This is a genomic window from Amycolatopsis dongchuanensis (genome assembly GCF_039542405.1).
Classification (GTDB): Bacteria; Actinomycetota; Actinomycetes; order Mycobacteriales; family Pseudonocardiaceae; genus Amycolatopsis_E; species Amycolatopsis_E sacchari.
The window spans coordinates 1-108,531 of record NZ_BAABIB010000137.1 but is presented as its reverse complement, the minus strand read 5'-3'; the positions used below and the strand labels follow the sequence as shown (position 1 = coordinate 108,531).

General features: G+C 70.1%; 115 protein-coding genes and 2 tRNA genes (1 of these 117 only partly in view). 55 read left to right on the top strand and 62 right to left on the bottom strand.

Features of this window, described 5'->3' with window-relative positions:
• A protein-coding gene (locus ABFX51_RS33585; RefSeq protein WP_346056152.1) for an RNA polymerase sigma factor crosses the window boundary here: on the bottom strand, positions 1-345 show its 5' portion. It extends 204 nt beyond the left edge of the window; only the first 345 of its 549 coding nucleotides appear in the window; it begins with the start codon at positions 343-345; its stop codon lies beyond the left edge, outside the window.
• A gap of 349 nt (positions 346-694) precedes the next feature.
• On the opposite strand from ABFX51_RS33585, the gene ABFX51_RS33580 reads away from it, so the two are divergent.
• Positions 695-1,531, top strand: a complete 837-nt coding sequence (locus ABFX51_RS33580; RefSeq protein ID WP_346056151.1) for a hypothetical protein — start codon at positions 695-697, stop codon at positions 1,529-1,531.
• Positions 1,532-1,893: 362 nt separating this feature from the next.
• Here the strand turns inward: ABFX51_RS33580 and yczR are convergent, their stop codons facing one another.
• Positions 1,894-3,300: a MocR-like transcription factor YczR gene (yczR, locus tag ABFX51_RS33575; protein WP_487046925.1), complete on the bottom strand. Its 1,407-nt coding sequence runs from the start codon at positions 3,298-3,300 to the stop codon at positions 1,894-1,896.
• A 58-nt stretch (positions 3,301-3,358) separates the two neighbouring features.
• Here yczR and yczE point away from each other — a divergent pair, with 58 nt between their 5' ends.
• Positions 3,359-3,991: a membrane protein YczE gene (gene yczE / locus ABFX51_RS33570; RefSeq protein WP_091508967.1), complete on the top strand. Its 633-nt coding sequence runs from the start codon at positions 3,359-3,361 to the stop codon at positions 3,989-3,991.
• Here the strand turns inward: yczE and ABFX51_RS33565 are convergent.
• The 3 genes from ABFX51_RS33565 to ABFX51_RS33555 form a co-directional block, all read right to left on the bottom strand.
• On the bottom strand, positions 3,970-5,769 hold the full coding sequence (locus ABFX51_RS33565) for a LamG-like jellyroll fold domain-containing protein (protein WP_346056150.1): 1,800 nt from the start codon (positions 5,767-5,769) through the stop codon (positions 3,970-3,972). The two genes, yczE and ABFX51_RS33565, sit on opposite strands and share 22 nt — an antisense overlap.
• Before the next feature lie 81 nt (positions 5,770-5,850).
• On the bottom strand, positions 5,851-6,378 hold the full coding sequence (locus ABFX51_RS33560) for a Clp protease N-terminal domain-containing protein (protein WP_346056149.1): 528 nt from the start codon (positions 6,376-6,378) through the stop codon (positions 5,851-5,853).
• Positions 6,378-6,587: an HTH domain-containing protein gene (locus ABFX51_RS33555; RefSeq protein WP_346056148.1), complete on the bottom strand. Its 210-nt coding sequence runs from the start codon at positions 6,585-6,587 to the stop codon at positions 6,378-6,380. The genes ABFX51_RS33560 and ABFX51_RS33555 overlap by 1 nt, the downstream gene beginning before the upstream one ends.
• A gap of 65 nt (positions 6,588-6,652) precedes the next feature.
• Here ABFX51_RS33555 and ABFX51_RS33550 point away from each other — a divergent pair, with 65 nt between their 5' ends.
• Together ABFX51_RS33550 and ABFX51_RS33545 are read left to right on the top strand one after the other, a co-directional pair.
• Positions 6,653-7,423 (top strand): hypothetical protein, encoded by a 771-nt coding sequence (locus tag ABFX51_RS33550; protein WP_346056147.1) that lies wholly within the window; start codon positions 6,653-6,655, stop codon positions 7,421-7,423.
• 130 nt (positions 7,424-7,553) lie between these two features.
• Entirely contained in the window at positions 7,554-9,380 is a 1,827-nt protein-coding gene (locus ABFX51_RS33545; RefSeq protein ID WP_346056146.1) for a multicopper oxidase family protein, read from the top strand.
• Positions 9,381-9,420: 40 nt separating this feature from the next.
• On the opposite strand, the gene ABFX51_RS33540 is transcribed toward ABFX51_RS33545, so the two are convergent.
• Positions 9,421-9,858, bottom strand: a complete 438-nt coding sequence (locus ABFX51_RS33540) for a nitroreductase family deazaflavin-dependent oxidoreductase (protein WP_346056145.1) — start codon at positions 9,856-9,858, stop codon at positions 9,421-9,423.
• Between the two features lie 127 nt (positions 9,859-9,985).
• Between ABFX51_RS33540 and ABFX51_RS33535 the strand changes: the two genes are divergently transcribed.
• On the top strand, positions 9,986-10,657 hold the full coding sequence (locus tag ABFX51_RS33535; RefSeq protein ID WP_346056144.1) for a TetR/AcrR family transcriptional regulator: 672 nt from the start codon (positions 9,986-9,988) through the stop codon (positions 10,655-10,657).
• Here ABFX51_RS33535 and ABFX51_RS33530 read toward each other — a convergent pair whose 3' ends face one another.
• From ABFX51_RS33530 to ABFX51_RS33500, 7 genes are all read right to left on the bottom strand, one after another.
• Complete coding sequence (locus tag ABFX51_RS33530; protein ID WP_346056143.1) at positions 10,658-11,269, bottom strand: dienelactone hydrolase family protein; 612 nt, start codon at positions 11,267-11,269, stop codon at positions 10,658-10,660.
• The gene (locus tag ABFX51_RS33525; protein ID WP_346056141.1) at positions 11,266-11,913 is read right to left on the bottom strand and encodes a phosphoribosyltransferase; all 648 of its coding nucleotides are present in this window, start codon (positions 11,911-11,913) and stop codon (positions 11,266-11,268) included. Before ABFX51_RS33525 ends, ABFX51_RS33530 begins: the two co-directional genes overlap by 4 nt.
• Positions 11,910-12,200: a hypothetical protein gene (locus ABFX51_RS33520; RefSeq protein ID WP_143249880.1), complete on the bottom strand. Its 291-nt coding sequence runs from the start codon at positions 12,198-12,200 to the stop codon at positions 11,910-11,912. The genes ABFX51_RS33525 and ABFX51_RS33520 overlap by 4 nt, the downstream gene beginning before the upstream one ends.
• Positions 12,201-12,421: 221 nt before the next feature.
• A complete protein-coding gene (gene tsrT, locus ABFX51_RS33515; RefSeq protein ID WP_346056139.1) occupies positions 12,422-14,074 on the bottom strand; it encodes a tryptophan 2-C-methyltransferase in 1,653 nt (550 codons plus the stop codon).
• A gap of 70 nt (positions 14,075-14,144) precedes the next feature.
• On the bottom strand, positions 14,145-14,453 hold the full coding sequence (locus tag ABFX51_RS33510; RefSeq protein WP_143249881.1) for a helix-turn-helix domain-containing protein: 309 nt from the start codon (positions 14,451-14,453) through the stop codon (positions 14,145-14,147).
• Positions 14,454-14,507: 54 nt separating this feature from the next.
• A complete protein-coding gene (locus tag ABFX51_RS33505) occupies positions 14,508-15,500 on the bottom strand; it encodes an AraC family transcriptional regulator (RefSeq protein WP_346056138.1) in 993 nt (330 codons plus the stop codon).
• Between the two features lie 163 nt (positions 15,501-15,663).
• Positions 15,664-17,031, bottom strand: coding sequence for a tryptophanase (locus ABFX51_RS33500; protein ID WP_346056137.1), 1,368 nt, complete (start codon positions 17,029-17,031; stop codon positions 15,664-15,666).
• A 183-nt stretch (positions 17,032-17,214) separates the two neighbouring features.
• Here ABFX51_RS33500 and ABFX51_RS33495 point away from each other — a divergent pair, with 183 nt between their 5' ends.
• From ABFX51_RS33495 to ABFX51_RS33485, 3 genes are all read left to right on the top strand, one after another.
• A complete protein-coding gene (locus ABFX51_RS33495) occupies positions 17,215-18,873 on the top strand; it encodes an EAL domain-containing protein (protein WP_346056136.1) in 1,659 nt (552 codons plus the stop codon).
• A 149-nt stretch (positions 18,874-19,022) separates the two neighbouring features.
• Positions 19,023-19,286, top strand: a complete 264-nt coding sequence (locus ABFX51_RS33490) for a GntR family transcriptional regulator (RefSeq protein ID WP_245783119.1) — start codon at positions 19,023-19,025, stop codon at positions 19,284-19,286.
• Between the two features lie 243 nt (positions 19,287-19,529).
• Complete coding sequence (locus tag ABFX51_RS33485) at positions 19,530-20,234, top strand: GNAT family N-acetyltransferase (RefSeq protein WP_143249882.1); 705 nt, start codon at positions 19,530-19,532, stop codon at positions 20,232-20,234.
• Here ABFX51_RS33485 and ABFX51_RS33480 read toward each other — a convergent pair.
• The 8 genes from ABFX51_RS33480 to ABFX51_RS33445 all read right to left on the bottom strand — a co-directional run bounded on the left by ABFX51_RS33480 (position 20,231) and on the right by ABFX51_RS33445 (position 28,526).
• A complete protein-coding gene (locus tag ABFX51_RS33480) occupies positions 20,231-21,466 on the bottom strand; it encodes an alanine racemase (RefSeq protein WP_346056135.1) in 1,236 nt (411 codons plus the stop codon). The genes ABFX51_RS33485 and ABFX51_RS33480 overlap by 4 nt on opposite strands.
• The gene (locus ABFX51_RS33475) at positions 21,463-22,365 is read right to left on the bottom strand and encodes an AraC family transcriptional regulator (protein ID WP_346056134.1); all 903 of its coding nucleotides are present in this window, start codon (positions 22,363-22,365) and stop codon (positions 21,463-21,465) included. Before ABFX51_RS33475 ends, ABFX51_RS33480 begins: the two co-directional genes overlap by 4 nt.
• Before the next feature lie 84 nt (positions 22,366-22,449).
• Positions 22,450-23,352 carry an AraC family transcriptional regulator gene (locus tag ABFX51_RS33470; protein ID WP_346056133.1) on the bottom strand — a complete coding sequence of 301 codons (903 nt, stop codon included), beginning with the start codon at positions 23,350-23,352 and terminating at the stop codon, positions 22,450-22,452.
• A 247-nt stretch (positions 23,353-23,599) separates the two neighbouring features.
• Positions 23,600-24,637, bottom strand: coding sequence for a (Fe-S)-binding protein (locus ABFX51_RS33465; protein ID WP_346056132.1), 1,038 nt, complete (start codon positions 24,635-24,637; stop codon positions 23,600-23,602).
• Complete coding sequence (locus tag ABFX51_RS33460; RefSeq protein ID WP_346056131.1) at positions 24,634-26,016, bottom strand: FAD-binding oxidoreductase; 1,383 nt, start codon at positions 26,014-26,016, stop codon at positions 24,634-24,636. The genes ABFX51_RS33465 and ABFX51_RS33460 overlap by 4 nt, the downstream gene beginning before the upstream one ends.
• Complete coding sequence (locus tag ABFX51_RS33455; RefSeq protein ID WP_091509009.1) at positions 26,016-26,864, bottom strand: fumarylacetoacetate hydrolase family protein; 849 nt, start codon at positions 26,862-26,864, stop codon at positions 26,016-26,018. The genes ABFX51_RS33460 and ABFX51_RS33455 overlap by 1 nt, the downstream gene beginning before the upstream one ends.
• 13 nt (positions 26,865-26,877) lie before the next feature.
• On the bottom strand, positions 26,878-27,249 hold the full coding sequence (locus ABFX51_RS33450; RefSeq protein ID WP_091509012.1) for a RidA family protein: 372 nt from the start codon (positions 27,247-27,249) through the stop codon (positions 26,878-26,880).
• Complete coding sequence (locus ABFX51_RS33445; protein WP_346056130.1) at positions 27,246-28,526, bottom strand: aspartate aminotransferase family protein; 1,281 nt, start codon at positions 28,524-28,526, stop codon at positions 27,246-27,248. Before ABFX51_RS33445 ends, ABFX51_RS33450 begins: the two co-directional genes overlap by 4 nt.
• A 255-nt stretch (positions 28,527-28,781) precedes the next feature.
• Between ABFX51_RS33445 and ABFX51_RS33440 the strand changes: the two genes are divergently transcribed.
• Positions 28,782-29,603, top strand: a complete 822-nt coding sequence (locus ABFX51_RS33440; protein WP_091509018.1) for an IclR family transcriptional regulator — start codon at positions 28,782-28,784, stop codon at positions 29,601-29,603.
• Between the two features lie 49 nt (positions 29,604-29,652).
• Here the strand turns inward: ABFX51_RS33440 and ABFX51_RS33435 are convergent, their stop codons facing one another.
• From ABFX51_RS33435 to ABFX51_RS33405, 7 genes are all read right to left on the bottom strand, one after another.
• Positions 29,653-30,744: a pyridoxal-phosphate dependent enzyme gene (locus ABFX51_RS33435; protein WP_346056129.1), complete on the bottom strand. Its 1,092-nt coding sequence runs from the start codon at positions 30,742-30,744 to the stop codon at positions 29,653-29,655.
• A gap of 92 nt (positions 30,745-30,836) precedes the next feature.
• On the bottom strand, positions 30,837-31,457 hold the full coding sequence (locus ABFX51_RS33430; protein ID WP_346056128.1) for a NeuD/PglB/VioB family sugar acetyltransferase: 621 nt from the start codon (positions 31,455-31,457) through the stop codon (positions 30,837-30,839).
• Positions 31,451-32,620, bottom strand: a complete 1,170-nt coding sequence (gene neuC, locus ABFX51_RS33425; protein WP_346056126.1) for a UDP-N-acetylglucosamine 2-epimerase — start codon at positions 32,618-32,620, stop codon at positions 31,451-31,453. The genes ABFX51_RS33430 and neuC overlap by 7 nt, the downstream gene beginning before the upstream one ends.
• Positions 32,617-33,573, bottom strand: a complete 957-nt coding sequence (locus tag ABFX51_RS33420) for an aldo/keto reductase family protein (protein ID WP_091509028.1) — start codon at positions 33,571-33,573, stop codon at positions 32,617-32,619. The genes neuC and ABFX51_RS33420 overlap by 4 nt, the downstream gene beginning before the upstream one ends.
• Entirely contained in the window at positions 33,570-34,718 is a 1,149-nt protein-coding gene (locus tag ABFX51_RS33415; RefSeq protein WP_091509030.1) for a DegT/DnrJ/EryC1/StrS family aminotransferase, read from the bottom strand. The genes ABFX51_RS33420 and ABFX51_RS33415 overlap by 4 nt, the downstream gene beginning before the upstream one ends.
• Complete coding sequence (locus tag ABFX51_RS33410) at positions 34,715-35,710, bottom strand: SDR family NAD(P)-dependent oxidoreductase (RefSeq protein ID WP_346056124.1); 996 nt, start codon at positions 35,708-35,710, stop codon at positions 34,715-34,717. Before ABFX51_RS33410 ends, ABFX51_RS33415 begins: the two co-directional genes overlap by 4 nt.
• Before the next feature lie 111 nt (positions 35,711-35,821).
• Complete coding sequence (locus ABFX51_RS33405) at positions 35,822-37,300, bottom strand: M81 family metallopeptidase (RefSeq protein ID WP_346056123.1); 1,479 nt, start codon at positions 37,298-37,300, stop codon at positions 35,822-35,824.
• 436 nt (positions 37,301-37,736) lie between these two features.
• On the opposite strand from ABFX51_RS33405, the gene ABFX51_RS33400 reads away from it, so the two are divergent.
• The 6 genes from ABFX51_RS33400 to ABFX51_RS33375 are packed head-to-tail and all read left to right on the top strand — an operon-like array spanning position 37,737 to position 44,354.
• A complete protein-coding gene (locus tag ABFX51_RS33400; protein WP_346056121.1) occupies positions 37,737-39,386 on the top strand; it encodes an ABC transporter substrate-binding protein in 1,650 nt (549 codons plus the stop codon).
• Between the two features lie 9 nt (positions 39,387-39,395).
• Complete coding sequence (locus tag ABFX51_RS33395; RefSeq protein ID WP_346056120.1) at positions 39,396-40,343, top strand: ABC transporter permease; 948 nt, start codon at positions 39,396-39,398, stop codon at positions 40,341-40,343.
• Positions 40,343-41,224 (top strand): ABC transporter permease, encoded by an 882-nt coding sequence (locus ABFX51_RS33390; protein WP_346056119.1) that lies wholly within the window; start codon positions 40,343-40,345, stop codon positions 41,222-41,224. The genes ABFX51_RS33395 and ABFX51_RS33390 overlap by 1 nt, the downstream gene beginning before the upstream one ends.
• Positions 41,221-42,255: an ABC transporter ATP-binding protein gene (locus ABFX51_RS33385; protein WP_346056118.1), complete on the top strand. Its 1,035-nt coding sequence runs from the start codon at positions 41,221-41,223 to the stop codon at positions 42,253-42,255. The genes ABFX51_RS33390 and ABFX51_RS33385 overlap by 4 nt, the downstream gene beginning before the upstream one ends.
• Positions 42,252-43,292, top strand: coding sequence for an ABC transporter ATP-binding protein (locus ABFX51_RS33380; RefSeq protein WP_346056117.1), 1,041 nt, complete (start codon positions 42,252-42,254; stop codon positions 43,290-43,292). Before ABFX51_RS33385 ends, ABFX51_RS33380 begins: the two co-directional genes overlap by 4 nt.
• A gap of 36 nt (positions 43,293-43,328) precedes the next feature.
• Positions 43,329-44,354, top strand: coding sequence for an NAD-dependent epimerase/dehydratase family protein (locus tag ABFX51_RS33375; RefSeq protein WP_091509045.1), 1,026 nt, complete (start codon positions 43,329-43,331; stop codon positions 44,352-44,354).
• A 48-nt stretch (positions 44,355-44,402) separates the two neighbouring features.
• Here the strand turns inward: ABFX51_RS33375 and ABFX51_RS33370 are convergent, their stop codons facing one another.
• The gene (locus tag ABFX51_RS33370; protein ID WP_177228757.1) at positions 44,403-45,341 is read right to left on the bottom strand and encodes a succinylglutamate desuccinylase/aspartoacylase family protein; all 939 of its coding nucleotides are present in this window, start codon (positions 45,339-45,341) and stop codon (positions 44,403-44,405) included.
• Positions 45,342-45,459: 118 nt separating this feature from the next.
• The gene (locus tag ABFX51_RS33365; protein WP_091509049.1) at positions 45,460-46,521 is read right to left on the bottom strand and encodes a nucleotidyltransferase family protein; all 1,062 of its coding nucleotides are present in this window, start codon (positions 46,519-46,521) and stop codon (positions 45,460-45,462) included.
• A 215-nt stretch (positions 46,522-46,736) separates the two neighbouring features.
• On the opposite strand from ABFX51_RS33365, the gene ABFX51_RS33360 reads away from it, so the two are divergent.
• The 9 genes from ABFX51_RS33360 to ABFX51_RS33320 all read left to right on the top strand — a co-directional run bounded on the left by ABFX51_RS33360 (position 46,737) and on the right by ABFX51_RS33320 (position 54,263).
• Complete coding sequence (locus ABFX51_RS33360; protein ID WP_091509051.1) at positions 46,737-48,119, top strand: helix-turn-helix domain-containing protein; 1,383 nt, start codon at positions 46,737-46,739, stop codon at positions 48,117-48,119.
• Positions 48,120-48,136: 17 nt separating this feature from the next.
• Entirely contained in the window at positions 48,137-48,865 is a 729-nt protein-coding gene (locus ABFX51_RS33355; protein WP_245783121.1) for an esterase/lipase family protein, read from the top strand.
• Positions 48,866-48,978: 113 nt separating this feature from the next.
• Complete coding sequence (locus ABFX51_RS33350) at positions 48,979-49,245, top strand: hypothetical protein (protein ID WP_177228758.1); 267 nt, start codon at positions 48,979-48,981, stop codon at positions 49,243-49,245.
• Between the two features lie 70 nt (positions 49,246-49,315).
• The gene (locus ABFX51_RS33345; RefSeq protein ID WP_346056116.1) at positions 49,316-50,425 is read left to right on the top strand and encodes an AI-2E family transporter; all 1,110 of its coding nucleotides are present in this window, start codon (positions 49,316-49,318) and stop codon (positions 50,423-50,425) included.
• Positions 50,426-50,446: 21 nt separating this feature from the next.
• Positions 50,447-50,533, top strand: a tRNA-Ser gene (locus ABFX51_RS33340).
• A 153-nt stretch (positions 50,534-50,686) separates the two neighbouring features.
• Complete coding sequence (locus ABFX51_RS33335) at positions 50,687-50,947, top strand: hypothetical protein (RefSeq protein WP_091509056.1); 261 nt, start codon at positions 50,687-50,689, stop codon at positions 50,945-50,947.
• Complete coding sequence (locus tag ABFX51_RS33330; RefSeq protein ID WP_091509059.1) at positions 50,948-51,196, top strand: hypothetical protein; 249 nt, start codon at positions 50,948-50,950, stop codon at positions 51,194-51,196.
• Positions 51,196-53,904 carry an FtsK/SpoIIIE domain-containing protein gene (locus ABFX51_RS33325; protein ID WP_346056115.1) on the top strand — a complete coding sequence of 903 codons (2,709 nt, stop codon included), beginning with the start codon at positions 51,196-51,198 and terminating at the stop codon, positions 53,902-53,904. The genes ABFX51_RS33330 and ABFX51_RS33325 overlap by 1 nt, the downstream gene beginning before the upstream one ends.
• On the top strand, positions 53,904-54,263 hold the full coding sequence (locus ABFX51_RS33320; RefSeq protein WP_346056113.1) for a hypothetical protein: 360 nt from the start codon (positions 53,904-53,906) through the stop codon (positions 54,261-54,263). The genes ABFX51_RS33325 and ABFX51_RS33320 overlap by 1 nt, the downstream gene beginning before the upstream one ends.
• Here ABFX51_RS33320 and ABFX51_RS33315 read toward each other — a convergent pair.
• The gene (locus ABFX51_RS33315) at positions 54,260-54,430 is read right to left on the bottom strand and encodes a hypothetical protein (RefSeq protein WP_346056112.1); all 171 of its coding nucleotides are present in this window, start codon (positions 54,428-54,430) and stop codon (positions 54,260-54,262) included. The two genes, ABFX51_RS33320 and ABFX51_RS33315, sit on opposite strands and share 4 nt — an antisense overlap.
• A gap of 85 nt (positions 54,431-54,515) precedes the next feature.
• Here ABFX51_RS33315 and ABFX51_RS33310 point away from each other — a divergent pair, with 85 nt between their 5' ends.
• On the top strand, positions 54,516-54,749 hold the full coding sequence (locus tag ABFX51_RS33310) for a YbaB/EbfC family nucleoid-associated protein (RefSeq protein WP_346056111.1): 234 nt from the start codon (positions 54,516-54,518) through the stop codon (positions 54,747-54,749).
• Here the strand turns inward: ABFX51_RS33310 and ABFX51_RS33305 are convergent.
• From ABFX51_RS33305 to ABFX51_RS33280, 6 genes are all read right to left on the bottom strand, one after another.
• Positions 54,746-57,094: an endonuclease/exonuclease/phosphatase family protein gene (locus ABFX51_RS33305; protein ID WP_346056158.1), complete on the bottom strand. Its 2,349-nt coding sequence runs from the start codon at positions 57,092-57,094 to the stop codon at positions 54,746-54,748. The two genes, ABFX51_RS33310 and ABFX51_RS33305, sit on opposite strands and share 4 nt — an antisense overlap.
• Before the next feature lie 173 nt (positions 57,095-57,267).
• Complete coding sequence (locus tag ABFX51_RS33300; protein WP_346056110.1) at positions 57,268-57,783, bottom strand: hypothetical protein; 516 nt, start codon at positions 57,781-57,783, stop codon at positions 57,268-57,270.
• Between the two features lie 82 nt (positions 57,784-57,865).
• Positions 57,866-57,952, bottom strand: a tRNA-Ser gene (locus ABFX51_RS33295).
• Between the two features lie 33 nt (positions 57,953-57,985).
• On the bottom strand, positions 57,986-58,201 hold the full coding sequence (locus tag ABFX51_RS33290; RefSeq protein WP_091509069.1) for a CsbD family protein: 216 nt from the start codon (positions 58,199-58,201) through the stop codon (positions 57,986-57,988).
• Positions 58,202-58,247: 46 nt separating this feature from the next.
• The gene (locus ABFX51_RS33285; protein ID WP_346056109.1) at positions 58,248-58,700 is read right to left on the bottom strand and encodes a nucleoside deaminase; all 453 of its coding nucleotides are present in this window, start codon (positions 58,698-58,700) and stop codon (positions 58,248-58,250) included.
• Entirely contained in the window at positions 58,700-59,182 is a 483-nt protein-coding gene (locus tag ABFX51_RS33280; RefSeq protein ID WP_346056108.1) for a tRNA adenosine deaminase-associated protein, read from the bottom strand. Before ABFX51_RS33280 ends, ABFX51_RS33285 begins: the two co-directional genes overlap by 1 nt.
• A gap of 48 nt (positions 59,183-59,230) precedes the next feature.
• Here ABFX51_RS33280 and ABFX51_RS33275 point away from each other — a divergent pair, with 48 nt between their 5' ends.
• Together ABFX51_RS33275 and ABFX51_RS33270 are read left to right on the top strand one after the other, a co-directional pair.
• The gene (locus tag ABFX51_RS33275) at positions 59,231-60,484 is read left to right on the top strand and encodes a M20 metallopeptidase family protein (protein ID WP_346056107.1); all 1,254 of its coding nucleotides are present in this window, start codon (positions 59,231-59,233) and stop codon (positions 60,482-60,484) included.
• A 21-nt stretch (positions 60,485-60,505) separates the two neighbouring features.
• Positions 60,506-61,459, top strand: a complete 954-nt coding sequence (locus ABFX51_RS33270) for a prephenate dehydrogenase (RefSeq protein ID WP_346056157.1) — start codon at positions 60,506-60,508, stop codon at positions 61,457-61,459.
• A 480-nt stretch (positions 61,460-61,939) separates the two neighbouring features.
• Here ABFX51_RS33270 and ABFX51_RS33265 read toward each other — a convergent pair whose 3' ends face one another.
• Complete coding sequence (locus ABFX51_RS33265) at positions 61,940-62,458, bottom strand: antitoxin (RefSeq protein WP_245783122.1); 519 nt, start codon at positions 62,456-62,458, stop codon at positions 61,940-61,942.
• A gap of 70 nt (positions 62,459-62,528) precedes the next feature.
• Here ABFX51_RS33265 and ABFX51_RS33260 point away from each other — a divergent pair, with 70 nt between their 5' ends.
• Positions 62,529-62,972, top strand: a complete 444-nt coding sequence (locus ABFX51_RS33260; protein WP_346056106.1) for an SRPBCC family protein — start codon at positions 62,529-62,531, stop codon at positions 62,970-62,972.
• Positions 62,973-63,046: 74 nt separating this feature from the next.
• Complete coding sequence (locus ABFX51_RS33255) at positions 63,047-63,805, top strand: polysaccharide deacetylase family protein (protein ID WP_346056105.1); 759 nt, start codon at positions 63,047-63,049, stop codon at positions 63,803-63,805.
• 53 nt (positions 63,806-63,858) lie between these two features.
• Here ABFX51_RS33255 and ABFX51_RS33250 read toward each other — a convergent pair whose 3' ends face one another.
• From ABFX51_RS33250 to ABFX51_RS33230, 5 genes are all read right to left on the bottom strand, one after another.
• Entirely contained in the window at positions 63,859-66,408 is a 2,550-nt protein-coding gene (locus ABFX51_RS33250) for a CHAT domain-containing protein (protein WP_346056104.1), read from the bottom strand.
• Between the two features lie 87 nt (positions 66,409-66,495).
• Positions 66,496-66,975, bottom strand: coding sequence for a hypothetical protein (locus ABFX51_RS33245; RefSeq protein WP_091509085.1), 480 nt, complete (start codon positions 66,973-66,975; stop codon positions 66,496-66,498).
• Entirely contained in the window at positions 66,972-67,577 is a 606-nt protein-coding gene (locus ABFX51_RS33240; RefSeq protein WP_091509088.1) for an RNA polymerase sigma factor, read from the bottom strand. The genes ABFX51_RS33245 and ABFX51_RS33240 overlap by 4 nt, the downstream gene beginning before the upstream one ends.
• 338 nt (positions 67,578-67,915) lie before the next feature.
• A complete protein-coding gene (locus ABFX51_RS33235; protein ID WP_346056103.1) occupies positions 67,916-68,515 on the bottom strand; it encodes a hypothetical protein in 600 nt (199 codons plus the stop codon).
• Positions 68,516-68,539: 24 nt separating this feature from the next.
• Positions 68,540-69,688, bottom strand: a complete 1,149-nt coding sequence (locus ABFX51_RS33230; RefSeq protein ID WP_346056102.1) for a C1 family peptidase — start codon at positions 69,686-69,688, stop codon at positions 68,540-68,542.
• A 207-nt stretch (positions 69,689-69,895) separates the two neighbouring features.
• Here ABFX51_RS33230 and ABFX51_RS33225 point away from each other — a divergent pair, with 207 nt between their 5' ends.
• Positions 69,896-70,243 (top strand): SRPBCC family protein, encoded by a 348-nt coding sequence (locus tag ABFX51_RS33225; protein WP_346056101.1) that lies wholly within the window; start codon positions 69,896-69,898, stop codon positions 70,241-70,243.
• Here the strand turns inward: ABFX51_RS33225 and ABFX51_RS33220 are convergent.
• The gene (locus ABFX51_RS33220) at positions 70,240-70,869 is read right to left on the bottom strand and encodes an NAD(P)-dependent oxidoreductase (RefSeq protein ID WP_346056100.1); all 630 of its coding nucleotides are present in this window, start codon (positions 70,867-70,869) and stop codon (positions 70,240-70,242) included. The genes ABFX51_RS33225 and ABFX51_RS33220 overlap by 4 nt on opposite strands.
• Positions 70,870-70,958: 89 nt before the next feature.
• Here ABFX51_RS33220 and ABFX51_RS33215 point away from each other — a divergent pair, with 89 nt between their 5' ends.
• Positions 70,959-71,528, top strand: coding sequence for a TetR/AcrR family transcriptional regulator (locus ABFX51_RS33215; RefSeq protein WP_346056099.1), 570 nt, complete (start codon positions 70,959-70,961; stop codon positions 71,526-71,528).
• On the opposite strand, the gene ABFX51_RS33210 is transcribed toward ABFX51_RS33215, so the two are convergent.
• Positions 71,509-72,000, bottom strand: coding sequence for a GbsR/MarR family transcriptional regulator (locus ABFX51_RS33210; protein ID WP_346056098.1), 492 nt, complete (start codon positions 71,998-72,000; stop codon positions 71,509-71,511). The genes ABFX51_RS33215 and ABFX51_RS33210 overlap by 20 nt on opposite strands.
• A 92-nt stretch (positions 72,001-72,092) precedes the next feature.
• Between ABFX51_RS33210 and ABFX51_RS33205 the strand changes: the two genes are divergently transcribed.
• The 7 genes from ABFX51_RS33205 (at position 72,093) to ABFX51_RS33175 (ending at position 79,463) form a co-directional block, all read left to right on the top strand.
• The gene (locus ABFX51_RS33205) at positions 72,093-72,989 is read left to right on the top strand and encodes an ABC transporter ATP-binding protein (protein WP_346056097.1); all 897 of its coding nucleotides are present in this window, start codon (positions 72,093-72,095) and stop codon (positions 72,987-72,989) included.
• Positions 72,986-74,581, top strand: coding sequence for an ABC transporter permease (locus ABFX51_RS33200; protein ID WP_346056096.1), 1,596 nt, complete (start codon positions 72,986-72,988; stop codon positions 74,579-74,581). Before ABFX51_RS33205 ends, ABFX51_RS33200 begins: the two co-directional genes overlap by 4 nt.
• 75 nt (positions 74,582-74,656) lie before the next feature.
• Positions 74,657-75,916: an MFS transporter gene (locus tag ABFX51_RS33195; RefSeq protein ID WP_346056095.1), complete on the top strand. Its 1,260-nt coding sequence runs from the start codon at positions 74,657-74,659 to the stop codon at positions 75,914-75,916.
• Positions 75,913-77,367 (top strand): NAD-dependent succinate-semialdehyde dehydrogenase, encoded by a 1,455-nt coding sequence (locus ABFX51_RS33190; RefSeq protein ID WP_346056094.1) that lies wholly within the window; start codon positions 75,913-75,915, stop codon positions 77,365-77,367. The genes ABFX51_RS33195 and ABFX51_RS33190 overlap by 4 nt, the downstream gene beginning before the upstream one ends.
• Before the next feature lie 70 nt (positions 77,368-77,437).
• Positions 77,438-77,932, top strand: a complete 495-nt coding sequence (locus tag ABFX51_RS33185) for a YbaB/EbfC family nucleoid-associated protein (RefSeq protein WP_091509111.1) — start codon at positions 77,438-77,440, stop codon at positions 77,930-77,932.
• Positions 77,932-78,252 carry a hypothetical protein gene (locus ABFX51_RS33180; protein ID WP_091509114.1) on the top strand — a complete coding sequence of 107 codons (321 nt, stop codon included), beginning with the start codon at positions 77,932-77,934 and terminating at the stop codon, positions 78,250-78,252. The genes ABFX51_RS33185 and ABFX51_RS33180 overlap by 1 nt, the downstream gene beginning before the upstream one ends.
• 2 nt (positions 78,253-78,254) lie before the next feature.
• Entirely contained in the window at positions 78,255-79,463 is a 1,209-nt protein-coding gene (locus ABFX51_RS33175; RefSeq protein ID WP_346056093.1) for a hypothetical protein, read from the top strand.
• 12 nt (positions 79,464-79,475) lie between these two features.
• Here ABFX51_RS33175 and ABFX51_RS33170 read toward each other — a convergent pair whose 3' ends face one another.
• Together ABFX51_RS33170 and ABFX51_RS33165 are read right to left on the bottom strand one after the other, a co-directional pair.
• On the bottom strand, positions 79,476-80,573 hold the full coding sequence (locus ABFX51_RS33170) for a hypothetical protein (RefSeq protein WP_346056092.1): 1,098 nt from the start codon (positions 80,571-80,573) through the stop codon (positions 79,476-79,478).
• 11 nt (positions 80,574-80,584) lie between these two features.
• Entirely contained in the window at positions 80,585-81,355 is a 771-nt protein-coding gene (locus ABFX51_RS33165; RefSeq protein WP_091509386.1) for a metal-dependent hydrolase, read from the bottom strand.
• Positions 81,356-81,401: 46 nt separating this feature from the next.
• Between ABFX51_RS33165 and ABFX51_RS33160 the strand changes: the two genes are divergently transcribed.
• Entirely contained in the window at positions 81,402-81,779 is a 378-nt protein-coding gene (locus ABFX51_RS33160; protein WP_346056091.1) for a PPOX class F420-dependent oxidoreductase, read from the top strand.
• Between the two features lie 4 nt (positions 81,780-81,783).
• Here the strand turns inward: ABFX51_RS33160 and ABFX51_RS33155 are convergent, their stop codons facing one another.
• From ABFX51_RS33155 to cutA, 3 genes are read right to left on the bottom strand one after another with little or no spacing between them, the layout of a single operon-like run.
• Entirely contained in the window at positions 81,784-82,869 is a 1,086-nt protein-coding gene (locus tag ABFX51_RS33155; protein ID WP_346056090.1) for an MBL fold metallo-hydrolase, read from the bottom strand.
• Between the two features lie 44 nt (positions 82,870-82,913).
• Positions 82,914-84,212, bottom strand: a complete 1,299-nt coding sequence (locus ABFX51_RS33150) for a glycoside hydrolase family 1 protein (RefSeq protein ID WP_346056089.1) — start codon at positions 84,210-84,212, stop codon at positions 82,914-82,916.
• Between the two features lie 40 nt (positions 84,213-84,252).
• Positions 84,253-84,567: a divalent-cation tolerance protein CutA gene (gene cutA, locus ABFX51_RS33145; protein WP_346056088.1), complete on the bottom strand. Its 315-nt coding sequence runs from the start codon at positions 84,565-84,567 to the stop codon at positions 84,253-84,255.
• 124 nt (positions 84,568-84,691) lie between these two features.
• On the opposite strand from cutA, the gene ABFX51_RS33140 reads away from it, so the two are divergent.
• The 6 genes from ABFX51_RS33140 (at position 84,692) to ABFX51_RS33115 (ending at position 92,050) form a co-directional block, all read left to right on the top strand.
• Entirely contained in the window at positions 84,692-85,714 is a 1,023-nt protein-coding gene (locus tag ABFX51_RS33140; RefSeq protein ID WP_346056087.1) for a Ppx/GppA phosphatase family protein, read from the top strand.
• 67 nt (positions 85,715-85,781) lie between these two features.
• Positions 85,782-87,569, top strand: coding sequence for a thiamine pyrophosphate-requiring protein (locus tag ABFX51_RS33135; protein WP_346056085.1), 1,788 nt, complete (start codon positions 85,782-85,784; stop codon positions 87,567-87,569).
• A 120-nt stretch (positions 87,570-87,689) separates the two neighbouring features.
• Positions 87,690-88,616 (top strand): 5-dehydro-4-deoxyglucarate dehydratase, encoded by a 927-nt coding sequence (locus tag ABFX51_RS33130; protein ID WP_346056084.1) that lies wholly within the window; start codon positions 87,690-87,692, stop codon positions 88,614-88,616.
• A gap of 11 nt (positions 88,617-88,627) precedes the next feature.
• Positions 88,628-89,908, top strand: a complete 1,281-nt coding sequence (locus tag ABFX51_RS33125; protein ID WP_346056083.1) for a glucarate dehydratase family protein — start codon at positions 88,628-88,630, stop codon at positions 89,906-89,908.
• A gap of 30 nt (positions 89,909-89,938) precedes the next feature.
• Positions 89,939-91,261 (top strand): MFS transporter, encoded by a 1,323-nt coding sequence (locus ABFX51_RS33120; RefSeq protein WP_091509139.1) that lies wholly within the window; start codon positions 89,939-89,941, stop codon positions 91,259-91,261.
• 12 nt (positions 91,262-91,273) lie between these two features.
• A complete protein-coding gene (locus ABFX51_RS33115) occupies positions 91,274-92,050 on the top strand; it encodes an IclR family transcriptional regulator (RefSeq protein ID WP_091509141.1) in 777 nt (258 codons plus the stop codon).
• Here ABFX51_RS33115 and ABFX51_RS33110 read toward each other — a convergent pair.
• Positions 92,036-93,145, bottom strand: a complete 1,110-nt coding sequence (locus ABFX51_RS33110; RefSeq protein WP_346056082.1) for a CaiB/BaiF CoA transferase family protein — start codon at positions 93,143-93,145, stop codon at positions 92,036-92,038. The genes ABFX51_RS33115 and ABFX51_RS33110 overlap by 15 nt on opposite strands.
• A gap of 58 nt (positions 93,146-93,203) precedes the next feature.
• On the opposite strand from ABFX51_RS33110, the gene ABFX51_RS33105 reads away from it, so the two are divergent.
• The gene (locus ABFX51_RS33105) at positions 93,204-94,352 is read left to right on the top strand and encodes a permease (protein WP_346056081.1); all 1,149 of its coding nucleotides are present in this window, start codon (positions 93,204-93,206) and stop codon (positions 94,350-94,352) included.
• On the opposite strand, the gene ABFX51_RS33100 is transcribed toward ABFX51_RS33105, so the two are convergent.
• From ABFX51_RS33100 to nicT, 3 genes are read right to left on the bottom strand one after another with little or no spacing between them, the layout of a single operon-like run.
• Positions 94,353-96,527, bottom strand: a complete 2,175-nt coding sequence (locus tag ABFX51_RS33100; RefSeq protein ID WP_346056080.1) for a heavy metal translocating P-type ATPase — start codon at positions 96,525-96,527, stop codon at positions 94,353-94,355.
• A 1-nt stretch (position 96,528) separates the two neighbouring features.
• Positions 96,529-96,732, bottom strand: a complete 204-nt coding sequence (locus ABFX51_RS33095) for a heavy-metal-associated domain-containing protein (protein WP_091509149.1) — start codon at positions 96,730-96,732, stop codon at positions 96,529-96,531.
• A 38-nt stretch (positions 96,733-96,770) separates the two neighbouring features.
• On the bottom strand, positions 96,771-97,826 hold the full coding sequence (gene nicT, locus ABFX51_RS33090) for a Nickel transporter NicT (protein ID WP_487046924.1): 1,056 nt from the start codon (positions 97,824-97,826) through the stop codon (positions 96,771-96,773).
• Between the two features lie 108 nt (positions 97,827-97,934).
• On the opposite strand from nicT, the gene ABFX51_RS33085 reads away from it, so the two are divergent.
• Positions 97,935-98,216: a metal-sensitive transcriptional regulator gene (locus ABFX51_RS33085; protein WP_091509155.1), complete on the top strand. Its 282-nt coding sequence runs from the start codon at positions 97,935-97,937 to the stop codon at positions 98,214-98,216.
• Between the two features lie 87 nt (positions 98,217-98,303).
• Here ABFX51_RS33085 and ABFX51_RS33080 read toward each other — a convergent pair whose 3' ends face one another.
• Positions 98,304-98,525, bottom strand: a complete 222-nt coding sequence (locus ABFX51_RS33080; protein ID WP_346056079.1) for a DUF2188 domain-containing protein — start codon at positions 98,523-98,525, stop codon at positions 98,304-98,306.
• A 122-nt stretch (positions 98,526-98,647) separates the two neighbouring features.
• Here ABFX51_RS33080 and ABFX51_RS33075 point away from each other — a divergent pair, with 122 nt between their 5' ends.
• A complete protein-coding gene (locus tag ABFX51_RS33075) occupies positions 98,648-99,019 on the top strand; it encodes a helix-turn-helix domain-containing protein (RefSeq protein WP_091509159.1) in 372 nt (123 codons plus the stop codon).
• Positions 99,020-99,021: 2 nt separating this feature from the next.
• Positions 99,022-99,615, top strand: a complete 594-nt coding sequence (locus tag ABFX51_RS33070) for an ImmA/IrrE family metallo-endopeptidase (RefSeq protein ID WP_091509162.1) — start codon at positions 99,022-99,024, stop codon at positions 99,613-99,615.
• Between the two features lie 81 nt (positions 99,616-99,696).
• Here ABFX51_RS33070 and ABFX51_RS33065 read toward each other — a convergent pair whose 3' ends face one another.
• Complete coding sequence (locus ABFX51_RS33065; RefSeq protein ID WP_245783124.1) at positions 99,697-100,188, bottom strand: hypothetical protein; 492 nt, start codon at positions 100,186-100,188, stop codon at positions 99,697-99,699.
• 160 nt (positions 100,189-100,348) lie between these two features.
• On the opposite strand from ABFX51_RS33065, the gene ABFX51_RS33060 reads away from it, so the two are divergent.
• The 3 genes from ABFX51_RS33060 (at position 100,349) to ABFX51_RS33050 (ending at position 102,324) form a co-directional block, all read left to right on the top strand.
• Positions 100,349-101,200: an HNH endonuclease gene (locus tag ABFX51_RS33060; protein ID WP_091509166.1), complete on the top strand. Its 852-nt coding sequence runs from the start codon at positions 100,349-100,351 to the stop codon at positions 101,198-101,200.
• Positions 101,201-101,266: 66 nt separating this feature from the next.
• Positions 101,267-101,731, top strand: a complete 465-nt coding sequence (locus ABFX51_RS33055) for a GyrI-like domain-containing protein (protein WP_091509169.1) — start codon at positions 101,267-101,269, stop codon at positions 101,729-101,731.
• A gap of 425 nt (positions 101,732-102,156) precedes the next feature.
• A complete protein-coding gene (locus tag ABFX51_RS33050; RefSeq protein ID WP_346056077.1) occupies positions 102,157-102,324 on the top strand; it encodes a hypothetical protein in 168 nt (55 codons plus the stop codon).
• 468 nt (positions 102,325-102,792) lie between these two features.
• Here the strand turns inward: ABFX51_RS33050 and ABFX51_RS33045 are convergent, their stop codons facing one another.
• On the bottom strand, positions 102,793-103,041 hold the full coding sequence (locus ABFX51_RS33045) for a winged helix-turn-helix domain-containing protein (RefSeq protein WP_346056076.1): 249 nt from the start codon (positions 103,039-103,041) through the stop codon (positions 102,793-102,795).
• 90 nt (positions 103,042-103,131) lie between these two features.
• On the opposite strand from ABFX51_RS33045, the gene ABFX51_RS33040 reads away from it, so the two are divergent.
• Positions 103,132-103,374: a hypothetical protein gene (locus ABFX51_RS33040; RefSeq protein WP_346056075.1), complete on the top strand. Its 243-nt coding sequence runs from the start codon at positions 103,132-103,134 to the stop codon at positions 103,372-103,374.
• A 97-nt stretch (positions 103,375-103,471) separates the two neighbouring features.
• Here the strand turns inward: ABFX51_RS33040 and ABFX51_RS33035 are convergent, their stop codons facing one another.
• From ABFX51_RS33035 to ABFX51_RS33015, 5 genes are all read right to left on the bottom strand, one after another.
• Positions 103,472-104,713 carry a hypothetical protein gene (locus tag ABFX51_RS33035; RefSeq protein ID WP_346056074.1) on the bottom strand — a complete coding sequence of 414 codons (1,242 nt, stop codon included), beginning with the start codon at positions 104,711-104,713 and terminating at the stop codon, positions 103,472-103,474.
• Positions 104,707-105,000, bottom strand: coding sequence for a hypothetical protein (locus ABFX51_RS33030; protein WP_346056073.1), 294 nt, complete (start codon positions 104,998-105,000; stop codon positions 104,707-104,709). Before ABFX51_RS33030 ends, ABFX51_RS33035 begins: the two co-directional genes overlap by 7 nt.
• Before the next feature lie 317 nt (positions 105,001-105,317).
• Entirely contained in the window at positions 105,318-106,805 is a 1,488-nt protein-coding gene (locus tag ABFX51_RS33025) for an AAA family ATPase (protein WP_346056072.1), read from the bottom strand.
• Positions 106,802-107,077: a hypothetical protein gene (locus tag ABFX51_RS33020; protein WP_346056071.1), complete on the bottom strand. Its 276-nt coding sequence runs from the start codon at positions 107,075-107,077 to the stop codon at positions 106,802-106,804. The genes ABFX51_RS33025 and ABFX51_RS33020 overlap by 4 nt, the downstream gene beginning before the upstream one ends.
• Positions 107,074-107,280, bottom strand: a complete 207-nt coding sequence (locus ABFX51_RS33015) for a helix-turn-helix domain-containing protein (RefSeq protein ID WP_346056070.1) — start codon at positions 107,278-107,280, stop codon at positions 107,074-107,076. Before ABFX51_RS33015 ends, ABFX51_RS33020 begins: the two co-directional genes overlap by 4 nt.
• A gap of 135 nt (positions 107,281-107,415) precedes the next feature.
• Between ABFX51_RS33015 and ABFX51_RS33010 the strand changes: the two genes are divergently transcribed.
• The gene (locus tag ABFX51_RS33010; RefSeq protein ID WP_346056069.1) at positions 107,416-107,958 is read left to right on the top strand and encodes a helix-turn-helix domain-containing protein; all 543 of its coding nucleotides are present in this window, start codon (positions 107,416-107,418) and stop codon (positions 107,956-107,958) included.
• A gap of 107 nt (positions 107,959-108,065) precedes the next feature.
• Complete coding sequence (locus ABFX51_RS33005) at positions 108,066-108,476, top strand: N-terminal phage integrase SAM-like domain-containing protein (RefSeq protein WP_346056068.1); 411 nt, start codon at positions 108,066-108,068, stop codon at positions 108,474-108,476.
• The last annotated feature ends 55 nt before the right edge of the window (positions 108,477-108,531 follow it).

Genomic DNA, 108,531 nt, shown 5'->3' with positions numbered 1-108,531 from the left:
CCGTTCCGCGGCGAGGAAGACGACCTCGGGCGAGGGCGCGTGGCCGGGCGGTTCCGGCAGCGGGCACGGGGATTCGCGGCGACGGGCCGCCAGCACGCGGACGGCCTCGCGGCGTGCCGTCGTGCTCAGCCAGGACGGCAGCCGGGCCGGGTCGCGCAGACCGGGGCAGCGGACCAGCTCCAGCCACGTGTTCTGGCAGACGTCGGCGGTGTCGGGATCGTCGAGGCCGACCGTGCGCGCGACGCGCAGCACCGGCGGCGACAGGTCGCGGACGAGCAGGCGCCACGCCGTCTCGTCGCCTCCGGCGGCGGCCGTCAGCCACGGTCCGAAATCAGGTTGGCCCATCCGTGCACCCCTCGTCTTCCCGATCGGCCACTGCACGCAGTTGCGACGCGACGGAATGCGAGATGGCTCCTGAAACCGCAGGTCAGCACCCGGACGAGTCATCGGACGGGGAGAACGTGCAGGTTCCGACCGGCAAGATGCGATACCGAGCGTGATCGGAATCTGGTTGAATGCACGCAAGCCGGTAGCTCTTTTCGGCCGTCTGGGGTGGATCGAACGCTTTAGAGGTGAAACACTCGCCAGCGGTGCTAGAAATGTGCCGGTTCCACATGGCGGATGACCAGGTCGAACGCAGACCGGCAAGATCGAATCGCCCGATTGGGCGGCGGCCCGGATGGTGGTGATGGCGGTGAGTGACGTGAAGCGCACGTCCCGCGCCGTCCCGCTGTGGGCCAGGGTGCTGGTGGCCGCGGGGCTCGCCGCGGCGGGCTGGCTCCTCGCCGGGCTGCTGGGCGGGCCCGCCGCCTCCGCCGACGAGCTGCCGCAGGGTGGCGAGCCCGACACGAGCGAGCACGCGCAGCAGCGGGGGCTGCTCGGCGGGTTGCTGGGCGGCACGCTCGACACGTTGACGAACACGGTCGAACAGGTCACGAGCACCCTGCAGACCACGGTCACGGCGGTCACGCAGACCGTCGGCGGACTCACCACCGCGGTGACCGAGACGACGAACGCGGTGGTCCAGCCCGTCACCGAGACGCTGCGGGCGCCGGTGACGACCACGCCGAAACACCAGGACACCGAGAACACCCGCGAGACCGGCGAGAGCGCCGTCCAGACGCGGATCGAGCGGGAGCCGGAGCCCGTGCGGGCCGAGGCGCCCGCGCCCGAACGCACGGTGTCGGCGCCGGCCACGCCTGCCGTCGCGTCCGCGCCGGAAGAGCACCAGGTCCGGCACCGCGAACACCCGGTCGCCCCCGCGCCCGGGCCCCGCACCGAGCAGGCCCCCGTGGCTGACCACACCGTGCACGCGGACCGGGACGTGCCCGCGCCCGTTCCGAGCGGCCCCGCGGGTCAGGTCTGCGGAGTCGCGCCCGCTCACGACGGCGGCAGCGGCTCCAAGCACCCGCTCGCGATCCTGGGCACCGGGGTCGTGACTCCCGAGCTCTCCCCCGCGGGCATCGCGCCTCGGCCCACCTCCACCGGTGGCAGCCGCGACGCGGCACTGCCGACGACCTCCCCCGACTGACCCCACGCCCGGTTCCGCAGGCGACCCGCGTCCAAACCAAGATCAACTTCGCGGGTCCTTCCCGACCGAGGGGCTTTTCCATGCACTTCACCAGGCTTCCCGAGCGGCCGACCGCGCCCGGCCGCTGCGGGCTCCGGTCCCGCCGCCACGCTGCCCCGGTGGCGGCGGGACCAACACCAGGCACGCCCCGGACCTCCCTGCTCAACGCGCCGAGCAGGGGCAACGGCCCGGTGCGCGCCTAGCCGCACCACCGCCGGCACGTCGAGGGGCTGTGCCGGCGGCCCAGTGCGGCGCAACGACAGCCGGTGCGCCGGAGGACGGCTTCCATCCCTGGAGAAGCCACTCCGGTGCACCGGCTGTTGTCATGTCACGGGGCGTGCGCTGCCGCGGACCGCGGCGGCCGCGAGGCTGATGCGGCGCACCGCCTCGTCGAGGACCTCCGGGGGTTGCGAGAACGGCAGCCGGAGCCGGCGTTCGAGACCGCCGTGCGCGGCGAAGCGCGAGCCCGGCGCCAGCTGTACGCCGTGGCTCGCCGCGGCGACCGCCAGTCCGGTGCTCATCGGCGCGGGCAGCTTGCACCACAACCAGAACCCGCCACCCGGCAGCCGGAACGTCCACTCAGGACAGTGCGTGCGCACGGCCCGCGCGAGCGCGTCCCGTTGGCGGCGGACGTCTTCCCTGCGGCGTCGCAACGGTTCCGGGTCCGCGAGGAGTTCGGCGAGCACGAGCTGCTCGAACACGGGCGACCCGAGATCCAGCCCGAACCGCGACGACGACAGCCGGCTCAGCACCTCCTCCGACGCCCGGATCCAGCCGAGGCGCAACCCGCCCCAGTGCGATTTCGACGCGCTGCCAACGAGAATCGACCACTCTCCGGCGTCGAACGGCTTCGGTGCGGGTTCGTCGCCGAAGTCCAGTTCCACGAGCGTCTCGTCGATGACGACCGGGGTGCGTGCCTTGGTGAGCAGCGCCGCGAGCCGTTCACGCCCCTCGTCGTCCATGAGCAGCCCGGTCGGGTTGTGGAAGTCGACGATGAGGTACGCCAGCCGGGGCGCGGCCTGGCGCAGCGCCGCCTCGATGCCCGCGAAGTCCCAGCCCTCGGCGTCGAGGGAGACGGGCACCGGCAACGCGTGCGCGCCGCGGATCGCCTCCAGCGCGTTGGGGTACGTCGGCTGGTCGACGAGCACGCGGTCACCCGGGTTCGCCAGCATCCGCACGGTGAGACCGAACGCGTGGTGCGCCCCGTTGGTGATCATGATCTGCGCGGGGCTCGTCGGCAGGCCGCGCTCGGTGTAGCGCTGGGCGATCCGCTCCCGGAGCACGAGCAGCCCGCGCTCGCCGTAACCGGTGTGCCCGAGCTGTTCGACGAGCGCGCCACGAGCCGCGTCGACCGCCCGCGTGATGCCGGGCACCGCGGGCGGGGCGGCGCACACCAGGTCGATGTCCTCGCCGTCGCGCGGGAAGAACGCCTCCTGCCCGCGGCTCGTGCCGGGCGGGGTGATCCAGGAGCCCGCGCCGCGACGGCTCGCGACCAGGCCGCTCTCACGCAGCCGGTCGAGCGCGGCGCCGATCAGCGTCCGGCTCACGCCCAGCGCCTGCGCGAGCTCCCGTTCCGCGGGCAGCTGCGTGCCCACCGGGAGGTGCCCGTCGAGTACCTGCAGTTCGACGGCGGCCGCGAGGGCGGCGGCGCCCTGCCGCGAGCCCTGCCGCCAGGAGCCCAGCAAGGTGGCCAATCGAGGCGCGGAAATCCGGCCGTAGGTGTTCACCAGACCAATACTTCCACATTGGCTCTGGAACGAGAGACCAATCACGGGTCAGGATCGAGGTGTGGCTTCATTGGAACTCAGTCCGGTCCGCCTGACCGTCAGCCCCCTCCGCCGCTTCCCGCAGCTGGTGGGCGGCCTCGTGCTCTACGGCGCGAGCATGGCGATGATGACCAGGGCAGGCCTCGGCCTCGACCCGTGGGACGTGCTGCACGACGGGCTCACGCGCATCACCGGGCTGACCTTCGGCACGGTCGTCGCGATCGCGTCGGTCGCCGTGCTCCTGCTGTGGCTCCCGCTGCGGCAGCGGCCCGGCATCGGCACCGTGCTCAACGTCGTGGTGATCTCGGTGACGGTCGACCTCGTGCGGGCCGTGCTGCCGCCACAGCACGCGCTCGGCTGGCAGATCCCGCTGCTGGTCGGCGGCATCGTGCTCAACGGGCTGGCCACCGCCGCCTACGTGGGCACGCGCCTCGGGCCCGGTCCGCGTGACGGCCTCATGACGGGGCTGTCCACGCGGACCGGGTTGTCGGTGCGGGTGGCGCGCACGGCGATCGAGGTCGCCGTGCTCGTGACGGGCTGGCTGCTCGGCGGCAGCGTCGGTGTCGGCACCGTGCTGTACGCCGTCGCGATCGGCCCGCTCACGCAGGCGTTCCTCCCGCTCGTGGCCTGGCGCTACCGGGAAAGCAGGAACTGATCCGGCCGCAGCGCCCGCGAAACGATCCGCGTGTCACCGAGCCAGCCGTAGAAGCCCTGCCCGTACTGCCCGCCACCCTGCGTGCCGCCGAGCGCGAACGGCTTGCCCACGGTGCTGATGCCCCGCGAGTCCAGCGACGGGTTGCGCGCGATCTTCGAGCCGTCCACGTAGACCGTCGTGTGGTGCCCGTCGTTGACGATGGCGACGTGCGTCCACCGGCCGGTCGGCAGCGCGTGGCTCCAGGCCGTCGGGTCGTCGTTCTGGTTGACCGGGTACACGACGAACTGCAGGAAGCGCTCGCTGGTGACGTTGAGGCTGCAGGGGGCGTCGTCCGGTGAGTAACCGCCGTTCTTGCCCGCGTCCCCGGCCCGGCCCTCCCAGCTGAGGATGCCCATCCACGCGTGGTCGCCGACGAACGGCTCCGGCAGCTTGAGGAACGTCTCGATGGTGTAGCCCTGCTCGAACTTCATCGTGTTCAGCTGCGCCGAAGGACCGGTGTGCAGCACCGCGCCGCGGTTCTTCGCGCCGTCGAAGCGGATGCTGCCGTGCGCGGGCTGCGCCTCGTGGTACTCGGCGGAGTACTTGAGCACGTCGTCGCCGCTCGACCCGATGCGCTGGATCGTGAGGTCGTTGCCCCGGCCGCTGAGGTCGCGGGCACCGGTGACCGGCGTGCCGTCCCGGCCCTCGAACCGCCAGTAGGCGACGGTGCCCGGCACCAGCGCCGCCCTCGCGGGCAACGCGGGCAGCGGCTTGCCGGGGAAGCGCTCGTCGAAGTCGATCTCGACGGTGAACCGGTCCACGTCACCGCTCAGCTCGGCGGTCTCGGCCTCCAAAGTGGACGGATCGCGTTTCGCCAGCAGCCACGGGGAGAACGTCTCGACGTCGATGACGTTCCGCGCCAGGTCGAAGGTGTAGTACCGGATCATGCCGGCGCCGCCGTAGTAGCGGTCCTGGTAGTTGGTGATGTGCGAGAAGACCGGGTTGCCCGCGTCGTTCGTCAGCGTCGTGCGGCCCGCGGGCCAGTAGTGGCCGTTGAGCGTGAGGAAGATCTGGTCGTAGCGCCGGACCAGACCGTCCCACATGTGCTTCCCGTTGTCGGACAAGGAAGCCTTGCCCGTGCCGTCCGGCTCGACGAAGTCGTGCGTGGTGAGGATCGTCGGCACGCCGGGGTTGCGGTCGAGCACCTGCCGCGCCCACGCCAGCCCCTTGTCGGAGGTGCGCCAGTCGAGCGCGAGCAGCAGCCAGGTCCGGTCGGCGGCCTGGAAGGTGTGGTAGGTGTTGTACCCGTCCGGCGACGCGCCGCGGAAGGTCTGCGAGCGGACGAACCGGCGCGGGCCGAACGTGCGGAGGAACGGCGTGTCCCCGCGCTGGTCGTCACCCGAGACGTCGTGGTTCCCGCCGAGCACGCTCCACGGGAGTTTCCCGTCGACCGTGGCGAACACGCGGTCCGCGAGCGCCATCTCGGCTTCGGTGCCGTGTTCGGTCACGTCGCCGAGGTGCGCCATGAAGGCGATGTTGTCCTCCTGGCGCTGCCGGAGGAGGTAGCGCAGGCTTTCCCGCACCGGCTCCTGGTCCGTGCCGCCCTCGTCGAAGAGGTACTGCGTGTCGGGCATGACGGCGAGCGTGAACCGCCGGCCGCCGGCGTTGCGCCCCTGCGTCGCCCCCGCGCTCGGAGCGCCGGTGACGAGGGAGCCCGCCGCGACCGCGACGGGGGCGGCGAGGGTCGCCTGCAACAGCCGACGACGGCCGAGACCACCAGATCTGGGTGCCTGATCCATGGGGGAGTTCCTCCTGAGTCCGGAAAATCGGGCTCAGTCTGGTGATCTTGGTTGGCGCACCGGGAAAGCACAGCGGAACATTCAGGAAAGCGCTTGTCGCAACCTGGGTGCGTCGACGTCGAACCGCGCGAGCACGTCGGCGGCGGGACCGCGCTGCACCGCGAGCGCGAGCAGGATGTGTTCGCCGCCAAGGGTTTTCCCGCCCATCCTGACGACCTCCTTGAGGCACAGCTCGAGGGTTTTCTTCGATTCCCCCGCGAAGGGGATGTGCTTGCCCTTCCGGCTTTTCCCGTTGCCCGAAAGGGCGGCGGGGCCGTGGGCCTGTTCGATGCGCTCGACGATCCGGTCGACGTCGATGCCGAACTCGCCGAGCGCCTCGACGTCCGCCTCGCTGATGCCACCGCGCCGCCGGACGCGCCCCGCCTCCGCGGCGACGTCGTCGACCGAAACCCCGAGCCGCGTCAGCAACCGCGTCCCGGCGTTCTCGGGCGTGCGGAGCATCGCGGCCAGCAGGTGCAGCGGGGTGATCTCCGCGGCGCCCGTCTCCTGGGCTTCGCGCTGCGCCTCGACGACGACCTCCCGCGCGTCGCGGGTGAACCTCTCGAACATCAGTTGCCTCCGTGCTTCTTGTGGACGGCCTGCCGGCTCACGCCCAGTTCGTGTGCGATCTCCTGCCAGGACCAGCCCTGCGCGCGGGCGCTGCGCACCTGCACCGCTTCGAGCTGCTCCAGCAGCCGGCGCAGTGCGGCGACGGCCCGCAGCCCCACGCGGGGGTCGCGGTCCCCGGCCCTGGCGGCCAGTTCGGTTGCTCCCGTCATACTGTCAACCTACGTTGACACCACGCCTCTGTCAACCTGGGTTGACATGCGTAGGGTGGACAGACATGCCGGGGATCAAGGTCGCCGAACAGGCGGGGGTGGGTCTCGACGGCAGGCCACGCCCCACCGAGGACCACGTCGTGGTGCTGGACCACGCGGTCGTCCTGCTCGACGGCGCCACCTCCCCCAGCCCCGACCTCCCTCCCGGCGGCTGGTACGCGGGGCTGCTCGCCCGAGAACTGGCCCGCCTGCTGCGTGAACGCCCCGCGGACGACCTGCGCCTCCTGCTCTCCGACGCCATCGCGGCCGTGGCCGGGACGCACCAGCTGCTGCCCGGCTCCTCCCCGTCGAGCACCGTGGCGATGCTGCGCTGGGACGACGAACGCGTGGACGGCCTCGTCCTCGCCGACAGCCCGATCGTGGCCTTCACGCCGGACGCGGACCGGCTCGCCGACGACCGGCTCGCGTTGCTCCGCGCCGCCGGACGGCTCGGCACCGCCGCCGAGGTCCGCGCCCTCCGCAACCGGCCCGAGGGGTTCTGGGTCGCCGAGGCGGATCCGGCCGCGGCCACGCAAGCGCTGTGCCGGACCTGGCCGCGGGAGGCACTGCGAGCCGCGCTGCTCGCGTCGGACGGCGTGTCCGTCGGCGTCGACGACTACCGCCTGTTCGACTGGCCCGAAGCCCTGCGCCTGGCCCGGCAGCACGGGCCGCAAGCCGTGCTCGACGCCGTGCGCGAAGCCGAAACCGGTGATCCCGCGGGCGAACGCTGGCCACGCGCGAAGCGGCACGACGACCAGGCGCTCGTCCTCGTCGACTTCGCCGGTCGAGACGAATAGGCCCTCCCGCGTATCTGGCCGCCCGCGACCCGCCTCTGCCTGAGTACGGCCGCCGGGAGACGGCCGCTCTGGGGGCGGGGGAGCGTCTGCGTGGCCCTCCCCTGCGAAGAAGATTCAGGGAGGAAACCCGATGACGGAGGTCATCGCACAACCGGTACCCGTCACCGCACCCGGTTTCGGGCTCACCAAGTTCCTCGACCCGCTCCGCATCCCGTCGGTCATCGGACCGCACCTGTGGTGGCGGCAGGAGGAGGTCACCATCAAGGCGGTCCGCACGCGGGTCCGGCTGCACTCACAGCTGCCGGAGACCGAGGTGTGGGCCTACGAGGGGGAGTTCCCGGGGCCGACCATCGAGGTCCGCAGCGGCAAGCGCCTGCGGGTGGCCTGGACCAACGACGCCGACGGCACGATCCCGCTCGTCGCCGTGCAGGGACCGATCGCGCAGGCACCCGGCACCGTCCCTGGCGGCTACCGGGACGCGAACGGGCAGCTGCTGCCCGGGTTCTCGCTCATCGACGGCGTCGCCGACCTGCCGGCGTGGCAGGTCGTGCACCTGCACGGCGCCATGACCAACGGGGGCAACGACGGCTGGGCGCACAACGCCGTCCTGCGGGGGAACGCGCAGCTCGCCGAATATCCGAACGGCCAGCAGTCGACCACGATGTGGTACCACGACCACGCCATGGCCGTGACCCGGTTCAACGTGCACGCCGGCCTCGCCGGGATGTACCTGATCCGGGACGCCGAGGAGGACGCGCTCAACCTGCCGCACGGCAGGCACGAGATCCCGCTCGTCCTGTGCGACCGCAACCTCGACACCGATCCCGCGACGGGGGCGCTCACCGGGCAGCTGCTGTTCAAGATCGGCGTGGCCCCGAGCGGGGCGCCGATCCCGTTCACCGGGCCGTTCAACCTCGTCAACGGCGTCATCTGGCCGCACCTGGAGGTCGACACGCGCTGGTACCGGTTCCGGGTGCTCAACGCGTCGAACTCACGGTTCTACCGGCTCAACCTCGTGGACGAGGCCGGGGTCGCGCAGCACGACGCGGTGCGCATCATCGGCACGGACGGCGGGCTGCTGCCCACTCCGGCGCCGGTCCCCGAGGGCGGGCTCACGCTCGCCCCGGCGGAGCGGGCGGACGTGCTGATCGACTTCAGCCGGTTCGCCGGGCAGCGCCTGCGGCTGACCGACGCCTCCGCGCAGGGCGGGCCGACCGAGCCCGACCTGATGGAGTTCCGGGTGGAGGACTCGGCGCGGCACGACCCGTTCCGGCTGCCGGAGCGGCTGTCGAGCTCCTACGTCCGGCTGCAGCACGGCACGACGGTGCCCGAGGACCACGACCACGTGTTCGTCGCGCTCGTGCCGCCGGGCACCGCGGGTGAGGCGCACCCGCAGATGTGGGAACTGCGGGAGCTGACCGAAGCGCCGCCCAGCCTGCCCGCCGAAGGGGTGCTGCAGGTGAAGGACCCGGCGACGGGCGAGGTGCGGACGTTCGAGCGGGTCGCGGCCCTGTTCGACGACACCACGACGTTCTTCATCGACCACGGTCGCTGGGCGGTGTGGAACTTCCTGCACTTCGGCGGTCCGACCCACCCGCTGCACATCCACATGGCGCAGTTCCAGCTGCTGACCCGGCGGGCGTTCCCGCTGGCGCAGGGCAACGTCGCGGGCTTCGACGTGGCGACGGGCGGCACGGTGGCGCCGCTCGAAGTGCCGCCGCCGGGGCGGCCGATCGAGCGCTACGAGGAGGGCTGGAAGGACACGTTCCAGGTGGCCGCCGGTGAGTGGATCACCGTCGCCGGCAGGCACGAGGGCGCGACCGGCGAGTTCATGTACCACTGTCATATTTTGGATCATGAGGACGAGGGCATGATGCGGCCGTTCGTCGTCCACCCGCCCGAGGTCGCGCGGTTCCACGTGCACCCCGGCGGCGGGCACGGCGGGCACGGGCACTGAGGTGCGGGGGCGCTGCCGGCGACCGCGTCGGCAGCGCCTTTCACGCGGTGATGCGGAAAACGGGGTACCCGGGCGCGATCTCCCGCAGCTTCTCGTCGGAGGCACCGGCGTCCACACCGTCGAAGAACATGCCGACCTCCCACTTCCAGCGCTTGAGGTAGGCGCGCAGCAGGGCCGGCTTGTCGTCGTCCGCCAGCTCGACGGGCTTGAACCGCTCGACCCGGCGCCCGACGCGCAGCTGTCCCTCGCCCGCGGCGCGGAGGTTGCGCACCCACTGGGTCTCGCCGCGGGGCGCGACCAGGTAGCGCTCCCCCTCGAACGTCAGCAGGTTGACGGGGTTGGAGTGCGGTTCGCCGGTCTTGCGGCCGCGCACGGTGAGCACCCGGCTGCCGAGCAGGCTCATGCCGTGCTTGGTCAGCCAGCGCGCCGAGTTGTGCAGGACGTGCTCACCCTTGCGCGGCTTGATGTAGCGGGTCATCGTGGCCTCCTCCAGTCGTCCGAGAGCGGTGCTCTCGTCTGAGATCAGTGAACACCTTCGCGGCCGACGCGTCAAGAGCACTGCTCTTGAATTTGTCTACTGATCTCATCACTGGCAGACTCGGGGCATGGCCGCCATCAAGACCGCCCGTGACCGCGCCCGCGCCGAGCTGACCCGGGAGATCAAGAACGAGGCCCGGCGCCAGCTGGGCGAGGTCGGGCCGAACGGGCTTTCCCTGCGAGCGGTCGCCCGCGAGCTGGGCATGGTGTCCTCGGCGCTCTACCGCTACTTCCCCAGCCGGGACCACCTGCTCACGGCGCTGATCATCGACGCGTACAACGAGATCGGCGAGGCCGTGGAGCAGGCCGACGACCCGGCGAAGGAACCACGGGAGCGGTGGCACCTGCTCTGGCGGGCGGCCCGCGAGTGGGCGCGGGCGAACCCGCACGAGTACGCCCTGATCTACGGCTCCCCGATCCCGGGCTACTCGGCCCCCCAGGACACCATCACCCCGGCCGGCCGCGTGGCGCTGGCGCTGGTCGAGGTCCTCCTGTCGGCGCCGCTCGCCCCCGTTCCACCTGCGCCGGAGAAGCTCGAAGAGCAGATGCGGCAGGTCGCGGAGGTGATCGGCAAGGACCTCCCGCCCGCGCACGTGAGCCGCCTGGTCGTCGCGTGGACGCAGTTGTTCGGCGCGCTCAGCTTCGAGCTGTTCGGGCAGTACGTCGGCAGCGCCGACCCGGCCGACGAGTTCTTCACCTTCACCGCCGACCGGATGGCCGATCTCGTCGGCCTGCCGTGATCAGACGAGGTGCTGGGTGAACCAGCTCGCCGCCAGTGCGGCGACCTCCTCCAGCGTGCCCGGCTCCTCGAAGCACGCGGAGGCGCCGGTGACGAGCTTGACCTCGCTGGGGCCGCCGAGCCGCTGAGCGGACTCCTCGTTCACCCGTTGCGCGTCGGGGTCCTTGCCACCGACGATCAGCAGCGTCGGAGCGGTGACCCGGGGCAGGGCGTCCGCCGCGAGATCGGGGCGCCCGCCGCTCGCGACCACGGCGTACACCTCCTCCGGCCAGGCCGCTGCGGCCGCCAGTGCCGCGGCCGCCCCCGCGCTCGCCGCGAACAACCCGAGCGGCAGGTTCGCCGTGGCGTCGCGCCGGGTCAGGTCGTCGAGCACGTGCAGCAGCCGCCGGGTGAGCAGGTCGACGCCGGCCTCCTCGTCGGGGACGAGCAGGTCGAACAACAGCGTGCCGAACCGGAAGTCCTGGAACGTGCGGGCGAGGGCCTGCACGCGCGGAACGCTCCGGGAGTTGTCCGAGTCGGCGGCGAGCACGACGAGACCGGTCGCGTCGGCGGGCAGGGTGAGGTCGCCGTGGAGCGCGGCGGCACCGACGTCGATCGTGACGGGGACGGTCACGACAGCTCGCTCCCGAGGAGTTCGACGACCTCGTCGTCACTGGTCTGCTCGAAGTCCACGTACCACTCGCCGATCGCCCGCAGGTCGTCCGGCGCGAGCAGGCACACCACCTCGTCGACGTCGGCCTTGAGCGCAACGGCGGATTCCGGGGCGCAGACCGGTGCGGCGAACACGAGCGAGCGCGGCCGGTCCTCGTGGATCGCGTGTGCGGCGGCGCGGGCGGTCACCCCGGTGGCGAGGCCGTCGTCGACGAGCACGACGTCCCGTCCCGCGCGGGGCTCAGGTTCGCGCCGGCCGAGGTAGACCCGCTCGCGGCGGCGGGCCTCGGCCCGCTCCGCCTCGCAGGTCTCCCGCAGGTCGTCCACGCTCAACCCCAGTGCGCGGAGGTTGCGGATGTCGTAGGTGGCTTCGCCGTGCGCCGTGACCGCGCCGACCCCGAACTCGGGCCTGCCCGGTGCCCCGATCTTCCGCGCGACGGCCACGTCCAGCGGCGCGCCGAGCGCGGCCGCGACACCGTGCGCGACGACGACCCCACCGCGAGCGAGCCCGAGAACCAGCGGGTCGTGCCAGGCGCGGCCGCTGAGCTGTTCGCCCAGGTGCAGCCCGGCCGTGCGCCGGTCGGGGAACGCATGCGCGCGCGTCATGCCTGGCGGGTACCCAGATCGGTGGTGAGCACACGCCAGCGCCGGTACTTCGGCCCCGCGATCAGCACGAAGTCGAGCAGGCAGCCGACGGCGACCACCGACAGCAGCACCGAACCCCACCAGAGGTCGAACAGCCCGAGCACGATCGCGAGCGCGATGCAGGCGACAACGACTGCCACGTCGGTGCCGAGCCGCACCGAGACGCGGCGGGGCGGCGGTCCCGCCTGCTCCTGCAGCGCTCGCTCGTATTCACCTCGGGCCCACGGCAGTTCGCGCAGATATCTCATGAATGCTGGCTACCCAGCGGAACGAGGACCACACTTCGTCCACTGTGGACAAAAAGGAACCGGCCGCCCGGACGGCCTCCTCGACGTTGAGGAGACCGGCCGGCGCGGCCGGAGCCACCTTCGAGAAGTGGCGGTGTTGCCGGAGCAACCTGCGGCCGACTCTACATAACCGTTGCGGCCACGCGAACGGCTGTATCGAAATCGAGACCTTGCTCCGCCGTTCAGACGGTTTGCATGATCTCCGCCCGTTTGGGCCAGTGCGACCAGAAGGCGCCCGTGTACCCGAGCTGGATGAGCTTGAGCAGGAACGGGTTGTCGGCGTAGTTGTTGTCGTCCTCGGTGAGGCCGGGCAGCGTCGGCAGCATGACGCGGTGCAGTTCCGACTCGGGCACCAGGTCCCACAGCAGCCGCACCGTCTTCTCCCAGCGGCCGTTCGGCGAAGCGAGCGTCTCGGGGTCCTCAGGCAGCAGCGGCGACAGGTAGTACACGGGGCGGAACCGACCGTGGCGGTCGAACACGAACTGCCGCTCGTACTCCACGACGCTCGCACACTGGCTGCGTGGCTTGAGCACGATCGGCTCGGTCGCGGTGTCCGACTGCAGCCCGGGCACCGTGCGCCTGCCGTCGCACTGCTGGGCGAGCTGGATGCCCAGCGGCGAGTACGGGAAGGCGCGGATGCCGAGGCTGTACCCCGCGACCGTGACGTCGAGCGCGAGCGTCTCCCGCACGGCCTCCGTCATCGTCTCGACGGTCTCCCCCGGCATCCCCAGCAGCACCTCGACCATCACCGGCAGGTCGTGGCGCTTCGTCAGCTCCACCACGCGCCGTACGTCGGCGAAGTCGTAGTAGCGGCGGCCGCGGCCGGTGACCTTCCAGTCGTCGAGCAGGTCCTCGCTCACGTGGTCCGGCGCCAGGTTGACCCCCGCACAGCCCGCCTCGACGAGCAGCTCGAGCAGTTCCTCGTCGAACGGCGTCGGCTGGGCGTAGATCCACAGCCGCAGGTGCCGCAGCGGCGAGGCGGGGTCCTCGCGGCGGCGGATGACCTCCCGCAGCACGGCCTTGCTGTGGGCGATGGCGAGGTTGAACTCGCTATCGGTCGTGTGCAGGTCGTATACACCTTGTGCACAGAGCAGCTCCATCTCGTCCACGACCGCCTCCACCGCGCGGCGCGTGAAGTGGGTGCCCTTCGCGTCCGGTTCGACGCAATGCGCACAGGAATAGGTGCAACCGTTCTTGGTGAGGATATTTCCCAGCCCGCCACCGCGGTAATACCGGAGATTGTCGACCTTGTACGGGTCGCCGGACCGGCGCGTGTATTTCGTCACGGCGTTCAACGGCGTGAACTCGGGTTTTCCACGGCGGCCGGGCGCGATTTGCGGGACGCGCACCACCTCGCCGCCGCCGCGGTTGACGATCAGCCCCGGCACGGTTTCGGGCGGCGCACCGGTCAGCAGCGCGTTCGCGAGCCGCACGAGGGTGTTCTCGCCCGGCCCCTTCACCCCGAACGGGATGCCGAACCAGTCGGTGAGCGCGAACGGCATCGAGGAGAACCCGACCCCGCCCGCCACCACAGGAGCGCTGGTCAGCGCCTTGATCTCGGAGATGATCGCGTGGTGGTCGGACAGGAACACCCGCTGCTGCTGGGCGTAGATGGTGTCGGTGTTGCGCACCGTCACCCCCACCAGCAGCGGCTCGCGCCCGGCGAAGTACTCCCGCAGCACGCTCCGCCAGTCGTCCCGCCGGAACGTCAGGTCCACCACCTCGACGTCGAACCCGTCCATTTCCAGCGAGGTCGTCAGAATGTCGAGCGCATAGGGCGTGATCGGCGGGTGGACGAGATTCGGGTTGACGAGGGTCACCAGCGATTTGCCCATTTGCTCCCACTCCCGGAAAAAAGACGTGCCATTCCCCGCCGGAAGCGTGCGCCCGGGAGCCGGGCCTTGATCAGGGGGCGTGTTCCACTTGGCGCCACCGCAGTTCCCTGGCCAGCCGCGCCGAGGAGCGCAGCCGCTCCGGGTGGATGCCGAGCACCAGGCTGAGCCAGCCCTGCCAGTAGGGCCCCGGCACGCGCTTGCCGCGTTCCCAGCGGGACACCTCGTCGCGGCCGAGGGCGCTGTTGCCCGAGGCGGCCGCGAGCGCGTCCGCCAGGTCGTACTGGGTGAGCCCGCGCTCGCGCCGGACCGAGCGGATCAGGCGGCCGATCGGCAGCCCCTCGCCGGTTCGCGGCACCCCGCCGGTCTCCCGGGTCGGCATGGGTCTGACGTTAATTATCGTGCTCACAGCGAACCATCCGTTCCACGAACACTCTCATCCTTTCCGCGCGTGCTGCCTGCCCAGCGTCTGCCGCGGCGATTCGCCGAACCGCTCGCGGTAGACCGCGGCGAAACGGCCGTGGTGCGCGAGCCCCCACTTGCTCGCGATCTCGCCGACTGTGGTGGTGTCGGCCTGCGCCGCGCACAGCTCGTCGTGCACCCGCTGCAGCCGCACGCCCCGCAGGTACTCGCTGGGCGAGCTGTCGAGCTGCTCCCGGAACGCCTTCTGCAGCGCCCGGACGCTGACACCGGCCCGCCGGGCGAGGCTCGCGGGCGTGTGCGCCCACTCCGGGTGCCCCTCCATCAGGTCGACGGCGATGCCGAGCAGGCGCGAGGGCACCGGCCGGTCGTCACCGGCGAGCATCGCGCTGTAGTTGTGCGGCTGGGCGAGCAGCAGCCCGGTGATGATGTTCTGCTCGAACTGCTCCATGCCGATCGGGTGGGCGAGCAGGCTCTCGGGCCTGCCGAGGTCCTTCACGCCGTAGTTGAGCGCGTCGAACCAGCTGCGGGCATACCCCTCCGTGACGTCCATGCCCAGCTGGAACCGGATCGGCTCACGCAGGGCGCCGTCGATCATCTCCGACAGCCGCGCCTCCAGTGCGGCCCGTTCGATCCGGATCACCAGCTGGCTGCAGTCCCCCGACAGCCGCATGTGCAACGGTTCGGTGGGGGACGCGACGGCGATCTTCTCCGGTGATGCCTGCACCTGTTCGAAACCGGACTGGAAGGTTCCCCGGCCCGCGGTCGGCATCAATATGGCGAAGAAACTTTCGAGCTCGCCGGGATTGACGCGCACATCCCAGCCGTACGAGATATACGTCGCCGCTATATTGCGCATACGACGGCAGTGCATCCTGGCGCGCAGTTCCGGCTTCGGTCCCACGACGTCCATGCGGTGGGGGCAGAAGATCCTCCCTACCTGGTCACGGGTCTCGTCCACGTCCGTGGACTCGAACAGTTTGTATTTTTCGAGAGGTAACTCACTCATTTGTCCCGGGCAGCCTGGTCGATCAAGGTCTTGGCGATGCCGACTCCCACACCTCCAGGCTGATACTGTCGGCTCTTTTCACCGGAAGGAGTACCGGCAAACGGGTGTAGTTGCCAACTGCAAGTTGCAGGCCGTGGAACGGCGAATCAGGGGCGGAGCCGAATTACACCGGACGCAGCACCGCGGTGAACTGCCGGAGCGCCCCGCCCTGCCGCTCGATGCGGTAACCCCGCAGCTGGGCGGCCTTCGAGCGGACCTCCTCGGCCACGTCGACGACGTACTCCAGGTGGCTCGCGGTGTAGACCCGCCGCGGCAGGGCGAAGCGGACCAGCTCGCGGGGCGCCGGGATGTCCGGGCCACCGTCGGGTGCCCGCTTGCCGAACACCAGCGTGCCCAGCTCGCACACCCGCACCCCGCCGGCGAGGTACAGCTCGTTGGCGAAGGCCGTCGCGGGCAGTTCGTGCGGCGGGATGTGGTCGAGCAGCAGCCCCGCGTCGACGTAGACGGCGTGACAACCCGTGGGTTGCAGCACCGGCAGCCCCGCCAGGCTCAGCTGTTCCCCGAACCAGCGGGTGCTCTCCGCGCGGTACCGCAGGTAGCCGGGTTCGGTGACCTCGAGCAGGCCCTGCGCGAGCGCGTCCAGGTCACGACCCGCGAGACCGCCGTACGTGGGAAAGCCCTCGGTCGCGATGACCTGTTCGGCGCAGCGTTCGGCCAGTTCCCGGTCACGCAACGCGATGAGGCCGCCGATGTTCGCCATCCCGTCCTTCTTCAGGCTGGCCCAGCACCCGTCCGCCAGGTCGAACATCGCGCGGGCGACCTCCCGGGGCGTCGAATCCGCGTACCCCGCCTCCCGCTCGGTGATCAGGTAAGCGTTCTCCGCGAACCGCGACGCGTCGAGGAAGAGCGGGACGCCGTGCTGGTCGCACAGCTTCCGCGCACCGGCGATGTTCAGCAGCGACACCGGCTGCCCGCCGTTGGCGTTGTTCGTCACCGTCAGCACGACGCACCGGATGCGCCCGCCGGACCGGCCGGCGAGCAGCTCCGCCAGCGCGCCGAGGTCGAGGTCGCCGCCGAACGGGTTCGGCATGCCCTCGTACGCGGGCACCGGCAGGTCGACCGCCTCCGCCCCGGCCGCCTCGACGCTCGCCCTGGTGCTGTCGAAATGCGTGTTGCTGACCGAGATGTCGCCGAGCCCGAGCACGTTGCCCAGCAGGATCCGCTCCCCCGCGCGCCCCTGGTGCACCGGCAGGACCTCGGAAAATCCGGTCAGCTCCCGTACGATCGCTTCGAACCTCTCGAATGACCGCGCACCGGCGTACGACTCGTCACCCGCCATCAGCGCGGCCCACTGGGCGGCGGACATCGCCGCGGTTCCCGAGTCGGTGAGCAGGTCGATCGTGATGCGCCGCGCGGGCACCCGGAAGAGGTTGTAGCCGGCGGTGGCCAGCGCGTTCCGGCGTTCTTCCTCGGTGGGGAACGGGATCGGTTCGACGGCCTTGATGCGGAACGGCTCCATGAAGGACGGCATGACTTCTCCTCCGGCCCCGGGACGGCACAACCCCTCCAGCGTCGCCGCCGCCCCGCCCCCGCGGTAGAGGCCAGTTCGACCGGCCAGTGACCTGGCGCACAAAACCGAAACGTCGATTGTTCACGTGTAACCATCGAGCGACGAACAGCGGAAACAGCTCTGGGGAAGAGCGGGGACTCAGTCGTGGAAGTCGCGGTCGAGCAGGTCAGCTTCGCCTTCCAGCCGTTGTACAGCCTGCATACAGGCGGCATTGTCGGGGTGGAAGCGCTCGCCCGGCCCGCCGAGGGGCGCATCCAGGAGCTGCTCCGGCACGCGCTGCGCCGGGGCAGGCTGGTGGCCGTCGACGCGGCGCTCGCGGCGCGGGCCGTGTTGCTGGAGTCGAGCCACGAGACGCTGCTGCCCCTGCACCTCAACCTCACCGCCGCCTCCGCCGCGGCCCCGCAACTCGTGCTCGACCCGCTGCAGGAGGCGCTCGGCAGCACCGGGCGCCGGGCACGCGAAGTCGTGCTCGAGGTCGGCTCCCCGTTCCACGGGGTGTCGGCCAAGGCCCTGCTCGCCGGGATCCGGCGGTTCGCCGAGCTGGGTTTCCGCATCGCTTTCGACAACCTGGGCCACGGGGACCTGCCGCTGAACCTGCTCGCCGAGGCCCGCCCCGACCTGATCAAGCTCGACCGCACGACACTGCACCGGCTGCCCGGCGACCAGCCCACCGTCGCGCTCGTCGAGGCGCTGTGCCACTTCGCCGCGCGCACCGGGGTCCGCCTCGTCGCGACCGGGATCGAGACCGAGGCGCAGCTCACCACCGTGCAGCGGCTCGGCGTCCGCACCGTGCAGGGCAACCTGTTCGCCCCGGCCAGGGAAGGTGTGGTGCCGACGGCGGGGCTGGTGTCGGTGGAGCCGGAGCCGACCGGGGCGAGCGCGGCCAACCCCCGCGTCGACGACTTCCTGCGCGCACCCGTCACGCTGCCCGCCGGCGCCACCTGCGACCAGGTGCGCAAGGTGCTGCTGGACCAGGACGCGACGACGGGCGTCGTCGGGCTGGACGACGACGGGCGCCCGGTCTGGACGGTCGACCGCTCGCGGTTCCTGCTCGACCTGACCGGCCCGTTCGGGCACGCGCTGCACGCGAACCGGCCGGCCGCCCGGCTGGCCGACCCGCCCCGCACGATCCGTTCCGGTGCCGGCGCGCTCGAACTGCTGGACCTGGTGACCGACGCGGAACTCGACCGCAGCGGGGACGACGTGATCGTGGTCGACGCGGACGGCCGGTGCGTGGGCGTGGTGCTCGTCAACGAGCTCGTCCGCGGGGTCGCGGAGCAGAAGATCGAAGAGGCCGCGGCGCTCAACCCGCTCACCCGGCTGCCCGGCAGCGACGCCGTGGCGCGCGAGGTGGACCGCCGGCTCGCCGCCGGGCACCCCACCGTCGTCGCGTGGCTCGACGTCGACTCCTTCAAGCGCGTCAACGACACCGCGGGGTTCGCGGCGGGCGACGACCTGATCCGCGCGCTGGGCCGGGCACTGTCCGATTTGGGCGCGAAACTGCGCAGTGTCACGGTCAGCCACGTCGGCGGCGACGATTTCCTCATCGCCTGCGACATCGACGAAATCTCCACCGTGGCCGACACGTTGCTGAGCGCCCCGTGGTCCGCCGAGGGGATGCCGGTGACCGTCTCGCTCGCGACGGTCGTGTGCGCGGGTGGCGTCGTGCGGTCCTATCGGGAGGTTTCCCGGATGCTCGCGCCCCTGAAGAAAACCGCGAAGCACGTTTCCGGGTCGAGCTGGGTCAACGGCTGGCCGGGATCCGAGCGGTACGAGGTTCTGCGCGGCAGTCCGCGACACTGATTACGAGATTTTTCCACGTTCCACGCTCCCCCCTTCGTGAAATCAGGGCGGTAGTCCACAGGTCGGGTCGTACGCGCATTGTCGCGCCCTACCGCAGAATGGCTCACCCCCGCTATTTCCCCTGTTCAAAGGCCTCTACCGTCCTTCCCGTGGTCGTTCCTGAGTTCAAGCCCGGCGACACCCCGGGATACGTCTACGAAATGATGGCCGAGCACCTCGCCGCGCGTATCGAGGCGGGGGAATTGCCACCCAACACCGCGTTGCCGTCCGAGCGGCGGCTCGCCCAGGAATACGGCGTCTCCCTGGGCACCGCACGGCACGCGACCCGTCTCCTCCGTTACCGGGGACTGGTCGTGACGGTCAGATCGAAAGGAACTTACATAGCGGACCGGAGGGGGCGGCAGCAGCAGTGAATACGCCCTCCTCACCCGTTCGGGTAGTTTTGTGCCCGGGCGCGGTTACCGGAACGATCCGGACCGCGCCCGGGACAACCCGAGATCAATTTCAAAACGGCTGCTCCACGCGTCGTCAAACCTTTGGCGGTAGCTCTGATTCGCTTCCGCCGGATAGGCTGACCCGGATGGCCGCCACCCTGCCCACGTTGACGGGAAGCCGGATTGTGATTAAGACCTTCCGCGTGACCGGAATCGGCGACCATGCGAATGCACGTGCACATGCAACTGCGGCCGGAGGCCGGTGAGGCGGCGATGGTACCCGACCTGCCGGCGAACCCGCTGTCCATCGAACTGTCGCTGTCCCACCGCCGGTTCTGGTGGCAGATCGACGACGAGGACGAGCAGCCGGAACAGTGGCACGCCTCGGCCGACATCTCGCCGCTCGACGTCTGCCCCGACGAGCTGCGGCACGTCGGCGACATCTCCCTCGTCATCGCCGACCTCACCAAGGAACGCAACCTGCTGGACTCCGTGGTGCTCGGCGAGTGGGCGCTGGAGTTCATCGCCGAGACCGTGATCGACCCCGACGAGGGGAAACTGCACCCCGAGCTGGACAAGGAGATCTCCCCGGGCCCGGCCCGGATGGTGATCCTGCGCCGGGTCGAGCTCGTCGAGGCCTGGCGCGGGCACGGTCTCGGCGCCGCGCTGATCGCCAGCGCCCTGCGCATCCTCGCCCCCGACGCCCGGCTCGGCGCCAGCCGCGTGTCACCGCTGGACTTCCCGTGCCCCGGTGACCGCGTCGCCGCCGAGCTGGCCAGCGTCCGCGCCGGGGCGATGCTCGAACGCGTCGGCTTCCGGCGGTGGAACGGCGTGCACGTCGTCGACCTCCGCGACCCGGCGCTGCTGGACGCGCGCATGGAGATCCTCGACCAGTGGTGGCCCGAATCCGACAGCGGAGAACGCTAGAACAACGTCCGTATCGTTCCACAAAGGACATACCTGTCGTCGAACACCGGCACCAGCCGCCACTTGTCGAACGTGGTGCACGGATGCGACACGCCGAAGGCGACCCGGTCCCCCACCGCCAGCTCGCCGCCGCGGAAGTGGGCGTGCTGGTCGTTGAGCGCGACCAGCCCGCCGGGCGGAGCGGGTTCGATCTCGTGCGTGTCGCGGCGGATCCGGTGCAGTGGCACGGGAAATCCCGCGTCGACGCCGGTGTCGCGCTTGCCGAAGTCCAGGATCGCCAGCCCCGGTTCGGGGCAGGACAGCACGCGGCTCCACAGCTCTAGGCTCGGCCGCAACGGCAACGTGCGGTACTCCGTGCCCACGATCGTCCGGTAGTCCTCGTAGACGAGGGAGTCGTGGGTGACGTAGCAGCCGCTGCGCAGCACCACGCGGATCGACCGGCCGGCCTGCCACCCGGGCCCCAGCTCGTCGGCGACCACCTCCGGGAACGCGCTGCCCCCGACCGTCACGACGAACTCCCCGTTCCCCGCGAGCTCGTCGGCGGCGTCCCGCAACCGGCGCAGGTAGCCGCGGACGTTCGCGAGCAGCTCTGCGGCCGGGGTGCCGCCGATGATGCCCTCGAAGCCGCCGATCCCCGCCAGCTCCAAAGCTTCCGACGCACGGACGCGTGCCGCGAGCGACCGCAGCGCCGCGAGGTCCCGCACCCCGGTCCGGCCACCGGGCACACCGAGCTCCACCAGCACCGGGAGCGGGCGGGCGCGCTGCCCCAGCTCCTTTTCGAGGAGCTCGACCCCGTCGAGGGAGTCGACGTAGCAGTAGCACGTGAACCCGGGATCGCGCGCCAGCTCCGCACCGAGCCAGCGGATCGCCTGGGAATCGGCCAGTTCGTTGGCGAGCACGATCCGGCGGGCGCCCAGTGAGCGGAACGCCCTGACCTGGCTCGGCGAGGCGAGCGTCAGCGCCCACGCCCCGCGTTCGAGCTGCGCCTCGGCGATCTCCGGCGACATCGTCGTCTTGACGTGCGGGGCGAGCGCGAGCCCGTGTTCCCGGCAGAACCGGGCCATCGTGGTGAGGTTGTGGTCGAGCGCGGAGCGCCGGAGCGCCAGCACCGGGGTCAGGAAGTCGTCCAGGGTGGCGCTCAGCGCGGCCGCGGGCCTGCCGACGGCGTCGAACGGGAAGGCCTTGTCCCACGCGGTGATCGTGATCTCGGGGAGGTCGAGCACCCGCGTCACTCCACCCTGCCGCGGCGCGCCGTCTCCCACGGCCACTCGGCGAACCGCGCGACGTACCACTTGTTGAACTGGGCGTTGTCGCGGAAGCCGCACCGCTCGGCGGCGGCGCGGACCGAGGGCTGCTCGCCACGCAGCAGGAACCGGCGCACGCAGTCCAGCCGCACGCCGCGCAGGTACTCGTGCGGCAGGCAGCCGTCCTCCTGGAACGCGCCGGTCAGCTCGGCGAGCGTGGCCCCGGCGAGCTGCGCGTAGTACGCCATCGACCGGCCGGAGAACGGGTCGGAGTCCATCAGTACCTTGACGAACGCCACCAGCTCCGCCGAATCCCAGCCGCCGCGCCGCAGCCCGCCCGAGAACTGGTGCGGCTGGTTGCGCACGACCCAGTCGACGAGCACCTCCTCGGCGTGGCGCGTCAGGCGGTCACCGGGCGGGCCGGTGAGCAGCCGGCGCACGCTCTTGGCCAGCGGGCCGGCGTCACCGAGCAGGCTGCGCACGAGCGGCCGGAACGACACGATGCCCTCGGGCGGGAACGCCAGCAGCGGGGCGAGCCGCGCCCGCAGCAGGTCGGGGCGGATGCGGATCACGCGGAACAGCGAGCCGCTCGCACACCGGATCGTGCTCAGCTGCTCCGGTGACGCCGCGACCACGGCACCGCTGCCGAGTTCGAGATAGCGCTTTCCGTGCCGGCACACCAACCGTCCACGGAGGACGATGAGGAGGAAGTAGTCCGGTTGCGGGCCTTGGAGTTCTATCGTCGCGTCACACGTGTAGGCCAGGGTGCCCACGACGAGCCGCGGGCCGGCCAGCGCGGTCACGCGCACCTCCAGCCGCTGCCCGCGCTCGACCCGGACGAGGTGCGGGCCCAGCACCCGCGCCGCGTCGTGCTCCTCGTCTGTCATGGCGTCACGTTCTTTTCGTCTGGAACATCTGTTTCATTTTTCACGATAGTCAGCACGCCGGCGGCCAGTCAACGCCCCGACCACTCAGGAATACAGGGTCTGCTGCGGGGTTTCGCCGAACTCGCGGTAGTACCACTTGCTGAAACCGGGTTCGGTGAACCCCCAGCGCTCCGCGACGGACTCCACCGTGACGTCCCCCGGCTCGGCCCAGCGCAACGCGAGGTACGCCCGGCGCATGCGCACGTGGTAGAGGTAGCCGGGGATCGACTGGGACAGCCTGCTGCGGAACGCCTCGTCGAGCGCGCGCGTGCTGATGTCGAGGTCACGCGCCAGCGAGCCCTCGGTGTGCGCCTCCTCCGGCGTGCTTTCCAGGATGTCGATCGCGCGACGCAGCGTGTACGGCGGCGCCGGCAGCGGACGGGTCTCGAGCACCGCGCTGTAGCTGTTCGGCTGCACGCGCAGCAGCCCGACGGCCAGGCTCTCCTGGAAGTGCCCCTCCCACAACCGCCTGCGGAACCCGTGCTCCGGGTTGCTCGCGCGGCGGACGTAGGTCAGCAGGAAGTCCACCCAGCGCCGCTGCCGCACGCCCTGGCAGTCCAGCCCGAGTTCGAACCGCAGCGGCCAGGGGACGTACCCGCCGAGCAGGTCGCTGAGCACGCCCTGCAGGAACGGCCACGAGAGCTTGGTCAGCAACAACCGCGCGTCGGCGGACAGGCGCATGCTCAGCGGTTCGGTGTTCCGGCTGATGAGCATTCTGTCCGGAGTGGACAGTAGCTTTTCGGACCCCGACGTGATGGTCGCGCACCCGGCGATCGGGACCTGGAGCGCGATGAAGTCGTGCGTCAGCCCCGGATCCACCGCGACGGCCGCGCCGTAGTGGACGTAGTTGAGCACGACGTTGCCCAGCGCCAGCGAGTTCATCTCGGCGTCGATCCGCGCGTCGCGTTCGAGGGTCACGACGTCGTGGGGACACAGGATGCGACTCATCTCGTCACGTACGTGGTCCAGGTCACCGGAACGGAAGAGCCGGTGACCTTGTAAGGGCAATGCCATTTCTCCCTGTACCTCCGTCGCGCGCGAGTTCGGGGCTCTCGGCTCGAGGACTAGGTTCGGTAGCAGCACAATCAAGAGAAGAATCACATACTACGCCGAACCGGCGAGGAAACAAGGAGTTTCGGCTACCGAAAGTAGGCCGGGCACCCGTCCGTGGCGGATTTCTCCGCTTGTTTCCCGTTCAATTCCCCGCCAGCCTGAGCAATTCCGCCAGGTGCAGCGCCTTGACCGGTGTTCCACGCAGGCCCTGCCGCAACTGGCGCAGGCAGCCGGGGTTCACCGCCACCACGTAGTCCACCCCCGCCGATTCGATCTCCGCGAGCTTCGGCGCCAGCACCTCGCGGCTGTCCGCGGGCCGCAGGAGCGAATACGTTCCCGCCGCACCACAACAACTCCCCGCGTTCGGCAGCTCGACGTAATCGGCCACCGCTTTGATCAATTCACGCGGTTCACGCGTCACGCCCATTCCGTTGCGCAGGTGGCAGGAATCCTGCAAAGCCACCCGCGCCCGCCTGCCGTCCACCCGCACTTCCCCGTCCGGCCACGCGTTCCGTTCGAGGAGCCATTCGCTGAACTCCTTCACGCGGTCCCGGCCGAGCTGCGCGGCCAGGTGCGCGGCACAGCCACCGGCGGTGGTGACGATCGTTCCGGGTAAGCGCTTTCCGAGTTCCCGCGCCAGTTCGGCGCCACGGCCGGATTCGCCGTTGTGCGCGTGCAGCGCGCCGCAACACCCCTGGTTCGCGGGGACGTTCAAATCCGGCGCGATGCGCAGCGCCGCCCGGCTCACCGCCGGGTACAGCCCGCGCTCGACGCAGCCCAGCATCAACGACTCCGCCCGCCCGCGTGCGCGCGCGTGGCGGCGCACGAGGCCCTGCAACCGCAGCAGCCACCGCCGCGCCACGACCGCCATCAGCACGCGCGCGAGCCACGGCCGGTCACGGCCCCGCCACTGGTGGTCGCGCCACTGTTCGAGCAGGTTGCCGTACTGCACGCCGGCCGGGCACACGGGTTCGCACGCCCGGCAGCCGAGGCAGAACGACGACTGTTCCACCAGCGTCGGGTCGTCCGGTTCGAGCTGCCCGGTCTCCAGCGCGCGCATGAGCGTGATCCGCCCGCGCGGCGAGGACGCTTCCTCGCCCGTCAAGGCGTACGTCGGGCAGGCGGGCAGGCAGAAACCGCAGGAGATGCAGCGCTCGAGCAGCTCGTCGTCGAAGATCACGAGCCGACCTTCCCGGGGTTGAGGATGCCGGCGGGGTCGAAGGCGGACTTGATGCGACCCAGCAGGCGCAGCTGGTCGGTGCCGAGCCGGTCGGCGAGGAACGGCAGTTTCGCCGCCCCCACCCCGTGTTCGCCGGTGATCGTGCCGTCGAGCCTGATCGCCGCCGCGAAGATCTCCGCGAACGCCTTGTGCGCGCGGTCCACCGCCGCGCCGTCGTCGGGGTCGAGCACGCACGTCGGGTGCAGGTTGCCGTCCCCGGCGTGCCCGAACGTCGCGAAGCGCAGGGCGTAGCGCGCGGCGATTTCGTTGATCTGGTCGACCATCGCGGCCAGTTTCGGGCGCGGCACCGTGACGTCCTCGAGGATCGTCAGCGGAGCGAGCCGGGACAGGGCGGGCAGGGAACAGCGGCGCGCGGCGAGCAGCGCGTCGGAACGGGCGACGTCCTCGGCGAGCGTGACCTCCAACGCGCCGGCCTCCGTGCAGATCTTCCGCAGCCGCACCAGGTTTCCCGCGACCACCTCGATCGGCCCGTCGTCGCCGAACAGCAGCAGCGCCCCGGCGTCCTGGCGCAGGCCGAGCCTTGCGAAGTCCTCCACCGCGCTGATGCAGTTCTGGTCCAGGAACTCCAGCGTGGCCGGCACGATGCCGGCGGACAGGATCGCCGTGACGGCGCGGCAGGCGTCGGACAGCGTTTCGAAGTACGCCACGCCCGTGCCCGTCTCGGCGGGTTTCGGCAGCAGCGCCACCGTCGCCTCGGTGATCACCGCGAGCGTGCCTTCGGAACCGGTGAGCAGCCGCGTGAGGTCGTAACCCGCGACGTCCTTCCACAGCCTGCCGCCGGTCCGGATGACCTCTCCGGTCGGCAGCACCGCCTCCAGGCCCAGCACGTAGTTGCGCGTCACGCCGTACTTCAGCCCCCGCAGCCCGCCCGCGCAGGTCGCGATGTTGCCGCCGACCGTGGACGTGGTGCGGCTGCCCGGATCCGGCGCGTACAGCAGGTCCCTCGCCCCGGCGGCGTCGGCGAGCCGGGCCGTGGTGACGCCCGGCTGCACCCTGGCGAGCAGCTCCTCGTTGCTGATTTCGAGGATCCGCGTCATCCGCGTCAGCGCGAGCACGATGCCACCCGCGAGCGGGACCGTCGCGGCACACAGGTTGGACCCGGCGCCGCGGGGCACCACGGGAACCCGGTGCTCGGTCGCGAGCCGCAGCACGGCGGCGACCTGCTCGGTGGTCCTGGGCAGCACGACGACGTCCGGCCTGCCCTCGAACAACGGGGTCGCGTCGCGGCCGTACACCGCCAGTTCACCGGGGGCGAGTCGCACGCCGTCGAAGCCCACGATGTCGGTGAGCGCGTCGACGACTCCGTCGGGCAGCTCCATCAGGCCTGTCCGCACACGGTCCGCTGCCGCCCGAGCCCGGCGACCTCGATCTCCACGACGTCACCCGCGCGCAGGTACGGGTAGCGGCCGGACAGCGCCACGCCCTCGGGGGTGCCGGTGTTGAGCAGGTCCCCCGGTTCGAGCACGAGGAACTGGGACAGGTGCCAGATGATCTCGGCGACGCCGAAGATCATGTCCGAGGTCTTGGAGTCCTGGCGCGGTTCGCCGTTGACCCACGACCGGATCTCGAGCACCTGCGGATCGGCCACCTCGTGCGCGGGCACGAACCACGGGCCCACGGGGTTGAACGTCTCGCAGCACTTGCCCTTGGCCCACTGCCCGCCGGGGCGGCCGAGCTGGAAGGCGCGCTCCGACACGTCGTTCGACGTGACGTACCCGGCCACGCAGGCGCGCGCCTCGTCGAGGCTTTCCAGGTAGCGCGCGCGTTTCCCGATGACGACACCGAGTTCGGCCTCCCAGTCCGTCTTCTCCGACGCCCGCGGGATCAGCACCTCGTCGTACGGTCCGACGACGGTGTTCGGCGACTTGTGGAACAGGATCGGCTCGGACGGCGGCGCGTCCCCGGATTCGGCCGCATGGGCGGCGTAGTTCTGCCCGATGCACAGCACCGCCCCCGGCCGCGCGATCGGCGCCCCGATCCGCAGGCCGAGGATGTCGGTCTCCCGCAACTCCCCCGAATCCAGCGCGATCCGCGCCCGCCGCGGCCCGTCCTGCGCGAAGAACACGCCGTCGATGTCCGGCGTCAGCGGCGTCAGGTCGTAGTACCGGCCGTCCTCCAGCAGCACCGGCCGCTCCTCACCCGGCGGCCCGACCCTGAGCAACTTCATCTGCCTCGTCCTTCTATCTGTCGTCCGAATAGGCGACGACGTCGATTTCGAACTTGATGCGGCTGCTCAGGCAGCCGGTCAGCGTAGTCCGCGCGGGCAGCGGGTCGCCGAAGTACTCCGGGTAGATCCGGTTGAACTCGGGCACGTCCTTCGCGTCGGTGACATACGCACCCACCTTCACCACGTCCCGCAGCGTCAGGCCCGCGTCCGCGAGGATGCGCCGCACGTTCTCGATCGAACGGCGCATCTCCTCCTCGAACGTGCCCGGCACGATCGAGCCCGAGGCGTCCACCGAAGCCTGCCCCGAGACGAAGACGAACCCGCCCGCTTCGCGGTACGGGGAGAACCGCGTGGTGTGCCCGTCCTTCGACTGCGCGTGGGTCATGCGCTGACCCACTGGGTGAGGGCCTTCTCGAACCGGGTCAGCGCGGCGTCCAGTTCCTTCGGGCCGTGCGCCGCGGACACGTACCAGACGCCGCGCCCCGCGACCCACAGGCCGTGCTCGACGAGGACGGGCACGAAGCGCTCGTACCGGGCGAGGTCGAGCTGCTGCAGCGAGCGGTAGTCCGTCACCTCGACGTCGCCGAACGAGACGTGGAACGCGGCCGGCAGCCCGGAAACCCGCAGCGGCAGGTTGCGGGCGAGCCCGATCTCCCTCAGCCCGGCCATGAGCGCGGTGCCGTGTTCGGCGACCCGGTCGTACGGCGGTTCGTCGATCAGCGTGCCGACCGAAGCGACGACGGCCGCCATCGCCATGACCGACGCGTTGAACGTGCCGGAGTGGTTGACCTCACCCGTGCCGAAGCGCGCCATCAGGTCGGCGCGGCCGGCGAGTGCCGCGACCGGGAAGCCACCGGCGATCGCCTTGCCGTAGGTCGCGAGGTCCGGCGTCACGCCGTAACGCTCGGTCGCGCCGCCGAGGCCGAGCCGGAAACCCGCGATCACCTCGTCGAAGATCAGCACGATGCCGTGCTCGTCGCACAGCCTCCGCACCTCCTCCAGGTACCCCGCGCGGGGTTCGATCACGCCGGCGTTGATCATGATCGGCTCCATGATCACGGCGGCGACCTGCTCGCCGGCACGCTCGAGGACGTCCGCGAGCCGCTCGGCGTCGTTCCACGGCAGGATGATCGAGTCTTCGAGGTGGCTCGCGAGCTGCCCCCGGCTCGCCGGCCCCCACCGCCCGTCGCGCTCGCTGATCAGCACGTTGTCGAGCCAGCCGTGGTAGTGCCCCTCGAACCGCACGACCTTGGTGCGGCCGGTGACCGCCCGGGCGAGGCGCAGCGCGGCCTGCACGGCCTCGGTGCCGGTCATGCTGAACCGGACGAGGTCCGCCCAGCCCAGCGCCTCCAGCACCAGTTCACCGGCGCGGACCTCGAGCTCGTGCTGCCCGCCGAAGATGACGCCGTCCTTGCAGGCGCGGAAAACCGCGTCGATCACGTGGCCCGGCGCGTGGCCGAGGAAGTTCGGCCCCTGGCCCAGCAGGTAGTCGACGTAGTCCTGCCCGTCGACGCTGTAGAGCCAGGCCCCCTGCGCGCGCTGGATGAAGTCACGCGCCCCCGCCAGGCGGACGTTCGAATGCACGCCCCCGGGGGTGAGCCGCAACGCGCGGTTCCTCAGCTCGTCCGAACGCGGCGTACGCCCCGGCGCGTCATCAACCATCGAAGATCCCTTTCAACAGCCCGGAAATCGAAATCCCTGCCCGGCAGGCCGATCCGCGGTGAGTTTCACTAGATGAAACGCAAGATCTGTGTTCATTCAAGCTACGGCGAGTGGCCGAGAACAGTCAAGGGGGGCGAACACCGCCGGCGGCCCCATACCACCGCCCGTTCCCACCCGGCTCTGGCCCCCTGACATCGGCCTTCGCGGAGCGGTAGCATCTGAAACGCTCACGTTGACGGTCGAAATGAGGTAGCAGTGGCACGCCGCAAGGGGAAGCAGGATCCGGACGACATCCCGGCCAGCGAACAGGATGCGAACGAAGAGGAACGCGATTACTCGGTACGCGCGGTGGAACGGGTCTGCCTGATCCTGAACCTGCTGCAGGAATCGGTGGACGGCATCACCCTCAACGAGGTGGCCCAGACCACCGGCCTGCCGAAGTCGTCGGCCTTCCGGTACCTGTGGACGCTGGAGAACCACCGCTACGTCGAGCGCGACGAGGCGGGCGGGCTGTTCCGGCTCGGCCTCGGTTTCGTCGGCATGCAGTCCCGGCACCTGGAGATCCTCCGCGAGCGCGCCCGGCCGTTCCTCGAGCAACTGCGTGACGACATCGGCGAAACCGCGAACCTCGGCCTGCTCGACGGCGATCACGTGATCTACCTCGACATCGTGGAAAGCCGCCGCGGGGTCCGGCTGGCCGCCTCCCGCGGCGACCGCGACCCGATCCACTGCACCGCGCTGGGCAAGGCCATCGCCGCGCAGCTGCCCGAGGACCGGGTCCGTGAGCTGCTCGACGAAACCGGCCTGGCGAGGCGGACCGACAACACGATCACGAGCATCGACGAGTACCTCGAAGAGCTCGGGAAGGTGCGCCGGGTCGGGTACGCGATCGACGACCGCGAGAACGAGGACGACGGCCGCTGCGTCGCCGTGCCGCTCCTCGGCACCCGCCTGCCCGCCGCGATCAGCATCAGCGGACCGTCCTCACGGTTCTCCGCGCAGGAGGCCCGCAAGGCGGCGAAGGTGCTGATCGACATCGCGGCCGGGATCGCGACGAACCCGGTGGCCGTCGGCTGACGCGCGCGGGCGAGGTGCCCCCGGCCGAAGGGGGCAACCGCCCGCCGCGTCAGTCCAGCCCGCCGTGCCACGCATCGATGGCGGCGGGCACTTCGTCGAGCCCGAGTGGACTGATGCGGGCGAGGTCCGGCGCGAAGCGGTTGAGGTCCTTCCACCCCGCGCCCGTGAGCACGAGCACCGGCTCGTCCTCCCCGCCGACCCGTCCCGCGTGGACGTCCGCGGTCAGCGCGGCGAGCCCCGCCGCGGCCGCCGGTTCGACGAACACCCCCTCCACCTCGGAAAGCACCCGCTGCGCCACGAGGATTTCTTCGTCCGGCACGCTGACGCCCCAGCCGTCGCACTTGCGCACCAGCTCCGCGGCCAGCAGCCCGTCGGGCGGGTGCGGCAGCTGCAGTGCGGAGATCCCGCTCGTGCAGGTGTCGATGGCGGGTTCGGACAGCTGCCCGGCGAGGAACCGCGCGATCGGGTCGCACCCCGTGGGCTGGCAGGCGATGGTCCGCGCCCGCATCCCCCGGTGCAGCACGCCACGGGAGACCGCGGCCAGCAGCCCGCCGCCTCCCGTCGGCACGTAGACGTGGGTCGCGTCGGGGTGCTGCTCGGCCAGTTCGTAGGACAGCGTGTCGATGCCGCGCATGCCGTCGGGGTTGAACGCGTGCGCGGTGGTGGCGAGGTAGAGGTCGTGCCGCAGCGCCGCGGCGCGGACGTGCCCGAACAGCCCGGTTTCGCTCTTGCCGGACGCCCGGTTGCCCACGCCTTCGACGGCCGCCACGCCGATCGGGTAGGGCAGCAGCGGCAGCCGTTTCTCCTTGGGCGCGGAAGCCACGAGGCAGACGAACCCGGGTAGCCCCGCGCGGGCGCCGTAGGCGGCCATGGCGGCGCCGGCGTTGCCGGAGGAGGTGGTGACCCAGCCCCGCTGGCCCCGGCGCTTCGCGAGGGAAATGGACATCGCGGCGACGCGGTCCTTGTAGGACCCGGTGGGGTTGACGGTCTCCAGCTTGGCGGTGAGCGAGGCGACCCCCAGCCGCCTCGCGAGCTTGTCGAGCGGGACGAGCGGCGTGTCCCCCTCACCGAGGGAGACGAACTCGCCCACCTCCGGAAGATCGTCCGCGAACCTGCTCAACCCGAGGGCGTTACGCACCACAACGGCTCCCACCTCCGCGGCGGGGAGCCGCGGATCCCAGGGACAGCTAAGGTGAAACGATCATTTCATCCTAGGTCAGGGTGGCCGTTCCGTCACGAGGTCTTTCCGAGCGGCCGCGCCGGCACACCCGCGACCTTGCTGCCGGGCGGCAGGTCCTCCCGCACGACGGAACCGGCGCCGATCACGACGTCGTCGCCGATCTTCAGCCGCGGCAGGATCACCGCACTGGCGCCGATGAACACGCGGTTCCCGATCGCGCAGCCGCCGCCGACGAACACGAGCGGGCTGAGCGTGGTGTGGTCGCCGATCGTCACCTCGTGCCCCACCACGCAGTTGACGTTGATCAGCACCTGCCTGCCCAGCTGCGTGTCGATGTTGACGCAGGCGCCGGCGAGCACGATCGACCCCGGCCCGACGCCGACCCCGTCCTCCACGTAGGCCCGCGGGTGCACGAGCGTGTAGGGCTCGCGCCCGGCCGCTAGCGCACGCCGGTCGATGTCCTCCCGTGCCGCGGGATCCGCGACCGCGATCACGTACCGGGCGTCGACTTCGGGCAGGAGGTCGTCCCCACCGAGCACCGGTGGTCCCTCGGATGCGTCGTCCAGGAACCCGATCGCCCTGACGTTAGCGTCAATCCGCTGGGTCCCGTTCAGCATGGCTTCGATCCGGCGCCCCAGACTGCCGTACCCGAGGATGACCACGCAGTTCAGCACCGCACCCCTCCGTCCACGAACTCCTTGTGGAGCAGCCCGTCCAGCGGCTCCCGAAGGAGGTGGTGCACGATCCGCTCGGCCGCTTTGCCGTCGCCGTAAGGGGAGGTCGCCGTCGCGGTCACGCGCTCGTGTTCCGGCGACAACGCCTGTCGCACAGCGTCGACGATCTCGTCCGCATCGACACCGCAGTCGATCACCGACGCGGCGCGCGGTCTCCCCTCCTGGCGGCGCCCGATGTTGACGGTCGGCGTCTGGACAGCCGGGGCTTCGATCAGGGCGCTGGACGAGTTGCCCAGCACCAGGTCGCACGACATCACCAGGTCGAGGTAGGCCTGCTGCCCCAGCGACGGGAACAGCGCGCTCCGGTCGGTGTTGCGTTCGACGAACTCACGCAGGCGGCGGTTGACCTCGGCGCCTCCACTGTCCACGTTGGACGCGGTGAACGCGATCGTCGCCTGGGGGAACCGGTCCAGCGCGGCCGTCAGCCCCGCGAGGCCGGCCGCGGAATCGGCCGGATCCGCCGTCACGGAGTGGTACGTGACCAGGATGAGCGGTTTCCCGTCCGGTAGCCCCAGCTCGCCCAGCACCTCCGCCCTCCGCGGCCGCGGGCGGGACAACACCTCGTCCAGCCCCAGCGAGCCCACCAGGTGCACGCGGTCGGCGGGCTCGCCGAGCTGGACGATCCGGCACCGGAACTCCTCCGTCGAGGTGAAATGCAGGTTCGCGAGCTTCGTGATCGCGTGCCGCACCGAGTCGTCGACGGCACCCCGGGTGACCTGCCCGCCCGCGATGTGCGCCACCGGGATCCGGCTCAACGCCGCCACGGCGGCCACGGCCAGCGCCTCGTACCGGTCGCCCAGCACGACGAGCAGGTCCGGCGCCAGGCCGAGCAGCGCGTCGGCGTACCCGGCGGCGGCCACCCCGAACGACTTGGCCATCGCGTGGGGCGAGTCGCCGGCCAGCACGTTGGTCACCACCGCGTCCACCGGATGGCCGTCCCGCCGGATCGCCTCGATCGTCAGGCCCTGCTCGGCCACCAGGTGCCCGCCCGAGACGAGCAGGCGGAGGTCGGCCTCCGGTTCCTCGCGCAGCCGCGCGAGGAGGGGGCGCAGTGGGCCGTAGTCGGCACGGGAACCGGTCGCGACACAGATCCGCCGCGTCACAACCTGGCCACCGGCTCGAGCAGCGACGCGACCTCGGCGTGCAGTGCCGGGTCGAGGGGTTCGTCGACCTTGGCGAGGTTCTCCGACAGCTGGTCCGGCCTGCTCGCGCCCACGATCGCACTCGTCATCGCCTCGTCGTGCAGGCACCAGGCGATCGCCAGCTGAGCGGCCGTGTACCCCGCGTTCTCGGCGATCTTCTTGAACTCCTGCACCGCCTCCAGCACCCCGGGCCGCAGGTACCGGTCGAGGAACCAGCCGTCCCCGGACGCCCGTCGGCTCCCCTCCGGGACCGCCCCCGGCGCGTACTTCCCGGTCAGCAGCCCCATCGCCAGCGGCGACCACGCCAGGACACCCGTCCCCGTCCGCCGGCACGCGGGCAGGACCTCGGGCTCGATCGTGCGCCAGAGCGCGGAGTACTGGACCTGGTCGGACACCGGGACGGCCCAGCCCGCCGCGCGGCAGAGCTCGATGACCTCCACGAGCTTGTCCGGCGGCCACTCCGACACGCCCCAGTACAGGACCTTGCCTGCCCGCACCAGGTCGTCCATCGTCCTGGCGACCTCCTCGACCGGCACCTCGGGGTCGTACCGGTGGCACTGGTACAGATCGACGAAGTCCACGCCGAGCCGCCGGAGCGAACCGTCGATCTGGCTCATGACGTGCTTCCGCGACAGCCCCCGGCGCAACGGCCCCTCGCCCATCGGCATGTAGACCTTGGTGCCGACGAGGTAGGTTTCGCGGTCCAAACCGGACAATGCCTTGCCGAGCGCTTCCTCGGCGCGTCCGGCCTGGTACTCGTTGGCCGTGTCGAAGAAATTGATCCCCGCGTCGTAGGCCCGGTGGACACAATGGACGGTGTCCTGCTCGTCGACGCTGCCACCGTGGGTCAGCCAGGTGCCGAAGCTCACCACCGAGAGCTTGGCGCCCCACTGCCCGAGTCTGCGATACCTCACTGCGCACTTCCTCGTACCGGGGTTGACCATGACTGCCGCAACGCGGCCGCGACCCGCCGTTGTTCGTCCACGCTCAGCTGGCTGGAACTGGGCAACGACAGGCCCCTGCGGAAGACGTCCTCCGCCACTGCGCCGCCGAGGCGCTCCGATCGTGCATACGGTTTCTGCAGGTGCACCGGCGGCCACAACCGCCGCGCCCCCACTCCGTGCGAGTTGAGCTTCGTCACGAGTTCGTCCGCCTCGATCCCCGCGTCCTCGACCAGGACCGAGTACAGCCAGTGCGACGGCCGCGCCCACTCCTCAGACGGGGGACCCGTCAGCGGAAGTCCGGCCAGCAGTTCGCGGTAGCGCGCGGCGAGGGCGCGGCGGGCCGCGACGGCGTCCGCCAGCTGCTCCAGCTGCGCGCAACCCAGCGCGGCGGCGAGGTTGGGCAGCCGGTAGTTGTACCCGACGGTCTCGTGCACGTACTGGTCGCCCTGCTTGGCCTGGTTGATCAGGTAGCGCGCCTCCCGCGCCAGGTGCTCCTCCCCGGTGACGATCATCCCGCCCGCTCCGCTGGTGATGATCTTGTTGCCGTTGAAGGAAAAACAGCCGAACCTGCCCACGCTGCCGACCGAGCGCCCGGCGAGCGGTCCACCGCTCCACGACGCGCCCAACGCCTCCGCCGCGTCTTCGACGATCGGGATCTCGAACCGGTCCTTCAGCGCCAGCAGGGGTTCCATGTCGGCCGGATGGCCGAGCACGTGGACGACCTCGACGACGTCCGGCAGCCGGTCACCGGTGCGTGCCCGGCGGACGACCTCGTCGTGCAGGCGGGCGGTGTCCATGTTCCACGTGCGGGGTTCGCTGTCCACCAGCAGGAGATCGGCCGCGCAGTAGGTGGCGGCGTTCGCCGAGGCGATGAACGTGAACGTCGGCACGGCCACCAGCCGGCCGGGCCCGGCGCCCGCCAGGCGGAGCGCCACGTGGAGCGCGGCGGTTCCGCTCGCACAGGCCACGGCGTGCGCGGTGCCCGTCACCTCGGCGAACTCGCGCTCGAACCGCTCGACGAACCGGCCCGCCGCGGAGACGTTCCCCTCCTCGACGCACTCCGCGAGGTACCGCGCCTCGTTGCCCGCCAGCCACGGCACGGACAGGGGGATCATCGCTGGTAGCTCCCGGCCCGTGCGATCTCCGGCCCGGCCTTGAGCTGGTCGATGGTCCGCATCAGCCCTTCCCGCAGGGACACGGTGGGCTCCCAGCCGAGTTCACGCCGCGCGCGTTCGGGGTTCGACAGCAGGATCTCCACCTCGCTGCGTTCCGGGCGGATCCGCTGTTCCTCCACCTCGATCCGCGAGTCGGAGCCGGTGAGTTCGCGGCACAGCTCCACCAGGTCACCGATGGACACCGTGGACCCGACCCCCAGCTGCACGAGCGAGCCCGGTTCGAGGTCGGTTTCGGCCATCCGGACGAACCCGTCGACGGTGTCGGTGACGAAGGTGAAGTCGCGCTGCGGGCGCAGGCTGCCGAGCCGGATCGTCGGCAGGCCCGCGAGCAGCTGCGTGAGGACCGTCGGGATCACCGCGCGTGCCGACTGCCGGGGGCCGTAGGTGTTGAACGGGCGCAACGTCACCACGTTCACCCCGAAGGACCTGGCGTAGGACTGGCAGAACTGGTCGGCCGCGACCTTCGACGCCGCGTACGGGGACTGCGCGCGCAGCGGGTGCGCCTCGGAGATCGGTACCGTTTCCGGGGTTCCGTACACCTCGCTGGTCGAGGTGTGCACCATCTTGACGCCCTCGTGCTCCCGCACCGCCTCCAGGACGTTGACGGTTCCCGACACGTTCGTATGGAGAAAGGAAACCGGCGCGACGTAGCTGTAGGGCACGGAAATCAACGCGGCCAGGTGGAAGACGACATCGACACCGGCGACCGCGTCACGCGCGGAACGGAAATCGCGGATGTCGCCGAAAATCACCTCGACGCGGGCGAGTTCCTCCGCGGACAGCCGTTCGAGGCAGCCCATGCGGTTGTCGGAGTTGTAGAGGCACAGCGCACGGACCGCGACTCCGTCTGCGATCAGCCGTTGTACGAGGTGGCTGCCGATGAACCCGTCGGCCCCGGTCACGAGCGCACGTTTTCCCGCGAGTCTGTTCATCACACCTTGTCCTGGGTCGCCATCCGGGCTTATTCATGCGATACCAGGAACTTGTCTACTAGCCGGGGGCACCGGACGCATGAGAGGTCCGTTTCGCCGTGGCTGATCGCGTCAGAAAGTCGCGTCTGGTTCCAGCGGGTAGAGGGGTTTACGCCGACGGCGGTAGTCGAACCGGTGCAGCCCGAGAGCTGCGATGCCGTCGGTGTCGACGAGAACCAGTTCACGTGCGATGGGCGCATACGCGGCACGAGGCGCGTTCACGCCTTTCGCCACGACGATGTGGTGGTCCTCGGGGTTCAGGCCGAGGCTCAGGAACTGCTGCCTGCTGGTGTTGGCCGTCTGTCGCGACATCAGCACCAGCGTGTGGCCGTCGGTGGTTTCGAGGACCGCCGTGGGACCCATGTCGTAGAACCGGAAACCGCCGTGGACGGGACGGGTTTCCTCGAACCGCCCGTCGCCGAGGTGGCGCACGCGCCCGGTGACGGTGACGGGGCGGCCGGCCGAATGCGGATGCCGAGCGCCCACGGCGAGGGTGATTTCCGCACCGACGCCGGCGGCGCGGCACTGCTCGGCCGCGTCCGGATCCCAGAGCGTCTGCAGGAGGGAGGGCGTTTCCCGGCGTTGCGCTTCGGCCAGGATGACGGTCGAATCGCCCGGGGCGCCGCCGCCGATGTTGTCGCCGACGTCGAGCAGCACAACCGGGCCTTCCGGCGTGCGCTCGGCCAGTTCCAGCGCCTCGGTCACGGTGAGCCCCTGCCCCCGCAACTCTTCGCGGCGGCTCCAGGCGAGTTCGGCCAGCTCGGTCGCGACCTGCTGGGCCATGGCTTCGTTGCCGTCGGATATGGCCAGGAAGGACATGCCCATCGCGGGAACGTCCGCGTAGGGAAAACCCTGGACGATGCTGGCCGACAGCATTTCGGGGCGCTGCCGGGCGCGTGCCGCCGCGGCGACGAGGTCACGCATGGGCAGTTCGCCGGTGTCCTGCCGGGCGATGTCGACGACCAGCGGCGGGGTGACCAGTGCCTGTTTCGGCTGGCTGGCGCCCTTGGCGGTCGCGTGCACCAGCCGCGTGCAGTCGATGGCGCGGTCATACGCGTCGACGTGCGGGTTGGTCTGGTAGACGAGGGTCACGGTGACCGCGTCGACCAGCCGCGGGGACAGGTTGGCGTGCATGTCCAGCACGACGCCGACGGGCACGTCCGGCCCGAGCACCGTCCTGATGCGTGCGGCGAGTTCGGCGTCGGCGTCGGGGAAGTCTTCGGACACGGCAGCGCCGTGGAGCGCGAGCAGCACGCCGTCCCACGGTCCGTGCCGTTGGAGCTGGTCGAGCATCTCCCCACTGAAGTCCTCGAAGACGTCGTTGGTGATGGGCCCGACGGGGTTGACCCGGGCGAAGAAGAGCGGCACGAGGTCGATCCCGAGCCGGTCCGCCTCGTCGAGGTAGCCGCCCAGGATCGTCGCGGATCCCTGGTACTGGTCGAGGATCTGCGCGCCGCGGAAGACGCCGCCGCTCTCGAAGAGGGCGCGGTCGGCCTTGATGGCGGAGAACGTGTTGGCCTCGTGGTAGAGGCCCAGCGCCGCGAACCGCATCCTCCGGCTGTCCCCTTCCGTTGGTTTCACTGGGCGAACTCGGTGATTCACTTGCGGCCGAAGCTACGTGGCGGTCACGAGCAGTGTCAATCACGCGTGCATCACAAGTACGAACCGAAGAAAGCAGCCGTGCGCGGGCCGGAGTTCCCCCAGCACACAGGGGCAGCAACAGCTCGACTGCCGATCACTTCGCCAACTTGACAGCCGATGGGTGCCCGTATTTTCATTCAACAGAACACGAAGTTCACTTTTGCTCCGAGCCCAGGAGGACACGCGCCGTTTCAGCAGGTCAGCTCGTCCGACCCAATCGACTGGTACTTCGACAGACAGCCCGCGGACGAGCCGAGAGCGCTCTGCGCGGCCGCCCCCTTCACCCCTCGAGCAAAAGCCCGCCCGCGGCCGCGCTAGCGCCGCCCCTCGACCCTCCGGAGCTGTCATGTTTTCAGATCGAAGGCTGGAACGCCGAACCTTCCTCCGCGCCGCAGGCGCCACCGGGGTCCTCGCCGGCACCGGCCTGGCTTCAACCTTTCTTGCCGGTTGCGGAAGTACCGGCGGTGGCGGGACGGGGAAGGTTGCCGCCGGACTCGCGCCTGCGGCAACTGCGTTACAACCCGGAAAGAGTATCGAAGGCACCATATTCGCTGATATAGCGTCGCAGCTACCTCGAGGTGGCACGCTGGATATCACTCTTACACAGAGCGCCGCAACCCTTAACATACTTTCCAGCACCCTCGTCGCCATCCAGTGGTATGCCGATCCCGCCCATGACACCCTTGAACGTTTCGATCAACACGGAAACCTCGTTCCATCGCTCGCTCAAAAGGTGGAACTGGTCAATCCCACGACGTATCGATACACGCTTCACGAGGCGAACTTCCACAATGGCCGCAAGGTTGTGGCACAGGATGTCGTAGACACAGTCGAATATGTGCGCAACCCCACGCTGGGATCCAATCGGGCTGGAACTTTCAAGGGAGTCACGGTTCGCGCGATAGACGAGGGTGTTGTCGAATTTGTTCTGCCGGAGCCCAACATGGGGTTCCGCTACTACCTTCCAGGGCTTCCGATAGTTCCAGTGGAAACAGCTGGACAGCTGGCAGACAATCCCATAGGTTGCGGACCATACCGCTTCAAAGAGTGGGTAAAGGACTCTCATATCGACTACGAGGCGAATCGGGAATACTGGAATCGCGATCTTCCACGACTTGATAAATTGAGGCTGACCCTTCGAACAGATCGACAGGCTGCGACACAGGCGATGCAAGCCGGTCAAACTGATCTTCTGGACACCGTACCGCCGGCCCAGATCCAGCAATTCGAGCAGCTTGTCAACGCAGGCAAAGTCGCCGGCGCCACCTACACTTCCGGCTGGAGCTATATCGGCCTGAACACCAGGAAGGGACCACTCCGCGATCCGCGAGTGCGGCGAGCTCTCGCGCTCGCTGTCGATCGAACTTCCATAGCCCGGGTCAACGGTGGCAAATACAGCACACCCGTCTGCACCGCTCCCTACCCCCCGGAATCACCTGAATACCCTAAGGATCTCGACTACAGTCGGGACCTCAACACTGCCCGAAGCCTACTCGAGCAGGCTGGAGCAAGTTCGTTGAAGCTCGAGATACTGACAACAAACGCAGCGACCGTCGCTATCGCGACGGTAGTGAAAAGCAACTGGAAAGATATCGGAGTCGAAGCTCAAATAACGCAGATCGATGTACCTACATGGGTCGCACGACGCACCAGAGGGGACTTCGAGGTGGGTCTCTCCGGCTGGTTCTCGAGCCGAGAACCTTCCTACGTTCTTGACAATCTATTTACCTCGAACGGTTTGAGCAATTTCTGGGGGTATCAAAGTGCCACCGCCGACGCACTGATAAAACAAGGAAGGACCACATTTGACCCGAACGCTCGCCGAGACGTTTACCTCAAGCTCCTGAAGCTTCTGTTCATCGACGAGCCGCCACTGATACCTCTCACGTCTGACAACAACTTCATGGTTTTCCGGCCGGGCGTGAATGGAGCAGATATAGCGCCAACGGCATTGACTTTGTGGCGATATGCTGTCGCCGCGAAACGAAATGCCTAGCGAGCCGCTATGATGCGTTTTATTTTCAGGCGTTTCGTGGGAGGAATTTCAACCCTCCTGGTCAGTAGTATCGTAGTCTTCGTCATGGTCCGCTTCATTCCGGGCGACCCGATAACGGCGCGCCTTACCGACGGCGGGCTCAGCCCCGAGGCTCAAGCCGCGCTGCGCAGCCTTTACGGGGTGGACCAGCCATTGATCCAACAATATTGGAGCTGGCTGACCTCGATATTGCACGGCAATCTAGGGCTGTCTCTCACGACGCAGACACCGGTCGTCGACGAGCTGCTCGTACGCATTCCCCGCACCTTCTACCTGGCCTTGGTGGGAATTCTCACAGCCTTGGCGATATCCGTACCCATTGCGATCACGGCTGCACGTTACTCAGGTGGCCGACTGGATTCGCTTCTCACATCGGCGAGTGGCGTCCTGATCGCCGTGCCGAATTTCGTCATCGGCATTATTCTAATTGTTGTTTTCTCAGTGCAGGTCGAACTCTTTCCGGTGGCCGGCTACGTGGATCCGAGTGCGGATCCAGCCGGATTCGCACTCGGCATGGTTCTACCCGCCCTGACTATCGGCCTGCCCGCTTCGGCAGTCATCATCCGTGTATTACGATCAAGTTTGCTCGACGAACTCCGACGGGACTACGTTCGAACCGCCGAGGCACGCGGAAACTCTCGCCTACGGGCGATCACCCGCCATACCCTCCGGAACGCTTCACTCCCCACGGTGACCATAGTCGGGCTGCAGGTGGGCCAGCTGCTCGGTGGCGCCTTGGTGGTGGAGACATTGTTCAGCTACCCCGGGGTGGGCTTGTTGCTGCTCAACTCGATCACACAACGCGATTATCCCACGGTTCAAGCGTGCCTGCTCTTCCTGGCATTCGCGTTCGTCTTCGTCAATCTGCTGACCGACGTCCTTTACGCAGCCCTGAACCCGAAACTGAAAGTGGGCTGATGAGCAATCTTTCCCTTGCAGCACACTTACCGTTGCAGTTTCGAGGCAAGCGGGTAAATTATCGAGTTTTGGTGCCTGCCGTCTTACTGGGCCTCATCACGATTGCTGCATTGCTGGCGCCGGCGATCCAGCCCTACGATCCGCAGGACCTCACGGCTGGCATCCCCCTCGACCCGCCATCGCCGGAACACTGGTTCGGCGTGGATGATTTTGGTCGGGATCAGCTCAGTCGAATTCTCGACGGAGCTCGAATCAGCCTGAGCATCTCCGGCATCGTGGCCGCGGTCTCAATGGCGGTAGGCACTCCGATCGGACTCTTCCTCGGATATCGACGTGGACGGTTGGACTTTGTAGTCGGCCGACTACTCGACGTCATGTTCGCGTTTCCGGGGCTTCTCCTCGCGCTGGTACTCGCGACAGCGCTTGGCCCTGGACTCACTACGGCCACCATCGCGATGTGCATTATTTTCACGCCACTCGCAATCCGCTTCGTCCGGGGAGTCGTTGCATCAGAAAGCGTTAGTGACTACGTGGTGGCGGCTCGCATCGTCGGCGCCTCCTCAGTCCGAATAGCATTCAGGCATCTGCTTCCGAACATCAAGTCGCAACTGTTCGTGATCGCCACCCTGATCATGAGTTTCGCCGTGCTCACTGAGGCGGCGTTGTCGTTCCTCGGGGTCGGCGCTCAGCCTCCCAGCGCGAGCTGGGGCCGGATGATCACCGATGGCCGCGCGTACATCACCACCCAGCCGTTCCTCGCTCTGATTCCCGCCCTCGCCATCGCCGTACTCGTGCTCCTCCTCAACACCCTCGGCGACGGGCTTCGTGACCGGCTCGATTCCGACAGCAAGAACATCAATCAGGGGGTGACCGCCGTATGAGCGAGCCACAGCTGGTCGAACTCGAAGCGCCCGCAGCCGCACCGGCGGAAGCCCTCTTGTCGGTGCGCGACCTGAGAGTCGGGTTCAAGCGCGGGGGCGGCGTGCTGGAAGCCGTCCACTCCGTCTCGTTCGACCTCGGCCAGGGCGAGGCCCTCGGCGTCGTGGGCGAATCGGGCAGCGGGAAATCCGTGACAGCGCTCGCGTTGCTGCGGCTGCTCGACCCGAAGAAGAGCGAGATCACCGGCGAAGTGTCACTCGCCGGGCGGAACCTGGTGCACCTCAACGCCAGGGAACTCCGGAAAACCCGCGGCAGGGACGTGGGTTTCGTCTTCCAGGACCCGCTCGGCTCGCTCAACCCCGCCAAACGCATCGAGCAGCAGCTCACCGAACCGTTGCGGCTGCACGGGTTGACGAGCGGCAAGGCGGATTCGCGGGAACAGGCGCTGGAGATGCTCCGGCTCGTCGGCATCAGCGACCCACGGCGCCGGCTGCGCCAGTACCCGCACGAGCTCAGCGGCGGTATGCGGCAGCGGGTGATGATCGCCGGCGCGATCATCACCCGCCCCCGCCTCGTGATCCTCGACGAGCCCACCACCGCACTCGATGTCACGATCCAGGCGCAGATCCTCGACCTGCTCAGCCGGCTGCGCGTCGAGCTGGGCACGAGCATGCTGCTCATCAGCCACGACCTCGGCGTGGTCGCGCAGGTCGCGGACCGGGTTTCCGTGATGTACGCGGGGCGGATCGTGGAAAGCGGTTCGACGCAGGAAGTGCTCGACCACCCGCGGCACCCCTACACCCGCGGACTGATCGCGTCGCGTCCGCGTCTCGACAGTCCGCTCACCGAGCCGCTCGTCCCGATTCCCGGGCAGCCGCCGGCGCTGGAGGACCACGCCTTCGACGCGTGTTCCTTCCAGCCCCGATGTCCGCACGCGGTGGCCACCTGCAAGGAGGAACTGCCCCTCCTCGCCGGACAACCGCACCCCGCGGCGTGCTGGGTCGCCAACTCTTCCTCGGGAGCACGACGATGACCGCTTCGTGGGCACAGACCGAAACACGGGAACCGAAGCAGGCGCCGACGCCGCTGCTGGACATCTCGGACCTCCACGTGCACTTCCCGGTGCCGTCCGGCGCCTTCGGGCACCAGACGCTCCGGGCGGTCGACGGGGTCAGCCTCACCGTCGCGCCGGGCGAAACCCTCGGCCTCGTCGGCGAGTCGGGATCCGGCAAGTCGACCGTGGCACGGGCGGTCGCCAGGATCGAACCCGTCACGTCCGGTGAGATCCGGGTGGCCGGCAGCACGGTGAGCGGCCGGAAGTTCGACGAGAAGGAGCTGCGCCGCACGGCGCAGATGATCTTCCAGGACCCGCGGGGCAGCCTCAACCCGCGGCACACCATCTACCAGGCCGTGCGGGAACCACTGGATATCCACCGCGTCCGGGCCGCAGGCGAACGTTCGGCGCGTGTGGACGAACTCCTGCGCCTCGTCGGGCTGAACCCGGCGATGCGCGACCGGTACCCGGGCTCGCTCAGCGGTGGGCAGCTGCAACGCGTCGCGATCGCCAGGGCGCTCGCCGTCGAGCCGAAACTCCTGCTGTGTGACGAGCCGGTCAGCTCGCTCGACGTCAGCGTCCAGGCACAGGTGGTCAACCTCCTCGCCGGACTGCAGTCCGAGTTCGGGGTGGCGTACCTGTTCATCGCGCACGACCTGGCCGTCGTGCGCCACCTGTCCCACCGGATCGCCGTGATGTACCTCGGATCGGTGGTGGAAACCGCTCCCACGAGCGAGCTCTTCTCCCACCCACGCCACCCGTACACGCGCGCCCTGATCGATGCCGTCCCCGACACCACGCCCGCGGGCGCGCGCGACCAGATCGTGCTCAAGGGCGACATCCCCAGCCCGCTCAACGTGCCCAGCGGGTGCCGCTTCCGCACCCGTTGCCCGTGGGCGCGGGAGCGGTGCGCAACCGAAGCCCCGCAGCTCCGCGAAACCGACGGCGCCGGGCTCGTCGCCTGCCACTTCGCGGAGGAGATCGCGGAGGGAACCCTTGCCCAGCGGACAGCCTGACCAGCAGCACCAATCACCAGCAGGAGGAAACCCGTCATGTCGGTACTGATCACCGGGGCCAGTGGACGAGTAGGGGCCAACGTCGTCCGCCGACTGGTCGAGGCGGGTCGGCAGGTGGTGGCGATGGTGCCACCGAACGATCCGCTGCGGAGCAAGCTCGACTCCGTCGCCGACATCGAGATCGTCGAGGCGGACCTGACCGATCAGGAGGCCATCAACAGCGCCGTGAAGGGCCGGACCGCGATCGTGCACCTCGCGGCCCAGCTCAACCGCAACGAGACGCCCGTCGACAAGTTCTTCGACATCAACGCTTTCGGCACGCTCCGGCTGCTCGAAGCCGTCGTCCGGCACGCGCCGGACCTCGAACGCTTCGTGCTCGCCAGCACCGACGGCACCTACCGGCCCGGCGCGCCGACCGCCCGGCCACTGGCCGAAACCTCGCCGCTGGCACCAGCGGACTACTACGGGTCGAGCAAGCTGCTCGGCGAGGTCATCCTGCAGCGCTGGGCCGACCAGTACGACATCCCCCACACCGTCGTCCGCTTCGGCACGATCCTCAGCCCCGAGGAAGCGGTTTCGCGGTTCCGCTACGAGTACGTCCGCGGCGTGCTCAGCCGGGCGGCGTTGGGGCGCGAATCGAACATCTGGCACCTCTTCCACGGCCACCCCGACATGCTGGAGATCGTCGAAGCCGCTGTGCCGGACAAGGAGATCAACCCGGCGGTCGCACTGCGAGGGCCCGATGGCACACCGTGGACGCTTCACCTCGCCGATGTGCGGGACATCGTCCAGGGCGTGCTGCTCGCCCTCGACCACCCCGCCGCGCTCGGCGAGACGTTCAACATCGCGGGACCGCACCCCACCGGCTTCGACGAGGGTGCGGCGATCGTGGCCAAGGCGTTCGACGTCCCGTCCTACACCGTCGACGTGCCCGTCGACTGGCACCTGGACATGGACGTCTCCAAGGCGCAGCGCCTGCTCGGCTTCGCGCCGGAGTTCGACTTCGCTCGCATGGTGGCCGACGGGTTGAAGGGCACTTCGGTGATTCCCGCCCGTGTCTGACGGAACACCGGGGCCGGGTGCGAGAACTCGCACCCGGCCCCTTCCACGTCAGGTCAGCACCGGCTCCGCCGCGGGTGCGGGCTCCGAGATCGGCCCCAGCATCGCCAGGGCTTCTCCGGCCTCCACGCGGCACCAGCGGCGCAACCGCATCACGCACGAATCGCGTTCGGCTCTGATCGTGCTGATGACCCTTCCTTCGTCATCGCGCAGTTCGCCCAGTACCGCGCCCGCACGCACGTCGTCGCCGACGGAGACGCGGGTGACCCAGCGGCCCGCGACCTCCGCGGGGTACGCGGCGTCGATGTCGCCGTAGCCGCCCCGCACGATCCGCCTGCCGGCGGGCGGCGGGGTGAGCCACCCGGGGGCCTCCAGCATCCCGAGGTGGGCCATGACCCGGAAAAGCCCGCTGAGGTAACCGTCCAGGTGCTCGCCTTCGACCTGCTTGCCGCCACCGCTTTCCACGTAGATCGCGGGAATGCCGAGGCTCCGCGCCGCCGAAAGGGAACGGCCCGCGGCCGCCGAATCGTGTGCCCACGTGATCGGCGCGGCGAAAGCGTGCGCGATTCCGGCCGCCTTCCGGGCGCATTCGTCGTGCAGCTCGTGGTAACCGCAGAAGAACGGCATGATTCCCACGCACCCGGCGCTGTGCAGGTCCACCAGTGCGTCGGAACCCGTGATCACTTCCCGAAAAATCGTGTGCGCCACTTGTTCCGTCGGTTTTCCCACCGGGTCGCCGGGAAACACCCTCGCGAGGTTTTCCCCGTCGTCCGGACTGGTCCGAGTGTCGGCCGCCACGGCCATCGGGTTCGACCGCGGCAGCACCAGCACCCGCCCGCTGAGCCGGTCCAGCTCGCGCAGTTCCGCCACGAACGCGTCACACGCGAGAATCCCTTCCGGCTCGTCCCCGTGCACCCCGCCCAGCACCGCGAGCGTGGGACCCGCGTCGCCGGTGATTTCGTGGAGTTCGAGAGCGACGGAACCACTCACCTGAAGGCTGTTTCGCCGATAGCCGACCACTGGCACTCCCTGCCGGTTTTCACAACACGTCAACCATTTCGCGTAGTGAAATCAGCATGCCATGGCGAACACTGCCGGGCAACCAGCCTCAGACCACCTCACCACGAGCCAGCGCGAGTTCGGCCGGCCGTCCGATGTCGAGCCATTCCCCGACCCGCCACAGCCCGATCGGCCAGTTCCGCTTGAGGCACTCGTCGAACAGCCTGGTGATCGGGAACATCTCGTTCCGCGGGATCAGTTCGAGCAGTTTCGGCTCCAGCGCGTAGATCCCGGCATTCACCGGCCACGCCGCGGTCGGCTTTTCGACCACCCCGGTCAGCTTGCCGTCACGCGATTCGAGCACGCCGAACGGGACCTCGTGCCGGTATTCGGTGACCGCGATCGTGCCCAGCACGTCACGGGCCCCGTGCGCCGCGAGCAGTTGGGAGACCGAGAAATCCGTGATCAGGTCGCCGTTCATCACGAGGATCGGTTTGTCCGGCTGGTAGCCGAGGTCGCCGAGCAGCGAGAGCGCACCGCCGGTCCCGAGTGGCCGGTCGGTCTCCTCACGCAGGTACTCGATCACGCACCCGAACTGGGAACCGTCCCCGAAGTGCTTTTCGATCTGTTCGGCGAGGTAGTTGACCGAGATGAAGATCTGCCGGATCCCGGCGCCCACCAGGTGCAGCACGAGCCGTTCGAGAATGGGACGCCCCGCCACCGGCAGCATCGGTTTCGGCGTGTCCTTCGTCAGCGACCCCAGGCGCGTTCCCTTGCCACCGGCCATGATCACGGCCCAGTTCGGCAGTGCGGGCGTCCCGAGCACCTCGTGCTCGAAATGTATTCCGGTGACGACCCCTTCGGAATCGACTATCGGTGCCTCACGCACTTTCAGCGCGTGCATCAGGTCCAGCGCCTCGGCGCGGCCCACCTCTTCCCCGATCGCCGCAGGGGATTTCGCGACCAAGGGCGTCAGGGGGTTGTCGAGTGCGATTCCCTGCAACAGCGCCCTGCGGATGTCGCAGTCGGCCACCGTACCCAGAAACCGCCTTTTTTCGCCGACGACGAAAACATTCGAGACGGAAAATCGGTCGATGACCTGCAGCGCTTCGCGAATCGTCGCATCCGGTTCCAGCAGCAGGTCAGAGAATTGCCTGATCGGGTTGGTCACGATTGTGCTCCTCTAGCCTGTCGGTTCAGTTCCGAGGCTCACCGCCGCGGCAGGTGAGCAGCCAGGGGTCGTGTTTCATCCGGTCCGGCACCGCCCGGGGGCGTGCGCGAATGCGCCAAAGCTGTGCGCAAAGCGGACAGCCCGCGCCCCACCCCCGGAGTTAGCGTCGGAGGTCTCACCAGGGCGAACCCAGCCGAACAGGAGTACGAGCGATCATGGAAGTCGACTTCAACCAGCCCATTTCGCACGTCATCCGGGCCGCCCGGCGCCAGCGCCAGCTCAGCCAGTACTCGCTCGCGAGGGAACTCGCGACGATTTCGGGCCGGCCGACCATCACCCGCGACCTCGTCGCCAGGTGGGAGCGCGGCCACCAGATCCCGCGCCTGGGCACCCGGCAGTGGCTGTCCGTCGTGCTGCAGGTGCCCCAGGAACGCCTCGACATCGCGGCCGCCGCTGCCCGGCGGCGCAGCAGGCTCGGGCACGCGGTGGTCACCGAGAACGCGCCCGCCAGCCCCGGCCCCGCCCGCCGGGCGCAGGGCACCCCGGCGCTGCTGCCGGTGTTCCGTTCCCGTGTGCAGGCCGGGATCCTCGCCGCGACGCTGCTCAACCCCGACCGCTCGTTCAGCCTCACGGAACTGGCCGAGCACGCGGGCAGTTCGCTGGCCAGCGTCGACAAGGAGAACAAGCTCCTGGAGAAGGCCGGCATCCTCACCAGCCGCCGCGAGGGCACCATCCGCCTGATGCGTGCCGCGGGTGACGGCGGTCCGCTGGTCGGCCCGCTGACGGAACTGATGCGCCTGACCTACGGCGTGCCGCAGGTGATCGGCGAGGAGTTCGGTGCCGTGCCGGGCGTCGTGCGGATCGTGCTGGGCGGTGTGTGGGCCGACCGCTTCGCCGGAATCCCCGGCCCCGCACCGGAAAGCGTCGAACTGCTGCTCGCGGCACCGCCCGGGCGCAAGCCCGACGAGCGCGCGCTGCGCACCGCGGCGAAGCGCACCGAGGAACGGCTCAAGCGGCCCGTGCACTTCGCCGTCGCGACGCTCGAACCGGACCTGGACACGCTGCAGATCCCCCGCCAGCGCCCCGGTCACCCGGTGGTCGAGGTCGCGCCGATCCGGCCGCGCGTCGCACCGCAGATCGCCGGCGTCGCGCTGACCGGCAACGAGGTCGTCACGCAGCTGCTGCGCACCGGTCAGCTGGAGATGGCGGGCGGGCCCGCCGCGAACAGCCAGCCGTTCCTGCAGCTCGCGAGCAAGCACATCGCCTCGGCCGAGCACCTCACGGACGCTTCGCCGGACTCGGCGTTCGTCCTGCTCGCGCAGGCCGCGCAGCTGATCGGGTCGGCGTTGCTCGCCCAGCAGGGCCTGCGGGCCTCCGCCGCGGCGCCGGACCACGTCGTCGGCACGGCCGTGACGGCCCAGTTCGGGCACCAGTTCTCGCAGGTCGAGGCGTTGCGCCAGCGGGCGAGGGAGCTGCAGACCCCGACGAGCCGCGACAGCCACGTCATCCCGGCCGAGGCCAAGACCTACCTCGGGACGGTGCGGTCGCTGCTGGCCGCCGCGGCCGAGGTGATGCCGAAGCTCGGGCTGTTCGGCTGAGCCGAGGTGAGCTGGGCATGTTGCGGAACATGGCGGTGGAGCTCGCCAGCGTGGTGAACCACCTGGTGCGCTACCCCACCGGGATCGGCACCCGCTGGACGCTGACGCCGCGGGCGCGGCGGCCGCTGGTGGTGCTGCCCGGTCTCGCCGACAACACCGCCGTCTTCACCGAACTGCGGGCCGCGCTGGAGGCGTGCGGGGCCGGGCCGGTCGTGTCGTTCAGCTACAGCCCGCTGGTGGGCACCGTGCAGACGGCGGCCACCCGGCTCGCCGGGCAGCTCGAGCAGCTGTGCGAGATCAGCGGCGAGCAGCAGGTCGACCTCGTGGGGCACAGCCTCGGCGGCCTCATCGCGCGGTACTACGTGCAGCGGCTCGGCGGGCACGCCCGCGTCGGCACCGCCGTCACGATCGGCACGCCGCACCGCGGCACGATCGCGGCCCGGCTGCCGTCGCCGTTGCCGCTGGTGCGGCAGCTGCGGCCGGACAGCGCCCTGATCCGCGAACTGGCCGAGCCGGCGCCGGGCTGCACGACGCGGTTCGTCGCCTTCGCCGGCGAGAGCGACCAGGTCGTGCTGCCCAGCCGCAACGCCCTGCTCGTGCACCCCGACCTGGCGGTCCGCAACGTCGTGGTGCCCGGTGCCGGTCACCTGACGCTCGCGGTGCACCGGCAGGTCATCACCGAGATCTGTACGCTGTTCCGCCCTCCGGATAACTTCGGATGTGTGCCCGAACAGCGGACAGCCTGATATGCTTTTTCACTGAACGAACATGGCGTACCGACAAACGAAACACAGTCGAAGCGTCAGTGACCCGACCGGCGCTCGTTCTGGCCACTGAGAGCAAGCGGAGGGTGGTCGCGATGAGTCCCGTTTCCCCGGACCTGCCGGCACGAGCCCTGGCGGTGCTGCGAGCAGTGGCCGCCGGGCGCGCCGAGATGACGTGCAGCTGCGAGCCGGACCTGTTCATCGACGGGCTCGCCTGCTGCGACCAGGCGATCGCCCGGCTCCTCGCCCACGCGGAGCTGATCTGCCCGGCGCGGCCGGGGGCGCTCGGGCAGCGCGTCCCGGTCCGGCTCACCGCCGCGGGCCACACCGTGCTGCGGCCGGAGCCGCTCGAAGCGGCCTGAGCCCCGAAGCCACCCACCCGTGTGAGTCTCGTTCGGGTTTCCGCCTTCCGGGGCAGGGAAACCGGCTGCCATGTCCGCGTCCAGGTACTTCGAAGATCCGGTGGCGGACGCGGATTCGAAGGCCTCGCGGCTGTCCGGGCCCGCTGAACCGCTCGGCCCGCTGGGGGCGCGCTTCGACCGGCGGTCGCCGTTCTTCGTGGGCCTCTCGCTGGCCGCGGGGATGGCCGTGACGGCGGGCGCGGTGTGGTTGTTGTACGTCACCAGCGGAACGCTCGTGCTGATCGGCGTGGCGTTGTTCCTCGCGATCGGGCTGGAACCCGTCACCGGCTGGCTGGCCGGAAAGCGCCTTCCCCGTCCCGTCGCCGTGCTCGTCGTGGTGCTCGCCGCACTCGCGGGAGCCGCCGGGCTGCTCGCCGCGCTGGTCCCGCCGCTCGTGGCGCAGGCGACGAAGTTCGTCGACAAAGCACCCCAGCTGCTGGGTGATCGTGGCTCACCGCTGGGCCGCCTCGCCGAGCGGTTCCAGCTCCAGCAACGGGCGGAGTCGGCACTGCACAACCCCGAACTGCTGACCGGCCTCTTCGGCGGGGGCAAGGCCCTGCTCGGCACGCTCACCGACATACTGGTCGTGGCGGTGCTCACGATCTACTTCCTCGCGAACTTCCCGAAACTGCGGGCCGCGGCCTACCGGTTCGTGCCGCACAGCCGACGTCCGCGCGCGATCCTCATCGGCGACGAGATCCTGGCCAAGGTCGGCTGGTACGTGCTCGGCAACCTCGCCGTCTCGCTCATCGCATCCGTCACGGCGTTCGTGTGGCTGCTGGTCTTCGGCGTGCCGTACCCGGTGCTGCTGGCGCTGCTGTTCGGTGTCCTCGACCTCATCCCGGTCGTGGGCTCGACGGTCGGCAGCGCGGTCCTGGCGCTGATGGCGCTGACCGTCTCGGTGCCGGCGTGCCTGGCAACCGTCGGTTTCGCGCTCGTCTACCGCTTCGCCGAGGACTACCTGCTCGTCCCGAAGATCATCGGCCGCGTGGTGCGCGTGCCCGCACTCGTCACCGTCGTCGCGGTGCTGCTCGGCGGGGTCCTGCTCGGCGTCGTGGGCGCGCTGGTGGCGATCCCGCTCGCGGCCGCCGCGCTGCTGCTCCTGCGCGAAGTCACCTTCCCCCGTCTCGACCGCGCATGAGCCCCGTGTACGCTCTTCCACGGAGGATTGGCCGAGCGGCCTAAGGCGCACGATTGGAAATCGTGTTGGGTGTAACAGCCCTCACGGGTTCGAATCCCGTATCCTCCGCTCTCTTCCGACAGGCCCCGGGCGGGTAAGCGCCCGGGGCCTGTTCACACGATCGGCCTAGTGCACTCCCCTCCCGGGCATACCGATAGTTTTATGAGGGTCGTCACCAACGACGACCACGTGGCACGACACATCCGAGGAGAACCCACACCGATGGCCGGAGTGGAAGAGATCCGGGCTGGTATCGCGATGGCGAACGAGAAGTGCAACGCCAGCGTCGCCGCCCTGCAACAGGCCGCCCAGGCACTCGAGGAGGCCCAGCAGATCCTCGGCCAGGTGACGGCGGGCAGCACCCAGCCGGAGGTGACCCAGGCGCACGGCCTGCTCGCCGAAGCGGTCCAGGGCATCACGGGCCAGCAGAACACGATCCAGGCCGCCGTTTCGTCCGCCGAGTCCTACTCCGCTCGGCTGTAGATGTTCTCGCTCGCCGAGCTGCACGCCCAACTGGGCGCCTTCCGTGCCAAACTGGCGGAGGCAACCGAACACACCAACCGTGCGGTGGAGCTGCTGGATGAAGCACGCGAAACGATCGTCACGGCCTTCGAGCAGGCGGAACCCTGGGTGCCGCCCCAGCTCGCACTCGCCGAGGAACGGCTTCGCCAGGACGCCGGCCGGCTCGCCGCCGCGGACGACCTGGTGAGCGGCTACCAGGCCAGCCTCTAATGAAGTTCGCGAAGTCCAGTGCGCAGCGCGGGCGGGTGCTCGCCGCGCTCGGCGCCATGCGTGAGCAGCTCGGCCTCGTCCTCGGCGCGGCGCAGGCCGCCCGCGAGTCGGCCGAGGCCGAGCTCGAACGCCTGCGGCTGGAGCAGCGCATCGTCCGGGCCGGCATCGCGGGCGCCGACCCCGAGGACCTGCGGCACCCCGCGCTGGCGAGCGTGCGGGAGCGGCTGAACGCCGTGCACGCCGCCTTCCACGCCGAGGCGGCGACGGTGCCGGGGCAGCTGCGGCAGCTGGTCGCCGAGACGGCGCCGGGTGCGGCGAGCAGACCGCCGAGCGACTGGCTGGGCCGCGTCGGCACCGGCAAGCTGACCCCGCCGCCGCTGTGGCGGATCGGCTCGTCCACAGTGGACTCCACGGGACCGTTCCCGGTGGCCGTGCCGTTGCTGGACGAGTCGCACCTGGCGATCACGACCGCCCCGAAGACCCGCGCCGCCGCGGAAGCGCTCGTCGAGGGGCTGCTGCTGCGGGTGCTGAGCAGCATGGAGCCCGGCGCGGTCCGGGTGCACCTGTGGGACATCGGGCAGCTCACCGCCGTCCTGCCCAACCTCTACCCGCTCAGCCGCACCAGCGCCGTCACCGTCTACGACCCGGCGCGCCTGGACGACCTGCTCGACGAGCTCGCCGGGTACGTCCGCCGCATCTCCGCGCAGACCATGCAGGCGGGGCACCACTCGCTGCGCGACATGCGGGAGGCGCTCGGGCAGCGCACCGAACCGTGGCGCATCGCGGTGTTCTTCGGCAACGGCGAGGACTGGTCCCGCGAGCAGCAACGCGAACTGCGGCGCATCGCGGGCGGCGCGCTCGCGGCGGGGATCTCGCTGATCGTCGTCGACCTGCCGACCATGCTCGGCGGTGGTGTCGAGAACATCCGCCTGCTCGACGAACAGCACGCCGTGACCAGCATGACCGGTCCCGACCTCGTCGTCGACCTCGATCCGCCGATCCCGGCCGTCGAGGTCAGCAGCGCGGCGAGCAGGCTGGCCGAGGCGCTCATCGCGAAGCAGGGCGGCCCGCGTTCCTTCGCCGACCTGCTGCCCACCGAACTGGGCCAGGAGCGCTCGGCGCGTGAACTGCGTGCGCCCGTCGGGTTCTACGAGGGCGACCCGGTCGAGGTGGTGATCGGCGACGCCACCCCGCACGCGTTGATCGGCGGGCCGAGCGGTTCGGGCAAGACGAACTTCCTGTACGCCCTCATCGGCAGCCTCGCCGCCCGCTACCCACCCGGCGAGCTGGCGCTGTACCTGCTGGACTTCAAAGAGGGCGTGTCCTTCGCGGGCCTCGCGCCCGGCCGCCGTGACGCGAGCTGGCTGCCGCACGCCCGCCTCATCGGGGTCAACGTCAACACCGACCGGGAGTTCGGGCTGGCGTTGCTGCGGTTCCTCGCCGACGAGCTGCGGCGCCGTTCGGCCGCCGCGAAGGAGCACGAGGTCACCGACCTCGCCGAGCTGCGCCGCCAGGACCCGACCGGGCACTGGCCGCGGATCGTCGCCGTGATCGACGAGTTCCAGTACCTGTTCGCCGGCCGCGACGCCGTGACGAACCAGGCCACGGCGCTGCTGGAGGACATCGCCCGCCGCGGCCGCGCGCAGGGCATCCACCTGATACTGGCGAGCCAGGACATCGCGGGCATCGACGCGTTCTGGGGCAAGCCCGCGGTGTTCGAGCAGTGCACACTGCGCATCGCGATGCCCAAGGCGCGGCGCGTGCTGGCGGAGACGAACAACGCGGCCGTCGCGGCGCCGAAGTGGCACGCGGTGGTCAACCACGATTCCGGTGTCGCGCACGGCAACCAGCTCGCCCACGTACCCGACGCCAGCAGCCGGGACATCTTCTCGTCCCTGCAACGGAAACTGTGGGAGCTCTACGCCGACGAGCACCAGCGGCCGCGCCTGTTCGACGGCGCGCACTCCCCGATGCTGGAGCACGTGCCGGCGTTCGCCGCGCTGTCCCCCGGCGGTCGCCCGCAGGCCTTGCTGGGCCAGGCCATCGAGGTCGAGGACACGGCGTGCGCGGTGGACCTGTTCAACGCGCCCGGCCGCAACCTCGCGGTGCTCGGCACCGCCGCGGCCGAGGCTCTGTCCATTTTGGACGCAGCGGCGAAGTCGCTGGCGCGCCAGTACCGGCCGCACGAGGCCGAGTTCCTGGTGTCGTGCCTGGTGGAGCGATGCTCCCCGGCCGTCGACCACCTCGTGCAGGTCCTCAAGGCGGAGGGGCACCTGGTGTCGGAACTGCACGAGGACGAACTCGGCGCCCGCATGGCCCAGCTCCTCGACGAGCCGCCCGACCGCGCGCGGCTGTTGCTGCTGTACGGCGTGGACGCGGCGCTGCCCACGTTGGAGGCGAAGAAGCCGGGCGAGCTGAAGAGCGGTCTCGACCACTTCCGCACGGTGCTCAAGCAGGGGCCGACGCGGAACGTGCACACGCTGGGCTGGTGGCGCAGCACCGCTCGCCTCAAGGACACGCTCGGTTTCGGCAGCACGGACGACATCGGCGCGTGGGCCGCGCTGGACGTGCAGGGCAGCGAGCTGAGCCAGTTCGCGGCTGGGCAGGTGGTGCACTGGTCGCCGAGGCCCGGCCGCGCGTTGTTCTTCGACCGCAGCACGCACGTGTCCCCGGAAGTCATGATCCCCTTCGACCGCCCGGAGTTCTGATGACGTCCGCCGCCATGCGCTACAAGGAGATCGTCGGGCTCGCCGGCAAGGCGGCCGAGGAGTTGCGGGCGTGGGAGCTGCGGCGCGCGCAGGAGCTGGACACCGAGATCCTCGCCGCCGAGCAGGCCGTCGCCGAGGCCAAGCAGCGTGAGCAGCGCACCGTGCAGGTCGCGCACCACTGGTGGCGCATGGCGGAGGACAACGTGTCCCGGCTGCCGTGGCTCGAACTCGCCGACGGCCCGACGCCCGCCGCCAACGCGCGGGGCGCGTGGCTGGAGCGGTACCTCAACGAGCTGAAGCCGATGTACCAGGAACTGGTGGATTCCGTGCTGTCACTGGGCTGGCGCGCACGCCGCTAGTGCGCCGGGCGCAGCCAGCGTTCCGGTTCGAGCGTCTCGTCCTCGCGTTCGACCGGCAGCGTGACGTACGCCCGCACCCAGCCCGTCTCGTCGCCGACGGCGGCGGGGACCGCGGGGGCGATCCGGCGGCGGGACAGGTGCTCGGCGCGTGCCCGGGTCCAGCTCATGATCGTTCCGACGGGTGGGAAAGCGGCCGGGTTCCCGGAACCGCCGTCGGTCCTCCACCGTCGTAGGCGGCGGAAGGGGGACGCGATGGAGCGTGAGCCGAAGCCGCTCGCCCGCCGCCGGCAACGCGAGCAGCGCATCACCGTGGCGCAGGACGACTGGGGCCTGGTCGAGGTCGGGGTGACCAGGACCGGGGAGATCGTGGAGGTCGCGATCAACACCGCATTGCTCGGCAAGGTCGATCCCGCCGACCTCGCGGAGGCGGTGCTGCAGGCGGCCCGGGCTGCGCAGCACCGGGCCACCTACCTGCACCCGGTCTAGCCGCGGGGCCGGAACCGCACGATCTGCGGGTCGTGGTCGGAGGCCTGCGTGGCGAACTCGGCGTTGATGTGCACGACGTCGTAGTCCATGCCGTGCGGGGTCTGCGCGGTCAGGATGTGGTCGAGCACCTGGGAATTGCCCTCGTAGACGTAGCTGTACCGCTCGCACGGGGGCAGGGTGTCGATCAGGTCGGTCAGCCCGCCGCCCGCGGTGAGCGTCCGCAGCGCCGGGGAGAACTGGTAGTCGTTCAGGTCCCCGGCGACGATCACGTTGGCGTGCCGGTCCGCCGCCAGCAGCTGGTCGACGAACCCGCGCAGCACCTGGGCCTGCTCGCCGCGCTGCACCTCGGAACTGCGCGTGGGCGGCTGGTAGCGGCCGTGTGTCGGCTGGTCGCCGCCCTTGGAGTTGAAGTGGTTGGCGAGCACGAACACCGTCCGGCCGCGGAAGACGAACTCACCCGCGAGCGGTTTCCGGCTGTCCTCCCACGCCTCGTTCGTGGGGTCGACCCGGCCCGGCGAGACGGACAGGTGCACCTTGCCCCGCTGCTTGACCACGCTGACCGCCGTGGTCGCGTCCCCACCCGGACGATCCACAAAGGACACACGCTGGGGGTTGAACAGGAAGCCCACCCGGATGTTGCCGCCGGGTTCGCCACCGTCCTGGTCGTCCTGCGGGTCGATCTCGCGCCACTCGTAGCGCGGGCCGCCCGCGGCGACGATCGCGTCGGTGAACCGCTTCAGCGTCTGGTCGGCGGCGACGACGGTGTCCGAGGTTGTTGCGGCACCGTTGTTGTCCTGGATCTCCTCCAGCGTCACGATGTCCGGCGCGGCGAGGTTGTCGACGATGCCGTGCGCCAGCTGGTCGAACTTCTCCTGACTGTCCACAGCGGACAGGTTCTCGACGTTGTAGGTCGCGACCGCCAGCTCGTCGGGACGCTGCTTGCGCGTGACCTCCTTGGTGATCCCGCCGCTGCGTTCCTGCCCGAGGGTGGTCGCCTCCAGCGTGTAACCGCCGTAGGAGTCGTACTCGACGGGCCCGGACGTGACGCCGGTGAGCGTGTCGCCGACGTTGACGACGGGGAAGGGCAGCTGCGCGAAGGGCAACAGCGACTCCACCTTGAGCACACCGGTGTTCGGGTCGTCGTATCCGGTGTAGACGGTCCCGCCGCGCGGCGTGGGGTTTTCGCGGGGTTTCGTCGTGACGTACAGCTCGTTGTACTCGTTGCTGGGCCCGACGACGCGTGCGTCGCTGACGCTCACGACCTCGCCCTCGTGCGCCTCCCAGAAGTCCAGCGCGTACTTCGCCGGTTGCAGCGGCAGGTTCCCGATGTTGCCGCCGACCTGCGGCGCGAGTTCGCCGGGCACGGTGTTCGGCGTGAGCACGGTCGGCACGGGAAGGGTGTTCCCGCTCGACTGGATGGTCCACTGTGGACCAGTGAGTTCCGTGGTGGACTGGTAGATCGAGTCGGTCGGGCTGTCGGGGTAGTACTCGCTGACCGTGCCGGTCACGCTGACCGCATCGCCGACCGCGACGGCAGGAGTGGTCGAACCGGTGAACACGAACAGGCCCTCGCTGGTGCGGGGGTCGTTGTCGGGCTGGGGATCGGTGAGCCAGAAGCCGCGGGAGGAACCGAAGGAGCGGACGGCGGTGACGATGCCGGTCACGCCCGTGACCTTCTGCCCCTTCAGCGGGGAGATGCGGGTGACGCCCTGGATGTCGTGGATCTTCGCGGGCGTCGCCGGGGTGCTGCCGCCGGCGGTCTCGCCCTTGGTGTTGGTGGGCGAGGGCGTGCCGGCGGTGAAGTCGGCGGCGTTGTCGTCGGTGTCGGCGCCGGTGCGCGAGACGGAGGTGGTGTTGCTCGCGGCGGGCGCGGGGTTGGCCTCCCGGACGGTGGCGTTGCCGTAGCCGACGAGGTCGTGGATCGCCGGGTCGGCGGTGCAGTCGGCGGCGGTGAGGCAGGTCAGGGCGGTCGTGCCGTGCACGAGCGCGACGGTCCCGGCGCCGGCCGCGAGCGCGATGCTGCCCGAGGCGTCGGCCGTCGGCAGGGCGACGGTGCCACCCGATCCAGTGGATTCGGCGACGAGGTACCGGGCGCCCGCGGCCACGCTGCCCTTGAGCGGGGTGACCTGCCACTTGCTGGAGGCGCTCGGGCTCGCGGGGAGGTACTGCACGCTCCACCCGTCGAGGCTCACGGCCGTGCCGGCGACGTTGGCCAACTCGATGAAGTCGCTGGTCAGGGTCGCGCCGGAGTTGCCACCGCCGCCGTACACCTCGCCGATCAGCACGTCGGTGGCAGGCGCCCCCAACGCGGGCGACGCCCCGACGACCAGCCCGGCGGCGGCCATGAAGGCCACGAAACCCGTTCTACGAGAGATCACCCTCAGTTCCCCTCAGTCTCGATCGGTCGAGGCATCCTCCCTCGAAACGGTGAGACAGGGGAAGACCACGGTGTAACAAGTGGTAACGGTTCGCTGACGGTGCCCGGTCGGGGTGAGCGAGGTCCGTGCGGGCCGCGCTTCTACGACAACGCCGCTGCACCAGGCGGCTCGATGTTCACAACGAGCACCTTTTCCGACTGGTACGAGTCGAGATCGGGCACGTGCCAGCTCTCCCCGGCACGGATCTGGTGGAATCGGAAGGTCCCGTTGGTCTCGTTCGCGGCGACGATGCACCGAACGGGCACGCGGGGGGTCAGTGCGTACACCGGCTCCCGCAGGGCGAATGCGAGTGCGAGCCCCTGGCCGAGCAGAAGTCGCTGCCCCTGCACGGAAATGTGCGGCACGCCTTCGGCGGTCGTCTTGCCCACCGGCACGAAACGCTCCAGGTGAAGCGAGGCCTCGTCGCACTCCCAGCCCGTCCTGTCGATGGGAGGCGTCGATCTGACCGCGGTGAATGGCGATCCGGCCCACGTCAGGACCGCACCCCGGCGCTCGATGCCCCGAGCCGCCATCTCACGCAAGCCCGGAGCGAGCGAGGGAAGCGGTTGCTCACCGAGCGAGGCGAAGGCCGCGTCATTCATCTGAACCGAGAGCACAACGTCCAGGATGGCAGGACAAGCACCCCCGAAACGCCAGAACGCCCGGCTCCCGAGGTGGGAGCCGGGCGTCCGGCACGAGCGGTAGCGGTGGGATTTGAACCCACGGACGGGGTTAACCGTCACACGATTTCGAGTCGTGCTCCTTCGGCCGCTCGGACACGCTACCGCCGACTAGGGTACTGCACGGCCTTCCCGCACTTCACCGAGGGCGGCTTCCGAACCGCCGCCGGGCGTCGCGGGCGGCGGTCGTCGCCCAGTCGCGCACCTCGTTCGTCGTCTCGCGGACGGTGCCGACCAGCCGGTCCCGGCTTCCCGAGGCGGTGAGCCGCTGGTTGCCCGTCCGGCGGCCGAGCTGCTGCTTCGCCGCGCCGACCAGCTGGCGGGACCTGCTCCTCGCACGCTCCAGAACGCTCATCTCTCCTCCTTCCGGTCTACGGTGGGTTACCCGTGACCGGCAGGCGTCACACGTCCCGGTGACCCGCGAAGAACGCGTCGAGCAACGCGGCGCACTCGGCCTCCAGCACGCCTCCCACCACCTCCGGCCGGTGGTTCAGCCTGCGGTCGCGCACCACGTCCCACAGCGAACCGACCGCACCCGTCCGCGGCTCCCACGCCCCGAACACCACCCGCGCGACCCGCGCGAGCACCAGCGCCCCCGCGCACATCGTGCAGGGTTCGACCGTCACCGCCAGCGTGCAGCCCTCCAGCCGCCAGCCGTCGCCGTGCACGCGGGCCGCCGCACGCAGCGCGAGGACCTCCGCGTGCGCCGTGGGGTCGCCCAGCTCCTCGCGCGCGTTGTGCGCGGAAGCGAGCAAGGTGCCGTCTGGCCCGAAGACCGCGGCGCCGATCGGGACGTCCGGCCCCGCCTCCCGCGCGGCCGCCAGCGCGGCACGCACCAGAGCGGCGTCGTCCATCAGATCTCGTCGAGCAGCGCGCCGAACTCGTCCCCGAAGCCGCAGCGCTGCGCGATCATCTGGAGCTGTTCGTCCGGGTACAGGTCGATATCGCCGACGATGACCTCGAGCTCGGGCGCGGGCAGGCCGACGTCGGCCAGGATCTCCAGGTCGCCCTCGGGCCAGATCGAGTCGTCCTCCTCGTCCGGCGGCTCGACGCGCAGCACGTCCAGGACGTCCGCGGCGATGTCGTAGTCCAGCGCCGCCGCCGCGTCCGACAGCAGCAACGACGGGCCACGCGGACTGGGCCGCACGATGACGAAGAACTCGTCGTCCACGGCCAGCAACGCGAACACGGCCCCGGTCGAGCGCAACTTCCCCAGTGCCGTGATCGCCGCGTCCAGATTCGTCAGCGCGTCGGCGTCCAACGCGCTGCACCGCCACTTGCCGTCCTCGCGGACGACAGCCACGGCGAACCCCGCGACCGGCTCCTTCACCGACATGCGCACACCGTATACCTGCGGCGGAGGGACATGGGTCAGTATCGACACATGAGCGGACCCACCGAGTTGCCTTCGTTGCCCGACGCGCGGTTCGCCGGGCTGCTGGCCGAGGCACAAGCGTTGCAGGCGACCACCGTCGAGCTGCGGCGCGAAATCCACCGGCACCCCGAACGCGGCCTCGACCTGCCCCGCACGCAGGCCGCCATCCAGCGGGCGCTGGCCGACCTGCCGCTGGAGATCGCGCTCGGCAAGTCCACGACGTCCCTCACCGCGGTCCTGCGCGGCGCCCAGCCCGGGCCCGCCGTCCTGCTCCGCGGCGACATGGACGCGCTCCCCCTGCGTGAGGACACGGGGCTGGAGTTCGCCTCGGTGGAGGAAGGCGTCATGCACGCCTGCGGGCACGACACGCATGTCGCGATGCTCGCGTCGGCGGCCCGGCTGCTCGCCGCGCACGCCGACGAGCTGGCCGGCTCCGTCGTGTTCATGTTCCAGCCCGGTGAAGAGGGCTTCCACGGCGCGCGGCACATGATCCACGAAGGGGTGCTCGACGCCGCCGGGGAACGCGTCCAGCGGGCGTTCGGACTGCACGTGTCGGCGAACATCGTGGCCGGGCAGGTGCAGACCCGCCCCGGCCCGATGATGGCCTCGACGGACAACTTCCTGGTCCGCGTGATCGGCAAGGGCGGCCACGGTTCCGCGCCCCACCAGGCGATCGACCCGGTACCGGCCGCGGCGGCCATGGTCGGCGCGCTGCAGACCATGATCACCAGGCGGGTCAGCGTGTTCGACCCCGCGGTGCTGTCGGTGACGCGGATCGAAGGCGGCACGACGAGCAACATCATCCCCGAGGTCGCCGAGCTCGAAGGCACTTTCCGCACCCTGTCCGAGCGCAGCCGCGCGCTGGTGCGCGACGAGCTGCCCAAGGTGTGCGAAGCGGTCGGACAGGCGCACAGCTGCCGGGTGCAGGTCGACCTCGAACCGGGTTATCCCGTGACGGCCAACGACACGGTCGAAGCGGAGCGGGTGCTCACCCTCGGGCGTGAAGTCCTGGGTGAGGACAACGTCGCGGCGATGACGGCACCGATGATGGGCGGCGAGGACTTCTCCTATGTGCTGCAACGGGTTCCGGGGGCCTTCGCGTTCCTCGGCACCTGTCCACCTGGCACGGACCCGGAGGAGGCCGCCTCGAACCACTCGAACCGGGTACTCCACGAGGAAAGCGCTTTCCCCAACGGCGTCGCGATGTACGCGGCATACGCGCTGGACGCGTTGCGTGCACCACGGCGATCACTGGCAGGATGACGCCTCGTGCGAGACGTATGCGTGATCGGGCTCGGGTTGATCGGCGGCTCGCTGCTGCGTGCCGCGTCCGCTGTCGGGCGTGCGGCCTGGGGCGCCACCGCCTCCGAGGCTGATGCCGCGGCGGCCTCGGCGGACGGTTTCGACGCCTCGACCGACGTCGCCGCCGCGCTCCGCCGCGCCGGGGAGCAGGACGCGCTCGTGGTGCTCGCGGTGCCGTTGCCGGTCGTCGGCGAGGTGCTGCGCGAGGTGGGTAAGCACGCTCCGGGGTGCCTGCTGACGGACGTCACGAGCGTCAAGGCGCCCGTGCTGGCGTCGGTGCGGTCGTTCGCGCCGGACGCGCGGTTCGTGGGCGGGCACCCGATGGCGGGCACGGCGGAGTCGGGCTGGCGCGCGGGCAATCCGGCGTTGTTCGGCGGGGCGGCGTGGGTGGCGTGCGTCGAGGACGACACGGATCTGGCCGCCTGGGCGGAGGTCGCGCGGCTCGCGCTGGACGTCGGCTCGCACGTCGTGCCGTTGACCGCCGCGGCGCACGACGAGGCGGTCGCGCGGATCTCGCACCTGCCGCACCTGCTCGCGGCGGTGCTGGCGACGGTCGGCGCGGAGGGCGGGCCGGTCGCGCTCGCGCTGGCGGCGAGTTCGTACGCCGACGGGACGCGGGTCGCGGGCACGCGGCCGGAGCTGGTGCGCGCGATGACGGAGGGCAACCGCGAAGCGCTGCTGCCGGTGCTCGACGAGGCGCTCGGCAGGCTGGGTGCGATGCGGGGCTCACTCGCCTCGACGGGCGGCCTCGCGGCGACGATCAACGCAGGGCACGAGGGTGCGCAAGCGCTTGCGGAGTGGCGTGCGCAGACCCCGGCGGGCGTGCGGGTGAGCCTCACGGCCCCCGACGCCCGCGACGGCCTGCGCGCGCTGGGCGCCAGGGGCGGCCGCATCACGGCGATCACGGAGGACGTCGCGATCGGCGAAGTGGCCTGAGGCTTCGGCAAGGTCGGCGCGGCTCGGCGAAGGTGGCGGGCGGTGGTGAGGTCGGCGATGGTGGGCCGGTGGCCGAGCGCGGCGGCGGTCGGCGGCGGCTGGGGCCGACTTGGCGGCGAGGTTCGGCGGCAGTGGGCGGCCAGGCGTTGAGCTGGACGCGGCGGCGGTGGCCGAGGCCGGGGCGCGGCGGCGGTCGGCGGTGGGGTCGGCGGCCGGGGCCGACTCGGCGGCGAGGTTCGGCGGCCGTCGACGGCGGGGTGACGGCAGCTCAGGCTCGACGGGCGAGCGGCGAGGTTCGGCGGCGAAGGCTGCGCGGCGCGCGGAGGGGCCACGTGCGGCACCGATCCGCCGCGAAGCGTGGAGAGCCCCCGCTCGGCCAGGCGGTGGGGGCGCCGCGCCAGTCGCGCAGGGCACAGCGGGACTCAGCCACGCGGGAGGACCCGCGGGGCCGCGCGGTGACCGGCGAGTAGCCGGGCGAAATCAGCCAGTCGGGCCGGGGCGATCCGGTCCCGGACCCGGGCGGTTCGAGGGCCCGCCCGCCGGACCAGGACCGTCGCCCGGCGAGTCCGGACCGCCCGCACCTCCAGCCGGGCGCGGACCTCCAGCCGATCCCGGGCCACCGGCCCGACCCGGCCCACCGGCCCGACCCGGCCCACCAGCCGAGCCAGGCCCACCAGCCGAGCCAGGCCCACCGGCCGGACCCGGGCCACCAGCCGGTCCCGGCCCACCAGCCGAGCCCGGGCCAGGCCAACCCGCCGAACCCGGGCCACCCGAGGGCCCACCAGCCGAGCCCGGACCACCCGAGCCCGGCCCGCCACCCTCCCCCTGGGTGCGGTGCAGCAGGTCCTTCGCCTTGCCGGCCACGTTGTCGATCTTGTCGGCGTGCTGGCCGAGCCTGGACTTGGCGAACCCGCTCGCCTTGTCGATGCCCTGCTCGATCCTCCCGGCGTTCTGGCCCAGCGCCTCCTGGGCCCGCTTCTTGAGGTCGTCGAAGTTCATGCCCATCTCCCCATCGAACACCGAACCGCGCATTGGCGCAGGACGCGTCCCCTGTCGGATGATGGCCGGCATGCCGCCACGCAGCTTCTCCTTCGAGGTCACCCGCACCAGCACCGCCTCGCCCGACCGGCTGTTCCGCCTGGAAACCGACGGCGCCCGCTGGTCCGAGTGGGCGAAACCGCTCATCGTGCAGTCCGGCTGGGCGCGGTGGGCCGACCAGCCCGGCGGCGTGGGCGCGATCCGCCGCGTCGGGCTGTTCCCCGTCCTCATGTACGAGGAGACGCTCGAGTACGAACCCGGCAAGCGCCACGTCTACACCTTCGCCCGCTCCGCCCCCGTCGACGACTACCGCGGCGAGGTGACCTTCACCCCCACCCCGAACGGCACGGAACTGCGCTGGCGCGGCACGTTCAAGGAGAAGGTCCCCGGCACCGGGCCGCTCGTGCTCGCCCTGTTGCGGACCGCGATCGTCTTCCTGTCCGCCCGGCTCGTCCGCGCCGCCGAACGCGACTGAGATCACTACGAGCAACTGCAACACCGACGTCCCCTTCCGCGACTTCTCTGTAGGCCGTGAGGAAGGGGGACTCGATGCCAAGGCGTGCCGTCGCCGCCGCGTTCGCGCTGGTCGCGCTGCTCAGCGCCTGCACCTCCCGGATCGAAGCCGCCGTGCTGACGCCGGAACCCCTCCCCGCTCCGGCCTCCACCGCTGCCCCCGCGCCCACCACGCCCTACCCCTTCGGGCAGGTCCAGCGGCAGGCGCCTCCCGTCACCGACGGCAAGGTGCCCCAGCTGAACCGCATCGACATCGCCGAGCCGTACGTGTTCCTCACCATCGACGACGGCGCCATCCCGCACCCCGACGCACCGCGCCTGATCCGCGAATCCGGCGCGCACCCGGTGCTGTTCCTCAACGCCCGCTACGTCCGCGGGCACGAGGACTACTTCCGCGAGGTGCTCGCCGCGGGCGCGACGCTCGGCGACCACACCATCGACCACCCCGACCTGCGCGGCAAATCCCTCGCCTACCAGGAGCAGCAGATCTGCGGCGACGCCGACGAACTGCAGCGCATGCTGGGCGTCCGGCCGGTCTACTTCCGGCCGCCGTTCGGCTCCTTCGACCAGAACACGCTCAAGGCGGCCGCGAACTGCGGGATGCGCGCGAGCGTGCTGTGGACGGAATCGGTCAACGACGGGCGCGTCGACTTCCAGACCGGCAAGCACCTGCGCGCCGGGGACGTCGTGCTGATGCACTTCCGCAAGACGTTCCCCGAGGACTTCGCCGCGTTCCTGCGTCAGTCCAAAGAGGACGGTCTGACGCCCGTGCCGCTCCCCGATTTCTTGGGCTAGGCAAGCCACGCGGAGCGTGTCCGTTGAGGGTGGTGGCGGGGAAGCGGCTGGCCCTAGCCCGCGCCGAGGCACAGGAACGGCCGCCGCAGCGGGTCGACCGCCGTGGCTTCCGCCAGTGCCAGCGCCGGTGACGTGCCGCGCGCCAGCCTGCGGTGCAGGTCCGCCATCGCGTCCGCCGCCGCGCGGTCGCCGACCCTCGCGATCGCCCCGACGATCGTCCGCGAACCGCCCGCCAGCAACGCGCCCGCGAACCCCAGCGCCTCCTCGCCCGGCCGGATGTGGCTCATCGCCAGCTCGCACGCCGCCAGCACGACCTGCTCCGGCGGGCGCTTCAACCGCGTCGTCTCGTGGGCGAACAGCGGACCGTCGACCAGTTCGAGCCGGGAGAACAACGCGTTCGCCGGCTCGTGCGCCCCGTGTGCCACCAGGTGCGCCAGCCCCGAACCGTCCAGCGCCGCCAGCACCTCCGCGCTCGTCGCGCTCGGGCCGTCGACCAGCCGCGCTCCCGGGTACACCGACCGCAGCTCCCGCACCTCACCGATCGCGCCCGGCACCCCCGGCCCGCCGACGAGCACCACGGGCTCCGGTGCGCCGCGTTCGGCCGCGTTCCGCCACGCCGTCGCCGAAGGGGCGATCGACAGCGGGCGCCCGCGCAACGACGGCAAGGCCGCCCACGGCAGCGCGTACAGCGGGCCGATCGGCACGATGACCAGCTCGCGGTCACCGATCGCGTCGGCGAGCGGGTCCACCACCAGGCGGTCGAGCAGGCCCGCGCGCTTCTCCGCGGACCGCGTCACGGCCGCCACCAGCGCCTCGGGCAGGTGGTCCGGGGCGAGCACGTTGAGGTCCGCGTGCAGCTGTTTGGTGATCTCGACGGTCTCCGCGAACGGTCCCAGCCCGACCAGCCGGAACCGGCCGTCCCGCACCACCACCGCCGACAACCGGTCCCCGTGCGCGATGACGCTCACCAGCGCGCGCTCGCCCAGCGCCGCCGCGACCTCGTCCGGAGTGGACACCGGCCGGGGTTTGCCCCAAGGGCTCGTGTACCAGCCCAGCCTGCTCGCCTCCCGCTGCAGCCGCACGTACCGCTGCTCCAGCGCGCCCGCCGGCTTGCCCTCCAGCCGGTTCTGCTGCGCACTGCGCTGCACGTGCCGCATCTCGGTGATCAACCTGGCCAGCACGGGATCGGCGATCTCGGGCAGCGGCTCGTAGCGGTACACCTGGGCGCGCGTGCGTTCCTGCCACGCGAACACCCGCCGCGCCCCGGCGTTGCCGCGCGCGCCGTCGAGTACCAGGCCCACGGCGAGCCGCCCGAGTTCCTGCCCGTGCACGGCCGTGCCGCACACGAGGTCCAGCCCGCCCATCCGGTCCCGCACCCGGCTCAGCTCCGCGAACCCGGCACGGGCCTGCGCCAGGGCGGAACGGGAACTGCCGCGTGCCACGGCGAGTTCCGCTCGGCACAACCGCAGCAGCATCACGTGGTCGATGGGCGTGGTGCGGCGCGGTTTCGGCACCCGCGCGAGGAGTTCCTCCGCCGCGTCGACCGCACCACGCCTCAGGTGCAGGCGTACCGCGAGCAACCGCGCGACGGCCGCCTCGTCCCGCAAACCCAGCTCCGCCAAGCGGTTCGCGTGTTCGACCAGCTCCACCGCGGCGCGGCGGGCCGGGCGAGCGGCGCCCTCCAGGGCTTCGGTCGCGTTCGCCCGCAGTTTCGCCAGCGCCGCCACCTCCGCCCACCTTTCGTTGCCGCGGCGGAGAAAGCGCTTTCGGGCGGCGGTGGAAAGCTTGCGCGCCAACGGGTAGTCCCGTTCGAGTATCGCCGCCGCGGCGCGCGCGACCTCCGCCTCGGCGACGTCCTGGATGGCCCGGCTGCGCCGCAGCTCCGGCAGCGCCTCGTCCAGGTGCCGCGCCGCTTCCTCGGCGAGACCGGCGGTGAGCAGCGCACGCGCCTGGTCCAGCCGCAGCCGCGGCAGCCAGCCGGGGCCCGCCTGCTCGTAGATGCGCGCGGCCTGCTCGTAGTGCCGCAGCGCCTCCGGGATGTCGCCGACGAGCTGCGACTGGTCGCCCAGGTTGTGCCGGGCCTTGCCCTCGATGCGCACCAGGCCGTGGCGGGTGGCCAGATCTATGCAGCGGTGCAGGTCGGAAAGCGCCGCCGCGGGCTGGTTGAGGTTCATGTGGACGAGCGCCCGGTTCATCAGGTTCCGGGACAGCGGCAGGGCGTTGGCCTCGGCGTCGCGCTCCAGCACCGGGATGATCGCGTCGAACAGTTCGAGCGCCTCGGTGAAGCGGCCCACCCGGCACAGCACGAGCGCGCGCTGCGCGTCGATCACCGCGCTGAGCAGGTGCGGGGAAGCGCTTTCCGGCAGGAGTTCCGGCAGGGCCGCCGCGTCGTCGAGGTGCGCGAGGCCCGCGGCCGTGGACCCTGTCTCGGCCTCGGCGAGCGCGATGCTGACGAGCACGCGGACGCGCAGCTCCACCCAGTCGGGCTCGGTGACCGGTCCGGCCGAGTCCAGCAGTTCCAGCGCCTGGTCGAGCAGGCGCAGCGCGACGGCGTTGTGCAGGTCACCGGAGGCGTCGGCCGCTCGGGAATGCAGCTCCCGCACGCGTGCGAGGACGCTTCGCGGTTCCTCAGGTACGGCCACACCAGCTATCTGAGCACATCGTGTTCGGCCGGGGTACAGCCGGTGAGGTCAGAGCACCACCGCGGGCGTGACGACCGTTCGCCTGGCACCCGTACCGCCCACCGAGATGACGATCTGCGTGGTGCCCCGCGGTACCTCGTCGAGCACGAACCGGCCGCCCTCGTCGGACTCCGTCGAGGACGACCCGTGCTCGGCCACCCGCACCTCGACCCCGTGCCTGCCCGCGGGCACGAGCCAGCCGTCGATGCGGTGGCAGCGGCCCACCTTCGTCAGGTTGATCATCACGGTCAGGTCGCTGACGGTGAACGTGATGGTGCCCTGGTCGACGCTGCTGCGGACGCCCACGAGCTGGTCTGCGCGCTCCCACCTGGCCACCTCGACGTCGAGGTTCTCCAGCTCCAGCGCGAACTGGACCCGCTCGACCAGGCCGGGCGGCGGGGGGTCGACCGCCTCCAGCACGCGCCCCAGTTCGGCGAGCAGGGCCTCGTCGCCGGGATGCGCTCCCTCCGGCACCTTGATCTCGTTCATGCACTGCCCCCTTCGGAGTCCAGCAGTTCGCGCATCGTCTTCAGGCAGCGCCCCCGGTTGGGCCCGATGCTGCCCCGCGGCATCCGCAGCGCCTCGGCGACGACCCGGTACTCGGCGCGCCCGGCCAGCACCGTGAGCCGCAGCAGTTCCTGGCACCGTTGCGGCAGCCTGCCGAAGGCCGCCCAGATCCGCCGGTCCCGTTCGGTGCGCAGCACCTCGGCCTCGGGCGCCGGCAGCGTGCTGGGCACGGCCTCGGCCATCTCGTCGGTCAGCGGCACGGGCGGTTGCCTGCGGCCGTTGACCCGTTGCGCTTCGTGGCGGGCGGTGGTCACGAGCCAGCCGGCGAGCGCCTTCGGCTCGCGCAGCTGGTGGAGGTGGCTCAGCAGCGCCAGCCAGACCGTCTGCACCACGTCCTCGGCGGCGTGCTTGTCGAGACCCGCACCGCGGGCCACGTTCCACACCAGCGGGGTCAGCTCGGCGACGAGCCGGTCCAGCCCCCGCTTGTCCCCGCCGCGGGCGGCCTCCAGGCACGCCGCGAACAGCTCAGGGCCACGGAGGCCGTCCCATGGTGGGCCAGCCTCGGCGGTGTGGACTTCCGTCACGCCAATCGCCCCCGCTCTCAGTGGTCACTCCTCCGCCGGTGCTCGCAGTATCCCGCTCTCGCCGTATGAGAGAAGGCTTGCGGCCATCAGATACAAATGTCACCCGATCGGAGTAATACCTCGTTACGCGTGAGCGCCGGCCGGCGTCGCGCCGCGGACACCGGCCGGCTCCCCCCTCACACCCGATGGCCTTCCCCCTCGGCCATCGCACCTCGTGGCCGTCCTCGCGGCGGCCACGTTCGGATCGCGTCCGGAGCCTCCCCCGAACCTCCTTCGGCGATCCGGCGAACGGTGGCGCCCGGCGGCCCCCTCGGCTGCCGGCCACCACCAGCCCTTCGTCAGACCAGGATCTGGTCGATCTGGCCCAGGGCGTTCTCCCGGAACGAGACCGGCAGCCCGTTGGCCTTCGCCAGCACGGCCAGCCCCGTCAGCGGGCTACGCCCCGACTCCACCGCCGCGAGCCGCTTCCAGCCGAGCCCCGCCACGAAGGCCCACACGCCGGGGCGTGCACTGGAGGACAGCAGGTGCGTGATCACCCGGTCGCGGATCCACAGGCCCGTCCCCTGCTGGGGCGCGTGGCCGTTGACCGGCTGCGGTACCGGCACCGGCGGGGTGTTGGGGTCCCACGCTCCGGTCGGCGGAGGCGTGTTGGGGTCCCAGGCACCAGTCGGCGGCGGGGTGTTCGGGTCCCACGCGCCCGTGGGCGGCGGGGTGTTCGGATCCCACGCGCCCGTGGGCGGCGGGGTATTCGGATCCCACGCGCCCGTAGGCGGCGGGGTATTCGGGTCCCACGCGCCAGTCGGCGGAGGCGTGTTCGGGTCCCAAGCACCCGTGGGCGGGGTGTTCGGATCCCACGCTCCGTCCGGCTTGGTCACCGGCTTCGGCCGCGGCTCCTCCTCGGGGCCGGTGGCCGGCTTCTCGGTCTCACTCGTCGTCATGCCTCTCGCTCCCCTGCTCGCAGGTCAGTATGTGGTCTGAACCATTTGCAACTCGTCGTGCACGACGAACGGGCTGACGGGATGACCGCTCGCCCGCGCGTCCGCGAGCAGCGCGAGCTGGTGCGCGCCACTCGTCCCCTCCGCCAGCCGCAGCCACCCCAGGTCCTCCAGCAACGCCCACGCGCGACCGTCCTTTCCGGACGCGAACAGGCCGAGTGCCCGCTGCGGCGGCAACCACGTGCGCAGTGCCACGCCCGTGCAGCCGAGCGTGGTGGGCCGGGGCTCGGGGTAGTCCTCGATGAACGCCTCCCCGTAGGCGATCCGGAAGAATCCCCCCTCACCCCAGCCCGTGCCCCACGAGTTCTTCGCGATCCAGCAGCCCTGGTCGTCGTCCCAGCCGATCAGGGCCACGCAGTGTCCCCCGCGGGTCTCCTCGGTGGTGTGCCGGTAGACCCCGCCCGCGTAGTGGAAGAAGTCCTCGTAGACCACCATGCAGGCGGTCACGGGGCCGTACCCGAAGATGTGGTGCTTGATCCCCGCCGGGTCGCGGGTCAGGTCCACCGTCTTCTCGGCGTGCACGACCCGCTGCGGCCAGTCCGGCCGCAGCGCGCCCGCACCCGTGTCGACGTAGGGCCAGCACTCCTCCAGTGCCACCCCGGTCGACACGCAGTCCCCCAGCAGGTCGTCCGGCCAGGCCCCGTCCTGGCCGTCGATCTGCCTCGGTGTGGCCTGCCCGAAGAACAGGTGCGCCTCGGACAGGTCCAGGTTCAGCTCCGCCGCCCGCCGGGTGTACGCCGCGGTCCCCTCCAGCACCGCGACCACCCCGAACGCGGTGCACGTACCGCGCTCCCCCTGGTCCTTGACGGGCGTCGTGTAGTCACCGCCGCACGTCCGCCGCAGGTCGAAGACCCGCGGCAGCTCCCCCGACGGTGCGTGCGGCGACGTGCAGCGCTGCCCGACCGCCCCGAGCGCGGCCTCGGTCATCAGCCCGGGCAGTTCCGCCCTGGCCTCGACCTCCGCCGCACTCGGGGCGGGCACCCCCAGCCGCACGGCACGCGAACCGGCCCCCAGCCTGCTCAGGCGGGTCTCCTCCGCCTGCCACGGATCCCCAAGCGCGGCAAGGGATTCGCGGATCGCCGCGATCTCCTCTTCGCAGGAGTGGTGGGTGCTCATGCATCCTCCAGCAGGGGGTCAAATCAACCGACGCTCCTATGACGCGCGGGGGGCCGCGACAGATACACACCGGCAGGAATTTTTTCGAAGCCCCTGGTCGGCCCTCCCCACTTTCACCCGTTCAGCCCAACGGTCGCCTACTCGCCGTGGCGTGGAGGTCCGATTCGTTCAAGACCCGCCGTGTCCTGCCGGGCAGACTTGGCGCCCATGACGACACTGCCTTCGCGGACACTGAGCATCCGCATCGAACGCCCCCGCGACGAGGTCTACAACTTCCTGACGGAGCCGGGAAGTTCTGCGAAATGGGCCTCCGGAATGGACAGCAGCGCGCCCGTCACCTCGGCGGAGGTCAACGAGTTCGGCGTGCTCGACCACACCGTGCACCTGCCGGGACAGGACGTGTACGTGCCGATGCGCGTGGTGCGCAACGGCACCGGCAGCGAGGTCCTGTTCACGCTGTTCCGCCTGCCCGACATGGACGACGCCCAGTACGCCGCCGACGCCGAAGCGGTGATGAAGGACCTGCGGAAGCTGAAGGAGCTCCTGGAGAACTAGGACCCCTTCGCGACCGAGACCGCGGCGCCGCGGTGGGAACCGTCCTCGGCGAGGCGCAGCAGGTAGTCCGCCAGGTCGGCACGGGAGATCGTGAAGCTCCCCCGCACGTTCCTGCCGACACTGCTCGCGATGACGCCGGTGTGCGGACCGTCCGTCAGCCGCGGCGGGCGCACGATGGTCCAGTCGAGCCCGCTCGCGACGACCCGCTCCTCCATGACGCGCATGTCCTCGTACTCCTCGCGCAGCATCCGGATCAGGATCGGCTTGACCGCCAGCCGGGTGAACCAGCCGTCACCCTCCCGGTGCATCCCGCTGTTGCTGACCACCAGCAGCCGCCGCACCTCCGCCTGCCGCATCGCCGTGATGATCGCGGCCGCGCCGTCCCGGCAGATCCGGCTCGGCCCGCGGCCACGCGGACCGAGCGCCGACACCACGGCGTCGCTGCCGCCGACCGCCGCGACGAGCGCGGCGGGGTCGAACACGTCGGCCACGACGACGTCCTGGACGGGCTCGCCGAGCCGGGCCGGGTCCCGCACGACCGCGGTCACGTGGTGCCCGCGGGCCAGTGCCTGCCGCACCACCTCGCGCCCGGTTCCCCCGCTGGCGCCGAAAACCGTGAGCTTCATGCCTGCCTCCTCAGGTTAGTGTTCACTCACCCGCTATGGTTGGTGAGTACTCACTTACCGTCAAGGGGACGCTGAGAAGGAGCTGAGAGTTGGGCACCCGGGAGGCGATACTCGCCGCGGCGAGCCGGATCATGCGCGAGCAGGGGTACGCCCGCGCCACGACGAAGGAGATCGCGCGCGCGGCGGGGTACTCGGAAGCCGCGCTGTACAAGCACTTCGCCGACAAGACGGAGATCTTCCTCGGCGTGCTGACCGAACAGCTGCCCGCACTCGGCGCGGTGCTCACCGACCTCGCGGCCAACGCGGGCCGGGACACGGTCCGGGCCAACCTGACCAGGGTGGCCAAGGCGGCGCTGGACTTCTACGCGGAGAGCTTCCCCATCGCCGCGTCCGTCTTCTCGACGCGCGAACTGCTGGCCGCGCACCGTGACGCCGTGCACGAGCGCAGCGCGGGGCCGCACCACCCGCACGACAAGCTCGTCGAATACCTCCGCGCCGAGCAGCGGCTCGGCAGGCTGCCCCGCTCCGCCGACCTGGACGCCACCGCCGCGCTGCTGCTCGGCGCGTGCTTCCAGCAGGCGTTCCTCAGCCACTTCGAGGACGGGCCGCGGGACTTCGACGCGCTCGCGAAAACCCTCGTCAAGCCCCTGCTCCGCTAGCCCGGCCGGCCCGCCAGCGCTCGACGAGCTTCGGCATCTCCTCGGCCATGAACGCGAAGAAGTCGTGCGTCTCCTGCAGCCGCGCGCCCGCCCGGGTTCCGGCGCCGACCGCGTCGATGCCCTCGGCGAGGGTCTTGAGCAGCGTCCGGTAGAGCTTGTCCTGGTGGGAGTACACCTCGAACCAGTAGTCGCTGTGCACGACGAACTGGTCCCGCCGCTCGCCCGCCGGCCGCTCGCGGCGCAGCAGCCCGATCTGCACGAGGTACCGCACGGCGCCGGAGACCGCGGCCGGGCTGATCTTCAGCGCCGCACCCAGCTCCGCGGCGGTGAGGTGCCCCTCGGGGCTCGCGAGCGTCATGGCGAACACGCGTGACGGCATCCGCGGCATCCCCGCGTCCGTGAGCATCTGCCCGAACTTCTCGGCGAACCGCACCGCGCCCTCGGCGAGGGGCGCGGGGTCGTCGGTCGACATGGAACCATCCTCTCTCATCCCCCACAGCCTCTCTTCGATCTTGACATTTTCCTAACTTCACAAATTTGTGAAAACAGCGTAGCTTCGCCGCCATGGACAACGCCATCACCGTCTCCGGCCTGCGCAAGTCGTTCGGGTCGACCCGCGCCCTCGACGGGCTCGACCTGGAGGTCGCCGCGGGTGAGGTGCACGGCTTCCTCGGCCCCAACGGCTCGGGCAAGTCGACCACCGTGCGGATCCTGCTCGGCCTGCTCCGCGCCGACGCCGGGCACGTGCGGCTGCTCGGCGGCGACCCGTGGCGGGACGCCGCGAGCCTCCACCGCCGCCTCGCCTACGTACCGGGAGACGTCAACCTGTGGCCCACCCTCTCCGGCGGCGAGGTCATCGACCTGCTCGGCCGGCTCCGGGGCGGGCTGGACCAGCGCCGCAGGAAGGACCTCGTCGAGCGCTTCGACCTGGACCCGAGGAAGAAGGGCCGCACCTACTCCAAGGGCAACCGGCAGAAGGTCGCCATCGTCGCCGCGCTCGCCTCCCACGTGGACCTGCTCATCCTCGACGAACCCACCGCGGGCCTCGACCCGCTGATGGAAGCCGTCTTCCAGGAGGCCACCCAGGAGGAACGCGCCCAGGGCCGGACCGTGCTGCTGTCGAGCCACATCCTCGCCGAGGTCGAGGCCCTGTGCGACCGGGTCAGCATCATCCGCGACGGGCGCACGGTCGAATCGGGCACGCTGGCCGACCTGCGGCACCTCACCCGCACCTCCATCACCGCGGAACTCGCCGGCCCGCCGAACGGGCTGTCCTCGCTCGCCGACGTGCACGACCTCAAGGTCGAGGGCAACCGCGTCCGGTTCGACGTCGAGACGCACTCGCTGGACAAGGTGCTGCGGCAGCTGACCGACGTCGGCGTCCGCAGCCTGACCAGCCAGCCGCCGACGCTGGAAGAGCTGTTCCTGCGCCACTACCAGGTCGAGGTGGGGGCGAAGTGAACTCCCTCACCGGAACCCGCCAGCTGGTCCGCCTCGCGCTGCGCCGCGACCGGGTCGTGGTGCCGATCTGGGTGGTGCTGCTCGGCATCCTGCCGCCCGTCATGGCGTCGACCTACGAGCAGTTCTACCCCGACGCCGCCGACCGGGCCACGCTCACCGCGGGCACGGCGGCCAACCCGTCCATCGCGCTGCTCTACGGCCCCGCGTTCGACCTGTCCACCGCGGGTGGGTTCACCGCGTGGCGGCTCGGGGTCTTCCTCGCCCTGTTCGTCGCGCTGGGCTGCGTGTTCACGGTCGTCCGGCACACGCGGCAGGAGGAGGACACCGGCAGGCAGGAGCTGCTGTCGTCCGGGGTGACCGGGCGGTACGCCGCGCTCACCGCGGCCCTGCTCGTGTCCGGCGCGGCGGCGCTGGTCACCGGCCTCATCGCGATGGCCACCCTGCTCGCCGCCGGGCAGCCCGCGGCAGGCTCGATCGCGTTCGGGCTCGGCGTCACGCTCGCCGGCTGGGTGTTCAGCGGCGTGGCCGCGGTGTGCGCCCAGCTCGTCGAGTACTCGCGCACCGCGAACGGCCTCGCCTCGGCGGTGCTCGGGGTGGCGTTCCTGCTGCGTGGCGTGGGCGACTCCGCGAGCGGGATGCGGTGGCTGTCGTGGCTGTCGCCGCTGGGCTGGATGTCGCAGCTGCGGCCGTTCGCCGGGGAACGCTGGGCCGTCGCGTTGTTGCCGCTGGCCGCGGCCGTCCTGCTCACCGGGCTGGCCTACTGGCTGCTGCCCCGTCGCGACGTGGGGCTGAGCATCTTCCCGTCACGGCTCGGGCCCGCGACCGCCGCGCCGGGTCTGCGCTCACCGTTCGCGCTGGCGTGGCGGCTGCAGCGGGGGATGCTGACGGGCTGGGTCGTCGGGTTCGCGGTCGCCGGGGTGCTGTTCGGCTCGCTCGCGAACGGGATCGGCGGCCTGGTCGGCGACAGCGCGCAGGTGCGGCAGATCTTCGAGCGGATGGGTGGCGCCTCCGCGCTCGTCGACGCCTACCTCGCGTCCATCGCCGGCATCTTCGGGATGGTCGCGGCGCTCTACGCCGTGCAGGCGAACCTGCGGATGCGGACCGAGGAGACCGCGGTCCGGCTCGAACCCCTGCTGGCGACCCGCGTGCGGCGACTGCGGTGGGCGGCCAGCCACCTCGTGTTCTCCTTGCTGGGCAGCGCTTTGCTGCTCGCCGTCGGGGGTACCGCGGCGGGCGTGGCACACGGGTTGCGGGCCGGGGACGTCGGCGCGCACATCCCGCCGGTGCTGGGCGCGACGTTCGCGCAGCTGCCCGCCGTGTGGGTGGTGGCGGGGATTTCGGTGCTGCTGTTCGGTTTCGCGCCGAAGCTCGCGACCGCGAGCTGGTCGGTCGCGTCCCTGTCCCTCGCGATCGCGTTGTACGGGCCGGTGCTGCGGCTGCCGCAGGCGGTGCTCGACGTCTCGCCGTTCACGCACGTGCCGAAGCTGCCGAACGCCGCACTGACCGCCACGCCTTTGCTGTGGCTGACCGGAATCGCACTCGTCGCCCTCATCGTGGGGTTGCGGGGTTTCAGACAGCGAGACATCGGGTAGCCCCAGCGGGTTGGCGGGTGGAGAGCCCAGGCTGGTCGGGGGCCTGGGCTCTCGTTTTGCGGTAGACCTGGACGCATGCCTGGGGGATTGCTACGACAGCCGGATTTCCGCCGCCTGTGGACAGCGGACCTGCTCAGCCAGTTCGGCGACCGCCTCAACGTCCTCGCGCTGCCGCTGCTGGCCGCGGGCAGCCTCGGCGCCTCGGCCTTCGGCGTCTCACTGCTGCGCACCCTGCAGACGCTCGCGTACCTCGCGATCGGCCTGCAGGTCGGCGCGTGGTGCGACCGGATGCGGTTGCGGCCCTTGCTGATCGGCACCGATCTCGGCCGCTTCGCGCTCTACGCCACGGTTCCCGTCGCCGCCGCGTTCGGAGTGCTGACGATGGGCCAGTTGTACGCGGTGGTCGCCGTCGCCGGGGTGCTCGCGGTGTTCTTCGAGGTGGGACACCAGACGTACCTGCCGCGGCTCGTGCCGCGCGACCGGCTGCTGGAGGGCAACGCGCGGTTGCAGACGAACCTCTCCGTCGCCGCGGTGACGGCGCCGAGCGCGGGCGGCTTCCTGGTGCAGTACTTCGGCGGGCAGGCCGCGGTCGGCGGGAACGCGTTGTCGTTCCTGTGGTCCGCGCTCTGGCTCGGCCGCATCCGCAAGCCCGAGCCGGTGCCCCCGCGCACCGAACGGGTGCCGCTGCGCCGCCAGATCCGGGAGGGCCTGGACTTCGTCCGGAAGCACCCGCTGCTGCGCCCGATCGCGGCGGCGCTGACGCTGGCGAGCCTGTTCCAGTCCGTGCAGATCGCGATCGGGGTGGTGTTCCTGCTGCGCGAGGTGCGGCTTTCGCCCGGGATCATCGGCCTGCTCAGCACCACCGGTCTCCTCGGTGCGCTCGTGGGCGCGGTGACGGGCCGGCGCATCGGGCAGCGCGTCGGCGAGGCCAGGCTGCTGTGGGTGATGGGGGTGCTGATCGCGCTCGGCTACACCGCGATGGCGCTGGCGAGCCCCGGCTGGCTGGTCGCCTGCTACCCCGTCGGGAACTTCGTCACCGCGTTCGCCATCACGGTGTCGAACATCGTGCAGGTGAGCTTCCAGCAGGGAGCCACCCCGGAACGGCTGCGCGGCCGGGTCACCGCGACCATGCGGTTCGTGACGTTCGGCGTGGCGCCGGTGGGCAGCCTGCTGGGCGGCCTCGTCGCGGACGTCGCCGGGCTGCGGGCGTCGATGTGGCTCGCGACGGCGGGGATGGCGCTGTCGGCGGCCAGGCTGATCGGCTCGCCGCTGCGGCGCCTGCGTGTCCTGCCGGAGGCATACGCGGAGGAGGGCACGGGTAGTCCGCCTACATGAGCGAGCTGATCGAGCGCGTACCCAAGCAGATCTTCCTGGCCGGCCAGTGGCGGGACGCCGCCGACGGCAGCCGGTTCGCCGTGCAGGACCCGGGGAACGAGCAGCAGCTGTGCGAGGTCGCCGACGCCCAGGACGCCGACGCGCGCGAAGCCGTCGAAGCGGCCGTCGCCGCGCAGGAGGAGTGGGGCGCGACCGCGCCGCGCGAGCGGGGCGAGATCCTGCGCCGCGCGTGGCAGCTGATGACGGACCGCGCCGACGACATCGCTCGCCTGATGACACTGGAGATGGGCAAGAGCGTCGAGGAGTCGAAGGCGGAGGTCACGTACGCCGCCGAGTTCTTCCGCTGGTTCTCCGAGGAGGCCGTGCGCATCGACGGGCGCTACGGCCGCAACCCGGCGGGCACGGGCCGCATGCTCGTCACGAAACGCCCCGTCGGACCGTGCATCCTGATCACGCCGTGGAACTTCCCGCTCGCGATGGGCACCCGCAAGCTCGGCCCCGCGATCGCCGCCGGCTGCACGATGATCGTCAAGCCGGCACAGCTCACGCCGCTGTCGATGCTCAACCTCGCGGCCCTGCTGCAGGAGGCCGGGCTGCCCGACGGGGTGCTCAGCGTGCTGCCCTCGACGTCCGCGAGCCGTGTCGTGAGCCCCGCGCTGGAGGACCCGCGCATCCGCAAGATGTCGTTCACCGGCTCCACCGAGGTGGGGCGCAAGCTCGTCGAGCAGTGCGCGCCGAACCTCCAGCGCATGTCGATGGAGCTGGGCGGCAACGCGCCGTTCCTGGTGTTCGAGGACGCCCCGCTCGACGACGCGGTGGCCGGGGCGATCACCGCGAAGATGCGCAACAACGGGGAATCGTGCGTCGCCGCCAACCGGTTCCACGTGCACTCCTCGATCGCGGACGAGTTCGTGCGGCGGCTCACCGAGCGGATGTCGGCGCTCAAGGTCGGGCACGGCACCGAGGACGGGGTGAAGGTCGGCCCGCTGATCAGCGCCGACCAGCGGGACAAGGTGAGCGAGCTGGTCGAGGACGCGACCTCCCGCGGCGCCCGCGCCACCACCGGCGGCAAGGCCTTGGACGGCAAGGGCTTCTTCTACGCGCCGACCGTGCTCACCGACGTCCCGCCGGACGCCAGGATCCTGCGCGAGGAGGTGTTCGGCCCGGTCGCGCCGGTGACCACGTTCGACACCGAGGACGAGGCCCTGCGCCTGGCGGACGACACCGAGTTCGGGCTCGTCGCCTACCTGTTCACGCGCGACCTCGACCGCGCCCTCCGCGTCGGCGAGCGCGTGTCCACCGGCATGGTCGGCATCAACACGGGCCTGGTGTCCAACGCGGCCGCGCCGTTCGGCGGGGTGAAGCAGTCCGGGTTCGGGCGCGAGGGCGGCGACGAGGGCATCGAGGAGTACCTCGACGTGAAGTACCTGGCGCTGGCGCTGAAGGAATAAAACAAAGCGGACATTCCGCATTTCCGCTTGTTCCTGGAACCCGTTTGGACTTAGCTCCGTCAGAGTGAGCATGAATTCGCCCGGAAACGCGGGAACAGCGGACATCACGCGCAAAGCGGAAGTCGCCAAGGCGCAGCTGCGGCAATTGTCGGCCACGCTGTCCAGTGCGGACGGTGCGGCGACCGTGACCGTCAACGCCAGTGGTGCGCTGCAGAAACTGGCATTCGGGCCGAAAGCGCGCGAACTGCCGCTCGACCGGCTGGCGGCCGCGGTCGTCGCCACGGCGCAGCGCGCGCAGGCGCAGGCGGCGCGGCAGATAACGGCGATTATGGCACCGGTGATCGGCACCGACAGCGACGCGATGCGTTTTCTGGAGGAACAGTTCCCGGCGCCCGAATTGCCGGAAGAACAACCGGCCGCCCCGCAGGAACGCCGTTTCGTGGTGAACGAGGAACAAGCGGCCCCGCCGCCTCCTCCCCGGCCGCCCGCACCACCACGGCCGCCCCGCCCGCCTGTCGACGGCGGTGACGAGGAATTCGGTTCGTTCATGCGGAGGGACTGGTGATGGCAGGCGGTTTCGAGGCGGACCTGAACGCGCTCGCGGCCCACGAGCCGGAGGTGCGCGAGGTCGCGGACAAGGTCCACGAAGCGATCGATGCCACCGGCGCGGCACAGGGGCTCGGCGACCTGAACGCGTTCGGCCTCGTCGGGCAGGTCGTCGCACTGGGGGTCGAGTACTGGATCGCCAGCGCCACCAGCTTCGTCAAGGGGCTCGGCGACGCCGGGCACGACCTCGCCGACAAGGTCAAGACGGCGCACGAGGCGATCTCGTCGCACGAGGAGAAGTCGAAGGCGGCACTCACCGCGATCGGTAAGGACCTGTAGCCATGACCTCGACCGAGAACCCGCTCGTCGCCACGGCCGAGCGGCCCTCCGGGCCGTTCACCAACACCGGCAAGGACGGCGCGGGCGTCATCGACAACCTGCCGGCGCAGACCTCCGGCTCCGGCCTGTTCAACGACGTGGCCACCACGGTCAAGGACTTCTCCGACGGCGACTGGGCCAACGCCGGGCTGGATGTCGCGACCGACGGGCTGGACCTGCTCGACGCGGCGATGGATCCGCTCGGCGCGCTGGCCAGCGCCGGGGTCGGCTTCCTGATCGAGCACATCAGCTTCCTCAAGGAGGGGCTGGACAAGCTCGCGGGCAACCCCGAGGCCGTCACGGCGAAGGCCCAGACCTGGCAGAACGTCTCGAAGCAGCTCAACGAGGCAGCCGAGACCTACGAGCGGTCGGCGGCCAAGACGGCGCAGTCGTACAAGGGCGAAGGCGGCCCGGCGGCGTACCAGGAGACCGCGAAGGGTTACGCGGACGCGCTGCGTGGTGCGGCGGGGCACGCGCAGAGCGCCTCGACGGCCATGCAGGTCGCCGCCGCGATCGTGGGCACCGAGCGCGGCCTGATCCGCGACATGATCTCCGAGTTCGTGGGCGAACTGATCGTCAAGGGGCTCGCCGCGCTGGCCACGTCGTGGTGCTCGTTCGGCGGCACCGTGGCGGCGTTCATCGCCGACACCGTTGTCGAGGGCGGCGTCCTCGCCGAGAAGATCAGCACGCGGATCGCGAAGATCGTCGAGCGGCTCGAGGCGCTGGCGAAGAACGCGAACAAGTCCAAGGCCGCCATCGAGGGTGCCGCCAAGGCGCTGGCCAAGGTGGGCAAGGCCGCGGACAAGATCGCCGACAAGAGCCTCGACGCGGCGACGAAGATCGAGTCCACGGCGAACCGGCTCAAGCAGGCGGGCAAGGAAGCGCACGAAGCCGCTGAAGCGAAGGAACTGCGCGAAGCCACCGAGGGCGAGCACGAGAACCCGCTCGAGAAGAGCTTCCTCAACCTGAACAAGTGGGTCGAAGAAGGTGGAGTGCCCAAACCGAATGTGAGCGACGGGGTGCACGCCGCCGCCGAAGGTCGCCGCCAGGAGAACGAGCAGGCCGACCGCTCGCACGAAGCCGCCGAGGCCTACGAGGAGGAGCACCGCGAGGAGGAATCCGGCGGCGAGCAGCCTGCCGGAGCCGGGGAGCGACCCGCCGGAGGCGAGTGAGCCGCCCGCGGCCTACTTGACCTGGAACGGGCCGGCGGCGCGCGTGGTCGCCCCGGCCCAGAGCCGGGGCGCGAACCGCCGGACGGCACGGGCGAGCTCGTCGACCGAGCCGCGCTGGCTGCCCAGGTGCACCGTGGTGGTGCGCTCGTGCGTGCGGACGAGCACCTGGTCGAGCCGACGACGCGAGGCAAAGCTCCCCACCGCGCGCCTGCTCCAGAAGGTCTCCACCGCGACCGAGGTGATCTCGCCCCAGGGCAGGGTGAACGGCTCGCCGCTGGGGTCGTCGAGGCTGAGGCTGTCGGCGTCGAGCACGAAACACCGGCCGCGCGCCACCATCGGCGACCACAGCAGGAGCCCGAGCGCCAGCAGCGCGAACGGCGCGCCGAGCAGGACGGACAGGACCCGCACCACGACGCCGGCCCCGGAGTCCGTGAAGGCCGCGGCGAGCAGGCCCGCTCCGACGCACGCCGCCAGCACCCCGCCGACGAGCGCCTGCACGACGGTCCGCCTGCCGACGTCGACCACGACCGGCGGCTGCGCTTCGGGCGCCGGAACCAGCTGCGGCGCGACCCCCGGGGCCGTCACCAGCGCGCTCCACGGGGTCGACGGCACGCGCTGCCAGTCCCGCGGAGCCCCCTGCGCGACCGCCTCGGCCACGCCCGCGCGGCGCGGCAGCCGCACCTTCACCGCGGAATTCCGGGGCAACCGCACCAGCACCGGGCTGTACAGGTGCTCGGCGAAATCACCCGATTTCGGAAAGAACACCAGAACCAGCCCGAATCGCTCGTCCACTCCCTCCTCGGAATGGACGCCGACCGCCGAAAGATCCGCCCAGGAAATGCGGAAGGCGTCCCCACCCTTGGTCTCGTAGCCGATTCCGCTGTCGTCGACGACGAGTTCGCGCGGCCAGCGCAACGAGCGCCACCCCAGCAGCCGCAAGGCCACGACCAGCAGGAACACCACCCCGATGACGATCATCGGAACCGTCAGCCAGCCGCTGGTACCGGCCATCGCACCCGAAAGCACCAAACCGGCGCCGAGGACGAGGAAAATGAACGCGACGGAAATCTGGTCGAGCCTCGTTCGCCAGCCGAGCCGGATGCGGGTCATGGAAAAGGAGTCTAGGGGTGGGCACCGGCCTGGACGGAAATCTGCTCGAAGAAACCGCTCAGCCCCTGCCACACACCGGGCACCAGCAGCACACCCAGCACCACGAACGCCGGGAACACGAGGAGGTTCTCCACCCGCTTGCCCGTGCGGAAGCGGAGGAACGACGGTGGCCGCAGCTCGTACCACGTCTCGCCCGCGATCGGGACCGGGAACAGGAACGGGCAGCCCGCCTCGGTGAGCGAGTCGCCGAGGCAGTGGGTGAGGCAGCCGACCGCGACCGCCACGCCGAGCCAGCCCGTCAGCTCCTGGAGCTCCCCGGCGGCGCTCGCCGTGCGCGCCCACCACACCACGGCCCCGGCGCCGACGAGCAGCAGCCAGTCCCCCAGTGCGTCCGCGGCGAGCAGCAGCCCGAACAACACCACGCCGGCGACGGCGTACCAGCCGCCCGCGCGCGTGCCCCACATCGTGAGCGCGCCGAGCCCGGCGGCGAACAGTACGGTGTGCGACAGGTGGCGGTGCATGCCGCGGTGCCGCTCGTCGCGCGGCCCCTTCGTGACGGCGTACAGCATCGAGGACAGGCGCCGGAGCAGCCAGGACAGTGCGCCCGTGACCGGCCCGAGCAGGCGTGACGCGCCCGCGCCGGGGTGGTCGAGGTCGGGCAGCAGCGCGAAACCGGCCGTGGTGGCGGCGAAGGCGACGGCCTGGTGCACCGAACTCGCGCCCACGGTCGGGGCGACGGCGAGTCCGGCACACCAGCCGGTGAGTGCGTGCGTGCGGCCCATCATGGGGATGATCTTGGCAAGTGGGTACGACAGGAAAGGACACCGGATGAGCCCGGAGTTGCACGAGTTCTGGCGTGAGCGGCACCTGTGCACGCTGACGACGCTGCGGAAGGACGGGTCGCCGCACGTCGTGCCCGTCGGGGTCACGGTGGACGAGGAGTTCCGCACCGCACGCGTGATCTGCTCGCGGGACAGCGTGAAGGCCCGCAACGTCCGCGCCGGGAACGGTGAAGCACGCGTCGCCGTGACTCAGGTGGACGGCCGCCGGTGGTCGACGCTGGAGGGCGTCGCCGTCGTGCGGGAGGACCCGGAGTCCGTGCGGGAGGCGGAAGAGCGCTACGCCGCGCGCTACCGCCAGCCCCGCCCGAACCCCGAGCGCGTGGTGCTGGAGATCCGGATCACCCGCCTGCTCGGGCTGCGCTGAGCGCCTAGAGGGCCTGCCACCACGGGTCGACGGCGGGCAGGTTGTCCAGGTCCAGCCGCTCGCCGGGGCGTGGGACGGCGAGCGTGATGTCGTGTGCCTTCGCCTCGCGCCAGACGCGGTCCGCCGGCTCGTTCCAGCCGTGCAGGGCGAGCCGGAAAGTGGCCCAGTGCACGGGGATCAGCACGCCGCCCCGCGCGTCGAGGTGCGCGGCGACACCCTCCTCCGGTGTCATGTGGATGTCCGGCCACGACGGGTGGTACGCGCCGATCTGCACGAGCGCGGCGTCGAACGGCCCGTACTTCTCCCCGATCCGGCGGTACCCGTCGAAGTAGCCCGAGTCGCCGCTGTAGAACAGGCGGCGGCTCGGGCCCGCGATGATCCACGACGCCCACAGCGTGTTGTTGCGGGTGAAGGCACGGCCGGAGAAGTGCTGCGCGTCGGCGGCCGTGATGCGGACGCCGGAGATCTCGGTGCTCTCGTGCCAGTCGAGTTCGATGATCCGTTCCGCGGGAACCCGCCAGCGCCGCAGGTGCGAGCCGACGCCGAGCGGCACGATGAACGGGGCGTCCTGGATGCGGGCCAGCGTGCGGACGGCGGCCGCGTCGAGGTGGTCGTAGTGGTCGTGCGACACGATGATCGCGTCCAGCGGCGGCAGGTCTTCGAGGCGGCACGGCGGCTCGTGCATCCGCTTCGGACCGATCAGCCGCGACGGCGAAACCCGCTTCGCCCACACCGGATCGATGAGGATCCGCCTGCCCTCGATCTCCACGAGCGTCGAGGAGTGCCCGTACCAGGTGACGTGCAGTCCCTCGGCCGGGTGGTCCGCCGGCGGCGGGACGAGCGGGATCGGTCCGGCGGGCTTGCGGCGCTGCCCGCCGAACAGCATCTCCCTGAGCAGGTCGCGGCCGGTGCTCGCGGTCTGCGGCACGGGCGGGGCCAGGTTCTGGAACCGCCCGTCGCGGAACTGGGGTGACCGCTTCATCACCTCGAGGTCCGGGCGGCCGCCGAACGCGAGGGGGATCTCCCAGACGGCCCACGCCAGCGCACCGAGCGCTGCCACCGGGACCGTCCACCGAAGTCGCTTCGCCATGCTTCGAAACTACCCACTGAATCCTGATGTTTCCTGAGACCGCGTTAACCCAGGTGAGCGAGCGGACCGCTGGGGTTCGGCGGGGCGAGGCAGCTCAGCGGGAAGTCCACCAGCGAGCAGGTCGCCGGCGCCTGCCCGAGCCGGTACCCCTCCGGCACGCCCCCGTTCGCGATCGCGTCCCGGTACGCGGGCACCGCGGCCGTCGGACGGCGGGTCAGCGAGGGGTCGGTCAGTGCGTCCACTGTGTACAGTCCGAAGCGGGGGCGGTAGCTGCCCCATTCGTAGTTGTCGGTGATGCTCCAGTAGTTGTAGCCGATGACGTTCATCCCGTCGGCCTTCGCGCGCTGCACCCAGAAGATCGAGTCGCGCAACGCCGTCTCGCGTGTGTAGCCGTCCTCGCGCGGCTGGGCGTTGTCGGTCGGCATGCCGTTCTCCACGATGTACAACGGCAGGTTCGGGTACCGGTTCGCGTAGTACCGCAGCGCGTCGTAGATCCCCTCGGGCTGGAGCTTGATCTTCCACAGGTCCCCGGAGATCGCGTTGAGCGCGGTGAGGTTGTCCAGGCTCACGCCGTAGTAGTAGTCCAGGCCCACGAAGTCCAGCTTGTCCCGGATCTGGTCCATGACCACGAGGTCCGTCAGCGGGTTGAAGCCCGCGTAGAACGCCTGGTTGCTGGTGACCTTGGCGCCCGGGTCCAGGCGGTGGATGAGGTCGTACGCGCGGCGGTGCGCCAGCACGACGTCCGCCTGCCACAGCGGGATCTGCAACGGGTTGAGCGCGCCGATCTTCAGCTCCTGGCTCAGGAACGCGACGGGTTCGTTGAACGTCACCCACAGCACGTTCCGGTACCGCTGCACGACCTTCTCGGTGAAGGCGAGGAAATCGCCGACCGTGCGCGGGTCGGCGAAGCCACCGCGGTCGGCGACCCAGCCCGGGTACACCCAGTGGTTCAGGGTGATCATCGGCGTCATCCCGGCGTCGCGGATGTGCCGCACGACGTCGTCGTAGTACGCCAGCTCCTGCTCGTCCCACACGCCGGGCCGCGGCTGCACGCGCGCCCACTCCACGCTGAACCGGAACGTGTTGACGCCCATGTCCGCGGCGAGCTGGATGTCCTCGGCGTAGCGGTGCCGGAAGTCGACGGCGTTGCCGTACGGGTCGACCCCACCGCTGCGCGCGACGTAGCGGGACCAGTTGCTGTCGGGCGCACTGCCTTCGGACTGGTACCCGGCGGTCGCCACGCCCCAGTAGAACGCGCGTGACCAGGCGGCGGCCTGCGCCGGCTGCCAGGCCAGCACCGTGAGAACGACGACGAGGACGACGGCGAGGCTCCGGCGCAACATGCGAAAGAAATTTACGTTCGCCGTACGGCCCCGTCAATCGTCACCGTGTTTCCGCGATCACCCAGCGCAAGTACTCGGCGCTCCCACCTTCGATGGGCGTCGCGATGACCTCCGGGGTGTCGTAGCTGTGCACGTCCTCCAGCAGGGACACGAGCGGCGCCACCCGGTCCGCCGCCGTCTTGATCTCCACCCGCCACTCGGGTTCGGTCCGGACTTCGCCCTCCCAGCGGTACACGCTGGTGATGGGCACGATCTGCGCGCAGGCACCCAGTTTCGCCTCCACCGCACGCGCGGCCAGCTCCCGCGCGGAGTCCTCGCTGTCGGTGGTGGTCGTGACGACGACGTGCTCGGCCATGCGCCCCAGGGTAGGACCACGCCCAGCCGCCGCCCGGCCCGTTCGCCCCGCCCTCGTGCGGCAGTGCCGCGGCTCCTGGCGGATATCCGTGTGAACGGGCACCTGAACGGGTACCCAGGACCTCATGCGATTAGGCGTGCTCGACATCGGTTCCAACTGCGCTCAGCTACAGGTGGTGGACGCGAGCCCCGGCGCGCCTCCGCTGCCCGCGCTGGCGGTCAAGGAACCGACGCGCCTGGCGGAGCTGATCGAGGCGGACGGCTCGCTGTCGGAGGAGGGCGTGCACCGCGCCGTCGAGGCGGTCGACGCGACGCTGGCCGCGGCGCGAAGACACTGCGTGGAGCAGCTGTTCCTGTTCGCCACCTCGGCCATCCGGGACGCCACGAACCGCGACGAGATCCTCGACCGCATCGAGCACCGCACGGGCGTACGCCCGCAGTACCTCACCGGTGAGGACGAAGCCCGCCTCACCTACGTCGCCGCGCACCGCTGGTACGGCTGGTCCGCCGGCCGCATCCTGCTGTTCGACATCGGCGGCGGCTCACTGGAGATCGCGCTCGGCCGCGACGCCGAACCCGACCTGACGCTGTCCCTCCCGCTCGGCGCCGGCCGCCTGACCCGCCAGTTCCTGCTCGACGACCCGCCGTCGCGGCGGCAGGTCAAGGACATGCAGCGGCACGTGCGCGACATGCTGCGCGAGGTCGCCGACCGGCTGCGCTGGGAGGGCGCGCCGTCCCGCGCCGTCGGCACGTCGAAGACGTTCAAGCAGCTGGCCCGGCTCGCCGGAGCCGCCCCGCAGCGCAAGGGCCCGTTCGTGCGCCGCACGCTCCGGCAGGACGCGCTGGACCACTGGATCCCGCGCCTCGCCGACCTCCGCGCGGCGGAACGCGCCCGCCTGCGCGGGGTTTCCGCGTCGCGGGCACGGCAGATCCTCGCGGGCGCGATCGTGGCGAAGGCGACGATGAGCGCGCTCGACATCCGCGAGGTCGACATCTGCCCGTGGGCGCTGCGCGAGGGGATCATGCTGCACCACCTCGCGAGCCTGCAGGTGCACGAGGAGACCCTGCCGCTGGAGACGATCAAAGCGGTGAACCCGTCACGGGACGCCGCGGTGCTGCGGCCGGTGCCGGACCGCCTGAACGCCTGACGAGGTGTCACCGCCTCGCCCCGGGGGTAGCCGAACTCGGAACCCAGGGACAGCGTGAGGAGGCACCATGGCCGAGACGGTTGGCGACTACCTGTTGCGGCGGTTGCGTGAGTGGGGTGTGGAGCAGGTTTTCGCCTACCCGGGTGATGGGATCAACGGCATCGTGGCCTCGTTCGGTAAGGCGGGTAACCGGCCGCGGTTCGTGCAGGCCCGGCATGAGGAGATGGCGGCGTTCGCGGCGGTGGGGTATGCGAAGTTCTCCGGTCAGGTCGGGGTGTGCATGGCCACCTCGGGGCCGGGGGCGATCCACCTGCTCAACGGCCTGTATGACGCCAAGCTGGACCACGTGCCGGTGGTGGCGATCGTGGGGCAGACCGCCCGGTCGGCGATGGGGGGTTCCTACCAGCAGGAGGTGGACCTCCAAGCGCTGTACAAGGACGTCGCCAGTGAGTACCTGGTCGAGGTGAACGTCGCCGAGCAGCTGCCCAACGCGCTGGACCGCGCGATCCGCACCGCCCTGGCCAAACGCGCACCGACCGCGGTGATCATCCCGAACGACCTGCAGGAGTCGCCGTATTCACCGCCGGAGCACGCGTTCAAACAGGTGCCCTCCAGCGCGCCGGGGTGGCCGCATCCGGTGACGATCCCGCCGGAGGACGAACTGGCCCGCGCGGCCGAGATCCTCAACGCCGGCCAGAAGGTCGCGGTGCTGGTGGGGCAGGGCGCGCGGAACGCGGCGGCGGAGGTGCGCGAACTCGCCGAGCTGACCGGGGCGGGGGTGGCGAAGGCGTTGCTGGGCAAGGATGTGCTGCCCGACGACCTGCCCTATGTCACCGGGTCGATCGGGCTGTTGGGCACCCGCCCGTCGTATGAGCTGATGCGGGACTGCGACACCCTGCTCATCGTGGGCTCGAACTTCCCGTATTCGCAGTTCCTGCCCGAGTTCGGCCAGGCCCGCGGGGTGCAGATCGACCTGGACGGCTCCATGATCGGGATGCGGTACCCCACGGAGGTGAACCTGGTCGGCGAAGCGCAAGGCGCCCTGCGGGCGCTGGTGCCGATGCTCACCCGCAAGACCGACCGCTCCTGGCGGCAGACGATCGAGAAGAACGTGGCCGATTGGTGGGCGACGGTGGAGCAGCAGGCGATGCTGGAGGCGAAGCCGGTCAACCCGATGCGGATCGTGCACGAGCTGTCCCAGCGGCTGCCGGAGGACGCGATCATCACCGCCGACTCCGGGTCCTCCACCAACTGGTACGCGCGGAACCTGAAGATCCGGGGCCGGGTGCGGGGGTCGCTGTCCGGGACGCTGGCGACGATGGGGCCGGGAGTGCCGTATGCGATCGGGGCGAAGTTCGCCTGCCCGGACCGGCCGGTGATCGCCCTGGTCGGGGACGGGGCGATGCAGATGAACGGGCTGGCCGAGCTGATCACGATCGCCCGCTACCGCGAGTTGTGGGCCGACCCGCGGCTGGTGGTGTGCGTGTTCCACAACAACGACCTCAACCAGGTCACCTGGGAACTGCGCGCGATGGGCGGAGCACCCAAGTTCGAGGAATCCCAGTCCCTGCCCGACGTGAACTACGCCGACATCGCCCGCTCCCTCGGCTTCGACGGCGTCTCGGTCGACTCCCCCGACCAGCTCGGCCCCGCCTGGGAGCGGGTGCTGTCCGCCGACCGGCCCGCCCTGCTCGACGTGCGCTGCGACCCCGAAGTCCCGCCGATCCCACCCCACGCCACCTTCGAGCAGATGAAATCCGCCGCCGAAGCCGTCCTCAAAGGCGACCCCAACGCCTGGCACCTCATGGCACAAGGACTCAAAACCAAAGCACAGGAACTCCTGCCGTCCCGCTGATCGCACCGCACCGAGGGCCCTCTTCCCGCCGGGAAGGGGGCCCTCGCCATTGACTCGCCCGGCGGAATGTTCCTAGGCTGTCTTCATATCGAGCCATTGTCTACATATGAAGACGAGCTGATGAGCAGACCGCACGAAACCGCAGAACTGCTCCGGAGCCGTATGGCCGCCGGAGTGCTCTCGTTCCCCCTGACCCCGTTCACCGAACGCGGCGAGCTGGCCCCGGACGCGTTCCGCACCTACCTCCGCACGCAGCTCGCGGCGGATCCCGCTGCCGTGTTCGTCGCGTGCGGCACCGGTGAGTTCTTCTCGCTGACGCTCGACGAGTACGCCGAGGTCGTGCGCATCGCCGTCGAGGAGACCGCGCACCGCGTTCCGGTCGTCGCCGGCGTCGGCTACGGCTGGGCGATCGCCGCGCAGTACGCCGCCCGCGCCGAGGAAGCGGGCGCCGACGGCGCCCTGCTGCTGCCGCACTACCTCGTGAAGGCACCCGTCGACGGCCTGGTCGAGCAGGTGCGCAAGGTCGCCGAGGCCACCTCACTGCCACTCATCGCATACCAGCGCGACTACGTCACTTTCACCGCGGCGTCCGTGGCTCAGCTGGCCAAGATCCCCGGGGTCATCGGCCTCAAGGACGGGCACGGCGACCTCGACCAGCTGCAGCGCCTCAAGCTCGCCGCCCCGGAGGAGTTCCTGTTCTTCAACGGCGTCGCGACCGCCGAGATGCAGGCCCGCGCGTACTCCGCGATCGGCATCCCCGCGTATTCGTCCGCTGTGCACGCGTTCGCACCGGAGATCTCGAAGGCGTTCTTCACCGCGCTCCACGCCGGCGACCAGTCGCGTGTGGACGAACTGCTGCGCCACTTCTACCAGCCGTTCGTCGAGCTGCGTGACCACCGCCCCGGCTACGCGGTGTCGCTGGTCAAGGCCGCGGCCCGGCTGCGCGACCTGCCCGTCGGCCCGGTGCGCGCGCCGCTGACCGATCCCACCCCGGAAGAGCTGACCACCCTGAAAGGCCTGCTGGCCACCGGCCTCGACCTGGTCTGAGGAGGACACAGTTGTCCCGCATCGCGGAAGTACGCGTCACGCCCATCCTGATCGCCGACCCACCTCTGCTGAACCTGCAGGGCGTACACCAGCCGTATACACCTCGCACGATCGTCGAGGTGATCACCGAAAGCGGCGTGGTCGGCCTCGGTGAGACCTACGGCGACACCGACTACCTCAAGCTCGCCGAAGCCTTCGCGCCGCAGCTCAGAGGCGCCGAACTCGTTGTGAACAACCTGCATACAGCCGTTACACAATGTTTGGAACGCGTCGGAGCCGAGCGGGTGGACAACACCGTGCAGGCCGAAGGGCTGCGCGGCAGCCGGACGATGGGGAAGATCGCCTCCAGCGTCGCGTCGGCGTTCGAAGTCGCGATCTGGGACGCGCTCGGGCATGAACTGGACCTGCCCGTGCACGCGCTGCTCGGCGGCAAGGTGCGCGACGCGGTCGAGTACAGCGCGTACCTGTTCTACCGCTGGGCCGAGCACCCGGAGCCGGACGAGCCCAAGGACGACTGGGGTGCCGCGCTCGACCCTGACGGGGTCGTCGCGCAGGCAAAGCGCATGGCCGAGGACTACGGCTTCAGCTCGTTCAAGCTCAAGGGTGGCGTCTTCGAGCCGAAGCAGGAGGTCGCCGCCGCGCGTGCGCTGGCCGAGGCGTTCCCCGGGCAGCCGGTGCGGCTCGACCCGAACGGCGCTTGGTCGGTCGCGACCAGTCTGGAAGTGGCGGCCGCGCTGGAGGACGTCCTCGAATACCTCGAAGACCCGACGACCGGCACCGCGAACATGGCCGAGGTCGCCCGGCACACGTCGCTTCCCCTGGCCACCAACATGTGTGTGACCGCGTTCGACGAGATCCCCGAGGCGTTCAAGACCGACGCGGTTCAGGTCGTGCTCTCCGACCACCACTACTGGGGCGGCCTGCGGGCGACGCAGGACCTCGCCGCGGTGTGCCGGACCTTCGGCGTCGGCGTCTCCATGCACTCCAACACCCACCTCGGCATCAGCCTCGCCGCGATGACCCAGGTCGCCGCGACGATCCCGGACCTGCGCTACGCGTGCGACACCCACCGGCCGTGGCAGACCGAAGACGTGATCACGCAGCCGCACACGTTCTCCGGCGGCAAGATCAGCGTGCCGGACACCCCGGGCCTCGGCGTGGAGCTCGACCGCGAAGCCCTCGCGAAACTGCACCAGCGCTGGCAGGAGAGCGATGTGCGCCGCCGGGACGACGCCGCCGCGATGCGCCGCGTGCACCCCGACTTCACCGCGCCGAAGTTCCCCCGCTGGTAACGGCTTCCCCGAGAGAGACCGGAGACGTCGATGACGCTGTCTTCCGAAAACCCCGCCTACCGCAGCGCGGTCAAGAAGTTCTTCCGCCGCATGCTGCCGCTGGTGGTGTTCATGCTGGTGATCAACCAGATGGACCGCACCAACGTCGGGTTCGTCCAGACCCACTTCAAGACCGATCTGGGCATCGGCGCCGCGGCCTTCGGGCTCGGCGCTGGGCTGTTCTTCGTCGGCTACGCGATCTTCGAGGTGCCGAGCAACATGCTGCTCGAACGCTTCGGTGCCCGCGTGTGGCTGACGCGCATCATGATCACGTGGGGCGTGGTGGTCGCCGCGACCGCGTTCACCAGCAACGCCACCACGTTCTACCTCCTGCGGTTCCTGCTCGGCGTCGCGGAGGCCGGGTTCTTCCCCGGGGTCATCTACTACTTCACGAAGTGGCTCCCCAACGCCGAACGCGGTCGCGCGACGGCGATCTTCCTCGGCGGTTCCGCGTCGGCGTACATCGTGACCGGGCCGATCAGCGGAGCGCTGCTGGAGATGCACGGCCTCGGCGGCATCGCCGGCTGGAAGTGGATGTTCCTGCTGGAAGGCGGGTTCTCCGTCGTGATCGGCATCGTGGCCGGGTTCTTCCTGGTCTCGCGCGTGAAGGACGCGAAGTGGCTGACCGACGAGGAGAAGTCGGCGCTGAGCGCGGCGATCGAACGCGACGAAGCCGTCCGCAGCGACAAGAAGACCGCGAGCGTGCCGCGGTGGAAGCTCGTCACGAACCCGCAGGTGTTGTTGCTGTGCTGGCTGTTCTTCGCGATGTCGCTGACCGGGTACGCGATCACGTTCTGGCTGCCCAGCATCGTGAAGAAGATCCCGGACACGTCGGACTTCATGGTCGGCCTGCTCTCGGCGATCCCGTGGATCTGCGCGATCGTCGCGATGTACACGCTCGCCTGGTACACCGACCGCACGGGCAAACGGCGGCCGTGGGTCGCGGTCGGGCTCGTACTGGGTGCGGCGGGCACGTTCCTGGCGACCGTCGGGCCGCCGTGGTTCGCGCTGGTCGCGTTGTGCCTCGGCGCGACAGGCTTCAAGTGCGCGGCGTCGGCGTTCTGGCCGCTGGCCCAGCACAGCCTCGACCTGAAGATCGCCGCCGCGGGCATCGCGTTGATCAACTCCCTCGGCAACCTGGGCGGGTTCGTCGGCCCGACCGTCGTCGGTGCCGTGGAGGAGAGCACCGGCAGCACCGCGGGCGGGCTGTACGCGCTGTCGATCGTCTCCGTGCTGGCCGCGGGCACGGTCTTCCTGGTGCGGGCCCGGCACGTGCCCGCGCGCTCGCGGGTCACCGCGCCCGTGGTCCAGTGAGAAGATGCGTGCATGCCTGAGCAGCAGAAGGGCGTGCGCGATGTGAAGTCGGCCGCGCGCACCGTCGAGGTTCTCGAGGTACTCGGGAGCCTCGACGGTCAGCCGATGAGCCTGCGGCAGCTCGCCGAGCGCATGGACGTGCCGCGCAGCAGCCTGTACGCCCTGCTGCAGACCCTGGTGAACCGCGGCTGGGTGCGCACCGACCCCACGGGTTCGCTGTACACGATCGGTGTGCGGGCGTTGCTCGTCGGCACCTCCTACATCGACGGCGACCAACGGCTGGCCGCGGCGAAACCGCACCTGGAGGACCTGGGCGAGAAGGTCGGCGAGACGGTGCACTTCGCCCGGCTCGACGGCTCGGACATCGTGTACCTGGCAACCCGCGAGTCGCGGCACTACCTGCGTCCGTTCAGCCGCGTCGGCCGCCGCCTCCCCGCGTACATCACGTCCCTGGGCAAGGCGATCCTGGCGGAGCGGCCCGACGAGGAGGTCGAAAAGCTCCTCCCGCCGGAGATGCCCGCGTTGACCGAACACACCCTCGACCGGCCGGGGCTGCTCGCGGACCTGGTGGGCGTGCGGGAGCGTGGTTACGCGATCGACAACGAGGAGGGCACGGTCGGCCTGCGCTGTTTCGGCATGGCGCTGCGGTACGAGACGCCGGTGCTCGACGCGATCAGCTGCTCCGTCCCCATCGCCCGCCTGACCCCCGCGACGGAGCAGTCGATCCTCGACGCACTCGCCGAGGCCCGCACCGCCATCGAACGCGCGGTCCGCTCAGCGGCCTGGTGACTCCCGCAGCCATTTGAGCACCTCCTCCGTGTGCTCGCCGAGCGCCGGCGGTGGCAGCCGGTACTCGGGCGGCGTCGCGGACAACCCGATCGGATTGCGCACGGTGCCACCGGGCGCGCGTGGCGCCAGCCCGAGCCGCTCGGCCAGCGCGAACGCCTCGCCGAGGTCGTTGACCGGACTACACGGCACGCCGAGCGGGGTCAGCAGCTCGAACCACTCGTCGGCGGTCCGGGTCCGCAGCCGGGCGCTGAGCAGGTCGGCCAGCTCGTCCACGTGCGCGACCCGGTCGGCGTTCGTGGCGAACCGCTCGTCGGGCTCCAGTTCGAGCGCGGCGGCCAGCGCCTCGAACTGCCGGTCGTTGCCGACGGCGAGCGCGATCGGGCGGTCCGCGGCCGGGTAGACCTCGTACGGCGCGATCGACGGGTGCCGGTTGCCCTTCGGTTCCGGTACCAGCCCCGCCATCAGGTGGTTCGCGCTCTGGTTGACCATGCTCGACAGCAGCGTGCTGAGCAGGTCCACCTCGACGAGTTGCCCTTCGCCGGTGGCGTCCCGGTGCCGCAGCGCGGCGAGGATGCCGAGGCCGGCGTGCAGCCCGGTGAGCACGTCCACCAGCGCGACGCCCACCTTCGTCGGCTCGCCGGGGCCGGGACCGGTAACGCTCATCAGCCCGCCGACGGCCTGGACGAGCAGGTCGTAGCCGGGCAGGGCCGCTCCCGCGCCGCTGCCGAAACCCGAGATCGAGCAGTACACCAGCCCGGGGTTGTCCGTCCGCAGGCTTTCGTGGTCGAGCCCGAAGCGGGCCATCAGACCAGGCCGGAAGTTCTCGATCAGCACGTCGGCGCGTCGTGCCAGCTCCCGCGCGGCGGGGTCGGCGAGGTCCAGCACGACGGACCGCTTGTTGCGGTTGACCGAGCGGTAGTAGACGGCCTCGCCGTCCGCGTACGGCGGGCCCCACGCCCGCGTGTCGTCACCGGTCCCCGGCCGCTCCACCTTGATCACGTCGGCGCCGAGGTCGGCGAGCAGCATCGTCAGGTAGGGCGCGGCGAGCACCCGGCTGAAGTCGGCGACCAGCACGCCGGACAGAGGTCCACTCACCGCTCCCTTCTACCTCACGGCTGGCCCGCACCCCGGACGTGTGATACCCCTGCTAGGTATGAAGGCGATCGGCGAGGCACTCGCGCTCGCGGGCTCCATGGCGTGGGAGGTCCTGTGGGCCCTCGTCCTGGGGTTCGCCCTGTCCGCCGTCGTGCAGGCGGTCGTGCGCAAGTCGACGATCGTGCGCCTCCTGGGCGACGACCGCCCCGGCACGCTGGCGGTGTCCGCCGGGCTCGGGGCGGCGTCGTCGTCCTGTTCGTACGCGGCGGTGGCCCTCGCGCGGTCGCTGTTCCGGAAGGGCGCGAACTTCACGGCGGCGATGACGTTCGAGATCGCGTCCACCAACCTCGTCGTCGAGCTGGGCATCCTGCTGGCGTTGCTGCTGGGCTGGCAGTTCACCGTCGCGGAGTTCGTCGGCGGCCCGCTGATGATCGTGTTCGTCGCACTGCTGTTCCGGCTGTTCGTACGGGAACGCTTGCTGCGCAAGGCCCGTGACCAAGCGGAGAAGGGCATCGCCGGTTCGATGGAAGGGCATGCGGCGATGGACATGTCCGTCGGCCGCGAGGGTTCGTTCTGGCGCAGGCTGCTCTCCGCGGAGGGGTTCACCTCGGTTTCGCATGTGTTCGTCATGGAATGGGCGGCGATCCTGCGCGACCTGGTGGTGGGCCTGCTGATCGCGGGCGCGATCGGGGCGTGGGTGCCCGAGTCGTTCTGGCAGGGCTTCTTCCTCACCGACCACCCGCTGGGCTCGGCGTTGTGGGGTCCCGTCATCGGCCCGGTCGTGGCGATCCTGAGCTTCGTGTGCTCGATCGGCAACGTCCCGCTCGCCGCGGTGTTGTGGAACGGGGGCATCAGCTTCGGCGGCGTCGTCGCGTTCCTGTTCGCGGACCTGCTGATCCTGCCGATCCTGAACATCTACCGGAAGTACTACGGCACGCGGATGGCGCTGACGGTGCTCGGCACGTTCTACGCCGCGATGGTCGCCGCCGGCTACCTCGTGGAGCTGCTGTTCGGTGTCACCGGGCTGACCCCGGAAGCCCGCGACGCGCAGGTCGTGGAAGCAGGGGTGACGTGGAACTACACGACGTGGCTGAACATCGCGTTCCTGGTGCTCGCCGCGGCACTGGTCGTCCGGTTCGTCCGCAGCGGCGGCCTGCCCATGCTCAGGATGATGGGTGGCGCCCCCGACCAGGAGCACCACCACTGACTACCGGAACTGCCTCAGGCGCAAGGAATTGCTGACCACGAACACGGAGCTGAACGCCATCGCCGCGCCCGCGATCATCGGGTTCAGCAGCCCCGCCGCCGCGAGCGGCAGCGCCGCCACGTTGTAGGCGAAGGCCCAGAACAGGTTTCCCTTGATCGTCGCCAGCGTGCGCCGGGACAGGCGGATCGCGTCGGCCGCCGCGCGCAGGTCACCGCGCACGAGCGTGAGATCCCCGGCCTCGATCGCGACGTCCGTGCCCGTGCCCATCGACAGGCCCAGGTCGGCCTGCGCGAGCGCGGCCGCGTCGTTCACACCGTCGCCGACCATCGCCACGCGGCGCCCCTCGTCCTGCAGGCGCTTGACCACGTCGACCTTGTCGGCGGGCAGCACCTCGGCGATCACCTCGTCGACGCCGACCTCGCGCGCGACCTCCCTGGCGACCGCCTCGTTGTCACCCGTCAGCAGCACCGGCCGCAGCCCCAGCTCACGGAACCGCGTGATGGCCTCGGCGGACGTCGGTTTGACGGTGTCCGCGACCGCGAGCACCGCGCGCGCCTGCCCGCCCCAGCCGACGACCACAGCCGTCCGCCCCCGCTCCTCGGCGGCCGCTTTCGCCTCGGCAAGCTCACCCAGTTCCCCGAACAACGCGGCCCGCCCCACGACGACCTCGCGGCCGTCGACGACCCCGCGCACGCCGAGCCCTTCGACGTTGCCGAACTCGGTCAGTTCGCCCGGTTCCGGCGCCGCCGCGGCGATCGCCTTGCCGATGGGGTGCTCGGAAGCGCTTTCCAGGGTGCCCGCCAGCCGCAATACCTCGGCCCGGTCCACGCCGGGGGCGAGGTGCACGTCGACCAGGGCCATCCGGCCCGTGGTCACGGTGCCCGTCTTGTCGAGGACGATCGTGTCGATCCGGCGCGTGCTCTCCAGCACCTCCGGGCCCTTGATCAGGATGCCCAGCTGCGCGCCACGGCCCGTGCCGACGAGCAGCGCTGTCGGCGTCGCCAGGCCCAGCGCACACGGGCACGCGATGATCAGCACCGCGACCGCCGCGGTGAAGGCGGCGGACGGCGCGCCGCCCGCGATCAGCCAGCCGACGAGCGTGACCAGCGACAGCCCCAGCACGATCGGCACGAACACCCCGGCGACGCGGTCCGCCAGGCGCTGGACCTGCGCTTTCCCCGTCTGCGCCGCCTCGACGAGCTTCGCCATCTGCGCCAGCTGCGTGTCCCCGCCGACGCGCGTCGCCCGCACCACCAGCCGGCCACCGGCGTTGACCGTCGCCCCCACGACGGGGTCGCCCGGCCCAACCTCCACCGGCACGGACTCGCCCGTCAGCATGCTCGCGTCGACCGCGGAGGAACCGTCCTCCACCACGCCGTCGGTCGCGATCTTCTCGCCGGGACGGACGACGAACCGGTCACCGGCGGACAGCTGCGTGGCGGGAATCCTGACCTCGGTCCCGTCCCGCAGCACAGCGACGTCCTTCACGCCGAGTTCGAGCAGCGCACGCAACGCCGCGCCCGCCCGCCGCTTGGACCGCGCCTCGAAGTAACGCCCGGCCAGCAGGAACGCGGTCACCCCGGTGGCGACCTCGAAGTACACGGCGTCCCCGCCGGAGGGACCGATCGTCAGCTCGAACGGGTGCCGCATGCCGATCGTCCCGGCGTCCCCGAAGACGAGCGCGTACAGCGACCACAGGAACGCGGCGAGCGTGCCGACGGAGATCAACGTGTCCATCGTGGCGGCGCCGTGCCGCAGGTTCGTCCACGCGGCGCGGTGGAACGGCCACGCGGCCCACGTGATCACCGGGGCCGCCAGCGCCAGCGACACCCACTGCCAGTAGTCGAACTGCAGGGCCGGAGCCATCGCGAGCACGATCACCGGCACGGCGAGCACCGCGGACACGACCAGCCGGTGCCGCAGCGGGCGCACGGGGTCGGGCTCCTCGGTCTCCGGCCGCGGCAACGTGGCGGTGTAGCCCGCGGCCTCGACGGTCTCGACCAGCCGCTGCGGGTCCACGCCCGCCGGGAAGGTCACTTCGGCCTTCTCGGTGGCGTAGTTGACCGTGGCGGTGACCCCGTCGAGCTTGTTCAGCTTCTTCTCCACCCGCATCGCGCAGGACGCACACGTCATCCCGCCGATCACGAGCTCGAGCCGCTCCGCCGTGCCGGGCATGTCAGGCGACCTGGTACCCGGCCTCGTCGACGGCGGCGCGGACCGCGGCGTCATCGAGCGGGCGCTCGCTGACGATGGTGAGCGCCCCGGTGGGCAGGTCGACGGCGACGGACTCGACGCCCTCGATCCTGCCGACCTCCTCGCTGACCGCCTTGACGCAGTGGGCGCAGGTCATCCCCGTGACGGTGTAGCTGGTCTCAGTCATACCGCCGACTTTACCCCCTACCCGTATCGGGGACACCTTCACTCGGTGGGCAGCGCCCAGCGCTCCTCGATCCGCCCGACGCGCCACACCAGCACCGCGACGGCCCACGTCACCAGGAACAACCCGACTATCACGAATCCCACGTAGTCGAGGTTCAGGTTGGCGATCGCCGCGAGCGGTCCCGTGGTGATCCCCAGCCGCTCGGTGAGCACGCTGATCAGCTCGATCACCCCGATCAGCAGGGCGACCACCACGGACAACGCGGTGACCGTGATGTTGTAGAAGATCTTGCGCACCGGCTGCGCGAACGCCCAGTCGTAGGCGCGGTGCATGAACACCCCGTCCGCCGCGTCGAACAACGTCATCCCGGCCGCGAACAGCACCGGCAGCACGAGGATCGCGTACCACGGCAGGGAGAACGCGGCCGCTCCCCCGGCCAGCACCAGCAGGCCGACCTCGGTGGCGGTGTCGAACCCGAGCCCGAACAGCACGCCGACGGGGTAGATGTGCCACGGCTTGCGCACACCCGCCGTCGTGCGGCTCAGCACGCGGTTGAGCAGCCCGCGCTTGTTCAGCTGCTCCTCCAGCTGCGCCTCCGTGAACCTCCCCTCCCGCATCCCGCGGAACACCTTGAGGATCCCGGCGAGCACGACCAGGTTGACCAGCCCGAGCAGGCACAGGAACACGCCGGACACCGACACCCCGATCACCCCGGTGATCTGGTGCAGCGTCGACGAATCGTCCTCGACCTGCCCGGCCAGCGCGCGCACGCCGAGCGACAACAGCAGGCACAGCCCGAAGACGATCGTCGAATGCCCGAGCGAGAACCAGAACCCCACGGTCAGCGGGCGCTGCCCGTCGGCGATCAGCTTCCGCGTGGTGTTGTCGATCGCCGCGATGTGGTCGGCGTCGAACGCGTGCCGCATGCCCAGGGTGAACGCGGTGACGCCGAGCCCGATGCCGAACACCTGCGCGTTCCCGATCTGGTAGTGCTCGGGCACGACGAACAGGGTCAGCACCCCCCAGCCCACCGCGTTGAGCACCACCACGAACACCGCCATGGCGGCCACGGCCGCCCAGTCGCGCCTGATCACACCTGACAGAGTAATCAGATGAACAGGTAGATCAGGTTTCAGTTCTGTCTCGGGATACGGGGAGCGGGTATCATCGAGCAGAAGCCGAGAACGAAGGTGGGCAGCGAAATGGCGAGCTACAGCGGGGACAAGGACGCCTACCTCAAGCGGCTCCGCCGGATCGAAGGGCAGATCCGGGGGCTGCAGCGGATGGTCGAAGAGGACAAGTACTGCATCGACATCCTCACGCAGGTCTCGGCCGCGACCAAGGCGCTGCAGTCGTTCTCGCTCGAACTGCTCGACGAGCACCTCTCCAGCTGCGTGGTCGACGCGGCGAAGGCGGGCGGCCGGGAGGCCGAGATCAAGGTGCGCGAGGCATCGGACGCCATCGCGCGCCTCGTCAAGTCCTGAAGAAGCCCCCCAGCCCCAACCCGCCCCCCACTGTCACACCCCCTCCCTAGTATCGAACCCATGTTCGAACAACCACCCCGAGGGGGCTCATCCACCAGGCACCGGCGCACCCCGCCGGTAGACGCGCCTGCTCTCGATCGAACCGTCCCGCCGCTGGATCTGCAGCAGGCTGGGCCGGTCCCGCCGCGCCAGCCCGGCGGCGGCTCGCACCGCCTCGCGCTTGCACCCGTGATGCGAGACGACCTGCCCCATCCGTCGCACGTCCCAGCTGCCCAGCAGGGGCGAAACCCAGTAGACGGTGCACTTCATGACACAATTCCTCCCCCAGGAGAGTTGCAGAGGTGCAACAATGTTCCCGACAAGCAAAAGTGTCTCACACCCGCAACCCCGTTTCAACCGCGCAAGGATAGCCCACAAGAAGGAAGTCCAAGATGCCCGGAAGGCTCGACGCACCCAGGTTGTACGCGGCGCTGGACGCGCAGCGGGAGGCCAGAGGCCTGTCGTGGCGCCAGCTCGCGGCCGAGGCCGGGGTGAGCCCGTCACTGGTCAGCAGGATGGGCAACGGGCACCGGCCGGACCTCGACGGGTTCATCGCGCTGGTGCAGTGGCTCGGGATGCCGGCGGAGACGTTCATGGTGTGGCCGGAGGGCGCGCGGGAGAAGCGGGCCAGGCCGTCACTGGAGGCTCAGCTGGCGCCACTGCTGCGCGCGGAGGAGGAGCTCAGCGAGGCCGACCAGCAGCACGTGCTGGACGTCGTCGGCATCACGTTGAGGCACATGAGGGCTCGCCACAAGGGAGGCTGAAAGTGGCACTGCGGCGCGGTTTCAAGAAGGAGGCCAGGGCCATCACCCTGGAGGTGCGGCAGGAGCTGGGCATCGGGCTGCTCGACCCGCTGGACCCGTACGAGCTGGCGAAGCTGTACGGCGTCGAAACCTTCGACCTGACCAACCCGGTGCTGCCGCCGGAATCGGTGCGGTACCTGACGGAGGTGCGGCCGCACGTGTTCTCCGCGGCGCTCGTGCCGCTGCAGCCGAGCGGCGTGGTGATCATCGAGAACCACGTGCAGCCGTGGCGGCGGCGGCGCTCGACGATGGCGCACGAGATGGCGCACGTGCTGCTGGAGCACCCGTTCGGCCCGATGCTGGCGGACGAGAACGGCTGCCGGTCGGCGGTGCGGTGGCTGGAGGAGGAGGCGGCGGAGCTGTCCGGCGAGCTGCTGGTGCCGACGGACGCCGCGCGGATCGCCGCGTTCCGCGGGTGGTCGGACCATTCGGTGGCGAACCGGTTCCAGGTGAGCACGGCGATGGCCCGGTGGCGGATGAACGTCACGGGCGCGCGCCGGGTCGCCTGCCGCTGGCGGGAGAGCGTCAGGAGGGAGGGACTCGCGGCGGCGCGGTGATCCACAGCGTTGCCCACACCTGGGGACAACTCGCCGTCCGTCCACAGGGGACAGAGTGGATCTCCTTGCGCGCCAGGGAGATCACTCGCCCCCGCTGCCGAACAGCTCCTCGGCGGCCCGCGCCCGCAACCGCTCGAGCCGCGTGATCTGGCTGCGCCCGCCGGCGATCAGCTCGTCGAGCCGGTCGGCGTCGAGCCGCGCGTCGACGGCGGCGCGGACGCGGAGGGTGCGCCACCCGGCGACCTTGCCCTCGACACCGAGCCGCATCGCCTCGAGCTCGACGAGCCTGCTGAGCGGGGAGCGCCGCACCACGCGCCCGTTGAGCTTGAGGCGGCCCACCTTCTCCGCGAGCCGGCCCGTCCACATCTCCACGCGCCGCACGGGCTCACCCAGCGCGGCCATGATCTCCAGCAAGGCGGCCCGGTCCTGCTCGATCTCCTCGGCGAGCCGCTCGAGCTTGCCGTTGCCGGCCCACTCGCCCTCGCTGCGGGCGAGCCGTCTGGCCAGGTCCACCCCCGCCATCGCGCCGGCAAGGTGATCGTTGAGATAGATCCCGAGCAGCGTGCGAGTCATACGCGAGGAAGTACCCATCCGCCAGGACCGCCAATCCCCGAGCCAGCAGTGCCGCGCCCACCCTAACCAGGCGAGATACCGGAGACCAGGGGTTTTCGGTAGTACGTGGTACAAGCGAGGGGTGAACCTTGCTGAGGAACGGCGCCTGAGACAACGCGTCATGGATCTGCTGCAGGAAGCGGTCGAGGCTTCTCCCGACGGGAGCCTGACCCGCGACGAGCTCACGCGCTTCGAGGTGGACGGGCAGCATCTGAGCCTGTTGGACCGCAACCGGGGCATCCGCAACCCGAAGGATCTGCTCGCCACCCTGTCGATCATGTCGTCGGACGTCAGCTCCTACCAAGACGGCCCGCAGGAGAACGGGCTTTACAGCTACGCCTACCGATCGGGCACCGAGTTCGGCGACAACACCAAGCTCCGCCGGGCGTACGAACTCGAGTTGCCGATCATCTTCCTGGCGAAGATCACCACCGGCAGGTACGTCCCCGCCTTCCCCGCCTACGTCGTGGCCGACGAGCGGGCCATGCAGCGGTTCTACATCTCGTTCGATCCGGACCTGCGGCTCGACGACACCAAGCAGGATCTGACGGACGCGGAGAAGCGGTATTCCCGGCGGGTGGCCCGACAGCGCCTGCACCAGCCCGCCTTCCGAGCCACCGTTCTGCGCGCGTACGAGACGCGGTGTGCCGCTTGCGACCTGCCCTACCGCAACCTGCTCGACGCGGCGCACATCATCGCGGACGGGGAGGACGACGGGGCGCCCGTGATCTCCAATGGTTTGAGCCTCTGCAAGCTCCACCACGCGGCGTACGACAACGAGCAACTCGGCATCTCGCCTGACTACACCATCCACATCGCGCGGGTCGTGCTCGAAGACGAAGGCGGGCCGATGCTGCAGTACGGCCTGCAGAAGCTGCACGAGCAGCAGATCCGGCTGCCCCACTCCCGCAACGATCGCCCCGATCCCGACCGGCTCCAACGACGCTTCGAGCGCTTCCTCAAGTCCGGTTGATCTCCACCGATGAGTTCTCGGCCGTTCCCAGGTCCATACCTGCGAGAGTCGAAAGTGGAGGCGTGCATGAGTGTCGAACCGGAGATCGTGGTCGCGGAGCCCGTGGTGACGGCGGTGATCCGTCGTGAGCTGCCACTCGCTGAGCTGTCGGGCTTCTTCGACAGCGCTTTCCAGGCGTTGCCCGCGACGATCGCCGCCCAGGGGATCGAGATCGCAGGGCCTGCGTTCGCGCTGTACCGGTCGTTCACGCCGGAGCGCGTGGATGTCGAGATCGGCTTTGCCACGGATCGGCCGGTCGAACCGAACGGAGAGGTGACACCGGGCAAGCTCCCGGGCGGCCGCATCGCTCGCCTGGTCCACGTCGGCGGCTACGACGGTCTGCCCGAATCGTGGCAGCGCCTCCACTCGTGGCTGGGCGCCCAGAAGCTGCGCCCCGGCTCGCTGTGGTGGGAGGTCTACGCGACGAAGCCCTCGCCGGAGATGGACCCGGCCGAACTCCGCACGGAGCTGTATCTGCCGCTGGAGGACTGACGCCGGGCGGCCGAAGTCACCGACGCCAGCGCTCCACGTCGTGCCCCTCGGCAAGCCAGCGTCACGAGGCAAAGCTGGCGATAAGTTGGCAACCCCGCCGCAACCCCACCCCCACAGCAAGACCCCAGACAGCACGAGACCCCCTGTCACCAGGGGGTCTCGTGGTCTTGCTGTCTCAACCAGACGCGCGCCCGAAGGGATTCGAACCCCTAACCTTCTGATCCGTAGGTGTAGGCACTGAGTTCGTACAAGTTCGTGAACGTATCTTCACCCTGGTCACAGACTATTGCGTATGTTAGCGGACTTCTGCGTACTCTAATGATTCGCTACATCGTCCGCTACATGGCATTCCACATTGGACGGCCCTCGGCGGTGTTCGCAGCATCAGCCGAGGACCTTGATCGGAAACGGAGGATTCCGACCCAATGAGTAACCCTATTGCCGCGGACGACGCGGCCACCATCGAGGACCTGCGCGCCCTGCTCGCCGATGCCCTCGCTTGTATCGAGGAGCTAGAAGGGCGCGTTAAGGCCCTGCGCATCCTGATCGCCGCCCTGGAATCGCGCGAGCAGCGCCCGGGGGTAGCCCGGTGATGGGCAAGGTCGGCCGCCTGTGGCGGTCGACCACCTTACCGGGATCGGTAAGTTGAGTGACCTGCGAAAACTCGCGGGCCGGTCCGCGGCGACCAGATTTCCTGCGATCCCAGGAAATCGCTGGTCACGTTTTTAGTGGTGACCCTAAAAAGGCTGCTCATGTCTCGCCGCCTCCATCACGCGATCCAGCTGTGAATCGTCCCTGATCAGACCGGTTACGGGATCCCGCAAGCGGTCTGACCTGGGCAAACTCGCGGGCCGGTGCGCGAGAGCCAGAAACTTTACGGGATCCCGTAAAATTCCTGGTCACGTCCATGCCGGTGCTCGCCGCTTGCATCGGGCGAGCGGCCACCAGTCTTTTTCACAGATCGGCGAAAAAGACTGGCAACGGCCATCCCCGGCGTTGCTCGCCGGAAATTTTGCGGGATCTCGCAAAATTTCGACTCCATGTGCCGCGGCGATTTCCGCCTACTCGCCCTTGCGGACGAACGTGCCCTTGCCTGGCAGCGTGACGACGCGGCCACGTTCGCGGAGCAGGTCCGTGGCCTTGCGGATCGTGCCGTGAGCCACGCCGTACTCGTCCATCAACGCCCGCTCGCCCGGCAGCCGCGGCCCGATCTCGCCAGCCTCGATGCGCGCTTGCAGGTGGTCGGCGACCTGTTCGTACAGGTAGACCGGCGCGTCCGGGTCCGGATTGAAGGGCGGGACGGTGCTCACGACTCCACGGTAGGCAGCCGTTGAGCTGCGCAAACAGCGCGATAACTGTCAACAGCTGCCAACTGCTATACACAGCTCTACACTGTGTCTGTGGCAACCGTGGCCGTCTCGAATCAGGTCGCGCCGGAGTGGCGCGTCCTCGCCGAGCAGGAACACCTCGTGGTCGCGCGGCAGTTCACGCGCGGCGGAACCGGTTATCTGACCCTGTGCAACCGCATCGGCGTGCCGAGCGCCTACGACAAGGCCATGCGGGACGCGCCGCGCTGCCGCATCTGCGCTGACCTCGGCGAAGACGCGGCGCGCATCCGCCAGTTCGCCAGCCGGTACTCCTGACGGGACACGAGAGCCCCCGACGGACCATCACTCGCGTCAGGGGCTCTCGCTCGTCCCCGCCCGGCAGCGGCGCCCAGCGCGCGCCAGGGCGGCGGCTTTACTCCGCCGTGGCGAAGGTGACCTTCACGAACCCGGTCGGCTCATCGATCGCCAGCGTGAGCGCCTCTTCCACAAGCACCGTGATCAGGTTGTTCTTGACCTGCGAGAGGCTGTCCACGGTCCACGTCGGCTGGAGACCGATGACCACCTGCGCACAGGTATCCCACGCGCCCACCACCGCCGAACCGGCCGCGACCGCGGACGTGGGGTACACGTCCATGCCGCGCAGGCGCAGACGCAGGTTCTCCTCCGGGCTCTCGCCGAACCCGCCGGTCGAGCTGCCGAACAGGCGCACCAGGTCCGCGGGGTTGATCGCGACGAGGTTCGGTTCAGCGCCCACATCGCTGGAGAGCACCATTCCCGCGGCGACAAGCAGCGAGTCCACCGGAGATTCGCCAGTGCCGGCCGTGTAGGTCTGCACGCCCGTGGTGGCGTTGACCCGGCCGATGAGAAGCTGATCCTCTCGGGCGCAGAGCCGCGCGGCGAGCTTCTGCCGCAACCGGATTTCGAATGACGGCATGGTCCAGGACACCTGACGGCTGTAGTCCGTCCACAGCGAGATCACCTGCGGGGTCGCCGAACCCTCGGAAACGTCGTCGTACTCGGGCTTGAGCGCGCCTTCCTCCACGATGTCCGCCGCGCCCTCGCTGCCGAACACCGGATACACGGCCTCGCTCACGCCGGCCACGTCGGTGGTCGGAATTCCCGCTGCAATGGCCAGCCGGCGAGGCTCACGCAGCCGCCCGTAGTCCAGCGCCACCGCCGGGGTACCGGTGTCGGTCGTGGTGATCGCGGCGCGCGTATGGGCATCCTGGGCTGCGGAAACGGTGAACCGGAGGTTCCGCCCGTCCTGCACCGCCCGGTACAGCTCGTTCATCTCCTCGCGGGACGGCATGATCTTGTGCGCCAACCGGGGCTTGTCCTCGGCGATCGGCATGGGGACGCTGGTACCGAGAGGAGCCCATTCGGCCGAATCCCTGGGGATGCCGTTCGTGTCCATGCCGATCCGGGTCGCCACCGCCGCTACCGCGTTCTGCCGCTCCTGGTTGCGTACCAGGTACTCGATCTGGTCAGCGACATTGCGCAGCTGCTCGGATTTCTCCTCGATCTGACGCAGCTCGTCCTCGGTCAAGTCGCGGTTCTCGGCCTTGCTGCGCCACTGCACATTCTCGATCTCCGCGCGCAGCTTCTCGTACTGGGCGCGATGCGCCGTCAAGACCGGATTTTCCATGGTCAGCATCGTTCGCTACCTTCCCTCAGCTCGGCCCGCGCCTGATCGGCAGCGGCTATCACGTCCGCCGGGCTCACATCTGCCAACTTGTCGTCCAGCTCAGCCACCCGCCGATACCACGTGGCCTTAGAGATGCGCAGGGCGACACACACGGCCTCCACAGGCAGGCCAGCGGCGATATACCGGTGGCCGAGCAGGGTCAGCTGCCTCTCATCGGCGAGAGCCCGCGATGCGTTCTGCGCCGACAAAAGCGCAAGTGTCGCGACCATCGCCGCGTTCCGCTCAGTCTCAGTCATGAGATCGATTATCGCACACTATGTCCGATAATCGGACATCTAACCGCAGAAACGCCCACAAAAGCCCAAAAACCTCACGAAACGGTCACAAACACCCGAAAACGCCAAAACACCCGGGGAGGGAGGGACAGGTAGGCGGGGATGTTCGAATTTTTCCTTTTGCTTAAAAAAAGCGGGTCAGCGCCGGCGGCGGCGTCGCCGAGGAGATCCGGCGGGGCGCTTCGGCTTGAGTGGCCAGATGTATTTGCCGCTGCCGCGTGGCCGTCCAGGCTTGCGTTTTGGTGGTGGGGTTGGCCGTTTGGGGCCGGGCTGGTCAGTCATGCTGGTTTCCTCCAGGAGGTGGGTGAGAAGTCACAGAGCTTGCACGCAGGGGTGAGGGCGCTGTCTTTGCAGCAGCGGCCGGTGTCGGCCTTGAGCGCGTGGTCGGGCTTGCAGTCGCGGCAGAGCCACGCGCCGTCTGGGGTCTGGGTCAGGGGCATGGGTCGGGCGCAGCTGTCGCAGCGGCTCGGGGGCTCGTTCTTGACATCTGCCGTCTGGTCACGATCACCGTTAGAACCGTTGGAATCGTTAGAGGTGCCGGCCATTTCTAACACTGGTTGTGCCACGTTGTTAGTTTCGGTTGGCGCGTTGACCTGCTGTTCTAACAGTTCTAACGGTTCTGACGCCGTTGTCTGGATAGGGTCGGGAGCCGCGTAGACACCGCGCTTGACCTTCACCAGTCGGTCGGAATCCACGAGCCGCTTCAGGTAGGTGTCAGCACCGGCGCCGAACCGGTCGCGAATCTCCTTGGCGGCAACACCTTCCGGATGCTGCGCAACGAACGCGATGATGCCGTTCGAGGTGTCGCCCAGTTCGATCGTCTCGGCTCGCCGGCGGGCGGTCGCCGCGGCGTCGGCGAGGTTGGCCCCGTCCAGCGTCCAATGTCCATCGATCATCTGGAGCGCGTACTCGGCTTCGGGGACATCGCGGCCGGTGACCTTGAGCAGTCCGTCGCTGGACTGGCGTTTGCGATCCAGCACCATGATCGTGTCGGCTGATCCGGCGAGGCCGTTGGTGGCGTTCACCGAGTCCACGAAGTCCTCCGCGGACGCCTTGCGGTCGTGATGCACCACGACGATGGCGAGCCCCTGATGCCCGTCAGTGATCTGCTTGAGCCGGCTGCCGATCCGGTAGTCACGCTGGTAGGGCGACTCTCCCATCCCCGCGTTGGGCATGACCTTCCCGAGCGTGTCGAGCACTACCAGCGCCGTGTCCGGGTGGATGGTCAGAAACGCCTCGATGGTCGCGAACACCTGGCCGGGCTCGATCTTGGTGATGTAGTGGAACAGCTCGGGGATCGGTTCGCTATCGCCGAGGATCTTGCGGGCGCGCGCCTGCATCCGCCGGTCGCCGTCCTCCAGCGCGAGGTAGAACACGGGTCGTTTGGTGCTCAGCGGGATCTTGCCGAGCGCGTACCCGCCAGAGGCCACGGCGAGCAGTAGACCGCCGAGCAGCCACGACTTTCCGGCTTTCGGCGGTCCGATCAGCAGGGAGAACCCCTCAGGAATGAGGCCGTCGACCGCGTAGACGAGCGGGGGAAACGACTGCTGGTCAAGCCATGTTCCGTTACGCACTCCGGCCAACAGCTTCGCATGTTCGTTAGAACCGTTAGAACCGTTGTTTTGTCTGGTAGACGGCCGCGAATTTTCCAACACTGGGGAGTCAGAAGTGTTGGTTTCGGTGCCGTGAACCGTGCCGTCCCGGTCGGCCCACTGGTCCGTCTCCGGGTAGTGCTTGCCGTAGAAGCCGGTGGGGACAGTGGTCATCGCACCGCCTCCGGGGTGTCGAGTAGCCGCTCAAGCTCGGCGAGCGCCCGGCGGCTCCGCTGCTCGATCCGGCACTCTGCGATCTCGGTACGCAGGTCTTCGAGCCAGCGTGGTGCCGGGGTCATGTCGCGGAGCGCGCGGCGCATCGGCGTGTCGAGCCGTAGCCGCGCGGCGATTTCCGCATCGGAAAGACCTCGCATATGCTGGACTTGTCCAGGCACCTGTTTGGAGCCCGCTCCGGACTGGGGGCGGGCTTTTCTTTGCTCGCTCATGCCGCCTGGCCCCCGCCACTCGCGGCCTGCCGCGCCCGCTCTGCGGCGAAGTAGGCGCGGATAGCGTCAGCGGGGATGATCCGGCGCCGGCCCACCTTGATGGATTCGAGCTGTCCAGTGCGGAGCAATTCGAAAATCGTGGTGCGACCGAGGCCGGTCGCCTGCATGGCATCTTCGATCGAGTAGCCGACTTTCTCGACCATCAATCCTCCCAGTGAGTAAGTCCGCGTTCTAACGCGGCTACGGAAGGAATACCACGTCTGCCACAGATCGCGCAAGTACGCTGACATACTCGAACACGTTGACGGACCTACTCGGACGCGGTTAACCTGCGGCTCATGGCGGAGGAACGAAGCGACAGGGGGAGCGCCGGAAACGGCTGGAAGACGATCGGTGACCCACCCGAGGGTGCAGACGGCGTGCACGTGCGATACACGAAGGACGCGTCCGGGCGATGGGTCGTGACCGGCCTATACGTGCACGGTCCGGCGTTGACCGGCGAGACCTTGCGCGCGCTCCGACTCGCAAGATGGGAAGCCCACCAGAACAAGCCTGGCGCGATCGACCCCGGCGACGCCGACGATGACGACCTGACGCTCGGCCAGTTGCGAAACCGAAGCGCCGATGTGGCTGAGCTTATGCGCGAACGTGCTGACCACGTAAAGCCGACCATGCGCGGAGGCCTTGGCCGGCCGGATGGCACGGATGCCTTCTACGAAGAAGTCGCGCGCGCCTACAAGCAGTACGCCGAGGAATCCAGAGCGCCGGCTGCCGCGATCGCTCGCGAGACCGGAGTCCCAGTACGGACCGTCCATCGCTGGATCTCCGAGGCGCGGCGCCGCGGGCACCTTCCGGCAGGAAGACGGGGACGGGTCGGCTAGCCATGACAACGAAACGGAACCCCAAGGGCGAGGGCAGCGTCTACCAACGCAAATCAGACGGGAAGTGGTGCGCGTCAGTCACTCTCCCGTCCGGCCGCCGGCGTGTCGTGTACGCCGATGACGAGAAGGCTGCACGGAAGGCGCTACGGGCGCTCCTCGCCAAGGTCGAGTCAGGCCGTCCGGTGTCGATCGGGCGCACACCGAAGCTCGGCGACTACCTGAACCGCTGGCTCGACGTGCGCATCGCTGGCGAGGTCGAGGCGGGCCATCTCGATGAGTCCACAGCAGATAGCTACCGGCAGATGATCGAGGGACACATTCTCCCAACTTTTTTGGCCAAGGTGAAGATCACCGAGTTGACCACCGACGACATCCGAGCGTGGCAACGTGAGCGGCTGAAGACCGAGACCACGCGCTCGACGCCGGAGAACCCGAAGACGTACTCCCCTCGCACGGTGGGGATGGCTCATGCTGTGCTCCGCCGGGCGCTGAATGACGCGGTGAGCGATGGGTCTTAGAGCGTGTCTCACTTGGATCTTGAGGGAGGTGTGGGCAAGATCGTGGCGTGATGGA

What these genes read in the sequence shown, in the direction of transcription:
- ABFX51_RS33565 (WP_346056150.1), bottom strand. Translation starts at nt 5,769, where the DNA reads ATGGATCAGGCACCCAGATCTGGTGGTCTCGGCCGTCGTCGGCTGTTG.
- ABFX51_RS33560 (WP_346056149.1), bottom strand. Translation starts at nt 6,378, where the DNA reads ATGTTCGAGAGGTTCACCCGCGACGCGCGGGAGGTCGTCGTCGAGGCG.
- ABFX51_RS33555 (WP_346056148.1), bottom strand. Translation starts at nt 6,587, where the DNA reads ATGACGGGAGCAACCGAACTGGCCGCCAGGGCCGGGGACCGCGACCCC.
- ABFX51_RS33550 (WP_346056147.1), top strand. Translation starts at nt 6,653, where the DNA reads ATGCCGGGGATCAAGGTCGCCGAACAGGCGGGGGTGGGTCTCGACGGC.
- ABFX51_RS33545 (WP_346056146.1), top strand. Translation starts at nt 7,554, where the DNA reads ATGACGGAGGTCATCGCACAACCGGTACCCGTCACCGCACCCGGTTTC.
- ABFX51_RS33540 (WP_346056145.1), bottom strand. Translation starts at nt 9,858, where the DNA reads ATGACCCGCTACATCAAGCCGCGCAAGGGTGAGCACGTCCTGCACAAC.
- ABFX51_RS33535 (WP_346056144.1), top strand. Translation starts at nt 9,986, where the DNA reads ATGGCCGCCATCAAGACCGCCCGTGACCGCGCCCGCGCCGAGCTGACC.
- ABFX51_RS33525 (WP_346056141.1), bottom strand. Translation starts at nt 11,913, where the DNA reads ATGACGCGCGCGCATGCGTTCCCCGACCGGCGCACGGCCGGGCTGCAC.
- ABFX51_RS33520 (WP_143249880.1), bottom strand. Translation starts at nt 12,200, where the DNA reads ATGAGATATCTGCGCGAACTGCCGTGGGCCCGAGGTGAATACGAGCGA.
- tsrT (WP_346056139.1), bottom strand. Translation starts at nt 14,074, where the DNA reads ATGGGCAAATCGCTGGTGACCCTCGTCAACCCGAATCTCGTCCACCCG.
- ABFX51_RS33510 (WP_143249881.1), bottom strand. Translation starts at nt 14,453, where the DNA reads ATGCCGACCCGGGAGACCGGCGGGGTGCCGCGAACCGGCGAGGGGCTG.
- ABFX51_RS33505 (WP_346056138.1), bottom strand. Translation starts at nt 15,500, where the DNA reads ATGAGTGAGTTACCTCTCGAAAAATACAAACTGTTCGAGTCCACGGAC.
- ABFX51_RS33500 (WP_346056137.1), bottom strand. Translation starts at nt 17,031, where the DNA reads ATGCCGTCCTTCATGGAGCCGTTCCGCATCAAGGCCGTCGAACCGATC.
- ABFX51_RS33485 (WP_143249882.1), top strand. Translation starts at nt 19,530, where the DNA reads ATGCGAATGCACGTGCACATGCAACTGCGGCCGGAGGCCGGTGAGGCG.
- ABFX51_RS33475 (WP_346056134.1), bottom strand. Translation starts at nt 22,365, where the DNA reads ATGACAGACGAGGAGCACGACGCGGCGCGGGTGCTGGGCCCGCACCTC.
- ABFX51_RS33470 (WP_346056133.1), bottom strand. Translation starts at nt 23,352, where the DNA reads ATGAGTCGCATCCTGTGTCCCCACGACGTCGTGACCCTCGAACGCGAC.
- ABFX51_RS33460 (WP_346056131.1), bottom strand. Translation starts at nt 26,016, where the DNA reads ATGGAGCTGCCCGACGGAGTCGTCGACGCGCTCACCGACATCGTGGGC.
- ABFX51_RS33455 (WP_091509009.1), bottom strand. Translation starts at nt 26,864, where the DNA reads ATGAAGTTGCTCAGGGTCGGGCCGCCGGGTGAGGAGCGGCCGGTGCTG.
- ABFX51_RS33450 (WP_091509012.1), bottom strand. Translation starts at nt 27,249, where the DNA reads ATGACCCACGCGCAGTCGAAGGACGGGCACACCACGCGGTTCTCCCCG.
- ABFX51_RS33445 (WP_346056130.1), bottom strand. Translation starts at nt 28,526, where the DNA reads ATGGTTGATGACGCGCCGGGGCGTACGCCGCGTTCGGACGAGCTGAGG.
- ABFX51_RS33415 (WP_091509030.1), bottom strand. Translation starts at nt 34,718, where the DNA reads ATGATCCCCCTGTCCGTGCCGTGGCTGGCGGGCAACGAGGCGCGGTAC.
- ABFX51_RS33410 (WP_346056124.1), bottom strand. Translation starts at nt 35,710, where the DNA reads ATGAACAGACTCGCGGGAAAACGTGCGCTCGTGACCGGGGCCGACGGG.
- ABFX51_RS33405 (WP_346056123.1), bottom strand. Translation starts at nt 37,300, where the DNA reads ATGCGGTTCGCGGCGCTGGGCCTCTACCACGAGGCCAACACGTTCTCC.
- ABFX51_RS33400 (WP_346056121.1), top strand. Translation starts at nt 37,737, where the DNA reads ATGTTTTCAGATCGAAGGCTGGAACGCCGAACCTTCCTCCGCGCCGCA.
- ABFX51_RS33395 (WP_346056120.1), top strand. Translation starts at nt 39,396, where the DNA reads ATGATGCGTTTTATTTTCAGGCGTTTCGTGGGAGGAATTTCAACCCTC.
- ABFX51_RS33390 (WP_346056119.1), top strand. Translation starts at nt 40,343, where the DNA reads ATGAGCAATCTTTCCCTTGCAGCACACTTACCGTTGCAGTTTCGAGGC.
- ABFX51_RS33385 (WP_346056118.1), top strand. Translation starts at nt 41,221, where the DNA reads ATGAGCGAGCCACAGCTGGTCGAACTCGAAGCGCCCGCAGCCGCACCG.
- ABFX51_RS33380 (WP_346056117.1), top strand. Translation starts at nt 42,252, where the DNA reads ATGACCGCTTCGTGGGCACAGACCGAAACACGGGAACCGAAGCAGGCG.
- ABFX51_RS33375 (WP_091509045.1), top strand. Translation starts at nt 43,329, where the DNA reads ATGTCGGTACTGATCACCGGGGCCAGTGGACGAGTAGGGGCCAACGTC.
- ABFX51_RS33360 (WP_091509051.1), top strand. Translation starts at nt 46,737, where the DNA reads ATGGAAGTCGACTTCAACCAGCCCATTTCGCACGTCATCCGGGCCGCC.
- ABFX51_RS33355 (WP_245783121.1), top strand. Translation starts at nt 48,137, where the DNA reads ATGTTGCGGAACATGGCGGTGGAGCTCGCCAGCGTGGTGAACCACCTG.
- ABFX51_RS33350 (WP_177228758.1), top strand. Translation starts at nt 48,979, where the DNA reads ATGAGTCCCGTTTCCCCGGACCTGCCGGCACGAGCCCTGGCGGTGCTG.
- ABFX51_RS33345 (WP_346056116.1), top strand. Translation starts at nt 49,316, where the DNA reads ATGTCCGCGTCCAGGTACTTCGAAGATCCGGTGGCGGACGCGGATTCG.
- ABFX51_RS33335 (WP_091509056.1), top strand. Translation starts at nt 50,687, where the DNA reads ATGGCCGGAGTGGAAGAGATCCGGGCTGGTATCGCGATGGCGAACGAG.
- ABFX51_RS33330 (WP_091509059.1), top strand. Translation starts at nt 50,948, where the DNA reads ATGTTCTCGCTCGCCGAGCTGCACGCCCAACTGGGCGCCTTCCGTGCC.
- ABFX51_RS33325 (WP_346056115.1), top strand. Translation starts at nt 51,196, where the DNA reads ATGAAGTTCGCGAAGTCCAGTGCGCAGCGCGGGCGGGTGCTCGCCGCG.
- ABFX51_RS33320 (WP_346056113.1), top strand. Translation starts at nt 53,904, where the DNA reads ATGACGTCCGCCGCCATGCGCTACAAGGAGATCGTCGGGCTCGCCGGC.
- ABFX51_RS33315 (WP_346056112.1), bottom strand. Translation starts at nt 54,430, where the DNA reads ATGAGCTGGACCCGGGCACGCGCCGAGCACCTGTCCCGCCGCCGGATC.
- ABFX51_RS33310 (WP_346056111.1), top strand. Translation starts at nt 54,516, where the DNA reads ATGGAGCGTGAGCCGAAGCCGCTCGCCCGCCGCCGGCAACGCGAGCAG.
- ABFX51_RS33305 (WP_346056158.1), bottom strand. Translation starts at nt 57,094, where the DNA reads ATGGCCGCCGCCGGGCTGGTCGTCGGGGCGTCGCCCGCGTTGGGGGCG.
- ABFX51_RS33290 (WP_091509069.1), bottom strand. Translation starts at nt 58,201, where the DNA reads ATGAGCGTTCTGGAGCGTGCGAGGAGCAGGTCCCGCCAGCTGGTCGGC.
- ABFX51_RS33285 (WP_346056109.1), bottom strand. Translation starts at nt 58,700, where the DNA reads ATGGACGACGCCGCTCTGGTGCGTGCCGCGCTGGCGGCCGCGCGGGAG.
- ABFX51_RS33280 (WP_346056108.1), bottom strand. Translation starts at nt 59,182, where the DNA reads ATGTCGGTGAAGGAGCCGGTCGCGGGGTTCGCCGTGGCTGTCGTCCGC.
- ABFX51_RS33275 (WP_346056107.1), top strand. Translation starts at nt 59,231, where the DNA reads ATGAGCGGACCCACCGAGTTGCCTTCGTTGCCCGACGCGCGGTTCGCC.
- ABFX51_RS33265 (WP_245783122.1), bottom strand. Translation starts at nt 62,458, where the DNA reads ATGAACTTCGACGACCTCAAGAAGCGGGCCCAGGAGGCGCTGGGCCAG.
- ABFX51_RS33260 (WP_346056106.1), top strand. Translation starts at nt 62,529, where the DNA reads ATGCCGCCACGCAGCTTCTCCTTCGAGGTCACCCGCACCAGCACCGCC.
- ABFX51_RS33255 (WP_346056105.1), top strand. Translation starts at nt 63,047, where the DNA reads ATGCCAAGGCGTGCCGTCGCCGCCGCGTTCGCGCTGGTCGCGCTGCTC.
- ABFX51_RS33245 (WP_091509085.1), bottom strand. Translation starts at nt 66,975, where the DNA reads ATGAACGAGATCAAGGTGCCGGAGGGAGCGCATCCCGGCGACGAGGCC.
- ABFX51_RS33235 (WP_346056103.1), bottom strand. Translation starts at nt 68,515, where the DNA reads ATGACGACGAGTGAGACCGAGAAGCCGGCCACCGGCCCCGAGGAGGAG.
- ABFX51_RS33230 (WP_346056102.1), bottom strand. Translation starts at nt 69,688, where the DNA reads ATGAGCACCCACCACTCCTGCGAAGAGGAGATCGCGGCGATCCGCGAA.
- ABFX51_RS33225 (WP_346056101.1), top strand. Translation starts at nt 69,896, where the DNA reads ATGACGACACTGCCTTCGCGGACACTGAGCATCCGCATCGAACGCCCC.
- ABFX51_RS33220 (WP_346056100.1), bottom strand. Translation starts at nt 70,869, where the DNA reads ATGAAGCTCACGGTTTTCGGCGCCAGCGGGGGAACCGGGCGCGAGGTG.
- ABFX51_RS33210 (WP_346056098.1), bottom strand. Translation starts at nt 72,000, where the DNA reads ATGTCGACCGACGACCCCGCGCCCCTCGCCGAGGGCGCGGTGCGGTTC.
- ABFX51_RS33205 (WP_346056097.1), top strand. Translation starts at nt 72,093, where the DNA reads ATGGACAACGCCATCACCGTCTCCGGCCTGCGCAAGTCGTTCGGGTCG.
- ABFX51_RS33195 (WP_346056095.1), top strand. Translation starts at nt 74,657, where the DNA reads ATGCCTGGGGGATTGCTACGACAGCCGGATTTCCGCCGCCTGTGGACA.
- ABFX51_RS33190 (WP_346056094.1), top strand. Translation starts at nt 75,913, where the DNA reads ATGAGCGAGCTGATCGAGCGCGTACCCAAGCAGATCTTCCTGGCCGGC.
- ABFX51_RS33185 (WP_091509111.1), top strand. Translation starts at nt 77,438, where the DNA reads ATGAATTCGCCCGGAAACGCGGGAACAGCGGACATCACGCGCAAAGCG.
- ABFX51_RS33180 (WP_091509114.1), top strand. Translation starts at nt 77,932, where the DNA reads ATGGCAGGCGGTTTCGAGGCGGACCTGAACGCGCTCGCGGCCCACGAG.
- ABFX51_RS33175 (WP_346056093.1), top strand. Translation starts at nt 78,255, where the DNA reads ATGACCTCGACCGAGAACCCGCTCGTCGCCACGGCCGAGCGGCCCTCC.
- ABFX51_RS33170 (WP_346056092.1), bottom strand. Translation starts at nt 80,573, where the DNA reads ATGACCCGCATCCGGCTCGGCTGGCGAACGAGGCTCGACCAGATTTCC.
- ABFX51_RS33165 (WP_091509386.1), bottom strand. Translation starts at nt 81,355, where the DNA reads ATGGGCCGCACGCACGCACTCACCGGCTGGTGTGCCGGACTCGCCGTC.
- ABFX51_RS33160 (WP_346056091.1), top strand. Translation starts at nt 81,402, where the DNA reads ATGAGCCCGGAGTTGCACGAGTTCTGGCGTGAGCGGCACCTGTGCACG.
- ABFX51_RS33155 (WP_346056090.1), bottom strand. Translation starts at nt 82,869, where the DNA reads ATGGCGAAGCGACTTCGGTGGACGGTCCCGGTGGCAGCGCTCGGTGCG.
- ABFX51_RS33150 (WP_346056089.1), bottom strand. Translation starts at nt 84,212, where the DNA reads ATGTTGCGCCGGAGCCTCGCCGTCGTCCTCGTCGTCGTTCTCACGGTG.
- cutA (WP_346056088.1), bottom strand. Translation starts at nt 84,567, where the DNA reads ATGGCCGAGCACGTCGTCGTCACGACCACCACCGACAGCGAGGACTCC.
- ABFX51_RS33140 (WP_346056087.1), top strand. Translation starts at nt 84,692, where the DNA reads ATGCGATTAGGCGTGCTCGACATCGGTTCCAACTGCGCTCAGCTACAG.
- ABFX51_RS33135 (WP_346056085.1), top strand. Translation starts at nt 85,782, where the DNA reads ATGGCCGAGACGGTTGGCGACTACCTGTTGCGGCGGTTGCGTGAGTGG.
- ABFX51_RS33130 (WP_346056084.1), top strand. Translation starts at nt 87,690, where the DNA reads ATGAGCAGACCGCACGAAACCGCAGAACTGCTCCGGAGCCGTATGGCC.
- ABFX51_RS33120 (WP_091509139.1), top strand. Translation starts at nt 89,939, where the DNA reads ATGACGCTGTCTTCCGAAAACCCCGCCTACCGCAGCGCGGTCAAGAAG.
- ABFX51_RS33115 (WP_091509141.1), top strand. Translation starts at nt 91,274, where the DNA reads ATGCCTGAGCAGCAGAAGGGCGTGCGCGATGTGAAGTCGGCCGCGCGC.
- ABFX51_RS33105 (WP_346056081.1), top strand. Translation starts at nt 93,204, where the DNA reads ATGAAGGCGATCGGCGAGGCACTCGCGCTCGCGGGCTCCATGGCGTGG.
- ABFX51_RS33100 (WP_346056080.1), bottom strand. Translation starts at nt 96,527, where the DNA reads ATGCCCGGCACGGCGGAGCGGCTCGAGCTCGTGATCGGCGGGATGACG.
- ABFX51_RS33095 (WP_091509149.1), bottom strand. Translation starts at nt 96,732, where the DNA reads ATGACTGAGACCAGCTACACCGTCACGGGGATGACCTGCGCCCACTGC.
- ABFX51_RS33085 (WP_091509155.1), top strand. Translation starts at nt 97,935, where the DNA reads ATGGCGAGCTACAGCGGGGACAAGGACGCCTACCTCAAGCGGCTCCGC.
- ABFX51_RS33080 (WP_346056079.1), bottom strand. Translation starts at nt 98,525, where the DNA reads ATGAAGTGCACCGTCTACTGGGTTTCGCCCCTGCTGGGCAGCTGGGAC.
- ABFX51_RS33075 (WP_091509159.1), top strand. Translation starts at nt 98,648, where the DNA reads ATGCCCGGAAGGCTCGACGCACCCAGGTTGTACGCGGCGCTGGACGCG.
- ABFX51_RS33065 (WP_245783124.1), bottom strand. Translation starts at nt 100,188, where the DNA reads ATGACTCGCACGCTGCTCGGGATCTATCTCAACGATCACCTTGCCGGC.
- ABFX51_RS33060 (WP_091509166.1), top strand. Translation starts at nt 100,349, where the DNA reads ATGGATCTGCTGCAGGAAGCGGTCGAGGCTTCTCCCGACGGGAGCCTG.
- ABFX51_RS33055 (WP_091509169.1), top strand. Translation starts at nt 101,267, where the DNA reads ATGAGTGTCGAACCGGAGATCGTGGTCGCGGAGCCCGTGGTGACGGCG.
- ABFX51_RS33050 (WP_346056077.1), top strand. Translation starts at nt 102,157, where the DNA reads ATGAGTAACCCTATTGCCGCGGACGACGCGGCCACCATCGAGGACCTG.
- ABFX51_RS33035 (WP_346056074.1), bottom strand. Translation starts at nt 104,713, where the DNA reads ATGCTGACCATGGAAAATCCGGTCTTGACGGCGCATCGCGCCCAGTAC.
- ABFX51_RS33030 (WP_346056073.1), bottom strand. Translation starts at nt 105,000, where the DNA reads ATGACTGAGACTGAGCGGAACGCGGCGATGGTCGCGACACTTGCGCTT.
- ABFX51_RS33025 (WP_346056072.1), bottom strand. Translation starts at nt 106,805, where the DNA reads ATGACCACTGTCCCCACCGGCTTCTACGGCAAGCACTACCCGGAGACG.
- ABFX51_RS33020 (WP_346056071.1), bottom strand. Translation starts at nt 107,077, where the DNA reads ATGAGCGAGCAAAGAAAAGCCCGCCCCCAGTCCGGAGCGGGCTCCAAA.
- ABFX51_RS33015 (WP_346056070.1), bottom strand. Translation starts at nt 107,280, where the DNA reads ATGGTCGAGAAAGTCGGCTACTCGATCGAAGATGCCATGCAGGCGACC.
- ABFX51_RS33010 (WP_346056069.1), top strand. Translation starts at nt 107,416, where the DNA reads ATGGCGGAGGAACGAAGCGACAGGGGGAGCGCCGGAAACGGCTGGAAG.